The organism is Micromonospora sp. NPDC023966 (assembly GCF_040639095.1).
Lineage (GTDB): Bacteria > Actinomycetota > Actinomycetes > Mycobacteriales > Micromonosporaceae > Micromonospora.
In genome coordinates this window covers 395,130-507,472 of record NZ_JBEZZJ010000002.1, presented here as the reverse complement: position 1 = coordinate 507,472, position 112,343 = coordinate 395,130, and the positions used below count along the sequence as shown (strand labels likewise).

Sequence of the window (112,343 nt, the reverse complement as noted above, 5' to 3'; positions counted from 1 at the left end):
GAGGCCAGGAAGAGGGTCAGCAGCACGGCCGGGAGGGTGATGTAGACCGAGTTGAGGAAGTGCTTGCCGAACTCGGCGGTCTGCCACGCGGTCACGTAGTTGTCGAGGGTCCAGCCGCCGAGCGAGACGTAGCCGTTGGTGGCGGTGTACTCGTAGGAGCGCAGCGAGGTCAGCACCGCCCAGAGGATCGGGAAGAGCCACCCGATCGCCACCGCGGCGAGGAAGACGTGCAGGACCACCCGGGCCGGCCGCAGGGGCCGGCGGCGGGCGGGCGGCGCCGCGGTGCCGGGGTCACGGGTCAGGGTCGCGCTGCTCATCGCCGGTCCTCCCGCATCACAGTCAACAGATAGAGGGTGATGAAGACCAGGGAGACGACCAGCATGATCGTCGCCAGGGCCGAACCGAAGCCGATCCGGCTGGCCTCGCCCACCACGTTCGCGGTGACCAGCGCGGAGATCAGTTCCAGCCCGTTCCGGCCCTTGTTGATCACCCACACCAGGTCGAACGCACGCAGCGACTCGATCACCGTCACCACCAGCACGATGATGTTGATCGGCCGCATCACCGGGAAGACGACCCGGAAGAAGGTGCTGACCTCCGAGGAGCCGTCCACCGCGGCGGCCTCGCGCAGCGACGGGTCGACGCCCTTCAGGCCGGCCAGATACAGCAGCATGATGTATCCGACGTGCCGCCAGCCGGCGGCGAGGAGCACCGCCCAGATGTTCACATTCGGGTCGCCGTACCAGTCGGTCTGGGTGCCGAGCAGCGCGTTGAGCAGGCCCTGGTCGCGGCTGTAGATGAGCTGCCAGACGAAGCCGATCAGCGCCAGCGACAGCACCACCGGCAGGTAGAGCGCGGTCTGGTAGAACCGGCTGCCGCGCAGCTCCTTGTCCAGCAGCACGGCGAGGAACATCCCGAACGGGGTGGCCACCACGAAGAGGGCGGCCAGCCAGAGCAGGTTGTTCTGGATCGCCGGCACGAACGGCGGGTAGATGTTCACCACGTCGTCGTAGTTCTTCAGGCCGACCCAGTCGATGTCGGCGAGCGGGCCGATGCCGTCCCAGTTGGTGCCGGAGAGCGCCACGGTGGCCAGCGCCGGGAGCCAGACCAGGGCCACCACGAGCAGCAGCGGTACGAGCACCATCAGCGTGATCACCACGCGGTCGGTGCGGGACAGGAGCCGTAGCCGGCGGCCGCGACCACGCGTGGCGGTGGTCGCGGCCGGCGGTGGCACGGCGCGGTCCGCTTGGACCAGGGGCAGGTCGGACACGATGTCCCCCCTTTCCGCCGTCAGCTGGTGAAGATGGACTTCTTCTGGTTCTCGATGCTGGTCAGCAGGCCGCTGATGTCCTTCGGGTCCTTGATGAACTGCTGCAACGCCGGGATCATCACGGTCGAGGCGAAGTCCGGCCGGGTGTCCCGGTCGAGGAACTGGGCGATCTCGGTGGCCGAGCCGACCAGCTCGGCGGCCTTCTTCTTCAGGGCGGTGTAGCCGCTGGTGTCGGCGCCGGTGTTGGCCACCAGGGTGCCGGGGTCGCCCTTCACCATGATGTTCGCGGCGTCGACGCCGCCGATGTACTCCAGCAGCTTCTTGGCGTTGGCCTCGGACTTCGGCTTGCGGGCCATCATGTAGCCGTCGATCGGCGCGTCCAGGGCCTTGGCGCCGATGGTCGAGTCGATCTCGGGGAAGGTGAAGAAGTCGATGTCGTCCTGCTCGTTCTCGTTGAACTGCTGGGCGACGAAGAGGCCGAGCAGGTACATGCCGCTCTTCTTCTGCTGCAGCGACTGGGCCGCCTCCTGCCAGGTTCGGCCCAGGGAGTCCGGCTGGTGCAGCGGCAGCAGCCCGGCCCAGGTGTCGAAGACCTTCTTCACCTTGTCGGAGGTCCACGCCTCCTTGCCGGCCATCAGGTCGACGTGGAACTGGTAGCCGTTGATCCGCAGGTTGAGGATGTCGAAAGTGCCCATCGCCGGCCAGCCGTCCTTGTCGGCGAAGGCGATCGGGTTCAGGCCGTCCTTCTTCATCTGCGCGCCCAGCGCGTTGAAGTCGTCGAGCGTCTTCGGCACCTGGTAGCCGCGCTGCTGCCACACCGACTTCCGGTAGAACACCGCCCACGGGTAGTACGACGCCGGCACGAAGTACTGCTTGCCGTCGTCCCCGGTGGACGCCTTCTTGAACGCGTCGGAGTAGCCGGAGAGCTTGCCCCAGACGTCGCTGACGTCGCCGGCCAGGCCCTTGGCGGCAAAGAACCGCATCCGGTAGCCGGCGAACCAGGTGAACACATCGTCCGGTTTGCCCTGCAGGTAGTTGTTGATGTTCTCCTGGAACGTGTTGTGGTCGACCGTGTTGATCGTGGCCTGGACCCCGGACGAGCTCTGGAAGCCGGCCGCCAGCTTGGCGAGTACGTCCTTCGGCGTCGGGTCCGAGGCGTTCGAGCCGATCGACACGGTCTTGGACCCCGCGCCGGAGTCGGAGTCGGAGCCGCAGCCGGCGAGCAATCCCGTGCCGAGCAGCGCGCCCGCGCCGGCCGCGCCGGCGAGCAGCGAGCGGCGATTTAGGCCGGCGACGGACGGGGGTACGAGTCGGGCGAGGTACTCGGCTTGCGAGCGGGGACGGGACATTGTGCCTCCTGCGTGGAAGAGGTGCGCTGCGCCCAAGGGCCGTGATCGGTGGCGGGGATCGGTGTTCGTGGCGGCCGGCGTAGATCCACCGTGAATCCACATGTCCGAACACGAACAGCCGGTGGCGGTTGAAGCTACCCCTTGGTTCGGCGCTGTCAAGAGGGCAAGAGGACAGCGATAACCCAGTTGTGACACGGGGAAGAGAAGGTAAACGTTGGAATTTCTGTCGATGTTGGAAAGTGTTGACTTGGGTGCCGTTCGGGGGCACCCTCTGCTCTCATGCGGAACTGGCACGGCGAGCACATCTGGTACGGCGCCGACTACAACCCGGAGCAGTGGCCCGAGGAGACCTGGGTCGAGGACGTCGAGCTGATGCGCCGGGCCGGGGTCAACCTGGTCTCGGTCGGGATCTTCTCCTGGGCCCTGCTGGAACCCGCTCCCGGCCGCTTCGAGTTCGGCTGGCTGGACCGGGCGCTCGACCTGCTGCACGACGGCGGGATCAGCGTCGACCTGGCCACCGCCACCGCGAGCCCGCCGCCCTGGCTGGCCCACCGGCACCCGGAGACGCTGCCCCGCCGCGCCGACGGCACCATTCTCTGGCCGGGCGGGCGGCAGGCGTACTGCCCCAGCTCACCGGTGTTCCGTGAGCGCTCGCTCGCCCTAGTCGAGGCCGTCGCGGGCCGGTACGCCGACCACCCGGCCGTGGTCATGTGGCACGTCTCCAACGAGCTGGGCTGCCACAACGTGCACTGCTACTGCGACGTCAGCGCCGACGCGTTCCGCCGCTGGCTGCGCGAGCGCTACGGCGACCTGGACGCGCTCAACGCCGCCTGGGGCACCGCGTTCTGGAGCCAGCGCTACCACGACTGGGCCGAGGTCAACCCGCCGCGGAGCGCGCCCACCTTCGCCAACCCCACCCAGCAGCTGGATTTCCTGCGCTTCTCCTCGGACGAGCAGCGCGCCCAACTGCGCGCCGAGCGGGAACTGCTGACCCGGCTCACCACCCAGCCGGTCACCACGAACTTCATGATCGGCACCGGCATCAAGTACCTCGACTACCACTCCTGGGCCGCCGACGTGGACCTGGTCGCCAACGACCACTACCTCACCGCCGCCGACCCGCAGCCCCAGGTCGGCCTGGCGCTGGCCGCCGACCACACCCGGGGCGTCGCCGGTGGCGACCCGTGGCTGCTCATGGAGCACTCCACCAGCGCGGTGAACTGGCAGCCGCGCAACGTCGCCAAGACGCCCGGCCAACTGCGCCGCAACAGCCTCGCCCACGTCGCGCGCGGCGCCGACGGGGTGCTGTTCTTCCAGTGGCGGGCCTCCCGGGCCGGCGCGGAGAAGTTCCACTCCGCGCTCGTCCCGCACGCCGGCCCGGAGACCAAGGTGTTCCGCGAGGTCTGCCGGCTCGGCGCCGACCTCAAGGCCCTGGCCGAGGTACGCGGTAGCCGGGTCGACGCCGACGTCGCCATCCTCTTCGACTACGAAGCCTGGTGGGGCGCCGAACTCGACTCCCACCCCAGCGTCGACGTGACCTACGTCGACCGGCTCGCCGCGCTGCACGGTGCGCTCTGGCGGGCCGGGGTCACCGCCGACGTGGTGCACCCGTCCACCGACCTGTCCCGCTACCGGCTGGTCCTGGCGCCCACCCTCTACCTGGTCCGCGACGCCGACGCCGACGCGCTGCGCCGCTACGTCGAAGGGGGCGGGATTGCGCTGGTCACCTACTTCAGCGGCATCGTCGACGAGCACGACCACATCCGGCTCGGCGGCTACCCGGGCTCCTTCCGCGACCTGCTCGGCGTACGCACCGAGGAGTTCTTCCCGCTCCGGGCGGGCGAGTCGGTCCGCCTCGACGACGGCGCCACCGCCGACGTGTGGACCGAGTGGCTGCACGCCGAGGGCGCCGAGGTGTTCGCCGCGTACGCCGACGGGCCACTGCCCGGAGTGCCGGCGCTGACCCGGCGCGCGGTCGGCGCGGGCGCGGCCTGGTACCTCGGCACCCGGCTCGACCAGCCGGCCACCGACCGGCTGGTCGCCCGGTTGCTCGCCGAGGCCGGCGCCCGCCCGGCGGCCGCCGCGCCCGAGGGGGTGGAGGTGGTCCGCCGCCGGGCCGCCGACCGGAGCTGGCTGTTCGTCATCAACCACACCGACGCGGAGGCCCGGCTGGCGGTCACCGGCGCCGAACTGCTCGGCGGCGGCCGGTGCGACGGCGAGCTGGTGGTGCCGGCGGGCGAGGTGGCGGTGGTCCGCGAGGAGCCCGCGGTCCATCCCGAGGCCGTCTGACCCGCGTACCGTGCCGCTTGCGCGCGAAGGAGGATTCATGCTCGCTCAGCAACGGCAGAGCGCCATCCTGGAGCTGATCCGCCAGCGCGGCGGCGTCCGGGTCAGCCACCTGGTCAGCCGCTTCGGGGTGTCGGACATGACCATCCGGCGGGACCTGGAGGTGCTCGCCGAGCGGGGCCTGGTCGACAAGGTCCACGGGGGAGCGACGCTGGCCGGTCCGGGCTCGGCCGAGGAGCCGGGCTTCGCGGCCAAGTCGATCCGGCAGCAGGCCGAGAAGCGGGCCATCGTCGAGCGGGCCGCCGGCCTGGTCGAGCCCGGCATGGCCATCGCGCTCTCCGCCGGCACCACGACCGCCGCGCTGGCCGCCCGGCTGGCCGACGTCCGCGGGCTGACCGTGGTCACCAACTCGATCCCGGTGGCCGACGCCCTCTACCAGAACCCGCGCGCCGACCAGACGGTCGTGCTCACCGGCGGCATCCGTACCCCGTCGGACGCGCTGACCGGGCCGGTGGCCGAGGCGGCGATCGCCGCGCTCAACGTCGACCTGCTCTTCCTCGGCGTGCACGGGATGAGCCCGTCGACCGGATTCACCACCCCGAACCTGCTGGAGGCGGCGGTGAACCGCCGGCTGATCGGCGCGGCCCGGCGGCTCGTGGTGCTCGCCGACCACACCAAGTGGGAGACCATCGGCATCGCCACCATCGCCCCGCTGGAGGAGGCCGACCTGCTCATCACCGACGGCGGGCTGCCGCCGGAGGGGCGCCGGCAGATCGGCGAGCAGGTCGGCGAACTGATCGTGGTCGACGTCGACTAGGCGCGGCGGGAGGTCGCGCGGGTGCGGCAGGGCGCGCGGTGCGGCGGGTGGGACACCGTGCGCGGCGCTGTGTCAGGAAACCGACTCACCTTCGGCGCGTGATCACACCCGGTCGTGCCGCTCGCGCCTATCGAACCGGCGGCACCGGTTCCCCGGGTGCCGGTGGTGCTGACGCCAGCGTTGCGGGGGTACCCGGACGTGCGGTCCGAGGAGCCGGCGCTGAGGGCAGGCCCGCGTTCCGCGAGGCCGACGCCCGCCCCGGGGCCGGGCGGTGGAGCACATCCACGAGTAGGTAGACCGAGATGCCGGTGGCGACGAGGCCGACCACCCACACGATGACGAAGCCGGCTGTCGTGTACCAGGCCTGGTGGGCGATCATGAGTCGTACGGTCCACCCCAGTGCCAGCAGGCTCACCCCGGGGAAGCAGATCAGCAGCGGCAGGAACCAGTCCAAGAGCCGGGCCGGCCGTCGGTTCGCCTGTGACCAGGCCCCCCAGCCGAGTCCACCCGGCACCCGCGGGGCGAGTTCCTCGTCGATGTACCTCGTTGTCCAGCGCATCGCCGTACGCTGCCCGGCATAGCGCCCACACAGCAGATAGGAGCTCAGCGGCACGATCAGCAATACCGCCAGGAAACCTGGACGAGAAAGTCCGAAGGCGATTATCGCGCTGGTCAGGGTCAGCTGTAAACCGACAATCTGCTGCTGGAACTTGGCCCGCGAATCAATCTCCGCGCGGAGTGACTGGTACTCGGCCAACGCGCCTTGGGCGTCAATATCGGTCACGGCTCCTCCTTCCGTCGGCGGCGACCGCGCGCCGTTCGCGCGGCGCCAAGGAACAGATGCTTGCGATGTCGATGTCGCTCGGTAGCGTGATCGGCAGACAAGTCTCCACACGGGCGATCGAGCGGAGATGCGGCATGATTCTCCTCAATTTCGGCATTCGCCTCAACGCCCGATCCTGGATGGACGCTCTGAGCGCCCACGCCGATTATTTCGCCGACACCACGTTCGCTCCCGGCGAGTTTGCCGGCCAGCACATTGTCGTCGACCTGTCCGAGGTCGGCTTCGCCGATTTCGTGACGCTGGGCCACCTACTCATCTTCCTGCGCGCGGTGACCGATGCGGGCGCCCGTTTCTCCGTGGTGCCGCCCCAGCCGGATGCAATGGCGCACGAGTCGCCACAGGAGGCCGCCACCGGGGTGCGGCGGCTGGCCCGGCGCAACTGTCAGCTGTACCTCGAGCAGACCGGCTTCCAGGCGGCCTACGCCGACATGGACGGGAAGGTCGAGTTCGAGGCGCCGGACGGCGTCGGGCGACTCTCACCCGTCATCGACGGTCCGCGCCGCTCCGATGGCGGCGAAGGCGGTCAGCTGCCGAAGCGACGTCGCCGGATCCTGCCATACCGCTGGGTCGCCGTCGGTGAAGCACGCGGCCTGACCGAGTCCGACGAAGCCTCCCGGTGGGTGGCCGACCTGAAGGATCTCGGGCTGTCCGACGAGCAGGCCGCTGCCATCGGCACCGGCATCATCGCCGAACTCCTGGAGAACGCCGCCGAGCACTCCGGTCTGTGTGATGGTGGCAGCGAGAGTCCGGGCCGGCCGCAGATCCTCCTTGGCGGAGTCATCGTGCCGCCGGAGACATACAAGGACCGCGGCGGCGATCTCGACGAAAGCATCCGTGACCTGGTCACGTGGGCGGCCAAGGCGCCCAGCCCGCTGGTCCGCCTCGTGGTCGCGGATGCCGGCTCCGGCATGATTGGCGCGCTTGCGACGGCCAACCCGGTGGAGGTCGACGTCGACCCAAGCGAGGCACAGCAGGCAATCCTGGCCACGCTGGACCGCCGGCCGCCAGCGCGCAAGCCGACCGGGCTGAGTGACCATCATGCCAGAGGGCTGTGGAAGGTGGCCCGTCTCGCGCGCGGCTACCAGGGCGGCCTTTTGATCACCTCGAGTGGCCAGCTGATCAGCCGCGTCTTCGGGCGATCGCCGGATCCGCACGACGCGGCTCGGGCCTGCACTGTGGTTACGGCGGGCACGTTCGTCGAGTGCGACCTGCTGCTGCAGCCGGACGACGAGGCGCAGCTCGGGGTGGAGGAAGTGATCACGCCACCCCGGACCACCGGCCGCGAGGACGGGCGGCCTGACCTGGACTGCGTGGCCGTCTCGCTGCGTCGTCGGCGCGGGCTGACCGAGGCGGACCTGCTCCGTATCCGCCGGCAGCTGCGTCGACGGCCGACGGCCACGGGCGGCCTGGTCGTCGCGATCACCGCACTCGACTGCGACGTTCGTCCTGACGACGTCGACATCGGCACCGCGATCGCACAGGTGCTGCGCATCGCCAACGCCCCGGGCGATGTGGCCACGGTGGTGATTGCCCTTCCCGGCGTCAACCGGCAGATGATGTCGGTCGCGGTGGAGTTCCTCAACGCCGAGTGCGGGCCGCGATCCGCCGATGTTCCCCCTGACATGCGGGCCCCGGTCCTGGCTCTCGGGCCGGACAACCGACACTTCTGGGTCGGCGGCACCGCGTCCGGGCGGGAGATCCTGCGTCGGCTGTCCGCGGCGCAGCGTCCAGTGCGTCTGCACGACCTTGCCACTGGTGGTCGTAACCTGGCTGAGGCGCTACCCGCCGTTCGCGAACTGCAGAACCGGACTGGGGTGCTGCACGCCGAGAACGACGCACTCCAGCTGCGGATCAAGCCGCAGGACGCGATGAGCGCGCTGGCCAGTTACGTCGGCCACGAGCTGCAGAACGCCATCGAGAACAACACGACCGAGGGCGTCGAGGAGGGCGTCTTCCTCACTCCGAACCTGGAGGTGGCCAGCCGCTGGTGCGATCTCGGTCGGATCCTGGCCGGCCTGAACCTCAGCAGCCTGGCAGGCTACGCCCTCGCCGCCCGGATGGAGGACCGCATCGGTCGATTCGACCGGGCGGAAGCTCCGCTGGTCGTCCGGGTCGGCGACGCGCCGCACGCCATGGTCGCGGCGTTCGCGCGCTCATTCACCGGCCATGACAGCTACGCCGACTCGCTGGAGGACGTGCGGTTGGAGCGCGCCCGCCGAGGAACCGAGGGCGGGGCGCAGGTCCTGCTGGTCACCGACCTGGCGTCCAGCCGCCGTACGCTCAAGCACGCGCTGCTGCAGATCGTCGACCGGGACATGGTGCCGCTCGCGGTCGCCGCCGGAGTCGACACCCGCATGACCGACGATACGAGCGAGCCCGGGGAGGTCCTCTTCCTCAACCGTCGCGTGCCGATGATCAAGCTTGCCGATGTCGACGTGCGGGTGGAGTCACCGCTCACTCGTCAGCCGGACCCGATCGATCCGGTGCTCCGCCAGCCCACGACGGGTACGCGCACGATACCGAAGGCCCTCGTCACGCAGCAGGCCTACGTCGCCGCCATGGAGCGCTCTAACGCCGCGCGCCTCGGTCACATCGAGCGGCCGGCCGATCGGCACTACACCGCATACGTCGACCCCACCCGCCTGTTCCGACAGCGAGACTGGGCCGAGCTGGTCATTCGCCTGTTGGTCAAGCGGGTGACCGAAATGCACAACGCCACCTTCGGCGGCGACGCCGAAACCGCCGCGGCCTGCGTGCTCTATCCCGAGGGCACGCTGGACGACCTGCCGCGGGTCGCCGAGGCGCTGGGCGCCGCACTGGTCCGCGCCCACATCCCGGTGATCGCCACTCTCGGCATTCCGCGCGCACCGGTCGGTGAATGGTGGTGGTACCCCGGCTCGGTGACCCTGCCGGCCGGGGCGCGGCATGCGGTCATCGTCGATGCCGGCGCCGGCAGCGCCCGTACCATCGGTCACCTGCAACGGATAGCAGCCACCGGCGATATCGCCGCCATCAGTGGATTCCTCCTCCTCAATGGCCTGACCGGTGACGACGCACTGGTGTTGCACCAGACGACGACCGTTGCCCGCTCGAACCACAGGTCCCGCAGCGATTCGATCCCGGTCGCTCTGCATTACGTGGCTCGGACTGCCATGAGCGGTCGCGGCCGCCAGGGGTGCGACATCTGCAAATTGCGCCATACCTATCAAGAATTGGCCATGCTCGGGCCCATCCCCGCCAAGTTGGAGGCGCACCGGGACTGGCTGCTGCGGCTGTTGGAACCGCGATCCAAGCGCGCCGCCTTCGAGGAGCAGGCCACCGATCTCTTCGGCGCGCACGTCGGACCCAAGGACTGCACGGAGTACCTACGCTGGCGCTACGAGCTGCGCGAGGCAGACCTGGACACGCTCCAGCGGCTTGAGGTGACCCGCAAACTGTCCAGCGCGCGCCAGCAGCCGATCATCCGGGACGCGTTGGTACGGCTGCTGGTGGCCGAGGCGCACTGGCTGCGCTCGGCTCCGCTCTGGTTCCCGGAGTGCCAGTCGACCGTCGCTGATCTGGCGCTGTTGTTGCTGGTCGGCGATTCCGCCCCGGCTGCCGACGCCATGCTGCGGGTGCAGGCGGTGATCCTCCTGGCCCGAGTCTCGGCGATCACGTTCGCCGATCAGCTCAGTCGAATCCTGCACGAGAACCGGCACGACGAGCCGGTGGTGTTGCAGACGATGCTGGAGGCCCTGCGGCTGGTGGCCGCCACTCGGTCCCCGAACCGGTACTCCCGCGATCTGGTGATCCATCCGATCGTGCAGCGGCTCGTCCGGCTCGAGGACGAGCTGCGTGGCTCGCGGGCCGACAGCGCCGGGGGAACTGCCGTGCTGAGTCGCAACCTGGTGCGCTACGTCCTTTCCCACGGGCAGCGCACGGTCGCGCCCGAGCCGGCAGATCGACAGACCGCCTGGGCCGCGCTGCGTGAACACCGGCGTTCCGTCGCCGACCACGACTACGAGAACGCGATGTGGCGGGTCATCCAGAGTGTCACGCTGATCGGCCGAGGCCGCCGTCGGGAGGACCTGGATGGCATGCGCGAGGACTGGGCGGTGTGCAGCAACTTCCTCAACCTTGATGTGCTGCCCAACATCTATCTGCTGCGCAACGCTCTGTTGACCCGCGACACCACCGCCAGACTGGGCAGGGATGACGCGGACCGCTTCGCGGAGGTGGTCAACGCCGCTCCGGGGCGCAGCGCGCTGGACGAGACGACCGTGCAGCTCGACGCCCTGATCGACCGGGTGCGCGCGAGTGCCGGGAGGGCTCCGCACGACGTGGATCAACTGCTACGCGATCTGCAGTGGTGGTACGACTTCTTTCTGCCGGCGAGCGGGGCGGGGATCCATCAGATTGTCGACCGGTGCCCTACGGACCTGATGAGGGTCCTCCGCAACACCTTTCCGGATCAGCAGGTGCACGCCGGATCGGAGGGTCAACTCCCGGTCTTCTGCAGTGAGCGCATCGTCAAGGACGTGTTCACCCACATCCAGATGAACGCGGTCAAGGTGCATCGGGTGGGTGGCGGCGACCAGCGCATCGAGGTTGCCGTCGAGGCCCGCGCACCCGGGTACGTGACGGTTTCGGTTCGCAACGATGGCAGCCGGCCGTCAGGCAAGGGAGGAGGCCGAGGACTGAGCTCGCTCGCGGACGAGCTTGCCGCGTTCGGCGCTGATCTCCAGCCGGTCCGGCCCCCGGTCGACTGGGCCAGCTTCTGCGTCGAGGTCAGATTCGAACGATGGAGGTTGTCGACATGACGCTGGAGATCCGCGGACTGCTCGTCGATGACGAGGCCCCCAACACCCCTATCATCCGCGACTCCATGGACCTGGAGTTCGAGGAGATCGGGATGAAGGTCACCTGGACCGTCTTGCCGGACGCGACCTCGGCGAGAAAAACTATCCGCGACAGCCCTCCGTTCGATTTCGTCATCGTCGACTACGGGCTTGGCGAAGGGCAGCAGAGCGGGATCGCGGTAGTCGAGGCGATCCGGGCTCGAGGCGGAAACACTTACGTTCTGGTCATCACCGGTCTCGGAAACAAATACCCGAACTTCCGCGACGAGGCACTCCGGGCGGGCGCGGATGAGGCGGTCATCCGGTTCGTCCTCAACATGGGACGCCAGGGCGGTATGACCTTCCGCGCTCTCGCGAACAGAATCCGCCTGCATCTGGCACGCAAGCGCGACTTCGACGGCCTGAAGGTGACGTTCACCGACGGCGACCTGGCGCTGGAGTCCACCCTGCACACCATCGGCAGCCCGAACCCGCCGGGAGCGGACTCGGTGGCCATTGGAAAGAGCGTCGTCCGCAGTCTCGCCATCGACTGTCTCGCTCCGAACTACCGGCCCGATGCCACGACCCTGGCGGTCGGCTATCTCGCGTCCGGCCGATCCGGAGCGCATGTGTGCCGGGTCGATCACATGGAGGGCCGGTCCGTCACCTCCTATGTGCTCAAAATCGGGCTGGATCGGCGCGCGCTCGAATTCGAGCTCGACGCCAACAAGCGGGCGTTGCATCTGCTCGGAGCGGGCGACCTGGTGGGCTTCTCCGGACAGATCCGTACCCATCAGAAGTCCGGCTATCATGCCGTCGCCGCCCGCCTCGCCACCGGCGCGGTCACGCTGGCCGAGTGGTTGTCCGGCCAGGCTGGCCGGCAAGCCGAGAGTGTCGCCGACATCCTGTTCGGGGCGCAGCTCACCAAGTTGTTCGAACCCGGGCAGCGGGAGACCAAGTCCTTCGGCGAGTGGCTCGTGGCCACTCCGGTGCTGCGCCTGCGCGTCCGCGAGACACTCAACCTCTACGAGGAAATCCTGGCAGCGGAATGGGGAAGGATGAAGCAGGCGTCGGACGAGGCCGAGTGCGCCGAGATACTTAGCGCGTTCGTTGACCACGGCGCGCTACCGGGTGGCCGGAAACCCGAAGGGAAGACGGTCTTCATCGACGCATTCGGTGACCTGCATTCCACGAATGTCCTGGTCTATCCGAGCCCGGACAGCCGACCGGTGCTGGTGGACGCATCCATGTATGGGCCGAACCACTGGGCGGTCGACGCCGCCCGGCTGGTGGTCGATCTCGTGCTGTCGGTGCGGCGGGCGGGCGCCGCGCCGCTGCAGTGGTCGGACACGGCCGAGGTGTCCGCCTACCTCGATGGACTGTGCGGACCGGCTCGATCCGTTCGACCGGCCGTCAATGCCGACCCGGTCGATGCGTTCATCGGCCAGGTGGTCGACAAGTTGCCGAGCTACGTTCGCGCCGAGGCGTTGCAGATGACGACCGAGCAGTGGCACTGGCAGTGGCACGCCGCACTGGCCAAGGAACTGATCCGACAGGGCACGCGGGCCGGGCTGCCGGGGCCGAGAGCGGTCGCCGCCCTCATCGCCGCGGTGCGTCAACTCATTTTCGCGGCCGATGCCTTCGACCGCATCGACTACACCGGTCACTCCGGGAAGACCCGCCCGCCCGCCTGCGTCCCCAACCAGGTCGACGAGGAGCGGCTATCGAATCCGGCCATACCGGCACAGAGGACGGACGGGGACTGCGAGCCGTCGATCCGCGAGCCCGAAGGTCTGTCGGACGGCTAGGGCAGGCGCCGTTCACAGGCACCTCACAGCGGGGCGGGCTAGGCTGCCGCGAGCAAGCGTCCGACGCTCCGCAGGGAGCGCCGTCCCGCAGGGGTGAGCATGGTCTTCAGAAAAATGCTGAGCGCGTTCGGCGTGGGCGGCCCGAGCGTCGACACGGTGCTGACCAACCCCAACACCCGGCCGGGCCTGGCCCTGGACGGGCACGTCAACCTGGTCGGCGGCGACGCGCCGGCGAGCATCGAGCAGATCACCGTCGGCCTGGTCACCCGGGTCGAGATCGAGAGCGGCGACACCGAGTACGCCGGCGTCATGGAGTTCCACCGGATGCCGGTGAGCGGCCCGCTCCAGCTCGCCCCGAAGCAGCAGCTCTCCATCCCGTTCCAGCTTCCGGTCCCGTGGGAGACCCCGGTCACCGACGTGTACGGCCAGCGGCTGCACGGCATGACCATGGGGCTGCGGACCGAGCTGGCGGTGGCCCGGGCCGTGGACAAGTCCGACCTGGACCAGGTGGCGGTGCACCCGCTGCCGATCCACGAGCGGATCCTCGACGCCTTCCAGGCGCTCGGCTTCCGCTTCAAGCACGCCGACCTGGAGCGCGGCCACATCCGGGGCGTGCAGCAGACGCTCCCCTTCTACCAGGAGATCGAGTTCTTCGCCGCGCCCCAGTACGCCCGGGTGACCAACGAGGTCGAGCTGACCTTCGTCACCAGCCAGCACGGCGTCGACGTGATCCTGGAGTGCGACAAGCGCGGCGGCTTTCTCACCCCCGGGCACGACGCCTTCGGCCGCTACGCCGTCCCGCACAGCGACGCGGGCCGGACCGACTGGGTCCAGGTGGTCGACGGGTGGCTGCGGGAGACCACCTCGCGCTACGGCAACCTGCGCGCCCAGGGCTTCGGCATGCACGGGCACCACGGCCACCGCGGCTCCGGCATGGGCGGCATGGTGGCGGGCGCGGCGCTCGGCGTGGCGGGCGGCCTGGTCGCCGGTGAGCTGATCGAGGACGCCTTCGAGGGCGACTTCGGGGACTTCGGCGGGGAGTGACGGCACGCGACGATGCCCCCGGGGTGACCCCCGGGGGCATCGTCGGCTCAGGTGTGGCTCCGGTCAGTGCCGGGCCTTGCGCTCCTCACCGCTGCGGAAGTTGCTTCCGGCCTTGGCCAGACCGCGGCTACCCAGGTAACCGATGGTCAGCAGCGTGATGAAGAACCAGGCCTGGTTGGCGCGGAAGATGTCCACCCCGACCGAGTTCTTGCCGACCAGGAACGACGCCGCCAGCACGCCCACGATGGACGCGATGTAGACCCAGAATTCGGTCGTCCGCAGCGACGGCTTGGTCTCGGTGCCCGGCGCCGCGATCGCCTGCTCCCGGTGCCCGTCGTGCATCATCGGCATCGGGCGGGTCGGCGTCTCCTGCATGGCGGCCCGGTTGGACATGTCCTGTGCCGGCCGGTTCATCGGCCTGGTGGATGCAGCCTGCGTGCTCATCTGGTCCTCCTCAGGATTTGATGAGTCGTTCTCTGCACACCTCCCGCCCCGCTGCCGCAGGTCGGCCACGGCACGGTTCACGCACTGTGGCGGGGGCACCCACCGTCTACCCCTGGCCCCGGAGAGGTAACGCCGGCCCCCGGCCGAATAGGAGCAGGTCGCGGGACCGTCGCCGGATCCCCGCCCACCCGCAAGGAACCGGACATCCGGGCACGGACCCGGCGCGGCTCGGGGCCGTGCCGTCCGGCCGGTTTCAGCCGCCGGACGTCGGGCACGCAAGGAAGATCCCGAGAATCTGCGAGGTGGTTGACGTGCGTGAGGACGACATGCAGCAGCAAGCCGCCCGGCGGGCCGAGGAGCGGGTTGCCGGCGGCGTCTACGGCGAGGGCGCGCTCGACGAGGTCACCGTGCCACAGACCGACGTGCTGCGGGTGATCCAGGAGGAGGATCCGGACGACCCGGCGCACGCCCCGGTCGATCCCAACATGTTGCGCGACGGCGGCCCCACCGGCGGCCAGGGCGCGGTCACCACGACCGGCGGCACCGCCGGCCCGGCCAGCGCCCGCCGGGTGGCCCGCCAGCCGGAGCGGCACCGGGGCAAGGTGGCCCCGACCACCACGGGCGACGCCACCACCGGCGGCCTGAGCACCCCGGCCGGCGGCTCGACCAGCGACGCCTCGTCGACCGGCAGCCAGGTCGGCAACTTCACCAACGACAAGGCCAATCCGGGCTGACACCCGGCGCCGACGACGGAGGGGGCGGCACTGCCGCCCCCTCCGTCGTCACGTGCGGGTGGGTCAGGAGGCGCGGAGGATGCCCAGGCGCTGGGTGGCCCGGGTGAGGGCCACGTAGAGGTCGCTGTGGCCGCGAGGGGATTCGGCGACGATCCGGTCCGGGTCCACCACCAGCACCGAGTCGAACTCCAGGCCCTTGGCCTGCTCGGTGGTCAGCACCACCACCCGATTCGCCAGCTCCGGCTGCTCGCCGACGGTCGCCTCCGGCAGCGCGGCGACGACCGCCGCGCCCAGCTCGGCCACCCGGCCGGCCGGCACGATCACCCCGAGCCGCCCGTCGGCCAGCCCGGCCGCCTCCCGCGCCGTCGCCTCGACCAGCTCGGCGGCGAGCCGATCCGCCGCGACGGTACGGTCCCACGGCGGCACGCCGCTGGCGCGTACCGAGCGGGGTGGGCGCAGGGCCGGCTCGATCTCGGCGAGCACGTCGGCGGCGACCGCCATGATCTCGGCCGGGGTGCGGTAGCTGACCGTCAGCTCCTCCAGCCGCCACCGGTCCGCCACGTACGGCGCGAGGGCCTCCTGCCAGGACGGCGTGCCGGCGAGCGCGCCGGTCTGCGCCACGTCCCCGACGATGGTCATCGACCGGCTCGGGCACCGGCGCATCAGCAGCCGCCAGGCCATCGGCGACAGCTCCTGCGCCTCGTCGACGATCACGTGCCCGAAGGCCCAGGTGCGGTCGGCGGCGGCCCGCTGCGCGGTGGTGAGCCGATCGGCCTCCTCCTGCCGCTCGGAGAGCCGGTCGGCGTCGATCAGGTCGGTGACCCCGAGGATCTCGCCGCCGTCCGCCTCGTCCTCCACATCGATCGACCGGGAACCCCGCCAGATCTCCAGCACACCCTCGGCGTACTCCCGTTCCAGGGCGCGGACCCGCTCCCGGCGGGCCGCGGCGGCGCGCTCGTCCTCCCCGAGCAGCTCGGCCGCCTCGTCCAGCAGCGGCACGTCGGCCGGCGTCCAGCCGCCCGGCTCCCGGTGCAGCGCCGCGCGCTCCGCGTCGGTGAGCATCGGCGCGGCGGCGGCGATCCGCTCCGGGGACGCGTACAGGTCGGCGAGCAGCCGCTGCGGGGTGAGCACCGGCCACAGCTCGTCCAGCGCGGCCCCGATCTCCGGCTCGTCGCGCAGCTCGCGGCGGATCTCGGCCCGGTCGGCCTCGGAGAGCAGGTTCTCCCCGCCGAGCGGGTCGGCGCCGATCCGCTCGGCCACCTGGTCGGCGAGCGCATGCACGATCTCGATGTCGAACAGCGCCCGGGCCAGGTTGTGCGGGCGCTCGGTGCGCCGGACCCGGTCCCGCGCCTGGCGCACGGTCTCCGGGTCGAGGGTGAGCACCTCCCGCTGGGGCAGTTCGATCTCCAGCGGCTCGTCCGGCACCCACTGCCGGTCCCGGACCGCGTTGGCCAGCACCTCGGCGAGCACCGCCCGCCCCTTCAGCGCAGCGGTCTCCGCCGGCTCGGTGCGCCGGGCGTGCACGCCCGGGAAGAGGTCGGCCTGGGTACGCAGCAGCACGCCCGTCTCGGCCAGCGCCGGCAGCACCTGGGAGATGTAGCGCAGGAAGGTGGCGTTCGGGCCGACCAACAGCACGCCCCGGGTGGAGAGCTGCTGCCGGTGGGTGTAGAGCAGGTACGCGGCCCGGTGCAGCGCCACCGCGGTCTTGCCGGTGCCCGGCCCACCCTGCACCACCATGACGCCCGGCAGGTCGGCCCGGATGATCCGGTCCTGCTCGGCCTGGATGGTCTCGACGATGTCGCGCATCCGCCCGGTACGCCCCGCGTTCAGCGCGGCGAGCAGCGACGCCTCGCCGGTCACCTCCTCGTGGGCGGTGGGGGAGGCTGCGGCGATGTCCAGCACCTCGTCGTTGAGCCCGGTGACCTTCCGCTCCCGGGTACGCAGGTGCCGGCGCCGGCGTACGCCCTGGGGGTTGGCGGCGGTCGCCAGGTAGAAGGCGCGGGCGGCCGGGGCGCGCCAGTCGATCAGCAGCGGGTCGTAGTCGCCGGAGGTGTCGAAGATGCCGATCCGGCCGATGTAGCGGCACGAGTCGTCGGCGCCGTCGAGGCGGCCGAAGCAGAGGCCGCTCTCCACCGCGGAGAACTGCTCGACCTGGTCGGCGTACATCCGCACGGTGAAGTCCCGCTGCGACCGGGCCTGCTGCGTGCCGCCGGTGGCGCGCAGCTCCTCGGTGAGCCGCCGGGCGGCCTGGTCCCGCATGCCGTCCAGCCGGTCGTAGAGCATCGAGACGTACTTCTGCTCGTGACCGATCTCGTCGTCCTGGTGCAGCTCACCCGACACGTCGGAGTGCGTTGACAAGCCGGCTCCTCATTGGCTAAGATTGCGGCAGGAATGGCTTTACAAGCCGTTCTTTTTGTGTTTCAACTGAGAAAGATACCGCCTGGCGGCCCAGCGGGCCAAGCCTCGCCGGCCGCCCGCGACGACGTCACACCGCAGGCTCGCACACACGAAAACGGGGCCCGGCCGGCACACGCCGACCGGACCCCGGACGAGTCCGCTCCCGGATCTCAGCCCTTCGCCGCCTCGTACAGCCGCTCCGGCCGGACCAGGCCGGCCAGCACCCGGCCGTCGTCGGTGAGCAGCACGCTGAACACCTTGCCCGTCAGCAGCCGGCCGCTGCCCCAGTCACCGCTCACCGGCTGCAGCCCGCCGAGCAGCTTGCCCAGCGCGTCCGCGTCCGGTCCCGCCGCCTCGCCCGGCTTCGCCGCCCGGGCACCCGGCCCGGCCGCCCCGCCGGCCGCGTCGAGCTTCGCCACCAGCACGGTGGTCCAGCCGGTGCCGACGGTACGCACGTCCGGCCCGTCCGCGCCCCGGTCCGCGGGGCGCCGGCCGGCCGGGCCGTGCCCGTCGCCCGCCCGCTCCTCGGTGACCTTCACGCCCGGCGGCGGGTTGAACCGGAACCGGTCGGCGTCCGGCGTGCGGAAGTCGACCTGGGTGAACGCCACCTCGAACGCCGGCTCGTCCACCCCGTCGGCGAGCACCTCGAAGCGCAGCGGCACGTGCTCCTCCGCGTCCAGCGCGATCCGCACCTGGTGCACCAGCGAGTCCCGGTCGCGCGGCGTCAGCACCAGCTCGTAGACGCTGCGCCCGGCCACGGTGGCGGAACGGCCGACGGTGACCGCGGTGCTCGGGTCGATCGCGGCCAGCGCCCGGTCGGCGGCGTCGGCCGGGGTGGCCGGCGCGGACTCGAGGTCCTTCCCCTCCGCCGGCAACGTGCGGTGCGACGCGACGTTGTCCCGGCTGCCCCAGGTCCAGACGTCGCGCCCGTTGCGCAGCACGTCCCGCTCGCCGAGCGTGTCGACCAGGGCGAGCCGCTGCCGGTCCGGGCCGGCGTACCAGACCCGCAGGGTGTGCGTGCCGCTGATCAGGCTCGCCAGCTCGCTCCCGCCGGCCTGCCCGGCCAGCGCGGCGATCGGCGGAAGCCCGAGGTCGGCCCGCTGCACCACGGTGCCGGAGAGCCCGTCGAGGCGGGACGTCCGCAGGTCCTCCAGGAGCTGGGCGGCGGTACGCGGCGGCAGCGCCGGGTCGGCCCCGGCGGCGAACGTGCCGACGGCGGCGCCGCCCCCGATCACGGCGACCCCCGCGGTCACCGGGACCAGCCAGCGCAGCACGGCGTGGTTCTTCAGTACGGACATGTTGTGCACCTCCTGACGGTAATGGTGCAGCACGGACGCTGTGAGAGCGCTGAGGAGATTCCGTTGCCTTCATGCTGCCGGTAGGGCACATGATCGACAGCCCCGCCTTGCGGCGAGACGGTCCCGGTCTTATCCGCAGTGGCGATGCCGGGTTGACGCTTCACGGCCAACGGCCCACCGTGGCAGGTCTTACGATCGGCTCCACGTCCTGCCACCGGGCCACTCCCGGCGGTGTTGACTTGCGCCGCGAGCGCGGCGAGGTTGCGTGCGGCGTTCAAGTCCCTATCGAGGATTAAGCCGCAGTTCTCGCAGGTGTACGTGCGCTCGGACAGAGCCAGCTTGGCTTTCACTGTGCCGCAGTCCGAGCAGGTTTTCGAGGAGGGATACCAGCGGTCGGCCACAACCAGTTGGCCGCCATTCCACAGCGTTTTGTACGCAAGTTGCCGCCGTAGTTCCCCGAATCCGGCGTCGGCGACGTGTCGTGCTAGGTGGCGATTGCGCAGCATTCCCGCAACGTGCAGGTCTTCGACCACGACAGTGCCGTATTCGCGGGTGAGTCGCGTCGTTAGCTTGTGGATGCCGTCGAGGCGAAGGTTCGCCACTCGGGCGTGGACCTGGGCGAGCCGCTTCCGCATCCGTTCCCACCGATTGGAGGGGTGCTGGCCGGTCCGGCGGTCCGGGCCACAGCGGCGGGACATGCGCCGGGATAGGCGTCGCATGCGTCGGGACGCAGCCGCGAGGTGCTGAGGGTTGGGTTCCAGTTCGCCGGTCGATAGCACTGCAAGGTGCTTGATCCCGACGTCTACACCGATAACGGCCGAAGGACGACGCCTAGAGGCCCTGCGGGGCGCACTCGCTCTCGACGCCGAACGCGACATGCCAGCGCCCGCCGGCACGGCGCACGGTCGCAGACAGGATCCGGAGAGTCCCTGCCTCGACCCGACGAGCGAGTTTGCGCGTCGACTCGTGCGTCTTGAGCCGACCCAGCCGGGGCAGTACCACGTGCTTACGGTTCGGCTCGACCCGGATAGTGCCTGTAGTGAACCGGACGCTAGGAGTGCTACGGCGACGTGACTTGTAGCGAGGAAATCCGACGCGCTGGCCAGCCCGCTTTCCGGTGTTCGAGTCCGACCAGTTCTTCAATGCCCGTGCCACAGCGTCCAGTCCGGTGTTGAACGCCTCCTTGGAACACTCTGTCCACCAGGGCGCCACGTGCCCCTTGACCTGATTCCACGCCTTTCGCAACGCCGGAAGTGACCAGCTCAGCATCGGGGTTAGATCGACTTCCGCAATGCCGTAGGTCCGCTCCGCCGCCCGCTGGTCAATTATGGCCTTGACCCGCGCAAGAGCCCAGTTATGCGCCAGCCTGGCCGCGCCGGCATGCGCAAACAAGGCCCGCTCCTGGGAAGGAGTCAGGTCCAGGGCGAATTGGTAAGCCTGGAAGGCCTTCATCTCGGTTGGGTCCGTGCTCTGTCCGGCTGTGGCTGGGCGATGCCCTGGGCATGATTGTCGCATCGATGCCGGTCCGCAGTTGATAGACCCTGTCAACCGGCGCCCGCGTCCCGGCCCAGTAGTGGCGGCGTGACACCCTTGACCCGTGCGGTTGCTGGTGGTGGAGGACGAGACGCGGCTGGCCGCGTCCCTGCGGCGGGGCCTGCAGGCGGAGGGTTTCGTGGTGGATGTCGAGTCCACCGGCCCCGGCGGGCTGGACGCCGCCCGGCACGGCGACTACGACGCCATGATCCTCGACGTGATGCTCCCCGGCCTCTCCGGCTACGAGGTGGTCCGCCGGCTGCGCGCCGAGGAGTGCTGGCTGCCCGTGCTGATGCTCTCGGCGAAGGACGGCGAGTACGACCAGGCCGACGGGCTGGACTGTGGCGCCGACGACTACCTCACCAAGCCCTTCTCGTACGTGGTGCTGCTGGCCCGGCTGCGGGCGCTGCTGCGCCGCGGCGCGCCGGAACGCCCGGCCGTGCTGTCGGTCGGTGACCTGCGGCTGGACCCGGCCCGCCGGCGCGTGACCCGGGCCGACGCCGAGGTCGCCCTGACCACCCGCGAGTACGCCCTGCTCGACTACCTGATGCGCCGCCCCGGCGAGGTGGTCTCCAAGACCGAGCTGCTGGACCACGTCTGGGACGCCTCGGTGGAGACCGCCCCGAACGCGGTCGAGGTCTACGTCGGCTACCTGCGCCGCAAGATCGGCCGCGACCGGCTGGAGACGGTCCGCGGCGCCGGCTACCGGCTGGCCACATGAGGCGCTGGATCAGGGGTCGCCTGCCGCACCTGGGGTTGCGCGCCCGGCTGCTCGCGCTCGGGGTGCTCGGGCTGATCGTCGGGTTCGCGCTCGGCGGGGCGCTGCTGCTCGGCGCGCTCGGCTGGACGTTGCAGCGCTCGGTCGACGCCGAGGCGCTCCGGACCGCGGACGCGGTCGCGCTGCTCGCCGCGGAGGACGCCCTGCCCGACCCGCTGCCGGTGGCGGGCGCGCAGCTGCGCGTCCAGGTCGTCGACGGTCAGGGCCGGATCCGGGCCGCCTCCATCGACGCCGACCGGCTGGTGCCGATGCTCGGCCCGGACCAGCTGCGCGCCGGTGAGCGCCAGCGGCTGGTGGTGGACGGGCGGCGGGTCGGCCTGACCGGGCCGGTCCGGGTGGTGACCGTGCCGGCGGGCACCCCGGACGAGCCGCGCACCGTGCTGGTGGCCAAGTCCATGTCGGACGTCCGGCACAGCCTGCACGTGGTGCGGAACCTGCTGCTGGTCGGCTTCCCGCTGCTGGTGGCCGGGCTCGCCGTGGTGGCCTGGCGAGTGGTCGGGGCGACGCTGCGTCCGGTGGAGGCCCTCCGCAGCGGTGCCGCCGAGATCACCGGCCGGGCCGGGGCGGAGCGGCTGCCGGTGCCGGCCGGGCGGGACGAGATCCAGCGGCTGGCGGTCACCCTCAACGACATGCTGGACCGGCTGGTCGCGTCCCGGGACCGGCAGCGGGCCTTCGTCGCCGACGCCGCGCACGAGCTGCGCAGCCCGGTCACCAACATGCGTACCGAGCTGGAGGTGGCCCGGCGGCTGGGCGACGGGACCGACTGGCCGGCGGTGGCCGAGAACCTGCTCACCGACACCGAGCGGCTCAGCCGGCTGGTCGACGACCTGCTGCTGCTGGCCCGCCTCGACGAGCAGGCCGCCCGGCCGGACCGTCCCGCGCCGCACGCCGTCGGCCCGGTGGAGCTGGGCGAGCTGCTGCGCGGGGTGGCCGAGCGCTACCCGTCCCCGCCACTGCGCCACACCCCGGCGCCCGGCCCGCTCTGGACCGAGGGGGACCCGGGGGAGCTGCGCCGGGTGCTGGTCAACCTGGTGGAGAACGCGTTGCGGCACGCGCACGGCGAGGTGCGGCTCGCGGTCACCGGCCCGCACGCCGACCCGCCGGTGCCCCGGCAGCGCGGCGGGTCGCCGTACCACCTGGTCACGGTGACCGACGACGGGCCGGGCATCCCGGCGGCGGATCGCGAGCGCGTGTTCGCCCGCTTCACCCGGCTGGACGACGCCCGGGCGCGCGATGCCGGCGGCGCCGGCCTCGGCCTGGCCATCGTGCGAGAGCTGGTCCGCCGGGCCGGCGGCGCCGTCGAGCTCGCCGACGCCACGCCGGAGGCGGCGGCGCCGGGGCTGCGCGTGACGGTACGGCTGCCCGCGCTGGCCGACCCCGACCCGGAGTGAGGGTCAGCGGCGTCGGTTCGTGCAGACCGGGGCGGTCCGGGCGACCGTGTCGGTGGACCAGGCCAGCGCGACCGTGAAGCAGTAGTCGGTGGTGCGGTCGAGGCCGTAGGCGATGTAGTCGACCGAGCCGGCGGGCAGGGTCAGGAAGGTGCGCTGCGGCTGCCCGGCGCGGCCCCCGGCGACGACCACCGGCCCCTCCGCCCCGGCCGGGTACGTCCAGCTCAGCACGATGCTGTCCCGCCGGTCGGTCAGGGAGAGCCGCCCGGGCGGGGTGCCGGGGGAGGCGGCCGGGGCGGCGGTCGGCGGGCCGGTGGTCGGAGCGGCCGAGGAGGCGCGGGCGGTGGGCCCGGGCGCCGGGTCGTCCCGCCGATCGTCCACCCGGGACACCCCGGCGATCACCGCGATGGTGCCGAGCAGCAGCGCCACCACCACCCCGGCCACCACCAGCGGGAGCCAGGGCGTGTTCCGCCGCTCGGCGGCGGGCGGCCGGGGCACGTGCACCGGCAGGTGGCGCGACGACGCCTCGGGTTCGGTGGCCCGGGGCACCCGGCGTACGCCGGCCGGCTCGGTGTCGGCCAGCCCGACCACGGTCGGGGGCAGCGCGCTCTCCCCGGGCCGCCAGGGCTCCTCGGCCGGCTCCTCGGGTGGCCACGGGTAGTCCGCGAACGCCTCGTCGTCCGCCTCCGGCGGGGTGCGGGGCGTCGGCACGTGCGGGGCCTCGGCCCGGTCCGGAGGCCGGTAGAGCGGCGCCTCGACCGGGTCGTCGAGCGTCGGTGGCTGGTAGGGCGGCAGGTCGGGTGGCCCCTCGGCGGGCGGGGGGACGCGGGCCGCCGGCACCACCGGGGTCTCCGGGGCCGGCGGCTCCGCCGCGCCGCAGACGTGGTCCGGGTCGGCGGCGGCCCGGGCCAGCCCGGCGACCTGGGTGGTAAGTGGGTCGTCGGCGGCCAGGTGCTCCGCGCACAGCTCCTCGGCGAGCGTCAGGTGCTCGTGGGACTCGGCGTAGCGGCCGCAGTCGCGTTCCATCGCGCCGAGCTTGGCCAGCATCTTGATGCCGCTCGGGTGGCCGTCGCCGTAGACCTCGCGGTGCAGCTCCCAGGCGTCCTGCAACCGGTCGCGGGCCGGGTCGCACTGGCCGCGGGCGTATTCCACGGTGGCCAGGTCGGCGTGCGCGGCCAGCACCCGCTGCGACTCCGGCCCGTCGCGGGCGGTCAGCTCGATGATGACGTCGGAGTAGAGCCGGGCGGCGCGGGCGTCGCTGCCGACCCGGTGCAGCACCGCGGCCAGGGTCGCGGCGGCGGTGACCGTCCGCTCGTCGGAGCGCCCGAACAGCCGGGTGGTCGCCGCGTACGCGAACGCCGCCCAGCCGCGCGCGGAGTGCGGCTCGCCGAGCGCGACGAGCACCCGGGCCTGAAGACCGGCGGCCTCGGCCAGCTCGGCGGAGGCGTTGGCGGGACGGGGGTCGGCGTCGCCCAGCGCGTCGGCGAGCAGTCGCTGGGCACCGGCGAGGTCGCCTTCGGACACCAGCTGGTGCGCCTGGACGGTCAGGTCAGCGAAGCCGGAGGACACGCCCCATCGTGCTCATCCGACGACGGTAAGTACAAGCCCCGCAGTGGATCAGTTTGGTCGCGATCCGGTCAGGTGGTCGGCCAGCGTCTCGCTGATCCGCCGCAGCTGGTCGACCTGGGCCGGGCTGAGCGCGTCGAACAGGTGCCGGCGTACCCCGGCGACGTGGCCGGGCGCGGCGGCGGCCAGGGTGGCGAAGCCGGCGTCGGTGAGGACGGCGAGCTGGCCGCGCCGGTCGGTGGCGCACTCCTCCCGGCGGATCCACCCGGCCGCCTCCAGTCGGGCGGCGGCGTGCGAGAGCCGGCTGCGGGAGGAGCCGGTGGCGTCGGCCAGCTCGCTCATCCGCAGCCGCCGGTCGGGGGCCTCGGAGAGCCGGACCAGGATCTCGTAGTAGGCGTGCGGCATCGCGGCGTCGCGTTGCAGCTCGCGGTCGAGGGTGTCCATCAGCGCCCGGGAGGCGGTGAGGAACGCCCGCCAGGTCCGCTGCTCGTCGGGGTCCAGCCACCGGGTCATGACGGCCATCATAGCGCTTGTCGTTGAACGCTCAACCAAACCGCGCTACCGTCGGGGTCATGGGAATCCACCGGCTCAACCACGCCGTCCTCTACGTCCGTGACCTCGACCGCAGCGTCGCCTTCTACCGCGACGTGCTCGGCTTCCGTCCGGTGCCGATGACGCCGGACGGCTTCCGCGGCGCCGCCTTCCTCCAGGCGCCCGACTCCACCAACGACCACGACCTCGGGCTGTTCGAGATCGGCGCGGCCGCCGGGCCCTCCCCGGCCGGCCGGACCACCGTCGGCCTCTACCACCTCGCCTGGGAGCTGGACACCCTGGACGAGCTGGGCGCCACCGCCGAGCGGCTGGCCGCCGCCGACGCCCTCGTGGGCGCCTCGGACCACGGGACCACCAAGAGCCTCTACGGCCGCGACCCCGACGGGCTGGAGTTCGAGATCGTCTGGATCGTCCCCGCCGCCCTGCTCGACGACGCGGCCCTCACCGCCCGCAAGCGGATCGGCCGGCTCGACCTCGACCGCGAGCGCCAGCGCTACGGCGGGCAGACCCGCGGCGGCGTCGGCATCTCCGTTCCCGCCTGACCGGTCATGCGGTAGAACGGCAGGATGTCGACCGACTCCGTCCTGCGCGAGCTGCTCGTCCGGCAGCTCGACCACTGGCTGCCCGCCGCGCTGCACCGCTCGCGGCGGGCCACCCTCGCCCTCGCGTACGCCGGGAGCGACGTCGGTGGCGCGGAGGCCGCGCTGCGGGTGGTGGGCGAGTTCGCCGACCGGCTGCGCGGCCGGCGGCTGACCGTGCTGGTGCTCGCTGAGGGCGGGGAGGAACTGCCCGCCCGGCTGGGCGCGGCGGAGACCGGCCTGCCGCCGGACGTCGCCGTGCACGTCGTGCCGGGCCGGCCGGACCGGCTGCCGGTGGCGCTCAAGGCGGCCGGCGCGGCGGGCGCCCCGCTGTTCACCGTGGTCGACGGGGGCGAGCCCGATCCGGCCCTGCTGGCCGCCGCCGCGTCCGGCCGCCCGTCCGAGGTGCTGCTGGTCACCGCGCCCGGCCGGTCGCTGCGCCCGGCGCTGACCGGGGCCGGCTTCCCGCTGGTCACCGAGGTCGAGCTGGTGCCGGCCGACGGCGGGCCGGCCCGGCTGTTCGGCTACGCCACCGGCTCCGACCGCGGACTGGAGGCGGTCAAGGACGCCCTCTGGGCGGTCGACGAGTACGCCGGGGTGCGCTACCGGGACCCGGCCGACCCGGCGGGGCGGCTGCTCGACATCAGCCTCGACCCGGAACCCGGCCCGCTGCGCCGCGAACTGCTGGCCGAACTCACCCGCTCCGGCCCGCGCACGGTGACCGAGCTGCGCCGCTTCGCCGCGACCTCGACGGTCTACCGGGCCGCCGACGCGAACCGGGCGCTCACCTCGCTGCTCGCCGCCGGCGCGGTGACCCGCGACCCCGAGCACGGCCGGCTCGGCGGCGACGTGATGATCAACGCCGCGGGCGCGGCCGCCGGGTCATCCGCCTGACCACGATGGACGCACCGGTGGCGATCACCCTGATGCTGAACACCATCTGCCCGCGGATTACCCGGGCGACGTGGCCCTCGGCGTCGACGTCGCCGTAGCCGACCGACGGCGAGTCCGCCCCGAACGCCGAGCGGGGTGCCGGTGGATCACCGGCACCCCGCGCGACCTCGGGACGTCACGCCCGGGACTTGTCCTGCTTCCAGGAGAGCGGCCCCGGCAGGTCCACACGGTGGGCGCGGGACCGCGAGTTCCACGACCAACGGCCGATCTTGATGCTCCACGAGGAGAAGCCGTTCTCGGTGAAGTTCAGAATCAGCGGGCCGTACTTCTGCCGCTTGCGGAACACGATGCCCATCGCCGGGCTCCTCTCTCGTCGTCTCCCTGCCTCTGCCTGATCGAACATGCCCGAAACGGCGGTTTGCGAAACCCGGTCGGATCCGGTCTGGACGGTGCCCGTCCGGCCCGCCACAATCTCTATTCAACGGGTAGGTGTTGAGGGGCGGTAAATGCTGGTGGCGACGGGTCGTAACAAACGCAGCGATGCATGTCTCACTATATGGAAGAGCATTGACCGGCGCGGAGAACGGTCGGCAGCATGAGGTCATGGCGCAGCGGAACGAGCTTCTCCTCACCGCTCGCGTGCACGTCGACCTGGTCCGGCACGCGAGCGCGCTCTGTTGAGCTGACCGCTTCCGGTCGCCGTATCCCCTCCGCTCGTCCGCTCCCGGCGCCGGCGCCTCGTGGCCCGGGCAGCGGCGTGCTCTCGCGCCCCTCGCGGGCCCTCGCCACCGCATCGTGGACAGATCAGGAGACCTCTCCATGCCCTCGACCCGTCAGTCGCCGCGGCGTGCCCTCGCCGCCGCCGTCACCCTGCTCGCCCTCACCGCCGCCCGGGGGGTCCGGCGCCACCGGCGCGGCCTGTTCCGGCACGAGTACACCGGCACCCTGTGCGAGCACTACGGGCTGCCCCGCCCGGCGGCCAGCACCTATGCCGGCCGAGAGCTGGTGACGGCGTGACCACCGCGGACCGGCCCGCGGCCGGCACCGTCGAGCTGCGTCCGGTCGACGCCGACACGTTCCGTAGCCTGCTGCGCCGGCAGACGTCCACGATCACCGTGATCACCACCCCCGGCCTGCACGGCGGCCGGCGCCGGCCGCCGCTGCCCCCGGCCGGCTTCACCGCCACCTCGTTCACCGCGGTGTCGCTGGACCCGCCGCTTGTGTCGTTCCGCCTCGGCCGCGAGTCGTCGAGCTGGCCGACCGTGGCCCACGCCGAGCACGTGGCCGTGCACCTGCTCGCCTCCGACCAGCAGGAGGTCGCGCGGATCTTCGCCACCAGCGGGATCGACCGGTTCGCCGCCCACCCGGGCTGGGCGACCGGGCCGTTCGGGGTGCCGCTGATCGGTGACGCCCGGGCCGTGCTGCTCTGCCGGGTGGTCCGCAGGATCGAGGCCGGCGACCACACCCGCATGCTCGCCGAACCCCTCGCGCTCGGCGCGGGCGAGGACCGGCTGGTGCACCACCGCGGCGGCTGCCCCACCACGCCCGGCGCTCGACCGGAGACCTGGTGAGCGCACCCGCCACCGAGCTGCCCCGAGCTGTTCCCGCACCGGCCCGGCGCGGGACCGGTTCGCCGGCGACCCCGCCGGCCGGGCGGCCCAGAACCGGTCCAACGCCGCGCCCAGATCGACTACGCCGACGTGGTCAGCACTTTCTGAGACGTCAGCGGGGCTCCCAGGCGTCGGGGCGCGCGATCAGCTTGCGGACGTGGCCGGGGAGCTTCCCGCTGGCCATCTCCGCCAGGCTCACCTCGTCGACCACCTGCCGCACGGCGGCGCGGACGGCCACCCAGAGCCGGGGCAGGTTCTCCGCCGCGCCCTCGTACTGCGTCTCCTCGGGGCGCAGCCCGCGTACCCCGGCGAGGGGGCCGTCGACGGCGCGCAGAATCTGTCCGATGGTGATGTCGCGCGGCGGCCGGGCCAGGGTGTAGCCGCCCTCGGCGCCGCGCTGGGCCCGGACGATCCCGGCCCGGCGCAGGTCCGCCAGGACCGCCTCGAGGAACTTGCGCGGCATGTCCTGCTCCGCCGCGATGGCCTGGGTGGACAGCAGGGTGGGGTACGCGGTGGCCAGGCTCAGTGCGGCCCGGACCGCGTAGTCGCCGCGCGCGGAGATCTGCACAGTGCCATCATGCCCGCCCGACGGGGGCGGGGGAGTCGGCGGGCGGGCGAGGGCGCACCATGCGGACGGGCAGTGGTTGCTCCCGGGCGGCCCGGAAGGCCCCCGGGCTCACCCCGACCTCGCGGGTGAAGAAGCGACCGAAGTTGGTCGGCTCGGGGAAGCCGAGCCGTCGGCCGATCCGGGCGATCGGCTCGTCGGTGGCGGCGAGCAGCCGGCTGGCCTGCAACGCCACCCGCTCGTCGATCACCTGCTTGGCGCTGCGGCCGGTCACCGCCAGGCAGGCCCGGGTCAGGGTACGCACCGAGCAGCCGAGCTGGGCGGCGTAGTCCTCCACCCGGCGGGTGTGCCGGTAGCCGCGCTCCACGTCGCGGCACAGCCGCCGGAAGGTCTCCATCTCGGCCCGCGGCGCGGTCCGCTCGTCGGCGCCGGGGAGCAGGCTCAGGCGCAGCAGCAGCACGGCGAGCTGGTGGCGCAGCAGCGCGGCCGCGGCCGGGATCCCGGCGTGCCGTTCGGCGTCCACCGCCAGCTGGGTCACCTCGCTGATGACCGCGTCCTCGTCCTCCCCGGCGAGCTGCCGGTACGCCGGCACCGCGTCCGGATCGACGTCGAGGCCGCGCAGCGTCTCCGGGCCCCAGCGCACCACCGTCGCGTCGAGCTGCGGACCGAGGCAGCGCAGCACCTGACCGGGGCGGGCCCGCAGCAGCGTGCCCGGGCGGCAGGGCAGCGCGCGGAAATCCAGCTCCGCACTGCCGTGACCGTGGGTGACCAGGATCAGCAGGTCCGCGTCGAGCAGGACCGGCCGCGGCCAGCCCGGCGCGGGCGTCAGGTCGGCGAGCGCACCGGTGACGATCGCGTCGACGCGAGGCGCCGACGGGTCGGTGCGGGTGGCCGGGGAGGGCTGACCGGTAGTGACCATCGTCCCGACGGTAACCGCCCCGCGCGCACGTTGCATCTCGACGGTTTCGGCCGGTCGGGCCGGGTCTTGTCGGCGCCGACGCGGGACGGTTAGGTTACCGATCGGTAGCGCCCGGGTCGGCCGACCGACCCGCGGCCCCGCACACCGGCGATGGGATGGGCATGACGGATCTGTTCTCGGTCGAAGGCAAGACGGTGCTGGTCACCGGCGGCTCACGGGGGATCGGTCTGATGATCGCCCGCGGTTTCGTGCAGGCCGGCGCCAAGGTCATCATCTCCTCGCGCAAGGCCGACGTCTGCGAGAACGTGGCCAAGGAACTCTCCGCCGAGGGGCACTGCGAGGCGATCCCTGCCGACCTCGGCCACGACGACGGCGCGCTCGGGCTGGCCCGGGCCGTGCGGGACCGCACCGACCGGCTCGACGTGCTGGTCAACAACGCCGGCGCCACCTGGGGCGCGCCGCTCGAGTCGTACCCGGAGGCCGCTTTCGACAAGCTCTGGGCGGTCAACGTCAAGGCCGTCTTCCGGCTCACCACCGCGCTGCTGCCCGCGCTGCGCGCCGCCGCCGCCCCCGACGACCCGGCCCGCGTCATCAACATCGGCTCGATCGACGGCATCCGGGTGCCGTGGATGGAGGTGTACGCCTACTCGGCGACCAAGGCGGCCGTGCACATGCTCACCCGCAGCCTCGCCCACCAGCTCGCCGGCGAGCAGATCACGGTCAACGCGATCGCGCCAGGGCCGTTCGAGAGCAAGATGATGGCCTTCGCGCTGGACGACCCGGCCTCCCGGGCGGCCATCGAGCAGCAGGTGCCGCTGGGCCGGATCGGCCGCCCCGAGGACATGGCGGGCACGGCGATCTACCTGTCGTCGCGGGCCGGCGCGTACCTGACCGGGGCGGTGATCCCGGTCGACGGTGGGATCACCACGCACGGCTGAGCCGTACCCAGCGATTGACGGCCCGGGGCCGCGCGGACTCGGCAGATCCGCGCGGCCCCGGTGTGCCGTGTCAGCGACCGGCGAGCAGCCGGTTCACCGCCGTGTCGACGTCCAGGTGCTCGGCCTCGCGGCCGCGCGGGACGACGACGTAGGTCCGGCGCAGGAAGCGCACCAGCACGCTGCGCGGGACCTCGAAGAGGGCGTTGCCGTCCGGGGACGACAGCGCGAGCGCGACGAAGTCGCCGCGCGGGGTGGCCCACGGCCAGACCCGGACATCGCCGATGCCGGCCGGCTCGTCGAGCCCGGTGACCAGCAGTTCGCGGGCGAACGACCAGCTCACCGCCTCGCCGCCGGCGGATTCGGCGTGGAACAGGACATGGACCGCATACGGGTCAGCAGGGTCGTAACGCAGACTGGCACGCACCGGCAAGGCGGTGGCGTCAGGCGCGACGAGCCTTAGCGACGTCTCGACCTCTACGGTCGTCGGTCGGATGACACTCATGGACGTTCTCCCCCCGGCACCGCTGCGGAACGCGCGTGTCCCGCTTTTCCCATACTCAGGTGCTGCTCCTGGCTACGCTCCGCCATACGCTGACTTCACCCAGTGGTGGGAAGGGGGTCGGAAAGCCTTCGAGAACGTGAGAATTCTTGTAGGATTTCCGCTTCCGCCCGATCCGTCATCCCGCCCGGCAACGGGTGGTTCAGTCGTCGACTTACTCCGGTAACGTCCAGTCCTCAGCAGGGGTGACGGTCCCGGGCGACACTGGGGGTGGAAATGGTCACGAGGGGTTCCTCGGTCGGAACGAGGACCACGGCCCACCCACCGAAAGGTGCGGCCCGAGCAGCCAAAAGTCGGGGGTACGAGGTGCCTGTGGAAGGGGGTCCGCGGACCGCTCTCGCCGAGCGACGCCGCGGCGGCTGGCGACTGCGCCTGCACGCCACCCTCGAAATGATCCGGGCCAACCCCACCGGCCGGGTCGCCCTCAAGATCTTCATAGGCGTGCTCGGCGCCATCGTCGTCACCATCGGCATCGCCCTCATCCCGCTGCCCGGGCCCGGCTGGCTGCTGGTGATCGCCGGCCTCGGTGTCTGGGCCGTCGAGTTCCACTGGGCACGCCGGCTGCTCGCCTTCACCCGCCGACACGTCAACGCCTGGACGCGCTGGGTCACCAGCCGGTCGCTGCCGGTGCGCTGCGCCCTGGGCGCCGTCGGGCTGGTGTTCGTGTCGGTCGTGCTGTGGCTGTCGCTCAAGTACAGCCTGGGGATCGACCTCGTGGCGCGGGCGCTGCACTACCTCGCGACGCACTGAGACCCGGTTTTTGGTCCCGGGTCTCGATCAGGTAGAGTCATCGGCGCTGAGGGCGATTAGCTCAGCGGGAGAGCGCTTCGTTCACACCGAAGAGGTCACTGGTTCGATCCCAGTATCGCCCACCATGAATATCTGCAGGTAGGAAGCCCGTCACCGGTTCGGCCGGTAACGGGCTTCCGCGCTGTTGCCCCTTAAATTGGGAGCAGATTGGGAGCAGGTGGTCCGGCTTAGGTGTCCCACCGCCGTCGGCCGCCCGACCGCCGTACTGGTTACCGTTCCCGACCGCGCCGCCGGCTGATCGTGAAGCCGGAGGTACCGCGACCGGCAGCCGCCTGACGAAAGGGCGGACCCCTATGGCTCACCGGCGTGACTGATGGCCGTCGGTTCGGTGGGCCGCCCACTCGCCGGTCCACATCGCGAGGTCGTGTACCCAGCCGTCGGTGCTCTGCCGGGACTTCGCCGACCACTTCGATGCGTTCCTTGACGCGAAGTGGTCCAAGACGTCGCGGTCAGTCGCCGTCCATGCGGGAAACTGCGCTAGCCATTCTTCTGCCTGTTCGGCGCTGTGGCCGCTGCCGATCAGCCACTGGACGAGCAACGCGAGTTCGACCCATGGTGCGGCCTTGGTTGCCCACGCCCAATCGACGACCCGTAGGCCGTGTGTGGTCACGATCAGGTTGGCCGGGTTGAGGTCGGAGTGGATGAGTGTCTCGCCGTCCATCGCCGGGTGCGCGAACCCGAGCCGGGCTGTCGGGGTGAACCATGGCTCGCCCGGCGCGGGAGTCTCCTGAAGTGCCTTCAGCGTGACTGCGAGCAGATCGAGATCCGCGTTGCCGGGTGACAGGTCGGGGTGGGGACCGGCAAGATGCTCGGTCCCCACCACCAGCCAGCCATCGGACTCGAAGTGCCACAGAACTGCGGGTGGGTGCCGGTCGATGGCCCGGGTTGCAGCCAGCTCGTAGCGCAGTGACCGAACGTTCAACTCTCCCAAGGCTGCCTTGACGAAGACCGGTCCGGCGGGCCCGGTGACCGTCGAGGCGATCTCAGCGTGGTTGCCACTGGGAGCCGGGGTTACGGCGAAGGCTCCGCCGATCCGTTCGGCGATCCCTGCCGTGACACTCTCAGGCAGAGCGGTCCAGTCGCTACGCATCGGTTCTCTTCTCTGCTACTTGCCGGGCTGAGGCGGGTTCGGCGGGCAGCAGGACTCGGCCTCACCACCCCAGAATTCCATGTCGACCCGGTAGCCGGTGTCGTGCAGCGCCGCGAGTGTGTAGGTGATGGCGGTGCCGTCCTGCATGGCCTCGGTCAGGATCGGCCGGTGGTGTACGTAGTGGCCCGCGATCTCCTTGCAGGCGGCGGTGTAGGGCTCGCTGATCTGGAGGGCGGCGTGCCATACGGCGTCGACCGGCCGGGTGGGCACGACCCGGTAGGACTCGCCGGTTGGCAGGAGCATCCCGAAGTCGGGCTTGTCCACACGGTCGGCGTACGCCTTCAGGAAGACGAGGAACTGCCCGACAGCGCGTTCGGCGTAGGTCTGGGTCACCTCCTGCCTGGCAGCGACGTAGCGGGCGATCTTGTCGAACACCTCGGCCGAGACGAGGGTGCGAGGGTCTGCGGCGGTCGTGGTGACCGGCCTGTCTGCGGTGATACCCAAGACTCCTCCTTGATTCTGTGCGGGTCAGCGAGGAAGGTGCGCTTCGCGTCACCTTCGAAGCGGAGTTGCGTGCGTGCATGACTTGCGTAAGCGATCACGGTGCGCGGGAGGCTCGCGGCAAGGTCGGTGCGGAGGCGCCCTCGCCCTCGGCAGGCGACAGCGCATGGTCACCGGCCCTCCAGGATTGACCTTCGGAACGGCCCCCATGCCACGAAGCGCTCGAACATCTCGCGCGGGCTCGGCCCGTCGTGCGGGTTCAGATGGAAGAGGTCGTGCATCGCTTCGTACATCAAGCCGCTGAGGTAGATCGAGAGGGCGGGTCACCAGCGGCCTTCATTCGCGCGCCACTTCTGCCCGGAATGAAGTTGCCCACCCGGCCCGGCTGCGCGATCGGAAGTAGCGCAGTGGGCCCCTTGCCCCAGGAAGCGGCGCTGACGGCGCGCACCTTCGGCGGTCTCACCAGCGGCCAACCGGATGCGCGGGGTTGACTGGCATAGAGCGTCGAGGTCGACCACCTCCGGACCACGGCCGCGGAGCGCGTCGGCCAAATGTGAGCCGATGAATCCGGCGGCGCCGGTCACCACGAGCACCCGGGCCATCATCGCTGCCCGCCCATTCCGGCCCGCTGCGCGAACACCCGCTGCCACACGTGCGTGAGGAGGGGCGGGTCGGCCGGCGAAACCGTTGCCCGGCCGGTAGCCGACCGCACCGAGACGGGAATCGAGGGGTGTGGGGTGCCCGTGGTGCTGGCGAGGGCGTGCCGCGAGACGTAGACGGTCATGACGCCACCGCTCGACGAACCTGGCCCCTCGGCTGCCAGTCCTGGCGGACCCGCCGGAACCCCGGCGGGTCCACCCTCGCGAGGCGGCGGCTGGGAGCACCCTGCCGGTCACCAGCCCGCGCAGCCCCGATGGCGGTACGCGGACGAGGACTCACCCTCACGAACGCGCATCCGGCCGCCGCCAAAGTCGGACGGGTCAACTCAATGGCCGCTTGCCAGACTCGATCAATCTGTCCACCATGAATCCCCTGGCGTCGATGACAATGGGTCGGTGAGCAGGCCCGCCAGTCGGCAGCGGTCTTCGATGCTCGTCAACAGCGAACCGTCCACAGGCGTCGGGCGGTACCGTCCACTAGCCGTCCGCTCGCAACCAAGCAATGACGTGCCGTAGCGGAGGTAGCTAGCGTGACCGTCGTCGCCACGCAACGCGGAGGTGCTCAGATGGCCGGACGGCGCTATCCCCCCAACCGGCGGCTAGCGTGGGAGAGGCTTCAACGGGGCTGGTCGTACGAGGAGGTCGCCGAGCGCATCCGCGCGGGGATGAGCCACGCCGGAGAGACCGACACCGGACTTAATGCGAACACGGTGCGGCGATGGGAGACCGGTGAACGGTGGCCAGACCCCCGTTACCGCAAGCACCTGGTGGCCATCTTCGACAAGCCAGCGAGCCAGCTCGGCCTCCTCACCCCGGATGAGCTGGCCATGTGCCCCCGCGCGGACACACTGCACGAGTTCAGGAGGTTGTGGGACATGCTCACCGGAGACGAGAACGAAGCCGGCTGGGACCGGGCAGCCGTCCTCCGCGCACTGTTCGGCGCCAGCATGCTGCCCCTCGTCGCGCCGCTGCTGTCACTGGACCCGCAAGCAGCGCACGCCGACACGAAGACCATCGACCCGGACGCGTACACCGACATCGTTCGCTGCCAGCGGGCCCTGTACTGGACCAGCCCGGCCCGGCCGCTCTACGAGGCCGCCTACGCCCACACCCAGCTAGGCACCGGACTCGTCCGAGCAGCGAGCGGCACCAGCCGCACCACCCTCGCCGCCGCCCTCGCCGAATCCGCGCTCCTCACCGCCCGACTGGCGTTCTTCGACCTCAACCAACCCGCCATCGCCCAGCGCTGCTACGACGTCGCCCTCGCCGCCACCAGGGAAGCCGGCGACCACGCCCTGGCCGCCGCCGTTCTCGGTCACATGGCCTTCATCCCCGCCTTCAGTCACGACCCCTCCGCGGCCCGCCCACTGGTCGACGCGGCGCTGCAGCACACCTGGCACGGCGTCAGCCCGGCCGTCCGCTCCTGGCTGCACTGTGTCGTCTCGGAAGTCGAAGCCCGCGCCGGCGCCGGCGCAGCCAGCCGCCACCAGATCGACCTCGCCGCAACCGCAATCGAAGCCAACCCCACCCCGCCGGAATGGCTCGACTTCTACAACGCCGGCCGACTGCACTCCTTCGCCGGCTACGCGGCCCTCGCGGCCGACGACCACCCCGAAGCCACCAGGCAGCTCACCGAGGCCCTCGCCGGCCTAACCACCACCGCAGCGAAGCAGCGCAGCGTCATCCTCGCCGACCTCGCCTCGGCGCACCGCAGCGACGGAGACCACGCCGCCGACTACCTCAACCAGGCGATGGATGCCCTACATAAGGACTGGTACGGCACCGGCCTCGATCGAGTCAGGGCCGTCCGGCCCGTACTCGGCGACAGCCGGCAGGGCAGGCAGCTCGACGAACGGATCGCCGCCCTCGCCGCCAGCCGAGCCGCCCTACCTGGGAGCTAGGCCGCCGACTCGTTGTGCTTGCGCACCAGCTCGGGCAGCTCAGCCAGCGAGTCGAGCCAGAACAAGCATCGTTCCCTGACGGCCTTGTCGTCGAGGATGTGCCCCCACGGGCCGCGCCGTACCAGCGCCGTCGCAATTCCGGCGTCCTGCGCAGGCCGAATGTCGTTGTCCAGCCGGTCACCGACGTACAGCACCTGTTCGGCCGGGCAGCCCGCCACCGCGACAACGCGGTCGAAGAACGCCGCCGACGGCTTCTCCACACCCCAGCCGTCCGACGTGCCGATCACATCCACCGGCAGATCCAGAGCGCGCAGGATCGTCTCGGCCCGTGCCGTCTGATTTCCGGCCAGGCCGACCTGCACGCCCAACTCACGCAGCGCGGCCAGGCACGGCCGAGCATCCGTATACAGATTCTCTTCGGAGAAGTGCTCCGGCTGGCCGACCGCGGCGCGGCGCTCCCGCTCCTCGGCCAGGTCGAATCCTGGCCGGAAGACCTGGAACGTCTCCCGGTAGTCCAAGCCGCGAGCGATCACCGCCCCGAAGACCGCGGAGAACGTGTGCCGGGGTACACCCAACCAGTCCGCCCAGGTCCCATACTCCCGGGACTCGTCCACGATCGTCTCGCCTACATCGAAGAACACGCTCACGATCACCCTGCGAGTATGCCTTGCCCATGCTAGGAGTGCGCCTACGGTCGCCCGTGCATGAGGTGCTGGTGCCGCAAGTCGAGCAGCTGTTGCGCCACCATTTCAAGACGCATGGAGTGTTCACCCTCTTCGTCGACGACGACGGCGTCGAGTCGGAGAAGAGCATCGCCGCGCTGCTGGAGATGCCTGATGCCGAGCGCCTGCTCGGGGCGGGTTGGGTCCTGGAGCTACGTGCCCTGCTCTGCGAGCAACTCGGTCCGAACCTGCGTAACGAGCTTGCGCACGGGCTGCTCACCGATGCTCAGGCGTGGGGTGCCGCTGCCGTCTACGCATGGTGGTTGTGCTTGCGGCTGGTGCTGCTGCCCTACCTGCACGCTGGCACCGCCACGCCACCTGAACGGGCCGACCCGGCAGAGCTGGGCGAGAATCAGGAGCGGCCCTGAACCGGCCTCTCGGTGGGAGACGTCCAGCCCCTTGGCGCGGCGCCGCAGATCCCTTACGGACGCAGCGGCAAGAGTTGAACAGCGCGGGCGCGAGCGCTACATCCTCTCCCAGCAGTACTACTACGCTACGGTCCGCCCGGTCGATCACGTCGACATCATCGTGCACAACGACAAACCTCAGCAGCCGGTCTGGAAGAGCCGAACACACTGACCGCCCCCAGCTCGGCATGTCCACGCGCGGCCAACCCTGGACGCTTTGGCCACGCTCTGCGGTGCGGGATCCTGCTCGTGCGCTGGCCGCCCGCGTGGCCGCTGCTGGACGGGGGCGCGTGGAGGCAGGAGGGAGCATTAGATGGCGATGAACTGCCCCGTAGCTACGCCCGAAGCATTCACTCTGCGCAGGTCACTGGCCTGCTCTTCGTTGATCGTCCTCGTCTGACCTCCTCGGGAAGACTGAAGTGGTCGTCCTTCCGGTGGGTGGGACGCGCGCCGCCCTCCGATCATCTCTGCAGAGGCCTCAGCTGCGGCCTGTTGGGTCCGGGGATCATGTGCCCAGGGCTAACACTCGATGATTGCCGGGAGCACCGGCGTCCCGCTGTTGGAGGCTCGGCACCCGAGGGCCTTCGGCGAACTGGGCTTAGACGTTCCCCGACGCTGCGGCTTACTCTGGCAGGGTCTCAGGTCGGACTCTGACGGCGAGGGGAAGATCCTCGTGTCGGGCCCACCGAAAAGCGGCGGTCAGCGCACGGGGATCCAGATTCAGGGCCTCGGCTATCGCCCAGTGCTGCTGTTCCGCGAGCCGCCAGCCAGTTTCATTCAGCTCGCCTTGGAGGATGGCACCGAGACGCTCCAGGTCCACCGGACCAGCGCCGAAGGGCGCGAGCACCCGCGGATCGGCGCCCGAGGGTCCAGTCGGGCAGTCGGCGTCTGCGGGGTACGCGACACCGTTGACTCGGAATTTGGTGTCACCCTCGTCGTCGATGAACCAGTCGACGAAAATCGACTGGTCGGAGACGTAGCGGTGGACGGGCCGGCCTTCCTGGTAGACCGTCATCACGACTGCGTCGGAGTCGACCACCTCGTTTGTGACCACGGAGGCGTCCGAGTCAGCGCTGAGCTGTTTCGCGAGCGGATCCACGTCTGCGACGTCCCACTCGCCCTCGCGCGGCAGCAGCACTACGCGGTTAGGGCCGGCCGGTACAAGCCATCCGTTCATGCCTGCCGCGATCACTTTCCCTCTAACGTCTGCCAGCTCGCCGATCACGAGCAGGTTCTGGTAACTGGTTCCCACGTCTGCTTTCTGCTTTCCGTGAGGGCGCCGGTGATTGCCCGGAGGACAGCGGTCGTCGCTGTGTGTCGGCGGGGGCGCGGCGTCGACCGGCAGGAGGCTAGCTCCCTGGTAGCAGAGCCGGCAACGGTTTAGAACGGATGTTCCTGCGATCAGGGATCGTCATCTGATGCGGCGGGGTCCGGAGCAACCCTGGGACCCCGCCGCCCGACGAATAGTTTGGCCCAGACCGTAGGCGAACTGTATGCATCACCCTTAGCGGTGGAGGTGGTCAGCTGGTCTGCGCGGCGTCCTGCAGGACGATGCGGTGGGGCGGGTCGCCTGCCATTTGGGACAGTTGGCGGGGCGTGCCCGGGCGGAGCACTGGCGCGAGTGCGTGGAAGACCCGTGCCAGCGCTTCGTCGGTGAAGTCGCGGTAGTCGGGCGTGGCGAGTAGCCAGACCCCACCACGTGACAGTTGCCGCACCTGCCAGAACGCTCCCTTGTTCCGTAGCCCTTCGACGCCGCCGAGCCGCTGCGCCAGCTCCTCGGGGACGATGGTCAGCCAGGAGTAGCCGCGTAGGTGGTGCCGGCAGTCGTTGACAGTGAACTCCGGGTAGCGCCACTGCCGGGGGTACTGACGCGGATCGAATCCCCGCTCCAGCGCCGTGGCGCCGTCGTGCCAGTAGGCGATGTGGCCGTAGCCGGGGTTGACGCCGTCGGCGAATGAAAAGAGCGCATCCAGCCACCGCTGCTGTTCGGCCCGCCCCGTCTCCGGCGCCAGGAAGCTGTTCTCCAGGGGAATAGCGGACAGCTGGAGCCAGCCTGGCGACTCCTCGTCGTGCCGCAGCTCCAGATTCAGCAGGCTGCCGGATCGGTGGCCGTGCTCGTCTAAACGACCGAACCACAGGTGCGACCGCCACGGAAGCTGCTCGAACTGCTCCCGCAGCCACCGCATCCCGGCCGTGGAGCAGATGCGCTCCCCGCCCCTGCCCGGGCGCCGGTCCACGTCGACCACCCCGAACACGGAGTTTGCCTCGCCCGAGGATCCGAACCGCCCCTTGCTGGGCGCCGTCCGCGCCGGCAGATCCGCCAACTCCTGCCGAACCTGCGGCGCCAGTCGCTGAGACATCTCGTCGAACCAGCGGTACCCGAGCTCGCCAAGATCACTCGCCGAAGCCTCGATGTTCAACTGCACGTCAAGGCCAAGGCCAAGCCAGCCTTCCATCTACCCACCTCCGCTTCCCGCATCACACCGAGAGAGCTAGCCTGGCTCGCCGTGCTCGCCGCGGCCGGCCTGGCGGGTTACAACGCCTGCCTGGTCGTCGCGTTGAAGCACGCGGACGCGGCGGTGGTGTCCACCATCGTCGGCGCCGTGCCGGTGGTGGTCGCGATCCTGGCTCCTCTGCTGCGCCGTCAGGCGCCGAGCATGCAGCTGCTCGCTTCATCGGCGATCGTGGTGGCGGGAACGATCCTGGTGCATGGTGCGGGGCACGCGAGCGTGCTCGGCCTTGCAGCGTCTGTTGGAGCTCTTGCCGGTGATGTCGCGTTCGCGTTGGTGGCTGCGCAGCTGTTGCCCCGCCTGGGAGCGGTTCGCGTGTCCGCGTACAGCTGCGTTCTGGCGGTGCCGATGCTGGCCGGGGCTTCTGCCATGGCCGGGGAGCCGTCCTCGTGGCGCATGCCGACCGGCACTGAAGGTTTGGTGTTGGCACACCTTGGAGTGGTCCTGACCGCCGGCGGCTTCTGGTGCTGGTTTCGTGGGATTCAGTTGGCCGGCGTGGAACAAGGATCGCTGACCGTGGGGCTGCTGCCCCCGGCCGCTGTCGTCGCGATGACCATGCAGGATCACGTCGTTCCGCCCGCCACGCAGATGGCGGGCATCTGCGTCGTCGTTGTCGGCCTGCTCGTCGGCGTTTCGGCCCCGGCGCCCACTCTGCGCCGGACACGGCCGGTGGCGCTGCCCGACGGACCGCTCGCCGCCGTGGGAACCAAAGTGATCGCCGACTCCTCGATGTCGACGACGGCGACGGCCATCCCGTCGGTGGCCAGCCGCCGGGCGGTGGCCGCGCCGATGCCGCGCGCGGCTCCGGTGACGATGGCGACGCGGGGCTCCTCCGACATGATCACCTCCCGGTAACTTGGGCTCGATCGAAGGAGCTCAGCCCGCGCTCAGGAAGTTCTCCTATACGAAAGGATCTTGTCGGCGTACGGTCTCGTCCGGTCCTCCGATCGATGCCCTTGCCCGGTGACAACCACTTCGGCCAGTGGCATCCGGAGGCGGCGCCGTCCCCTCAGGCGGCGACTGGAGCAGTAGACGAGGCAAGGACGACACAAGTGAAGTTCCCCCGTCCCCGTGGAGCCCGGCTCGCCGCCGTGGTCTCCGCGGTTCTGGCGGCGACCGGAGGCTCACCAGCCCTGGCCGCCGCTCCCGACCCGGCGGCTCAGCCCGGCCGGACAGCCGCGGCCCCCGCCGCACCGACGAGCGACCTGCCCACCCCACCCGGAACCCGGTCGGTCACGCTGATCACCGGCGACGTGATCACCACCCGGCGCGACGCGAACGGCGGCACCGTCGACGCCCGCCGCCCGGACGGCGCCCCGACCCAGGTACGGGTGGTGGAGGCCGGCAACGACCTGTACGTCTACCCGCAGTCCGTGCTCCCCTACCTGGCCGCCGGCACGCTGGACAAGCGACTGTTCAATGTCACCGGACTGATCGCCGACGGGTACGACGACGCACACGTGGACCACCTGCCGCTGATCGTCTCGTACGCCGACGCGGCGGCGGGGCTGCGGAGCGCCGCCGTACCGACCGGGGCGACCCGCACCCGCACCTTGAGCAGCATCAAGGGCGCCGCGCTGAACGAAGACCGCGACCAGGCCGACAAGTTTTGGGCCGCTGTCACCGCCACGGCGAAGTCGACCGTGGGGGCCTCCGGCGGCACCGGACGCTTCGGCGGCGGGATCGCTAAGATCTGGCTCGACGGGCGGGTACACGCCGACCTCGCCGACACCACCGCGCAGATCGGCGCCCCCGAGGTGTGGGCCGGCGGCGACACCGGCGCGGGCGTACGCGTCGGCGTGCTGGACACCGGCATCGACTCCGGTCACCCCGACCTGGCCGACCGGATCGCCGAGTCGGCCGTGTTCGTACCCGGTGCGGACCTCGCCGACCGGATCGGCCACGGAACCCACGTCGCGTCCACCATCGCCGGCACCGGCGCCGCCTCCGATGGGCGCGAGAAGGGCGTCGCCCCGGACGCCCGGCTCGCCATCGGCAAGGTGCTCAGCGACGACGGGTACGGGCTGGACTCCTGGATCCTCGCCGGCATGGAGTGGGCGGCCCGGGACGCCGACGCCACGGTCATCAACATGAGCCTGGGCTCGAGCCAGCCGACCGACGGAACCGACCCGATCAGCCAGGCGGTCAACACGCTCAGCGCGGAGACCGGCGCCCTGTTCGTCGTCTCCGCCGGCAACCTCGGCGCGCCGGGCACCGTGACCGCCCCGGGCGCCGCGGACGCCGCGCTGACCGTCGGTGCGGTCGACTCCGGCGACCAGCTCGCCTACTTCTCCAGCCAGGGGCCACGGATCAGCGACGAGGCGATCAAGCCGGAGCTGACCGCGCCGGGCGTCGGCGTGCTGGCGGCCCGCTCGCAGTACGCGCCCGGTGAGGGCGCATACGAGAAGCATGACGGCACCTCGATGGCCGCGCCGCACGTGGCCGGCGCCGCCGCTCTGCTCGCTGCGAAGCACCCGGACTGGACCGGCCAGCAGCTCAAGGACGCCCTGGTCAGCACGACCAGGGCCACCCCGCAGTACGACGCGTACCAGGCCGGCACCGGCCGGGTCGACGTCGCCGCGGCGGTACGCGCCCCGATCGTCGCCACCGGCACCGTCTACACCGCCGTGCGCCACGAGACCGCGGAGGCGGCCGCCACCACGCACCCGGTGACGTACACCAACACGACCGGGCAGCCGATCACGTTAAACGTGGCGGTGGACGCCGCGTCCGCGCCGGCCGGGCTGTTCGGTCTGTCCGCGGCGCGGCTGACCGTACCCGCGCACGGCACCGCCGCCGTCACCCTGACCACGGACACCTCCCGGGCCAGCGCCGGCAGCCGGTACACCGGGCAGGTCGTCGCGACCGGCCCGGACCGGGTCGTGCTGACCCGCACCGCGATCGGCGTGGGCACGTTCACCCCGTATCACCAGCTCCGGATGGAACTGACCGACCGCGCCGGTCGGCCGGCCGCTGGCACGATCGAGCTGGGTCAGCCGGGCAGCTACGAGCCGGCCTTCGTCAACACCGACCCCGACGGCACGCTGCAGCTGAACCTGCCCGAAGGCGTCTACTCGGCGATGAGCTTCCTCAACGTCACCGGCAGCCACGGGCCGAACTCGCTGGGCCTGGCCCTGCTGGGCGACCCGGACATCGACCTGCGCGCCGACACCACCGTGCGGCTGGACGGCACGGCGGCCCGGCAGGTCCAGTCGCTGGTGCCGCAGCCGACCTCCGACACGTTCGCCCGGCTGGACTACTACCGGTCCGAGGGTGACGGCCGGTGGCGCTCGTTCATCGAGGGCGCCGTCTTCTACGACAGCCTCTGGGCGCAGCCGACCAGCCACGACGTCACGCACGGCGACTTCTACGTCGGTGCCCGCTGGCGGCGGGAACAGCCGGTGCTCAGCGTCGGCACCACGACCGTCGACTTCGACGACGTGGTCCGCCAGGAGGGCACCACCCAGCTGCCGAAGGGCCGGTGGACGCTGCCGGCCGTGTACGCCGGCAACGGTGCGGCGGGCGACTACGCCACGCTCGACGCCCGCGGCAAGGTGGTCGTGGTCCGGCACAACGGGGAGGTCGGCGACTCCGAGCAGGCCGCCGCGGCGACCGCCGCCGGAGCGAAGCTGATGCTGGTGGTGAACGACCGTCCATGGCGCCAGGTACGCAACTACGGGGTCGACTTCTTCACCCCCACCCCGATCGAGGTGGCGCTGCTCAGCACGGACGAGGGCGAGGCGCTTATCCAGCGGATCCACCGCGGGTCGACGACGCTCGAGGTGGCGTCGCAGCCGGTCGCCGACTACGTGTACGACCTGGCCCAGGGCTACCACAACCGGATCCCGCGTGAGCTGACCCGGACCGAGAGCAGGAAAACGCTGGCCCGGATCGACGTGGGCTTCGCCACCCCGACCCCGCAGACCCGGGGTGGCGAGTTCCGCTTCGACTGGCCGTCGTACTCGGACTGGGGCATCGGCCGGACCAGCAACCGGCCGCTCGCGCCGGTCCGCACCGACTGGGTGTCCACCGGCGACCTGTACCAGTGGGGTCAGGAGGCGTACCTGGAATCCGGCACGTACCAGATCGACACGCGGACCAACTACCGGGCCGGCAGCAGCGGCGCGGAGCAGTTCTTCGAGCCGATCGAGCGGCCCCACCTGAACAACAACTTCAAGCTGCCCACCCGGTCGGGTGACAGCCTGAACCTGGACGTGCCCGGTTGGGGCGGCGACGACCACGTCGGCATGGCGCTGAACGGGGCCACGCAGACCAACGAGCTCTACCAGGGGGACACGCTGCTCGGCCAGGGCAGCAGCACGTGGATCAGCGGCACCGCGCCGGGCGCGGGTGACCTGCCGTACCGGCTGGTCGTCAAGACCTCGCAGGACCCGGCCGCCGGTCGGTACTCCACCAGCACCCAGACGCAGTGGCGGTTCCGGTCGGCGGCGCCGGCCGCGGGAGTGGAGTCGAGCGTGCTGCCGCTGCTCCAGCTCGACTACGCCGTCGACACCGACGCCGCCGGCACAGCGAAGGGCCGGAGCGACCTGACCGTCACCGCCGGGCACCTGCCCGGCGCCGTCGGCGGCGGGATCGGGCCGGTCACGCTGGAGGTGTCGTACGACGACGGCCGGCACTGGCAGAAGCAGACGCTCGACGGTGCACCGGGTGGCGCCTGGACCGCGCACCTGCAGGCACCGAAGGGCGCGGCCTACGCGTCGCTGCGCGCCAGCGCCACGGACCGCTCGGGCAACTCGGTCGACCAGACCGTGATCCGCGCCTTCAGCGTGCGCTAACCGCTCCGCTCCCCTCCGTCGAGTCGATCTAGGGCAGATCGTGGTGATCAGAGATCATCCAGCAACGATCTGCCCTAGATCGGCACGCGAACCGGCGGTGGTCAGGCGGCCGGCGGTCGGAGAGCAGGTCCGGCACCACCCGGCTGACCACGCCGATCAGGGCGAAAACCAGCACCAGGTCGAAGAACAACTCCAGGAAGTTGGCCTGCCGGGACTCCTCCTCACCGCGCAGGACGTCTCGCGCCTGTGCCGACTCCGATGTTCGCCCCACCCGCCCACGCTCGCCGGACCCTTCCCTCCCTTGCGCCGATACGCCGCTTTTGGCCAGGGAGGTGTGGCCGCCACTGTCAGTGCGGCGGCAGGCTAGGGCGACGATATGACATGTGCCGGAGCCGGCGTGCGGCGGAACAGCAAGATCCGGAACATGCGCGGAACGATCAGGCGCGTCGCTGGGAAGCCTTCCCGCGTACTCCCTGGTGAGACGGCAGATGGCTCAGCAGGCGCTAAACCGTTCCTAAACCGTGTATCAGTCGGCTTGACCGCAACGATGCCGCCAGCTCGTCGAAACACCTCGTGACGGACCAGGTCGGCGGCTGTTGACGCCCGTACCCTGTTTCGATCCTCTGCGAGGATGTGGCTGTGTCTCTCCTCGCACCGACGCCGAAGAGGCAGTGCAACCGCGCTGTGAAGCGAGCGCGGCGGGAGCTTGCTCATGGCAGTACCGGACTCTTCTCGTCCGTGTTCTGGTACGGAGCCGTCGATATCGACCGTAAGCATCTCGTCGTCTGGGTCTTACTCGCCGGTTCCCCGTCCCGTTTGCCCGCCTGGTACTTCCCGAGCAAGGAACGCGCCGACCGCGAGTATGACGCGGACCTGCTGGCAGAGATCGGACGCATGCGCGAGACGGTCGTCGCTTGTTTTTCCCGGGAGGGTTGGCCGGACGCTGAGCGCATCGACGTAGGGTTCGACTCCGAGACCCGGGTAACGGACGGCGGCGGGTGGCACTACTTCAAGTAGAACCTGGCACAAGCCCAGGCCCCGCCTACGGCGTAGGCCGGCGAGAAAGCTGTCGACAGCAACACTGACAGCAACCGCACCGAACGCCGGCGCATCAGCAGGCACGGGGACGGACGGTAATCCCAGCCAGCCGGCCGAGGCGCAGACATGGACACGGACTCTGTCGGACGGAGCGCCCAGAACTAACAAACGAGGGGTCAGACAAGGCCGGGGCGCGCCAGCTCCGGGCGAGTCGACGAGGACCAGGTCCAGGCCGTCACCAGGCCGTCGGAGGCCGATCGTGGACGACCAACAACGACGACTGATGACGACTTTTGCCCAGGTGACAAGGCGAGGAACACCATCGCGCTCTGCCGCCTGCGCTACGACCACCGAACACGCGCCTACCCGACGCATCAGCGAAGGCCTCAGCAAACAGGAGATCCTCCGCTGCCTCAAGCGCTACATCATCCGCGACGTCTACACCGCCCTACGCGCCGACCTCACCGCCCTAGCCCCTTGACCTCCATAGGAGGGGTATCGGATGGCAAGTTTGAGTCGCTGTGACAGCGTTTGAGGCCACAGGAGCGACGGCACGAATGAGATCCTTCCTTCGTGGAGATCCACCTGCTGCCCGGGACGGGCGTGCGGCTGCCGGTGTCGGCGTGCCAGCTTGTGTTCGGTGCGGCGGAAGGCGATGTGGTCACCGCGCTGATCAGCGCCGGCGACGTGCAGGACGCGTTCGTGTGTCGTGTTCGAGCAGAGACGCCAGTGTCAGCCAAGGCGCTTACTTTCGGCGGTGCGACGGTTACTTTCGGGTTCTCTGGGATGCCTGGCGTCCTTGAAACAGTGGGTGTGGGTCGCTCAGCAGGCTCAGCCGCAGCAGTCGCCGTGGCCTTCGATGACGTCGATCTTTTTGGGTGGCCGGCGGACGATGTTGTCACAGCACTGCGCGATGCCGGTCACAAGGTGCACCATCCCGGCAACGGGAACGTGTGGATCGACGACCAGCTCTGGTTGTTCTACCAGCCTGGGCCAGGTACTACGTCCGCCGGTCGTAAGCCTCGACGCGAACCGCCTCGCTACCTCAACTACGTTTGCCTCTATTCGCGTCGCCGGAGCTAGATCCGTCGTCGTGCCCGATGCGTGCCCGTTGCAGGGTCAACACCGGCGCAAGGGCATTGGTGCGCCCCGGTCTGAACGCTCCGTGCTCATTCACCAGCCAGCGCGGCTTGCTCACGCTGCGGACCAATCCGCTTGCCAAGGTGAGGGTGAGCGCTACCTACGATGATGCCCGTGCCTCACTGGTCTGAGACTGCGCGCGTCGCCGAGGAGCGGGGCGACTGGGACCGAGCAATCGCGGTGGTCGGTGCTGTTGGGGGTGCTACAGCACCGACCACGAGCGGCATAACGCACACCTATGGCACATGGATCTGCTTGCTCGCGCCGGCCGTCATGTCGAGCTGGCGGCTCTCGCCCAACGTGATGTGCATGCCCGCAGACGGTTGAACCGGCTGCTCTACGAGGAAGGCCGGTTGGTGGATCCGCGACAGCGAGCGCGGTCCGGAGATGGCGGAGCGCAGTACCTCCTCGGACGTCTAGCCGGAGATCGGGATGGTTCGGGTGCCGAATAGGTGGGTGGCTAGCTGGGTGACGACGGGCACGAGCAGCGGCGGACATCCATGAACTCTGGCGGATGGTTGTCGCAGCTAGACGCCCTCGGGGAGCAGGTCAGCAAGCCTTGTTGGTTGCCTGGGGGTCAAGGAGTCGGGGCACCTCAACCCGCGTCGCCGTCGCGGACAGCGCTCAGGCTGGATTGCCGCGAAGGAACGCTTGCGGCCGCTGCCTTCATGGCCGCTACCGCTTCCTCCGCCTGGTCATACGTTGCGCCCCATCCGGCGTACAGCTCTAAGAAGCGATCGCCCACCGCTCGCAGCTCCGGCATTCCGGAGTAGCACGCTTGCCAGTAAATCTGGTGAGCCAGGTCCTCGGGGTCGCCCCTTCCAGCAACGAGGTTCGCCGCTGCCTCACGCATGAGGTGTAGCCGGGCGCCGCTCATGGCCGGGACCGGACAGCCGAGCTCATCCATCGCCTGCCGGAACAGGTCGACGGCTTCCCGCGACTGGCCCTTCGAAAGACCGGCGAGCTCACGCAAGCTCGGAGAGTCGACGCCTCGGGTCAGAGCGTGAGCAGCGGCCATCGGTAGGTCATCGCCGACCGGCTCGTCCATCGCCAGCCGGATGGCAAGGTCGCGCAGCTGCTCCATGGCGGAGAGTTAGGCGGTGTGCGGATCGCCGGGCCAGGGTGTCAACGACGGATCGCAGCTTCGGGGACGGGGGCAAGGGCGGGCAGCCCTCGACGAAGGGTCTGGAGCGCAAGCGGGGCACAAGGCACCGTCAAACGTCGTCAACCAGTGCTGAACCATGGCAGCCCTTGACGCCGCATGAGCAGGCGTCGAGGGCCGATCCCGCTGGTCGTGAGCTAGCGGCCCTTAGTTCTGCTTCAAGTCACCTACGTCAGACCATCGTTTAGGCGTCTGTGCCGTGATCGGGTCGTCAGGTGGGGAGCGGTTAGGTTCTGACTTGTGAAGACGACGGGTTGGCTCCGGGCGTTGCTTGATAGGGCTACCAGGAACCGTTCCCGGGAGCCTGCTGACGCAGAGCCCTTCGCGCCGGAGTGCATGTCGCTGCTTGAGTTGGCCAGGTTGCTTACCCACCGGCATAGCGCCAGGGTCGCCAGCGCATTTGTCGAGGTGGTGACCTTCGCATCGGCCGACGAGATAGTGGGGATACTGAAGGTGATGCTAGAGGAGGACTGGATAGGGCTCCCGGTCTGGGCGCGGAATCTCGCGTTCCGGCTGGCCTGCCTCCAACGGCCGGAGGATGTCGAGCTGCTGCGTGTGGCGGCCAGTGATCTCCACGCCTTCGGCCCCGACTGGGACAACATCGCTGATGACCTGTACCACCGGGCAGAAAGATTGGCGGCGGACAGGACCGAACCTCTCCCTGACTCCTGTGCTGTGGACCCCCTCACCGACTCCAAAGGCCGAGGCTGCTGAAGGCCGAGCAGCCAAACGAGCAGCCAAGCCAGCGAGCGTCGGCGGATGATGGCGGACCAGGGCGCCAGGCGGGCGCGAGGACCAGGCGGTGGACCAGCGCCGGGCAGTCGACTCGTAATGCGCGGGTCACTCTCGAGGCGAGAGCCTCACGGGACGCCGAGGCGACAACGTCCTCACCCCTCGCCACCACACATGCCCACGACGCTTGACAACGCTGGTTGTCGAGCGGACGCTGGAGTCGGAGTCCATTGATGAGGGAGCCGATCATGCGCGAGCTGACGTCGGACGAGCGACAGGAACTACGGCGGGAACTGGGTGCTGTTGCCGATGACTGGGCGCAGCGGCTACACAACTTTGATGTGGATGCCCAGGGCAGCGCTGCCCAGGAGCCAAGCTCGGCGGAGAGGATGCGGACTCACCTTGCACGGATGGCGGCAGGTGAGCACATGCGGCGCCTTCTCGCGGACCTCGTGTCCGCCAATGCCGAGGAAGCGGTGCAGCACGGTGCCGGCTATCCCGAGCTTGGCGCAGCGGTAGGCGCCAGTCGGCAGGCCGCACGTAAACGATGGCCTGGCCTGTCGAAGAGGCGTGCCTCCGAGTGGAAGCAACCTCCCGGGGGCATCGGTTGGGCCGGCAGCCATCCGGGAGGCCCGGGACCGTTTTCGGGGACCTGAGGGACCCGGCTTGACATCCGTGGCTGACATCAACGGCGGCGGCAGAGGCCAGACGAGGAGGGCCGCTGTCGGCTCTGAGCCGAACCCGTTGGACCCGAGCGGACGTTGCGACCTTCGCATCAGTACTCAGCCGAGCAGCCAAGCGAGCAGCCGAACCGGCGAGCAGCAGTAAACGATCGCGGACTCGGACGCCAACCAACACGAAGGCCAAGGGTTCAAGCAGCAACTGGCGGCCGACTCGTAATGCGTGGGTCAGCTAACCTCGGGCCGCTCGTATCCGCCGCCGTAGATTTCAGCCCAGCAGTGCTCGCACCAGATGTAGCCGCATACTCCACGAGGTGCACCTTGTCGCTTAGTGGTAAAGCGCGAACGATAGCGAAGTCAATCGGCTTGGTCAGTTGGCAGTAGTAGCCGCCGGAGGCTGGCGGGTGTGTTCAAGCCGGCTTGACGCCGTGGTGCGGTGTGCACGTCTGGGCGGACGCCTGCCGCTGACCAACGTAGAGTGCGGCGGTGACCCCTGTCGTGGGCAATTTGTCGTCCGTCCTGGCCAGACCCATGCGCATCCCGGTGTGGGCGGCGGTGCTCCTGCTTGCCGTCGTCGCCGCGGCGGGGCGGTGATGTGGCAGACCGTCGGCGACCGTGGTCGGCCGGCGATTGTGCGGGGTGTGGTAACCGGGGTCAACGTGGACGGCACGGCAATCGGCTTCTCGGCCGACAACGGTCGCCGCGAGGGCGAGGGCATGGTGCTGCTGGGGGAGGTGCCATGGACGGACGCCTCCGGCGCCGACTATCAGGGCACCCGCCCGACCTGTCTGGCGACTGACTCGCACGGGCAGCGTGTGGAGCTCGGCATCATCGACCTACACGGGACTGGCAGCTGGCCGGCCAAAGCCGTGGTGTGGGTGCACTGCCTGAGCTGATTAGTGAGCCTGCCGCCGGCTAGCCGCGCCCGGCCACGCGGCCCCAACTCCCGTTCCACCAGGGACCAGGCGTCAGTCGTTGTCCGGAGGCAGCGAGAAGGCAGCAAGTGCATTTGGTCATCGCTTAAAGTAGCCGTGCTTCGAGACAGGGCGGGAGTGGGATGAGCCTCGATATCTCGGTGTGGATACCCGACGACGACGCCTACGCCGGTAGGGACGTTGTGGTGGATCCGCCGGGCACCAGCACCGCGGTAGGAACTGAAAGCTTTCGTTATAAGCTGTGGGGCTCCGCAGCCGCTCGGCGTCTCGGCGCGACGTTCCTGCCGCAACTTGCTGACATCACGGTTGAGAACCGTGGGAGTCTCCAGGTCCCGCCAGGTCAGCTTGACGCCTTCGAGCAGGAGTGCATATTCCTGGCAGAGAACGTCGAGCAACTATCCGCCGCGACTGGATACGACGCGGATCGCATCCTCCATTACCTGACTAACGTCCGGCGCGCTGTGGACCGCGCCAGGGCGGTACACGGCGGCATCATCATCTGGTAGCGGCATCAGAGACGGCCAGCCGGGCTCGGCGAACGAATGACCAAACGGCGGGCCATCGATCGAGTGAGAGTCGGCTTGACATCAGCGGTTGACATCAACGGTGGCGGTACGCGCTCGCACGGGCTTGCCGTGATCAAGGCGTGATCCGGGCCGCCACCGGCAGGTGGTCGCTGCCGGTAGCCGGCAGCACCCAGGAGCTCTCCGCCTTCACCCCTCTGACCAGGATCTGGTCGATCCGCACCACCGGGAACTTTGCCGGCCAGGTGAAGCCGAAGCCATCCCCGGCCGCGTCCTGGGCCGAACTCAGCTGCGAGGTGATGCTGGCGAACGCCCGGTCGTCCATGCTGCCGTTCAGGTCGCCGAGCAGCACCACCCGCTCGTTCTGCTCGGCGGCGATGGCCTCGCCGAGCGCCTGCGCGTTTCTGTCCCGGTGGGTCGTCCAGAAGCCCGCCCTGGGATTCACCCGTGCGGAACCCAGGTGGGCCACATACACCGCCAGCGGACCCTGGTCCGTGGTCACCGTGGTGCGCAACGCCCGGGTGTAGGCCATCTTGACGTCCGCCGGCTTGGTGGCCGCCAGCGGCCCGTAGTCCATCTTGGTGTCGACCGGCTGGGAGTCCGACAGCGGCAGCTTGCTCCACAGCCCGACCGTGCCCTGCACCGTGTGGTAGGGATACGCCTTCGCCAGCTCGTTCTCATACGTGCCCCGGGCCTGCTCGGTCACCTCCACCAGGGCCAGCACGTCCGCCCCGGAGGCGGCCAGGTCGCGGGCGGTGCCGGCTGGGTCGGGATTGGCGGCGCGGACGTTGTGCTCGGCGACGGTGAGGTCGCTGCCCGGGCGGGACTTGTCCCCGAGCAGCCCGCCGAAGAGGTTCAGCCACACTATGACCGGCAGCAGCAGCGCGGCCACCGCGGAGGCGGAGCGGCGCCACAGCGCCCCGATCAGCAGTACGGGGATGAACAGACCGAACCACGGCAGGAAAGTCTCCACCAAGCTGCCGAGGTTCCCGATCCGGTTCGGGATCTTGGCGTGCAGCAGCATGAGCAGCCCGAGCAGCAGCGCCAGCGCCGCGAGCACTCGGCCGCGCTTCCAGGGGCCCGGCCGAGAAGCTGCGCGTATCGCCCGGCGGATGCGCGTGCGCCAGGTCCCGGCGCCGGTATCCCGCTGGCCAGCGCCGCCCCCTTCGGTTCCCGCCGTCTCCACCTGCGTCATCGTCTGTCCTCGCTCACCGCGCTGCATCCTCGGGCTGGATGGGTTCGACATACATTTTCGGACAGCAGCTGTCGTCGATCGCTTCCGGGCGCAATTCGTAGCGCCCGGCCTCGTCGCGCCAGATCTGGCACAGCCCGTACTCGCCGCCGTGCTTGGCCAGCCAGAGCATGTACGCGGCCCCGACGGGGTCGGCCGGCGGAACGGCTGATGGCAGCAACGCCGCCGGACGCCAGCACACGGACGAGCGCTGGCACGAACGAAGCTCCGAGCATGCAGCCGTTGTGCCTCCTTTCCGCTGCGGGCGTGACTGCGGCTTGATGTTCCGATTCAACTCACCGACCTCGGACTGTTCCTCAACGTCAACGCCGGACCAACGATGACGGCCATCCCGATTAGCCAACCGGAGGCCGGGTACCCGGGGCCGTTCGCGACACGTGTGCGAGGAGGTCGAGGGTCGAGATGTCGGCGCAAGGCATGGCCAAGGACGTGATGGCGCGCGCGATCACTGACGCGTTGGACTGTTCGAGGATCTGTGACGAGACGTTGACCTACTGCCTGCATCAAGGTGGCCGGCACGTTGAGACCGAGCACATCAAGCTGATGGTGGACTGCGCGGAGATCTGTCGTACGGTGGCGGCGTTCATGGGGCGGGGGTCGCGGTTCAATGCGGAGATATCGCGTATCTGTGCCCAGATCTGCCAGGCGTGCGCTGTCGACTGCGCGCAGTTCGGCGCAGATGAACAGATGATGCGGTGCGCCGAGCAGTGCCGCCGGTGCGCCGACTCGTGCACCCAGATGGCCGCCGTCGCCGTCTGAGTCGTTCCGCAAGTTTGACCGGAAACCGGCAGCCGAAGGCGCCCTATCGGAATGACCGAGCGCAGCGGTGCCGGAAAGGCCGACGGTGGAGGCAGCAAAGAGGCAGCCAACTCTCCGCCCGGCCGGCTGCCGTGGCGTTTCTGTCGGGGGCGCTGCCTAGGGTGAAGAGGTGATCGAGCAACGCCAGGTGATGAACTTCCGCGTTCAGGCGCAGCAGCTTGACCGAGCCGAGGGCGCGCTCGGAGACACCGCAGTGCTCGACATCGGGGTTCAGGAGACCGGCCCGGATGGCGGCAGGTGGGCGCTGGCCATCCGCGGGGTCGATGTGGCGGCGTTGCCCGTGGAGGATCTGATCCTGCTGTGGACTGTGCGAGGCGCTCCCCACCTCTACCGCCGCGCCGACGTGGGGAAGGTCGCTGCCGCGGTCGAGCCGTTCTCCGACGCTGACGCGGGCAAGCGCATCTACGACGCCGCCAGGCCGTTGAAGGCGGCCGGCATCGGCAACCTGGCTGCCCTCGACGAGGTGGCCGCTCAGATGCGAGCCGTCGTCACCAAGCCGATGGTCAAGGGGGACGTCTCCGGGCGCTTGGCCGAGGCGATGCCCGAGCCCTATCTGCGGTTCTGCCGACCATGCGACGCCACCCATCTCTACGAGATGCCGTTCCGGTTGGCCGCCGTGCGGGCCGGGCTGGAGCTGCAGTTCGACACGTCGCCGCCGGTCGTGCAGCCCATTGCGAAGTTCAAGAAGGCCGCCGCCTCAGGCGACAGATTCGACCTCATCCGCGAGTACCTTCGTCTGCTCGGCCCGGCTACCCCCAAACAGGTGGCCGACTATCTCGATGCCCCGGTCAAGGACGTGAAGGCGCGCTGGCCCGAAGACGTGATCGAGGTGATGGTCGGCGGCGTGGCGTGCTCGCTCCTGGCCGCCGACGAAGCGGCGCTGGAATCGGCCGACGCTCCGGCAACCCGCCTGCTCGGCCCGTTCGACCTTTTCCTTCAGGCCAAAGACCGAGCAACCCTGGTGCCGAGCAGGGCTCACGCCAAGGAGTTGTGGCCCGTGCTGGGTCGCCCCGGTGCCGTCCTGGTCGACGGGGAGTTGGTCGGCACCTGGCGTCCCCGCAAGTCCGGCAAGACGTTGAAGGTCGCCGTTCAGCCGTGGCAGAAGCTGTCCGCGACCACGCGCAAGAACATCGTCGAACAAGCTGAACGCCTCGCCGCGTACCGCACCGTTTCCCTCGCCGGCGTCGAATTCGCCACCTAGCGATGATCAGGCCCGTCACGGTGCGGCAGCCATCCGGAGTCAGGGACGGCCGCCGGAGCGAGGGTACCGGCGTCAAGCCGGGTCGTGTCATCCTGGCCGAGTGCGAGTCGCCTCAATTCACACGTACCCGGTGAAGGGGTGCCGCCGCATGGACCGCGAGACGGCGCGGGTCGAGCCGTGGGGCCTGGACGGCGACCGGCGCTGGCTGATTGTGGACGAACACGGGGTCGGCCTGACCCAGCGCCAGCACCGGGAACTGGTGACGATGCGGGCGGCGCCCCGGCCGGGCGGTCTGACCCTGGAGGCGCCGGGGCTGGCCCCGCTCGATCTGGCCGAACCGACCGGCGGTGAGGCGATCAAGGTCCGGGTGTTCCCGGGGCGGCCGCCCGCACCGGTACGCGCCGCCGGCCCCGAGGCGGACGACTGGCTCAACCGGCTGTTGGGGCGCACCGCTCGGCTGGTCTGGCTCGGTGACCCCACCGGCAACCTCGTTCCCTGGCCGGTTCCGGCCGGCTCCGGCGCCGAGCTGAGCTTCGCCGACGGCAGTCCGCTGCTGCTGGCCAACGCCGCGTCGCTGGACGCGTTCAACGACTGGCTGCTGGAGTCGGGCAGCACCGAGGGGCCGCTGCCGATGAGCCGGTTCCGCCCCAACGTGGTGGTCAGTGGTGCCGCGCCGTGGGCCGAGGGCACGTGGGTCGGCCGGCGCATCAGGATCGGCGGGGCCGTGTTCCACGGCGTCAGCGAGTGTGGTCGCTGTCTGGTCGCGACGATCGACCAGGAGACCGGGGAGCGGGGGCGGGAGCCGCTCCGGATGCTCGCCGCACGGCGAAACGTCGGCCAGAAGCTCCTCTTCGGTCTCCAGATGACTGTGCGGGCCGAACCCGGTGGGTCTTCGCCCGAAGGTCGTACGGTCAGTGTCGGTGACACCGTCGAGGTGCTGGACTGACCGGGACGATCGATGCCGACGGAAGGCGCTTGATGACCGCCTCGACGCGCCGGGTGGCCGTCTTCGACCTCGACGACACCCTGGTACGCGGAGACTCGTTCGCCCAGTTCACCCGCCATCTGCTGTTCCGCCAGCGGTGGCGCGCGGCGGTGTCGCTCGTACTCGCTCCGCTCCTCGTACCGATGCTCTTCCTGTCGCCCACCCGACGGGTGGCCATCACCGGCTTCCTCTGGCTGGCGTCGGCTGGTCTCTCCGAGGCGCAGTTCACCGCCATGGCCGAACAGTTCGCCGCAACCCACGCCCAGAAGCGCATCGCGGTCGCGCTCGACCGGCTCCAGCGGCACCTCGCCACCGGTGACCGCGTCATCATCGTCACCGCATGCGCCGACCCGCTCGCCGCCGCCATTTGCGCCGAGTTAGGCCTGGGCGAGGTGGAGGTCATCGCTGCCCGACTCCGTGCCGGGCGCACCGGAATGTGGCCCGCCCTCGGGTGCCGGGGGGCGCAGAAGGTGCAGCGGCTCCGCGACGCCGGCGTCACGCTGCCCGTCGACTACGCCTACACCGACAGCCTCTCCGACCTGCCCCTCCTGCGGGCCGCCACCCACCGATACCTCATTGAGCCCTCCGCCCAGGACCTGACTCGCCTCCAGGCAGCCTTTCGCGGCGCAGTCACCGTCCTCCAGACGACAGCGGAGGTTCGTCGGCTCGGCGAGGGAGGAAGCAGAACGCCCGGTTAGGAGATCCCTCCGTCGCTGTGCAGCAGCTGACCGTTGATCCAGCCTCCGTCGGATGAGCAGAGGAAGGCGACGAGGTTCGCGCAGTCCTGTGGGCGGCCGAGGCGCCCCAGCGGCGTGGACTCCAGGACCGCGGCTTTGATCTCCGCGGTCATCCAACCGGTGTCAGTTGGACCCGGGTCGATGGCGTTGGCGGTCACGCCGAGGTGGGCCAGTTCTCGGGCGGCCGCCAGGGTGATCCGATCGAGCGCGCCTTTGCTGGCGCCGTAGGGCAGGTTGCCGACAGTGGCGTCACTGGTCAGGCTGACGATGCGTCCGGTGCCGTGCGCCCCTTGGAACCGTTGGGCGTACTCGCGGATCAGGAGCCAACTCGCGCGGGCGTTGACTGCGAAGTGACGGTCGAAGCTCTCGATGCTGGTGTCGAGCAGCCCCGAGTTCACGCTCTCGCAGTGCGCGAGGACCAGTGCGGTGACCGGCCCGAGCTCGCGCGCCACAGCCTCGAAAGTGCCAGCCGCGGCGTCAGGATCATTGAGATCCGCCTCGATTGCCACGGTGCTTGCCCCGTGCCTGGCGGCTCCACCGCTGAGGTGCGTCACGGCATCGGGATCCGCTCCCCAGGGCATCCTCTCGTCGTAGGGGGTCCAGTAGGTGAATGCGACATCCCAGCCGGTCTCAGCCAGCTTCAGCACCACTGACGCGGCGATGCCGGCGCTGCGACCGGCACCGGTCACCAAGGCGACGGGTCGAGCCAGTTGATCCCTGCCATCCATGAGCGCCATCCGCAGTCGCACCCCCTCGACGCACCATCCTTGCGGGCCAGCCGAAGACCGTCACCGCAATTACCTCGCCGACAGCGAGCTGGAAGGCGTCATCGTCCGTCGGCCGCGCTGGTCATCGTGCAACGCCCGAATTGCCGGGAGGAGTGGGGATCAGCCGATCAGCGGGCGGCTGACGAGGGTGTCGGTGCGGCCGCTCAGCTCCCGGTCCAGGGTCTCCTGCGCGTCGCGCATCGCCTCGGCGTACGCCGGTTCGGCGAGCCGCCGCATGCCCACCTCGGGTGCGACGTCCTCGACCACCATGCTGATCCACCAGATGTTGCCGAACGGGTCGCGTACCCGGCCGCCCCGCTGACCGAAGGCGTGGGTGGCCGGCGCGGTGACCACGCGGGCTCCGGCGGCGACCGCGCGCTCGGTCGCCGCGTCGGCGTCGGCGACGAAGACCCGCAGCAGCGACGGCATGGCCGGCCAGTCCGGCTGCTGGTCGAAGGCGAGTAGGATGGTGTCGCCGACGCGGATCTCGGCGTGGCCGATGGTCCCGTCCTCCAGGCGTACCCGCGCGAGCTCGACCCCCTCGAACACCGCGGTGATGAAGTCCAGCAACTGCCCGGTGTCCGGCGTGACGATCCACGGCGCGACGGTCGTGTATCCGGCGGGTGCGGTGCTGCTCATGGCAAATCTCCCTCGTCGTAGCGAACTGCGCCCACGGTAGATCTCGTATAGGTCAATTCCCGTCCTAGTCGAGCGGCACAATGGCAGCCATGTCCAACGCGCGTGCCCGACTGCTGTCCCTGCTGTCGCTGCTGCAGACCCCTCGGCTGTGGTCGGGAAGCGAGCTGGCGCAGCGGCTCGAGGTGTCCGGCCGGACCGTGCGGCGCGACATCGACCGGCTGCGGGAGCTGGGCTATCCGGTGCACGCGGAGCAGGGCGGACTGGGCGGCTACCGGTTGACGGCCGGCGCGGCGATGCCGCCGCTGCTGCTCGAGGACGACGAGGCGGTCGCCGTGGCCATCGGGCTGCGCACGGCGGCGGCGCAACCGGTGGCCGGGGTGGACGAGGCGGCGGTGCGCGCGATGGGCAAGCTGCTTCAGGTTCTGCCGGCCCGACTACGCCGCAGGGTCGACACCCTGGCCTCCTCCACGGTGGCCCACCCGTTCTCGCTGGCTGCGGAGGCGGTGGACCCCGACAGCCTGGTCGTCACCGCCGCGGCGATCGCCAACCACGAGCGGCTGCGGTTCCAGTACCGCGACGAAGGCCGGCACGTCGAGCCGCGGGCCCTGGTGACGGCCGGGCGGCGCTGGTACCTGCTCGCTTTCGACCTCGACCGGGACGACTGGCGGACCTTCCGACTGGACCGGGTTGGGAAGGTCGCCGCGACCGGTGCCCGCGCGGCCACGAGGGACGTACCCGGTGGGGACGTCGCCGCCTTCGTCGCCAGCCGGACCATGCAGATGGCCCCGACGTACCCGGCCGACGTCGTGATCCACGCACCAGCCGCCCACGTGGTGGACCGCCTCGGCGGGCCGCCGCCGGGCACCCTGACCGACCAGCCGGACGGTACCTGCCGGTGGCTCGCGCCGCCCGACACCCTCGAATGGCATGCGCTCCGGCTCGCGTCGATCGGGTTGCCGTTCAACGTCAGCGGCCCGGCGGAACTGGCCGCCCACCTCAGGTCAACAGCAGCGCTGTTCCAGGCGGCCACGGCGGGACCGAGTCAGCCCGGGATGACCGCTTGATCGGTGCGCGCCCTTGCCGCAGCGGGTGTCCGAGCGATGTCGTATGCCCGTGGTGGAGTGCTCGCCATGGGCGTGCTGTTTGACTACTTCCGGGCTGAGGATGACGCCGCGGCTGTCAGCCTGATGGAGAATCTCGATGGCGGGCCGGTCGTCGCCAGTGGCGACGGCGCGGCTGTCGATGCGATCGACCTCAAGGGCATCGAGCCCACAGTGACCCTCGGCAAGCTCGTGAGTTTCGTCCGAGGTGTCGACTGGGAGGTCAACCTGGTTGATCTCAAGCTGCTGTGGAGCCGCGACGAGCACGAAGGACCCTGGCTGATGTCCCTCGACGGCGCGACGCGGGACACGCTCGCCTCGATCGACGACGCGCGAGTGCTGGAGTTGTCGGCACGGTGGGGACGGATCGACGAGCTGGCGTGGGGAGGCCCGTTGCCCGACGACCAGATGCTGCCTGTCATCGAGGAGATTGCCGCCCTTGCGCGGCGCGCACGAGACGCCGGTGAGAACCTGTATTGCTGGTGCTGTCTGTGACTCGCCAGTGGTCGCTCGTCCGGCGCCGTGGCGGTTACGCTCCGCGGCCGGAGGGGCGACAGCGCTGGTGTTCTGCGGGCCTGACCAGGCCTGGACCGCCCGACACACGCTGTACCGACTGAGGCGCCCGGACAGTGGCGTCGGTCAGTCGCCGGGCAGGACGTACCACCAGCCGTCAGCGAGGTGCTGTCCGCCGGTCAGCCGAGCGGGTTCGCCGAAGAGGTCGATGACCAGGTCCGGACGCGGTGTGGCCTCGAGGTAGACGTATCCGCCGGCGTCGTCCGGGATACCGACCCATTGGGGCAGCAATACGGCCGGTTTCCCGTCCTGGCCGCCGACGACCGCCGCGCGGCCGCTGGTGGACAGGTCCCGAAGCTGCAGTGGGAGCAGTTCGCCGTAATAGTCGCGGGACGTGCCGATCTGCCCCTGCCGGACACCGTCGGCCACGGCGTTGAACGCCCAGCGGTGGGTGGCCCAGTACGACGCTGGGTGGAACGGGCCCCAGTTCGTGAACCACCCGCAGGCCACCAGGAGGAATGCCGCGGTGGCGAGCGCCGCAGGACGTCCGGCTCGGGCGCGGTAGGCCAGGCGCACGGTCAGCGCGATGGCGATGAACCACACCGCGAGCTCGAACGGGGGAATCACGAACAGCAGGAGGGAGGCGTTCTGCAGGCTGGTCAGTTCGATCCAGGCGACCCCCAGCCAGGCCGCCAACACGGCCGCCCACCCGTACTGCCACACCGAATGCTTCGCTACGGCGGCAACCGTCCCCGCGTCCGACACGACAACATCATGCCCGGAGACCTGGCCCAGCGATACGAGGCAATGGGGCGGGCTGGCGGTCACCTTCTACCGGGAGACAGATCGCCTACCGGTTGCCGACGAGGAGGCCCGTCCACACCGAGATCCCCGCATTCCATCGACAACGATTGACGACCGGCTGGCTCTGGAACCTGACTGAGACGCAGCAGGAACGGTACGTCTTCGCCCGCAACATCGGCCAGCTCCGTTAGCGGCGGGTTTCGACGAGACGCCGCATGAAGGTGCCCCGCCCCGGACCTTGGCCGGGGCGGGGCGGGGCGGGGCGCCGGTTCTAACCCAGTGCGGTGACCGCCTCGTGCAGCGCGTTCAGGAGTGCCCGGGACCGCCGATCGGGGTACTCGGCGCGGGCCTCATTCATGGCGTACGAAAAGGCGACCTGCTTGCCGGGCCAGGCGCCGTGCCGGGAGCCGCCCGCTCCGACGTGCCCGAACGCGTCCGGCGCCGGTCCGAAGACCTGGGCGTCGGTGGCGAGCTCGAACCCGGCCCCGTACGCCATCTGGCTGCCCGAGAGCGCGGACAGCCCCCGACGGCGCTCCCGCCGGCCGAGTTCCACCGTGGCGGCTTCGAGCACGCGTACGCCGTCCAGGGAACCACCGGCCGCGAGGCTGGCGTAGAACCGCGCCATCGACCGGGCGGTGGTGAACGCGCCGACGGCGGCCAGCCCGGCCTGGCGGAACTCCGGGCTGTTCCAGAAGGCGGGTGTTCCGGGAACGACGAGCGGATTGTGGGTGAGCACGACGAGCGGGTCGGTGGAGGGCGGCTCCGCGGTGAGCAGGAATCCGGGCGCGGCCAGCATGGTGGATGCGCGGTCATGGTGCTCGTCCGGCAGACCGATCCAGGTGTCGAGCTCAAGAGGGCGGGCGAACTCGTCGGTGAAGAACTCGCCGACCGACCGCCCGTCCACCCGCCGGACGAGTTCGTCGACGAGCCAGCCCCAGGTGAGCGCGTGGTAGATGAAGGCCGCCCGGGGATCCGTCTCGGGCGCCTGGTCGGCGAGCAGCTTCGCCATCGTCTCGTGGTCGAGCAGGTCGTCGAGGCCGATTCGCTCGCGGACGCCGGGCAGCCGCGCCTGGTGCGACAGGATGTCGCCCACGGTGATGCCGGCCTTGCCGGCCGCGGCGAACTCGGGCCAGTACCTGGCGGCGGGCGCGTCGAGATCCAGCACGCCGCGCTCTACGAGCAGGAGCGCGCAGGCCGCCGCGAGGCCCTTCGTGCCGGAGAAGACTAGTTGCACCGTGTCCGCGCGCCAACGGCGTCCGGTCTCCGGATCGGCCTGGCCGCCCCACAGATCCACCACGCGTTCACCCTGGTGGTACGCGGAGAAGGCGGCCCCGACCTCGCCGAGGTCGGTGAAGTTTCGTTCGAACGCTTCCGCGACCGGTTCGAAGCCGGGTGCGGTGAATCCTTCGATCACCGGGTTGTCCTTTCTGTGGGCGCGGCGGCCGCCAGCAGCGCCAGCGCGGCGTGTTTGGCGTACTCGGCCGCGGCGGCGCCGGTCTCGTGGTGGTCGGCGACGACGGTGGCGCCTTCGATGAGGATGAGCAGCTGCCGGGCCAGCCCCGACGGGTCGGCGGCCCCGGCCTGTTGCGCGATGCGGGTCAGCAGGTCGAGATAGCGGTCGAGATGCCGGACGGCCACCGCGCGTGCCGGGTCACCGTGGTGTTGCGTGGCGGCGTTGACGATCGCGCAACCGCGGAAGCCGGGCTCGGCGTACCAGTTCCCGAGGGCGTCGAAGACCGCCGCGAGCTGCGCCGCCGGGTCCGGCCCGGCCGCCTCGGCCGCGTCGGCCAGCCATCGGGCGACCCGCTCGCTGCGGGCGGCGAGGACGGCGTCGACCAGCCCGTCCTTGGAGCCGAAGTGACGGTAGAGCGTCTCCTTCGACGCCCCGACCGCGGCGCACAGTTCGGCGACCCCGATCCCGTCGAGTCCGCGTTCGTAGAGCAGTCGCGTGGCGGAGGCGAGGATCGCCTCCCGCGTACGGGCGGGGTCGAGTGAAGTTCCCTTGGCCACTGGCACAGTCGAGATGGTACCGGTCGGTTCGACCTTCCGCTAGCGTCATCGTGACGACCGGTACCATCTCTCCCGGGGAGCCGCATGAATCCCGCCACCCCTCCGCCGACACCGTGGCGTCAGATCGGGCTCGCCCTCGGCCCCGCCGCCGTGCTCGGCCTGGGCCGCTTCGCATACGGGCTGTTCGTTCCCGCGATGTCCGAGGACCTCCGCTGGACGCTGGCCGAGGCGGGCCGGCTGACCACGGCCAACGGCGTGGGCTACCTGCTCGGTGCGGTGCTCGCCGCCGCCGTCATCCGCCGCATCGGCCTGACCGCGACCTTTCGCGCCGGCATGATCCTGACCGCGATGTCCCTCGCCGCCACGGGTCTCGGGCTGCTGTTGGCAGCCCGGGCGGCAGCGGGCTTCGGCGGGGCGCTGACCTTCGTCGCCGGCGCGGCGCTCGCGACCCGGCTGGCGACGCTCACCGGCAGGCTGACTCCGGTCGCGGTCTACTTCGGTGGGGCGGGTGGCGGCATCGCGATCACCGGCGGGGCCGTCCCGATCCTGCTGAACGCTCACGCCGACCGGTGGGCCGCGGGGTGGTGGCTCCTGGCTGCGGCCGCTGCCCTGGCCACCGTCGGCAGTTGGCGGGCAGCCGCTCTCGCCCCGGCCCCGGTCGCCGACGCCGACCGGGGCGAGCGACGGCTGTCGCGGCACTGGCGCATCGCCGCGTCCTACCTGCTGTTCGGAGCCGGATACATCGGATACCTGACGTTCCTGTCGGCGTACCTGGCCGACCGGCAGGCGCCGCTACCACTGGTCTGCGTCACCTGGATCCTCATCGGGGTGAGCGCGATGGCCGCACCCGTCCTCTGGAACCGCCCGATCGCGGCCTGGCCCGGCAACCGCGCGCTGCGGCTCATGCTGCTCGGCATCGCCACCGCGGCCGCACTGGCCTGGCTGGTTCCCACACCGGCCGGGATGATCGCATCGGCGCTGCTGTTCGGGCTGGCGTTCATGATGGTTCCGGCCGCGGTCACCACGTACATCGGTCGCACGGTGCCGCCCCACGCGCTCAGCGCGACGCTGGGAGTGTTCACCGTGCTGTTCGCGATCGGGCAGTCGGCCGGACCCTGGGTCTCCGGCGTGCTCGCCGACCGCACCGGCGCCGGCACGACGCTGACCGTCGCCGCGCTCCTGTGCGCGCTCGCGGCGGCGCTGGTCAGCGGCCGGTCTCTCGCTCGTGAGAAGTGCGACGGGGCGCCGGTCACGTCAGCGGCCGGCGGAGCCGCGCCCGTAAGCGGCCGTTCAGCTCTCCTGCGCCGTGGCCGATGCGCCGGGCCCGGGCGCTAGAACCACCACCGCGGTCTCGGACGGCCGCAGCGCCGCGAAGGCGTCGAGGTCCTTGTCGATCTCGCGCCAGCGGGCCCACAGCCGTGACCGCTCGTCGCCTGTCGCCACGTGCGCACGCACCAGCCGCCGCCCGTCGACCAGGTCGACGGTCGCGTCCGGATGCGCCTGCAGGTTGAGCCACCAGGCGGGCTCACCCTCACCCCACCCGTTCATCGCCAGCGTGAACAGGTTCGGCCCGTCCTCGAGGTACGCGACGATGACGCTGCGCTGCTGGCCGCTGCGGCGCCCGGTGGTGGTCAGCCGTAGGGTGCCCCAGCGGTCGGCGCGTGGCCGCCACAGCCCGACGCGGCCGCGAAAGACCCGGTACAAACCCCGGTGCACGTGCCAGGCGAGACGGATGAACCAGCGCGGCGGAAGCCACGGTGTCTTCTCCCGGTCTTCGACAGACATGACGACCTCCCACGGCTCGCTGGCGATGGTACGAACACGACGCTAGCCGCATCGTCAGGCGGACCAGCAGAGCCAAATGGCCAGTCGATGCACCGGCCGCGCGCTGGCGCAGCCGGTCGAGCACGAACCAGGTCACCGCGAGAGTCAGACCGTGCCGGCCAGGTACTCCCTACGTCGCTGCGGTTCGAACTTCTCGATCGCGTACCGCAGCATGACCCGCGGCATGGCCCGGTGGTGTCGGGTCAGGAACTCCTCCGCCGCCGCTCTGTCGCGGTTGCCGACCTCGCGCAGCATCCAGCCGACCGCCTTGTGGACGAGGTCGTGCGGGTCGTGCAGGAGCCGTTCGCCGAGCCGGAAGGTCCACCGAAAGTCGCCGGCTCGGATGAAGGCGAAGGTTGCCATGATGGCGATCCGGCGATCCCACAGCAGGCTGGACCCGGCCAACCGATCCAGCACGCTCCGGTCCTTGTCCATCAGCCAGGGGCCGACGATGTACGGCGCGGACGAGTCCACCAGGTCCCAGTTGTTGATGTGGCCGGTGTTGGCCAGGACCATGGCGAAGATCCTGCCCCGTTCCTCCTCGTCGCCCTTGGCGAACTTCCGCACCAGGATGAACAGCGACGTCAGCCGCTCCTCGTGCACGCCGCTGGTCAGCAGCTTCGCCGTTTCGGCGAGGGAGAGGTCGCGCCAGTAGCGGCCGGCCACCCTGCGCTGCTCCGGCACGGAGACGCCGATGGCCCGGTCGCCTTCGCCGTACCCGCCCGGAACCATCTGCAGGAATCGGCTCACGCTCTCCGCCCGGCGCGGGTCGGCGAGGCCGGCGAGTTCCCTGCGGACGTCCGCGGTCGTGACCATGGCTGTGCAACCTACCGCGAACGCCGGTGCCTGCTGTGCAGCGCGCCGACGCCGAGCGCGGTCACGCCCGACCGCTCCCGTCGCGCCGCGGCTTCGCGATCTCGCCCCGGATCGGCAGCCAGTAGAAGGGGATGAAGGCGGCGATCACCGCCACGCCGAGGGCGGGAAGCAGGGCGCCCAGCAGGGTTCCGACGGCGATCCAGACAAGGGCGAGCCGGAAGCGGCGGCCGATGGCTCGTACGCCGGCGGCGTCGATGGTGGTCACGAGCAGCCGGTGGTTGCGGCGTGCGTGCGCCCAGATGGCGTTGAACAGGATGGCGGCGAATCCGAACGCGATGCCGTGGAAGACGACCGCGGTGCGCTGCCCGTGCCCCTCACGGAACGCCTCGGCCAGCACGGAGGCGGCGAACGGCAGGAACGCGATGTCCATCAGCAGCACCGTGTTCAGGAACAGCATGGCCCGGTCGACGGTGCGGATCTGGTCGAACATGACGTGATGGTTGGCCCACACCTGCCCGATCAGCATGAAGGTGACCACGTACGCCAGGTAGGACGGCCACAGTGTGGCGAGGCCGTGGAACAGCTGCTCGGTGTCCCGCGGCGGGCGGATCTCCAGGACGAGCAGCGTGACGGCGATGGCGATGACCGCGTCGCTGAACGCGACGACCCGCGACGGATCGCGTTCCATGCCGAACGGCGCTGACCTTCCGGGCCCGCGAACAGGTTCTGTCACCGTCCAAGCGTCAAGCACCGGACGCCGCCTCGCGGGGAGCCGGGCGGCGTGTCATCCCGCCGGCTGGAGGCCGTCGCTGTGTCGATGCCCGGACCGGCGGTGGCGGGACCACAGCACGCGTCCGCTGGGAATCCGCGACAACCAGGAAGCAAGAAAAAGGGGGAGTACCTACTCCCCGCCACTCTCAACATATAGCGGACCGGGGGGCTTGCGGCAAGACCCGGGTCGTGCCGCACAATCGTCGGCCGAGGCCAGGACCTGCGGAAACGGGGGATCCGCCAAGTCGATGCCCGCCGCGGCCCCCCAGGTTCGTCATGCCGGTTCGAACGCCCTGCCGCGCAGTCGTTGCATGCGGCCCCAGATCGGAGCTGATCACGTGAACCCGCTGACCACCAGCGCGTTTGACCTCCCCGACAACCTCTCCGCCAAGGCCGACCCGAGGTTGATCGCCGCCGACGAGCAGCACTTCGCGGCCATCGCGGAGAGCCTCGAACGGTCGATCGTCGACCTGTCCGGCCGCCTCGACGCCGCGCGCAAGGCGCCCGGCGGGATGGGCCGGCGGGCGATGGACCGGGACGAGGAGATCCACCGGCTGACCGCTCGTCTGCGCGCCCTGCGGCGCTTCGGCCTGGACCTGTGCCTCGGACGGATGGTCGGCGCGGACGACACCGAGCCCGTGTACGTCGGACGATTCGGCCTCACGGACGGCGCCGGGCGTCGGCTCTTGCTCGACTGGCGCTCTCCCGCGGCTGCGCCGTTCTTCGGGGCGACCCACGCCAATCCGATGGGCCTGGCAAGCCGCCGCAGGTATCGCTGGACCCGCGGCCGGATCAGCGACTACTGGGACGAGGTGTTCACCTCGGACGGGTGGGAAGGGCACGCCGCGCTCGACGACCAGTCCGCCTTCATCGCCAGCCTGGGCGGCACCCGGTCGGCCCGGATGCGGGACGTGCTCGGCACCATCCAGGCCGACCAGGACGCCATCATCCGCGCGGGATCGAGCGGCGCGCTCGTCGTCGACGGCGGTCCGGGCACCGGGAAGACCGTCGTCGCTCTGCACCGCACCGCCTACCTCCTCTACGCCGACCCTCGCCTCGGTCACCGCCGGGGCGGTGTCCTGTTCGTCGGCCCGCACCAGCCCTACCTGGCCTACGTCGCCGACGTCCTGCCCAGCCTCGGCGAGGAGGACGTGCAGACCTGCACCCTGCGGGACCTCGTCCCCGAGGGCGCCGCGGCGACCGTCGAGACCGACCCGGACGTGGCCCGGCTGAAGTCCTCCGCGGACCTGGTGAAGGCGATCGAGGCGGCCGTCCGGTTCTACGAGGAGCCGCCGGCCAAGGGGATGACGGTCACGACCGGCGAGTCCGACATCCGGCTGAGCGCCGACGACTGGGCCGAGGCGTTCGAGGCGCCGGGGCCCGGCACCCCGCACAACGAGGCGCGGGACGAGATCTGGGAGGAACTGCTCACGATCCTGATGGGGAAGTACGTCGGCGACGAGCCGGATGACCTGGTCCGCAGGTCGCTGGCGCGGAACCGGGACCTGCTCACCGCCTTCAACCGCGCCTGGCCGCTGCTCGATCCGGCCGATCTCGTCGGAGACCTGTGGTCGGTGCCGGCCTACCTGCGGAAGTGCGCTCCCTGGCTCAGCCCGGAGGAGGTGCGGAAGCTGCAGCGCGCCGACGCGCGGGCCTGGACGGTGTCCGACCTGCCTCTCCTCGACGCGGCACGGCAGCGGCTCGGCGACGCGGAGGCGTCACGACGCCGGCTTCGGCGCGACGCCGCCGTCGCCGTCCAGCGCGAGCACCTGGCCAGGGTCGTCGACGACCTGATCGCGTCCGACGCGTACGACGACGGCGAAGGCCTGATGACCATGCTGCGCCAACAGGACCTGCGGGACGCCCTGGTGGACGAGACCGGACTGTCCGGCGCCGCTCGGGACCCGCTGGCCGGCCCGTTCGCGCACATCGTCGTGGACGAGGCTCAGGAACTGACCGACGCGGAGTGGCAGATGTTGCTGCTGCGGTGCCCGTCCCGGAGCTTCACCATCGTCGGGGACCGCGCCCAGGCCCGGCACGGGTTCCCGGAGTCGTGGCGGGAACGGCTCGAGCGGATCGGGCTCGGGCGGGTCGACCTGGCCACCCTGAGCATCAACTACCGGACTCCGCAGGAGGTCATGACGGAAGCCGAGCCGATCATCCGGGCCGTGCTCCCGGACGCCAACGTGCCCACCTCCATCCGCGGCAGCGGCGTCCCCGTCGTACACGGATCTGCCGCGGACCTGGACCCGATCCTCGATTCCTGGCTCGCCGCGCACGCCGAGGGGATCGCCTGCGTCATCGGCGCTCCCACGTTCCGGTCGACGCCCCGCGTCCGGTCGCTGACCCCGGAGCTGTCGAAGGGGCTCGAGTTCGACCTGGTCGTCCTCGTCGACCCCGAGACGTTCGGCACGGGCGTCGAAGGAGCGGTCGACCGATATGTCGCGATGACCCGGGCGACCCAGCAGCTCGTCATCCTCACCAGCCCCTGACGTCGGCCGAGCAACGGGAACATCGACCGGCGCCCTCCGACTACCCCCGCTCGCCGGTAGCGGTGCCGCCCTCGTCCGGCCCGGTGAGCCAGGTGCGGATGCCGGCGAGCGCGGTGGGGCCGTAGTCGTCGTCGACACCGCCGGCGAGGTCCGCGATGGATGTCGCCTGGAGGGCGGCGCGCCAGGCGGCGTCGGCGCCGGCCATGGCGCGGGCGATCGGGCACGGCCGGGTGCAGGCCTCCTGCGCCGCCGCCAGGGGGCCGCGCTGGCGGATCTCGGTGCACACGAACGTGGGCTGAGCGCCGTCGACCGCTTCGACGACGTCGAGGATGGTGATCAGCTCGGGCGCCCTGGTCAGGACGTATCCGCCCGCATTGCCCTGAACGGAGGTCACGAGGCCCGCGCGGGAGAGCGCCTGGAGCTGTTTGGCCAGGTAGCTCCCGGAGACGTCATGCAGTTCCGCCAGCCGGGCAGCCGGCACGGGCTCCGTCGCCGTGGTCAGCACCACGCAGCAGTGCAGTGCCCACTCGACCCCACCGGACAGCTTCACGCGACCCCCCCACTTGACTCGGACAAAGACTATCCGATTACTGTCTCGGACAGGAGTTATCCGAGTTCGGGGCCAGCGTCCTCGACGAAGCCGGCGTGCCCTGCGGCACGCCGTGGAAGGGTGAGAGCCATGAAGCTCACAGTCATCGGCGGTACCGGCCTGATCGGCTCGCAGGTGGTGCAGAAGCTGAAGGCAGCCGGGCACGAGGCCGTCCCCGCAGCGCCGTCGACCGGTGTCGACCTGCTCACGGGAGAGGGCCTGGACCGGGCGCTGGAGGGGGCCGAGGTCGTCGTCAACGTCGCGAACTCGCCGACCTTCGACGCGGCCTCGATCGACTTCTTCCGTACCACCATGACCAACCTGCTGGCCGCCGGGGAGCGTGCCGGCGTCCGGCACCAGGTGGTCCTCTCGATTGTCGGTGTCGACAAGGTGCCGCAGCTCGACTACTACCGCGCCAAGACCCTGCAGGAAGACCTGCTCCGGCAGGGGCCGACGCCGTACTCGATCGTGCGGGCCACCCAGTTCTTCGAATTCATGAACGCGGCCCTGGCCATGACCTCCGACGACAGCACGGTTCGCCTGCCCGCCACCCGGATTCAGCCGATGGCCGCCGCGGACGTCGTCGACGCGGTCGTCGACGTCGCCACCGGGACGCCGCTGCAGGGCATCCGCAACGTCGCCGGCCCGGACGTCTTCGCCCTCGACGACCTCGGCCGGATGACCCTCGCCGCGCAGCAGGACAAGCGGAGCGTGGTCACCGACGACAAGGCCGGCATGTTCGCGGCCGCCGCCGGCGACGTGCTCATCGGGGGCCCGGACGCGCACCTCGCGCCCACGCACTACCGGGACTGGCTCCAGTCCGCCCGCTGACCCGGATGGGTCGTACTAGATGACCCCAGGGTGGCCGGCCGCGGAGTTCCCGCGGCCGGCCTGGCCGAAGGTGCCGGCGACAGGTCCCGGTCAGTGGGGGGCGGGATCTCCGGCGCCGGGTCGGCCCGCCCCCGGGTCCGTCGGCTCGCGGAGGCGCTGGACCAGTTCGCGCGCCGCCGCGGCGAATCGCTCGTCGGACTCGCAGGGCCGGTGCCCCTGGATCGGCGGCGGGACGCTGTCGCCCGGCGGAGCCACCACGTCGACGGGATCTCGCAGCCGGCGGTCCACCGTCGCCGCCGGCCGGCCGACGGCAACCGTCCCGCCCGGCCGGTGGGAGGAGAAGACCCAGCCGCCGACGGGGTCGGTGTCGCGCCACAGGTTGATCCACCGCCAGCCGACCCGGGCGCCGATCTCGTGCAGCACCTCGTCGTCGATGTAGGCGGGGAAGAGCCGGGCGTAGAGCCGGCGCAGCGGTGACGCGTGGGTGAGCAGGGCGACCCGGCTGCTGACCCGGGGTGGCAACTGGAGCACCGCCGCGGCGGCCAGGACCGAACCGTGGCTGTGCCCGGCGAGCAGCACGGTGTTGCCGCGTCCGACCAGGTACGTGATGCGTCGCGTCAGCTCCGGCACGGCACGTTCGGCGTAGCAGGGCGGCGCGAACGGGTGGGCGGCCCGGGGCCAGAACGTGCCCAGGTCCCACAGGACGCCGACGTGGCGCCGGAACTCGACGGTCCGGTAGGCGAAGACCCCGCCGAGAACCAGGCCGAGGATGAGCGCGGCGATGACCCAGCTGCCGAAGGCGATGCCGAAGGTGACCAGGTCGGCCGGCACCCCTGCGAACCGCTCGACGACGCCGCCCGGAGACAGCCCCAGCAGACCGATGGTGGTGGTGGCCGTGCCGAGTCCGGCGAGGCAGGCGTAGACCGCGGCCAACGGGATCAGCCATTCGGTGAACCGGGCCTGGGCTATCGTCTTCCGCACCTGCCGCAGTCGCGGCTCGGCCTCCGCCGGCGGGTCCGGGTGGTCGTGCGCGACGATCGCCGCCGCGGCACGGAAGCGGCCGCGTCGGGAGGACACGATCACCAGGCCCACGACCACCAGCGTGATCAGTACCGCCCGGAAGAAGCCGAAGATCGCCCAGGTGTACGCCCGCGGCGGACCGGCGGCCAGGCCCGCGTCGATCGGGGCGTCCCGGTCCAGGAAGTCCGCCACCCGGTAGATCAGCTCGGCGGAGTACACCACCGCCAGACTGATCGCCGCGGCCGCGATCGCCAGCGCCCCCAGCCCGAGGAGCGGCGTGGCGAGCGGCCGGCGCCAGAGCAGTGCGGCTCCCAGCGCGGCCAGCAGGGCCGTCTGGGTCGCGAACAGCCAGGTCAGGATCGATTCGTAACCGGGTAGGCCGCCCCCGTCGTGCCATCGCGCGGACCCGGCCAGGACGTGGGCCGTGACCACGACGGTCAGGACGACGGCGATCGTCCGTAGCGTGCGGGTGATCCGATCGAGCCGGCGATCCGCGGGGGCCCGGTCGATCAGCGCGGGCGTGCAGAGCAGGACCACACAGGTGGCCAGGACGGCCCCGGTGACGACCACCAGCGCGATCGTGACGGCCGACGCCCCGCCGGGGACCCGGGCGGCGAGCAGCGCGCCGTCCAGTGTCGCGAACGCCGCGGCGACATGGATGGAACGCAGCCGACCCACCAGCGGCTCGGCGTCCCACTGACCGATCGTGCTGAGCCCGTGTCCGGAGACCTCCGTCTCGGGTGCGCGAAACGCTTCGAACACCCTCCCCGGGCGGGTGCTGGCCCGCCAGACCAGCCCGATGGCAGCGGCCGGAACCAGCGTCAGGGCCGCCAGCCGCAGCCCGACGGGGCGCCCACCCAGCCACGACAACCAACTGCGTCCGGCCAGGCAGTCCGGCGAGGCCATGCACTGCCACGCGACGAGGTCCAGCGCAACGCCGGCGACGGCGAGCACGTACAACGCGGTGAGGGTGAGCGCCAGCAGCCTGCACAGGGATCTGATCACCGCATCGGAGCCATGGTTCGCCGGGCGCATCCAGATCGCCAGGTTGGCCAGCATGAACGGCAGCAGGAACACCAGCGACAGGGTCCGGGCCATCGTTCCGGAGGGCAGGTCGCCCCAGCGGTACGCCTCCACCGTCACCCGGCCGTCGGCGACCTCCGAACGGCGGCGGCGGTAGAAGCCCCCACTGCGGTCGCCCGCGACCTGCTCGGCCTGCGGCAGGTTCAACACCTGGCCGGCGCTCGCGCCCGCGGCCCCGTGCACCCGCAGCGCCACCACGTCATCGGACGTCCCCGGCCCGCTCAACCAGGGCCTGTCAGCGACTCGACGCTGTTTCGCGTTCCGAACCCGTCGCGGCGCCGCTGAACGCCGAAGGACCCCCACGCCCGGAGGCGATCGCGCCACCCGCCAGGGCACTGGGATCCCCGACAGACGCCTCGCTCATCTTCTGACGCCCCGCTCGCACCACGGCCACCCCCGCCACCAGTGCTGTCAGCGACAACACCGCCGCCTGCAGCAGCCGGCCTCTCCTGCCACGTCCACGCTTCATGCCGATCCCCTCACATTCGGGCCATGTCGCCTCATGGTGACCGGGTCAGAGCGGCAGTGCCCGGCCATTCGGCGCACTTGACACGTTCGGGCTGTTTCCGGCGGCCTGCGCGACGGCATCCCCCGCCCTTCGCCGCCGCCGGTTCCCGCCGTGGACGCGGTCGGGCATAACGGCCGGTCACGTGGGCATTCAGCGGGCGAATTCCAGGCAGGTCGAAGAGTGCGTGGTCCACACCGCCGGCGCACGCCTATGTGGCGGACGGCGCAGAAGGGCTTCGTCGGCCGGGAGCGAGGGAGGAAGTAGGGCCATGACGGCAACCAACCAGAGCCGGCCCCCGGGCGGCACGGGGGAGCAGGCCCGGCAGGAGGCGTCCCGGGTCGGGCAGCACGCCGCACAGACGGGTGGCAAGGTCGCGCACGCCGCGACGGAGCAGGGCGGGCACGTGGCCGCCGAGGCGCGGGAGCAGGCCCGGAACCTGACCGGGCAGGCCACCACGCAACTGCGGGACCAGGCCCGGACGCAGCAGCAGCGGGCCGCCGAGGGGCTGCGCGACCTGGGTCGTGGGCTCGGCTCGATGGCCGAGCAGAGCGGGGAGTCCGGGATGGCCGGCGAGGCGGTCCGGCGAGCGGCCGACGCGGCGCAGCGGGCCGCCGGGTGGCTCGACCAGCGGGAGCCGGGTGAGGTGCTGGACGAGGTGCGGGGATACGCCCGGCAGCACCCGGGCACCTTCCTCGCCGGCGCCGTGTTGGCCGGTCTGCTGGTCGGCCGGCTCACCCGGAACCTGACCGCCTCCGACGGGGCAGGCTCCGGCGCTCAGCCGGCCCAGTCCACGCAGCCGGCGACGGCGGCGCTCCCGACTGAGCGCGCGGTCGCGACGCCCTACACGGGCGAGCAGCCGTACAGCGGGGTGGCCCGGGCGCAGAACGTGTCGCCGGCCGGTCGGCCGGAGCCGGAGGTCCCGGGCGGGGTGGCGCCGTGAGCGCCCCGGAGAAGGAGCGGAGTCAGTCCTCCGTCGGCGAGCTGCTGGGCGACGTGACCCGGGATCTCTCCACGCTGGTCCGCAAGGAGGTCGAGCTGGCCAAGGCGGAGCTGCGTGAGGAGGCGAGCCAGGCCGGCAAGGCCGGCGGGATGTTCGGCGGGGCGGCGCTGGCCGGTTTCCTGACCGTGCTGTTCGTGTCGTACGCGGTCTGGTGGGGTCTGTCGAACGTGATGGACGAGGGCTGGGCCGCGCTGATCGTGGCGGTCATCTGGGCGGTTGTCACTGCCGTACTGCTGGTCAATGCGCGGAAGAAGATGCGGCAGCTCCGCGCGGTCTTCCCACGGACGAAACAGACCGCGCGGGAGATGCCGCAGGCCATGCGAGGCCGCTGAACGAGCCAGGAGGGAGCGGATCATGTCCAGTGATCCGGATCGGATCCGATCAGAGATCGAGAACACCCGGAGCGAGTTGAGCAGCGACGTGGATGCCCTGACCGACAAGGTGAACCCGCGTCGGATCGCCGGCGACCGGGTCGGGCAGGCGCGGGGCGCGCTGACCCGGGTCAAGGAGAAGGTGATGGGCGCACAGATGGACGGGCACGGCGCCGGCCAGCGGATGTCGCACGCCGCCGGCGAGCGGATGTCGCACGCCAGCGAGCGGATGTCGCACGCCGCCGGCGAGCGGATGTCGCACGCCGGCGAGCGGATGTCGCACGCCGCCGGTTCGGTCCGGGAGGAGGCGCGGTCGCTCGGGCAGCAGTCCCGGGCGCAGGCGGAGGGCAACCCCCTCGCGGTCGGCCTGATCGCCTTCGGCGCCGGGCTGCTGGTCTCCTCGCTGATCCCGCCCAGCCGCCCCGAGCGACAGTGGGCCGGGCAGGCCCGGGGCATGGTCAGCGAGCACTCCGCCGGGCTTCGTGAACAGGCGAGCCAGGTCGGCAACCAGCTCCGGGACAACATGCGCGAGCCCGCGCAGCAGGCGGCCCAGTCGGTGCAGTCCACCGCCGCCCAGGGCGTGTCCGCCGTCCGGGACCAGGGCCGATCGGCCGCGCACCAGGTCCGGGAGGAGACGCAGGAGGCCGCCGGCGAAATGCGGCGCCGTTGAGCCGGTGGAGCCGGTTCAGGCTCCGACCCGCGGCGTGAGCACGGCCTGCTGTCCACCGGGCAGCAGGCCGTGCGCTCGGGTCATCTGCCGTGGCTGCGGGCGCGCGGGTCAGGGACGCTCGTCGGGGCGGGCCGACCGGACCATGTCCTGGTAGCGGGGGTGGCTGGCCCCGTAGATCGCGAAGTTGAGCCGGGCGTGCGACAGGCTCAGGTCGCCGTTGGGGCCGCCGCGCACCGCGCCGGCGTCCGCGTCGCCCTGACCGTCGTCCGTCCAGAAGCACACGGGGCAGGTGCCACCACCGGTCAGCGAGGCGCAGCAGGGACAGGCCGCCTGAACCGAATGATCACCCACCGGTGCAGCATTCCACAGTTGACGGGGCAACGCGCCCCACCCACCCGGCCGCTGGGACAGTGTGTTGATGGGGGGCTTGCGGTGGCGCGGCCGTCGACCTAGTCGGTCGACTCGGCCGGGGAGCCGTCGGTCGTGGTGCGACTGCGCCCCAGCGCATCGATCCTGCCCCACCGCCCGGGTATGTCGAGCAGTTCCACCCGCCCGAGTCCGGGTGGGAGTGCCGGGTCGATGATGAGGTGCCCGTCGTGGGGCTGCAGACCGAGAATCACCCGGAGCAGGAGCAGGGGAGTTCCCGCCGACCAGGCCTGGGGGCTGCAGGCGGTCGGGTACTCCACCGGGTAGGTGGTCCGGGCTCGCGGATATCCGGCGAAGGCCTCGGGCAGCCGGCCGTGGAAGTATTCGGCTGCGTCGAAGCTGGCCTGGCAGATGGTGGCGGCCTCGCGGCGGTAGCCGTAGCGCCAGAGGCCCCAGGCGATGATGGAGTTGTCGAACGGCCAGACCGTGCCGACGTGGTAGCCGAGCGGGTTGTAGCGGGCGCAGTCGGTGGCCAGGGTGCGCACCCCCCAGCCGGAGAAGAGCCGCTCGCTGAGCAGCAGCTCGGCGACCCGACCGGCGCGGGACTCCTCGACGATTCCGCTCCACAGCAGGTGCCCGATGTTGGAGGAGAGCGCGTCGACCTGGCCGCCCTCGGCGTCCAACGCGAGGGCGTAGTACTCGCCGTCGGCGATCCAGAACTCCTCGTTGAACCGGGCCTTCAGGTCGGCGGCCTCGCGCTCGAGCCGGTCGGCGTAGGCGGGGTCGTTCCAGAACAGCCGGGCCAGGCGAGCGCCGCGGATCTTGGCGTCGTAGGCGTAGGCCTGTTGTTCGCAGGTGGCCCGGGGGAACGGTGGCAGGCGCCCGTCGCGATAGGAGATCGAGTCCGGGGAGTCCTTCCAGCACTGGTTGACCAGGCCGCTGTCGGGGTTGCGGGTCTCGTACCAGATGTAGCCGGTGCCCAGCAGGTCGCCGTGGGTGTCGACCCAGTCCAGCGCGGCGCGGGCCTCGAACTCGTAGGCCCGCACCAGAGTGTCGTCGCCGGTCCAGCGTTCGTACTCGTCGAGCAGGACGACGAACAGGGGAGTGGTGTCGGACGCCCCGTAGTACGGCGAGTGGGGTTGTTCCTCGAACCCGGCGGACTCGCCGTAGCGCAGCTCGTGGAGGATCTTGCCGGGCTCCTCGTCCCGGAAGTCGTCGACGCGGCTGCCCTGGCCGTAGGCGAGCGTGCCGATCGTCGCGGGCACCAGCTGCGGGGTGAACGGGAGGGCCTGGAGGCAGGTGAAGATGCTGTCCCGGCCGAACACGGTCATGAACCACGGCAGGCCGGCCGCCACCAGTTCCTCCGCCATCGTGATGGAGGTGTAGCGCAACGCGGCCAGGTCCACCAGGCTCTGCCGGTAGGCGGTGGCCATGGACGCGTTGTCGCACTTCAGCCGGGGCGCCGCCGCCGTCCAGCGCCGCAGCTGCTCGTCGAGCTCGTCCGGCGAGCGGGCCTGGCGCAGCCGCATGCTGTCGCGGAAGTCGCGCTCGTGTGCGCCCAGCACGAGCGTGCGCACCTGCAACCGGGTCTGCCACTCCGACTGCGGGGGTACGCGCACCTCGAACGTCATGCCCTCCGCGTCGACCTGGGCGGGCGCAGAGCTGGAGATCACGGTTTCCCGGTGGAAGTGGTCACGGCGGTAGCGCAGCCGCAACCGTCCCTCCTCCACGATGGCCTGAACCGGCGCCTTCTTGGCCTGCGGGTTCTTGATCTCGAAGATGTCGGCGAAGTCCGCGCCCATGTCGATGCGTACCGTCATGATCATCTCGGCGTCGGTGTGGTTGAGCACCGAGAGTTCCTCGGTGAAGCTGCCGCCGATACTGCGATCGCGGATCACCGACACCGTGGCGTCGACATAGTGGGTGGGCTCGCCGGGCACCAGGAAGAACCGGCTCTCGTAGTAGCGGATGTCATCCACCGACAACGCGTGCAGTCGTTCTCCGTTCACACTCAGCCGCCAGGTGGACAGGAAGCGGGTGTCGTAGGAGAACAGCCCGGTCGGCACGCTCGGCGACGGGTCGACGTCGCCACGGTCGTCGCACACCAGGAAGGTGTTGCCGTCGAGGATGCTGATCGACTTTCTGATCGCCATGTCGTCACGACGTCCCGGCTCGCCGCCGCTCGCGCCACGCCTGCCCATGGGGAGATCGCCGTCGCGCGCTCTCGCGCGGATCGACCGTGCCCGCCGCCGGCGGGAAGTACCGCCGGAAGGCCAGGATCAGCCGGGCGTCGCCGGCGAGCGTCGCCTCGTTGCGGAGCAGCACCGCCGTCGCGGGCGACTCGCCCCGCACCAGCCGGGCGAACACCGCGGGGGTGGTCGTCAGCACCGCGTCGGCCGCGACGACGTCCCGGTTCACCACCACCTGATCCGATGCGGTCAGGTCCACGTACCAATGGTCGGTCGAGCCGTGGTTCACCAGGTCGACTCGGAGGGTTCCCCGAACTCGCGGCGGCAGCATCGCCCGCCCCCGCGACGGCAGCGCCACGAAGAAAGCCCGAATCTCATCGTTCATACCAGCCCCCGCCCGATTGCAGCGTAGGCCACCCGACCTGCCCGGAATGACGTTTTCGCAGGTTGGCGCGGGGGCCGGCCCGCGTCGTCAGGGCCGTTCGGGGCGGGCTTCGTGAAGCCGGTGCGGAGGGAATGTGACATTCCCACCCGGTTGGCCGATTAGACCAGATGACGCTTGTTCCGCTCCGGCCGTCCACGGCCGGCTGACGACAGGAGAACACCATGCGGTGGATCCGCCCGATCCGATGCGACAACTCCGGCCCGAACTGCCTGGAGGTCGCCGTCACCCCGGACGGCGACCGGGTGTTGCGGAACTCGCAGCGACCGGAGATCACCATCAAGGTCGACGCGCAGGAATGGTCGGCGTTCGTCGACTCGGTGCGGGCCGGCCAGAGCTTCTGACCGGTCGGTGGGTCGGCCCGCCCGGGCCGACGGAAGGGTTGACGGGCCGCTGGTCGCGGCCCGTCAACCCCGACGGAGCTCGGTTACTTCACGCCACCGGCCCGGAACGCCACCCAGGCGTCGCTCATCCGGTCGGCCTGTCCGGCCGTGAACATGTCCATGCAGGAGTCCTGCGTGTAGTCCATGAAGTTGTGGATCGGGTCCAGCCCGGGCGCCGTGCAGGTGTCCGCCCCGACCGGGCAGTTGAACTGTGGCGCCGCCTCCCGCGGGGTGTCCGCGACGTAGTCGCCGGAGGCCGAGCAGCCGTGCGCGAAGGTGTGCTCCAGCATCAGCCAGTGCCCGACCTCGTGCGTCAGCGTGTCACCCAGGGCGTACTTGCCCGCCGTGCCGCCCGGCATCGACTCGTCCAGCATCACCACGCCGTCGATGTAGTCCCGGCCGTTGTTGTAGCCCTTCGGGAAGTACGCCCAGCCGAGGAGCCCACCGCCGATGTTGGCCGCGTACACGTTCAAGGTGCGGGCGTCCCCGGTGTACAACGCGTGCTTCATGTCCCGCTCGTTCTTGCCGGGCACGACCGTGTACCAGTCGCTGTTCACCGTCCACGTCGTGTCGACGAGGGAGAACCGGAACGGCGTGTCCGAGGCGTTCGCCGCCGTGCGGCCGGCGTACGAGTCGTTGAGCACCTTCATCTGCGCCGCGATGAGGGTCTTCCACCTGGTCGTCTCGGCCGCGCTGAGGGCGTGGTCGGAGACCATGTGGAAGACCGTGGGAATGGTGACGCTGCCGTTGGGCAGGCGCGGCGAATCCTTGATCACGCCGTAGGCGTTCGCCTCGTTCTTCGAGTACAGCTCCGGCTCCTGCGCGGTGGCGCCCTCGCTCACCCGCGCCGCGCTGTGCCCTTCGGCACCCGGCTGGCACGCCGTCACAGCCGCGGAGGCGGTGAGGGACGCCGCCGTACCGGCCGCCGCGGATGCGCCACCGGCCGCCAGGAATGTCGCCGCGGTAGCGGTCAGGACCGCAAGTTGGAACGTCGATCTTCTGTGCATATTTGCACCTTTCACGCCAGGGGATTGAGTCACCGAGCGGGATGGACGAGGCCCGCCGCGAGCAGGCCGGTGACTCGTCGTTCCGGTATAAGAACACGTCGTTGACCTGAGCAACAGGACCCAACAGGGCATCCTTCACGGGACTCCCGACCCACCGGAGCCCGTCCCTGCCCGGCGCCCGGAGAGGACCGGCGGGTGACAGGCCGCCGCCGGCATGGGAACCTACCGGTCGGTAACGTCCTCGACGGAAGGCAGCGACATGGCGGACCTGGCGCACCCCGGCTGGCAGAACCCGACGGCGCTCGAACCGGCCCTCGTGCGCCGCGCCTGGCGGGTGACCGAGCCCCTGCACGCGATGATCTACTTCGTGCCGGAGGCGCACGAGCGGTACGCCGCCCTCGGCATCCCGGAGCCGGCCGGCTACTTCGCCTCCCGTGCCGCCGCGATGGGCCCCGTCGGCCCGGGCCCGGTGGTCGCCACCTTCTTCAACTTCAACCCGGACCTCGTCGCCCGGGTGCTGCCGGCCGCCTGGGAGCGGACCACGCCGGCCGCCGTGCTGGCCGCCCGGCTGGAGGCCGCCGGCGCGGCCCTGGCCCGAGCGCTCGGCGACGCGGTGCACGGCCCGGAGCTGGCCGAGGCCGCCGACCTGGCCCGTCGCGCCGCCGAATCGGCCGCCGCCCACCCCGAGGGGCGGCCACTGTTCGCGGCGCACGCCGCGCTGCCGTGGCCGGAGCAGCCGCACCTGATCCTCTGGCAGGCCCAGACGGTCCTGCGGGAGTTCCGCGGCGACGGGCACGTCGCCGCCCTGCTGCTCGCCGGCCTGACCGGGCTGGAGGCGCTGGTGCTGCACGCCGCGTCCGGCGAGGTGGCGGTCCGCTTCCTGCGCCGAACGCGGGGCTGGAGCGGTGAGCAGTGGGCGGACGCGGTCGAGCGGCTGCGCGGGCGCGGGTTGATCGAGGGCGACGAGCCGACCCTGACCGAGAGCGGGCGGGCGCAGCGCGCGCGGATCGAGGCGGCCACCGACCGGCTCGCCACGCCCGCGTACGCGGTGCTCGGCGCCGACGGGTGCGCCCGCCTCGCCGAGCTGACCCGGCCGATGAGCCGGGCCGTGGTCGACGCCGGACTGCTCAACGTCGACAACGCCGTGCCGCAGCGGGCCGACCGGGTGGCGTCCCGCCCGAGCTGAGCCGGGCCCGGTCCCGCGGTCAGGTCAGGTCGAGTTGCACCGTGGCGATCTCCCAGGCCCGCAGCGGCAGCCGGACCAGCCCGTCACCGCCGACCGCGAGCGGATCGCCCGCCCGGCCGAGCAGGTCGGCCCGCCACGCCCCGCGGACGGTCGGGCCGCCGAGCACCGCGGTGGTGTCCATCGGGGTCTGCGCCACCAGTCGCACCTCGGTGCGGCCGGCCCGGTCCCGGACGCTGGTCAACGCGACGCCGGGGCCGTCGACGGCGAGGCCGACCGCCGGTGCGGGCAGCGCGATGCCCGGATCGGCGGTGCCGGCGAAGGCCAGCAGCTCGTGCCGGTACGCCTCGGCCGCCGCCAGCACCCCGGCCTCGTGCCAGGCGCCCCGGTACGGCAGCACCGCCAGCTCGACGGTGCGGGTGCCCCGGCACTGCGCCTCGGGGGTCGGCAACTGCGGGCCGGCGGGCTCGTCGCGCAGCGCGTGCCGGTTGCGCGACAACATCCCGATCGACCGCAGCACGGTGACGGCCAGTTCGCGGCCGGCGTCGGTCAGCTCGTACTCGGTGGGCTGGGTCAGCAGCACGGCCAGCGCGCCGTCCGGACCGCCGGCGGCGACGAAGCCGTTGGCCGGGAAGGTGGGCAGCGGCACCTCACCGCCACCGCCCTCCGCGGTCAGGCCGCGCGCCACGACGGCGAACTGGCCCTCGGCGTACGAGGTGTCGGCCGGTGACGGCAGCGGCAGGTGCAGCCGGACCCGATGGTCGTCGCAGCGGTTGTCGAACTCGACGCGCAGCCGGACGAACGGCTCGCCGCGGCGCAGCTCGACCCGGGTGGTCACGGTGATCGGCTCACGGTCCACGGCGCGGGAGCCGGCGTCCACGTCCGCGGCCACCGGCCAGCGGTACTCGCGGACCACCTCCAGCACGGCGAGCAGCGGCCCGTCGTGGCGCACCACGGTCCGCACCGCCCGCGGCTTGTCGACCAGTTCGTCGGCGGCCGGCGGGGCGTAGTTGTAGCTGTCGCCCACGTCGCCGCCGTCGACGATCCGGCCGACCCCGTCCACGGTCACCCCGTCCGGGGTGGCCAGCGTCAGGGTGCCGTCCTCGGCGACGTCGACCCGCAGCAGGCCGTTGTCGAGGCTGCGGCCGGCCACGGTGACCGGGTCCGACGCGGGCGTCGCGGTCGCCGGGAGCGGCACCGGCCGGACCGCGGCGTGCCCGAGCGGTGGCACCTCGACCAGGGCGGCGACGGTTGCCCGGGGCTCGGCGACGATCCTTACCCGCCACCGGTCGGGCTGCCCGGCGGCGGCGAGCGCCAGCCGGACGTCCGCCACGTCGAAGGCCGGGTCGCCGTGCCGGGCCACCTGGAAGGTGAGTGTGGCGTCGTCGGGCGACACCGACCAGGCGGTGACCTCTTGGCCGTAGAGCTCCCGGCCGTGCACCCGGGTGAGCACGGCCGGCAGGTCGGCCGCCGGCACCACGTCGTCGGCGAGCAGCGTGCGGCCCCGGTCGAGGACCTGGGCGGCCACGCTGCGGCCGCCGGCGTCGGCGAGCGCCACGGTGCCGTCGGCCGGCGCCCCCACGTCCAGGCGCACCAGGGCGGTACGCGCCGCGGGGGTGGGGTTGAACAGCAGATAGCCGTCCCGGGGCACGGCGGCGGCCAGCCGGGCGCCGACCAGGTCGCAGACCGCCCGGCCGAGCTGGTCGGCCTCGGCGAGGCGGGCGGCGACCTGCTCGGCGGTCTCGTCGCAGCCGCAGCCGGTCACCGAGTCGTGGCAGCTGGCGTCGATCAGCCGGGTCCAGGCCATGTCGAGGAAGCGCTGCACGGACCCGTCGTGGGTCAGCGCGGCGAGCGGTTCGGCGTACCGTTCGACGCGCCGCTCGGCGCGGTTCATCGCCCGCTTGAGGTGAGCGCGGACGGAGATCACGCCGGGCAGGATGTTGGCCCGGGCGTGCGAGCGCAGCTCGCCGCGGACCACGGGCAGGCCGTCCACCGTGGCCGGTTGGGTGGCGAAGTACTCGCTGAGGGTGCCCAGCCGCAGCCGGGTGCCGACGAGGTCGGCGGTGGCCAGCAGGTCGGGGGCGTCCGGCGCCGGGGCGGCGTGGTCGGTGCCGTACATCGCCAGGACCGGGGTGTCGTCGCCGGCGGGCCGCCAGCCGGCGAGCCGGTCGGCGAGGTCACCGGCCCGGCGGGTGACCTGCGCGGCGTCGTCCATCAGGCCGGCGGCGTTGCCGTAGCCGCCGGGCAGGTACTGGGTGCGGACGGTGGTGCCGTCGGGCGCCTGCCAGGCGAAGGCGTGGTGGTGCACCCGCTCCGGTACGCCGCGGAACACGCAGGCGTGGGCCAGCCCGGCCCCGGCCAGGATCTGCGGCATCTGGGCGATGTGGCCGAACATGTCGGGCAGGTAGCCCACCGGCATGGCGCCACCCAGTTCGGCGCTGCGGGCCAGCCCGCGTTCCAGGTTGCGGACGATGTTCTCGCCGGAGCAGAGGAACTCGTCGAGCAGGATCTGCCAGGGGCCCACCGACAGCCGGCCGGCGCGGACCAAGTCGATCACCTGCTCCCGCCGCTCCGGGCGCACCTCCAGGTAGTCGTCGACCGCCGCGAGCTGCCCGTCGAGGGTGAACCGCTGCCGCGGGTCGCGCTCCATCCGGTCGAACACCTCGTCCAGCAGCGCCACCAGCCGCAGCCGGAACCGCTGGAACGGCTCGTACCACTCCCGGTCCCAGTGGGTGTGTGGCACCACGATGATCTCGGTCGGTCGCGTCATCAGCTCGCCGCCTCTCCGCCGATCGCCGCCCCGGTCAGCTCACCGTAGCGGCGTACCACCTGCTGGCTGGTTCGTACGTCGGCCGCGCCCTCGGCGATGCCGGTCAGCGGCGTGGCGCCCGCGGTGACCATCGTGTGGAACGCGACCAGCTCCTGTTCGAACGCCTCGGTCACCGACCGGTACGCGGCCCGCCGCTCGCCGCCGCCGTGCTCGTCCACCACGGTCAGCGTGGTCGGCGCGTTCAGCAGGTAGGGCGAGGGAAACACCAGCTCCAGCGAGCCCCGGGCGTGGTGCAGGGTGACCGTCTCCCGGTAGGCGGGGTAGTCCGGGAGGTTGAGCCACCGGATGCCGTAGCGGGCACCGTCCGGCAGCCGCCCGCTGATCTCCACCGACGGCTCGGCCGGGCCGTCGGGGCTGAGCGGCCAGGTGGCGACCTGCTCCACGGTGGCCGGCGCGCCGGTGAACAGCCGCAGCAGGGACAGGTCGTGCGAGATGCTGTTGATCAGGATCTGGTAGAGGGTGCGGGCGCCCGGGTCGGCGCCGACGGCGGCGTCGAGCAGCCGGTGGTCGGCGGCGGACAGCCGGGCCAGCTCCGCGGCCGGCACGTCGCCGGCGGCCGGGGGCAGGTTGGCGAAGCGCAACTGCCGGTCGCCGCCGGCGTGCAGCACGGTCACCTCCACGGCGTGCACCCGCTCGGCGCCGCCGAGTTCCGCCAGCAGCCGCGCGGCCTCGGCCACCGCCGGGTCGTACTGCTTCATGTAGCCCACCATCAGCGCCGGGCCACCGGCGCCCAGCTCGGCCAGCCGGGCCGTCTCGGCGAGCGTGTAGGCCAGCGGCTTCTCGCAGAGCACCGGCAGACCGGCGCGCAGCGCCAGCGCGGCCAGTTCGCCGTGCGAGCCGGAGGTGGCCAGCAGCACCGCGTCGCAGCCGCCGTCGGACACCATCCGCGTCGCGTCGGTGTAGCGGCGGGCGGGCTCGACGCCGTACCGCTCGCCCAGCTCCGTCACGCGGGATGGGGACAGGTCGGCCAGCGCGACGATCTCGAACAGGTCGCCGCGACGTTGCAGCAACGGAAGGTGCACGGCGCGGGCGATGATGCCCAGCCCGGCTACCGCGATGCGGATCCGCTTGCCCGGCTCGGTCATCCCAGCGCCTCCTCGAGCCACCGCCGGTTGGCGTGCTGGTCGGCGCGGATCCGGTCGAGGTCCCGGCCGTCCTCGGGCGCGTCCTGCTCGATGACCAGCCAGCCGGTGTAGCCGATGTCGTCGAGACCGGCGAGCACCCCGGCCAGGTCGACGTCGCCGCGGCCCAGCGCGCAGAAGCCGCCGGCGGCGACCATGTCCATCAGGCCCCCACCGGCCGCCCGGACCCGGGCGTGGGCGGCGAGGTCGGCGTCCTTCAGGTGGACCTGGCCGATCCGCCCGGCCCAGCGGCGTACCGCGGCCACCGGGTCGCCGCCGGCCAGCGCCAGGTGCCCGGTGTCCAGGCAGATGGCGATGTCGGTCAGTTCGAGCAGCCGATCGGCCTCCGCCTCGGTCTCCACGTCGGTGCCGAGGTGGTAGTGGAACACCGGCTCCAGGCCGCGTTCGCGGCACCGGTCGGCGGCCTGCTGCACCCGGGCGGCGAAGTCCGGCCAGGCCGCGGCGGGCAGCGCCGACGCCAGGTCGGTCGGGGTGCCCGGCCGGGCCATCCGGGCCGGGTTGCCGGGACAGGCCAGGGTCGGCCGGGGCGCGAACCGGTCGTCGTCGACCGGCGCGGCGGTGAACACGTCGAGCGCGGCGTCGAGCTGGGTGAGGTCCGCGGCGAAGCCCGCCGGGTCGGCGAAGCGCAGGTCGACCCAGCCGCCGGCGAGCCCGACGCCGGCCGCGGCCAGCCGCCGCGCGAGGGTGTCGCCGGTGCCGAGGTAGCCGATCGGGCCGGAGTCCACTCCGGTGTAGCCGTCGCGGGCCAGTGCCGCGAGCAGGTCGTCGGGGCCGACGGGTGCGTCGGTGGGCTGGTAGATGCCGTAGTTGACGGGGGCGCCGGCCACCCGGGTGCGTACGGTCAGCTGCACAGTGCGATCACCTCCATGCGGTGGGACTCCAGGACGTGCAGCCCGTCGCCGGCCGGCAGCAGGCACCGGTCGCCGCGGACCAGCCGGTGGCGCCCGTCCGGGTAGGCCAGCAGCGCGCCGTCGGCGTCGAGCGCCAGCAGCTCGTCACCGAGGCGCAGCAGCAGCGGCCCGTCGGGGTCGGCCGAGACGGCGGTACGCCCGCCGCGCAGCGCGTCCAACACGGCGTCGCCGGGTGCGGTGTCGCCGTCGGCGAGCACCCAGGTGGTGGGGGAGCCGGGCGGCGCGTCGGCGCCGGGGCGGTGGAAGTCGCTGCCGCCGATCGCCACGACGTCCGCCCGCCACGCCCGGGCCCACGCCAGCGGGGCGCCCCAGGTGCGATCCCACCAGCCGGAGTGCCACACCTCGACCAGCGGGGTGCGGTCGGTCAGCGGCTGGCGCCAGGCGCAGTCGCCGCCGAGCGGATGGTTGACCGACATCAGCCCGCCGTCGCGCCGGGCGGCGGCCAGCCACTCGTCCGGCGGCCGGCGGAAGTCGACCCAGCCCACCGGGCCGAACACGTTGGCGTGCCCCCGGTCGGTGGTCACCTCCTGCCCGGGCAGCAGGGTGATGCCGTAGCGGGCGGAGGCGTCCGGCAGCCACGGGTGGTGGCTGACGGTGTTGTGGTCGGTGACGGCGAGGAAGTCCAGGCCCCGGGCGGCGGCGAGCGCGGCCAGCTCGTCGATGGTCTGCGCGCCGTCGCTGTGCACGGTGTGCGCGTGCAGGTCACCGGCGAGCCAGCGCCGGCCGTCGAGGCCGGGCAGGTCGCGGCGGGGTGGGCGGTCGGGCCGGGGTGGCGCCGCCGGTGCCGGGGGCGCGGGCAGCCGGGCCGCGCTGGTGGTCGCGGTGACCTCGTAGTCCAGCCCGTCGGGTGGGATGCGGTGCAGCCGCAGCAGCACCTGCCACTCGCCGGGTTCCAGCTCCCCCGGCAGGTAGCCGGGGGTGGCCCAGTCGGCGGCGATGGTGTAGCCGTCGCGGGCGCCGCCCGACCAGCCCCGGAAGCCGTCCGGCCCGACGCAGCCGAGGTCGAGCACCCCGGCCTGGCGCGGGTAGTCCAGCCGGACGGTGAGCGCGGCGGTGCCGGGTGCGACGGTCACCGGCAGGGTCCGTAGCACGTCGTCGGCGCGGTCCTGCAGGGTCCACCTGCCGCGGTGCACGACCATGGTCAGCTCCGCACGGCGGCGCCGGCGCGGGGGGCCGGCACGGCCGCCGTGGCGGCCGTGACCAGGTTCCCGTCGCGGTAGAGCAGCGACCGGCCGGGGCGCGGCGCCACCCAGCCGGTGTCGCCCGGTTCGGGTTCGCCACCCTCGGGTACGACGACCTGCACGCTGGTCCGCTCCGCGGCGACCGGGGCGGAGTCGTCGCCCGCGCCGGTGCCGTCGCCGGGTACGTCCAGCGACACCAGGGAGACGCTGCCCAGGTTCTCCACGACCACGACCTCGCCGGTCAGCGCGCCGGGTACCGCCGTGGGGGAGTAGTCGAGGTATTCGGGACGGATCCCGTAGACCAGCCGCTCCCCGTCGGTGACCTGCCCGCGGGCGTCCTCGGGCAGCGGCAGCCGGACCCCGCCCACGGCCAGTTCGTCCCCGTGCACCCGCGCGTCGACCAGGTTCATCGGGGTGGAGCCGATGAAGCCGGCGACGAAGGTGTTGGCGGGGCGGCGGAACACCTCGGTGGGGGTGCCCACCTGGCGGATCCGGCCGCCCTCCATCACCGCGATCCGGTCGGCCAGGGCGAGCGCCTCGGCCTGGTCGTGGGTGACGAAGACGGTGGTAACGCCGAGTTCCCGCTGCAGGCGCTTGAGGAAGGTCCGGGCCTCCAGCCGCAATCGGGCGTCGAGGTTGGACAGCGGCTCGTCGAGCAGGAACACCTGCGGGTGGCAGGCCATCGCCCGGGCCAGGGCGACGCGTTGCTGCTGCCCGCCGGAGAGCTGCCCCGGACGGCGCTCCAGCAGCCCGGCGAGGCCGAGCTCGTCGGCGGTGTCGGCGGCCTTGCTGCCGCGGCTGCGCCGGTCGACCTTCTTGATCCGCAGCGGATAGGCGATGTTGTCCCGCACGGTCATGTGCGGGAAGAGGGCGTAGTCCTGGAAGACCATGGCCACGTCCCGCTTGCCCGGCGGCAGGTTGGTGACGTCGCGCTCGCCGATCCGCACGCTTCCCCCGGAGGCGACCTCCAGGCCGGCGATGGTGCGCAGCAGGGTCGTCTTGCCGCAGCCGGACGGGCCGAGCAGGGCGAAGAACTCGCCGTCGGCGATCTCCAGGTCGAGGGCGTCCAGGGCGCGTACCCCGCCGGGGTAGACCTTGGTCAGCTCGCGCATGGTGATGGCGGACATCAGCGCTTGATCCCTCCGTGGAAGCGGAACCCGTATCGGCTGCTGACGAAGACGAACATGAGCGCCACCGGCAGCGAGTAGAGCAGCGAGAAGGTGGAGAGCAGCCGCAGGTCGGCCTGCCCGCCCTCGGTGTAGAGGGTGTACATGATCACCGCGGCGGGGGCCTTGTCCGGCCCGCGCAGCAGCAGGAACGGCACCAGGAAGTTGCCCCAGACGTTGGCCACCGCCCACACCCCGACAGTGGCCAGGCCGGGGCGGACCAGCGGCACCACGATGTGCCGCATGATCTGCAAGGGGCTGGCGCCGAAGACCCGGGCCGACTCCTCGTAGGAGGTCGGGGTGGAGTCCATGAAGTCCTTGAGGATGAAGATGGCCGCCGGCAGCAGCCCGCCGCTGAGGATCAGGACGACGCCGAGCCGGGAGTCGATCAGGTTGAGCCGGAAGGCCAGTTCGAACAGCGGCACCATGGTGGCGGTGCCGGTGACGATCGACGACAGCAGCAGCAGCCCGTAGAGCAGCGCGTCGCGGCCGGGCACCCGGACCCGGCTCAGCGCGTACGCGGCGAGCGCCGCGAAGGTCACCACCAGCGCGGCGGTGCCGGCGGCCAGGTAGACCGAGTTGAGCAGCGAGCTCAGCGCGTACGGGTTGTCCAGCAGGGCACGGAAGTTGTCCAGGGTGAACCGCGGCAGCGAGGCGGTGATGGTCGGGGTGTCGTCGAACGGGGCGGTGGCCAGCCACAGCAGCGGCAGCGCGAAGAAGCCCAGTACGGCGCAGAGGAACGTGTAGCGGCCGATCTGGGCGAGCAGGTGGCGTACCGCGACGGTGGGCCGCTCGCCGGTCGGTTCGGTGGTGGGTGCGGGCGCCGCGGTGGTGGTCACGCCGGCTCCTTCCGCCGGCCCAGCATGCGCAGGTAGACCAGCGCGATGACCAGGTTGATCAGCAGCATGATGAACGAGATGGCAGCGCCGAAGCCGAGTTCGCCACCGGAGAGCGCCACCTTGTAGACGTAGACCGGCAGGATCTCCGAGCGCTGCTCGGGCCCGCCGGCGGTGATCAGGAACGGCGCGAAGTCGTTGAACGTCCAGAGGCTGATCAGGAGCAGGTTGGTCAGCACGTGCCCGCGGATGCGGGGGAAGACCACGTCGCGCAGCTGCTGCCAGGTCGAGGCGCCGGCCAGCCGGGCGGTCTCCAGGTGCGAGCGGGGGACGTTCTCCAGCGCGGCGGCGTAGAGCATCATCGAGAACGCGGTGCCGCGCCAGGTGTTGAAGACGATGATCGACAGCATCGGGTGGTCCAGCAGCCAGGCCGTCCCGGGGATGCCGAGCAGCGCGTTGAGCGTGCCGGCGTCCCGGTCGAGCAGGGCGATCCAGAGGAACGCGACCACCGAGCTGGGCAGGATCCAGGAGAGCAGCACGAAGCCCTCGACCACCCGGCGCAGGGGCCCGCGGCGGTCGCGCAGCGCGAACGCGATGGCGAAGCCCAGCCCGGCCTGGCCGATGACCGCCGAGCCGAGCACGAACTGCAGGGTGAGCAGCAGCGAGCTGGTGAACCGCTCGTCGCCCAGGGCACGGGTGTAGTTGTCCAGGCCGACGACCTCGGGATGGGCGGCGGCGAGGCCGGTCAGCCGGTAGTTGGTCACGCCCAGGTAGATGGTCCAGGCGGCCGGCACCACCAGGAAGACCAGGATGAGCACCATGGCCGGGACGAGGAACCCGGTGGCCCGGGCCCGGCCGAGGCCGGCGGCGTCGGGGGCCGGGGAGGCGCCCGGGTCCGGGCGCCTCCCCTCCACCACCTGGTCAGGAGGTGACGTTACCTGGGCCACCGACGATCCCTTCGACCTTCTTCTGGTACGCGGTGGCCGCCTCGTCGGCGCTCTTGCCCGAGGCGGCCGCGGCGGTCGCCTCCTGCAGCGCCACCGACACCTGCGGGTACACCGCCAGCGGCGGCCGGTACGCGGTCACCGGCAGCACCTTCTCGGTGATGAAGCTCAGCATCGGGTCGCCCGCGAGGACCTCCTTGTTGACGTCGCTCCGCGCGGTGATCCGCTTGTCGCCGGCGAGTTCGGCCTTGACGCCCTCCGCCGAGTGCATGAACGACAGCAGTTCCCACGCCTGCGAGGGGAACTTGGAGTTGGGGTTGAGCACCCGGACTCCGCCACCGGACATGCTGACGAAGTCCTGGCCGCGGATGCCGGCGCCGGGCTGCTTGGCCGGAATCATCGCGTAGCCGACGCTGGTGTCCCGGTCCGCCATCTTGGCGATGCCCGTGGTCGGGTTGACCACGCTGCGCCAGAAGTAGTCGCCCTCGGCGAGAATGCCGATCTTGCCGGCGGCGAACTCGGCGAACGACTTGTCGCGCCCCTTGGCCTCCTGCTGGAGCTTGGGGTCGCCCAGGCCGCCACCGTAGACCTTGGTGTAGAAGTCGAGCATGTCCTTGACCGGCTGGCTGGCCCCGGCCCACTTGCCGTCCTTGTAGATTTCGCCGCCCGCGCCGACCAGCAGCGGCAGCGCGCCCTGCATGGAGGTGGCCTCGCCCATCGCGGTGCCGGCGTTGATCTGGATCGGCGTCACCCCGGGCAGCGTCTTGAGCTTGGCGCCGGCGTCGAGGATCTCCTGCCAGCTCTTCGGCTGCCAGTCGGCGGGCAGGCCGGCCCGGGCGAAGAGCTTCTTGTTGTAGTAGAGGACCCGGCCGTCGGTGCCGAGCGGGATGCCGTAGCGCTTGTCCTCGAACGAGCCGAGGCCCTGCACGGTCTCCGGGATCTGGGACCAGCCCTCCCAGGAGTCGACCTGGTCCCCGGCCACCTCGTTCAGCGGCTTGAGGTAGCCGGCCTGGACGAACTCGCCGACCCAGATGCCGTCCACGGCGATCACGTCGGCGCCGCCCTTGGAGCGCAGGTCCAGGGCCAGCTTGGTCTTGTACTGCTCGTCGTCGACGCCGCTGGGCACGAACGTCACCTTGGCGGTGACGCCCTTGGCCTTCTGCGCCTCGACGAACTTGGGGATGACCCACTTCTCGATCCACTCGGCGCCGGCGGAGTTCTTGCCGCCCACGATGGAGTTGGCGGAAATGGTGAGGGTGATGTTCTTGGCGTCCTTGCCGGCGGGCTCGTCCGAGCCGCCGCAGGCCGTGGCGGTGAGGGCGACGGCGGTGAGCGCGGCGAGCACGCCTGCCGCGTGTCTCGGCTTGGCTGACATGGGCTGTTTCCCTTCGCAAGGAGAGACTTCGAAGAGACTCGCGAGGTCGCCCCGCCGGCCGCACGTCCGCCGCCGGCGGTGCTTGCGGCCACAATGTCATGACAGCCTGACGACGTAAATACCTGTCACTGAAATGAGCGCGAAACATCCACCGTCACCGCTCGGCGACGGTCACCTCGAGGGAGTAGCGGCTGGCCCGGTAGATGTGGGCGCCGTGCTCGACGTAGCGGCCCTGGTCGTCGTACGCGGTGCGGGTCATGGTGAGCAGCGGCGCGCCGCGCCGCTCGCCGAGCATCTGCGCCTCCGCGGCGGTGGCCGCCCGCGCCCCGATCCGCTGGTGGGCGCCGCGGATCCGCCGCCCGCCGGCGCGCAGGATCGCGTAGAGGCCGTCGGCCTGCAGGGCCGCCATGGTGAGCCGCGGCTGGTCGACCGGGAGCCAGTTCTCCATCAGCGCCAGGGGTTCCCCGTCGGAGAAGCGCAGCCGGCGCAGGTGCTGCACCTCGCCGCCGGGTGGCACGCCGAGCGCCGCGGCGACCGCCGGCGGGCAGGACACGGTGGCCAGTTCCAGCACCGAGGTGGACGGCCGCTGGCCGGCCCGGACCAGGTCGTCGTGCAGGCTGGTCAGCTCGACGGCCCGGCGGACCTCACCCCGGACCACCTGGGTGCCCACGCCGCGCCGGCGGATGATCAGTCCCTTGTCGACGAGATGTTGGATGGCCTGCCGCACGGTGGGCCGGGACAGCCCCAGCCGGTCGGCCAGTTGCAACTCGCTGTCCAGGCGGTCGCCCGGGGCCAGGTCACCGCGCTGGATCGCCGCGGCGAACTGTTCCGCGACCTGGAAGTAGAGCGGGACCGGGCTGCTGCGGTCGACCGCGATCTCGGGACCGGTCACGGAAACCTCCTCGCTGCGGCTGAGCGGGATGGGGGCGTGCTGCTGGCCGCCACTGTACCGAAGCGATCACCGAGCGCAGAGCACGGATGTCATGACAACACATTGACACAACTCGTAGAGCACTGTTACCAATCAGGGACGGAATCGAGCTGGCGGACACGCCGACGCCGGCCGGGACGGAGGGCGCCGCATGCTCGATGTGCTCACCATCGGCCGGGTCGGGGTGGACATCTATCCGTTGCAGGTCGCCACGCCGCTGGCCGAGGTGGAGACGTTCGGCAGGTTCCTCGGCGGAAGCCCCACCAACGTGGCGGTCGCGGCCAGCCGGCAGGGGCTGCGCGCCGGGGTCATCACCCGCACCGGCGCCGACGCGTTCGCCGACTACGTGCACCGGGCGCTGCGCGAGTTCGGTGTGGACGACAGCCAGGTCCGCCCGGTCGACGGGCTGCCCACCCCGATCACCTTCTGCGAGATCTTCCCGCCGGACCACTTCCCGCTCTGGTTCTACCGCACCCCCACCGCCCCGGACCTCCAGATCCGCCCCGAGGAGCTGGACCTCGACGCGATCGTCTCGGCCCGCGTCTTCTGGCTCACCGGCACCGGCCTGTGCCAGCAGCCCAGCCGCGACGCGCACGCCGCCGCGCTCGCCGCCCGGGCCGGCCGCCCGCACACCGTGCTGGACCTGGACTACCGGCCGATGTTCTGGCCCGACCCGGCGGCCGCCACCGCGGCCGTCGCCGAGGTGCTGCCGCGGGTCACCGTCGCCGTCGGCAACCTCGACGAGGTGGAGATCGCCGTCGGCACCCGCGACCCGGACCGGGCCGCCGAGCTGCTGCTCGAACGCGGGCCCCGGCTCGCCGTGGTCAAGCTCGGCCCGGCCGGGGTGCTGGCCCGCACCGCGGAGCAGAGCGTACGGGTGCCGCCGGTGCCGGTGGACGTGGTCAACGGGCTCGGCGCCGGCGACGCGTTCGGCGGCGCGCTCTGCCTTGGGCTGCTGCGCGGCTGGCCGCTGGAGCGGACGCTGCGCTTCGCCAACGCCGCCGGGGCGATCGTCGCCTCCCGCCTGGCCTGCTCCGCCGCCATGCCCGACTACGCCGAGACCGTGGCGCTGGCCGGGGACGCCGCGCCGCGTCCGGCGTCGCCGACCGCCGTCCTGACAGGAGAAGACCGGTGAGCACCGAGTACGACGCGCTGACCCGCACCCGCGCGCACCGGCCGCAGGCGATCGCCGAAGCCGCCGCCCGCCGTACCCGTCGGCCCTGGCCGGAACCCGGCCGGCCGCTGTTCGTCATCGCCGCCGACCACCCGGCCCGCGGCGCCCTCGGGGTGCGGGACCGGCCGATGGCCATGGCCGGGCGGGTGGACCTGCTCGATCGGCTGCGCGTGGCGCTGTCCCGACCGGGCGTCGACGGTGTGCTCGGCACCCCCGACATCCTGGAGGACCTGCTGCTGCTCGGTGCGCTGGAGAACCGCCTGGCCATCGGCTCGATGAACCGTGGTGGCCTCTCCGGCGCCACCTTCGAGCTCGACGACCGGTTCACCGCCTACGACGCCGACAGCATCGCCGCGATGCGCTACGACGGCGGCAAGATGCTCTGCCGGATCGACCCGGACGACCCGGGCACCGCCTCCACCCTCCAGGCCTGCGCCCAGGCGGTCACCGCCCTCGCCGGGCACCGCACCGTGGCCCTGGTCGAGCCGCTCTGGGTGACCCGCGACGGCGGCCGGGTCAGCGCCGACCTGCGCCCGGAGGCGGTCATCAAGGGCGTCAGCGTCGGCCAGGCGCTCGGCGCGACCAGCGCGTACACCTGGTTGAAGCTGCCGGCCGTCGACGAGATGGAGCGGGTCATGGCCGCGACCACGCTGCCGGTCCTGCTGCTCGGCGGCGACCCGGTGGAGGCGCCGGACCTGGTCTACGCGCGGTGGGCGCGGGCGCTGCGGCTGCCCGGCGTGCGCGGCCTGGTGGTCGGCCGGGCGCTGCTCTACCCGCCCGACGACGACGTGGCCGCCGCCGTGGACGTGGCCGGCTCGCTGCTGCCCACCGGGCAGGACGCGTGAGGACCGGCGACGCCCACCTGCCCTGGGGCGGCGCCGCCCGCGCGCCCTGGGCGGTGGAGGTCACCCCCGAACGGGCCGGTTGGACCTACGCCGGGCTGCGGGTGCTCACCCTGCCCGCCGGTGGGGCGGTCAGCTTCACCACCGGCGACGAGGAGATGCTGGTCCTGCCGCTGGCCGGCGCCGCCACCGTGCACTGCGACGGGTTGCGGCTCACCCTGACCGGACGCACCTCGGTGTTCGCCGCGGTCTCCGACTTCGCCTACCTGCCCCGGGACGCCGACGTGACCATCCGGGGCGCGGGACGCTTCGCGCTGCCGTCGGCGCGGGCCGCCCGCCGGCTGTCGCCCCGCTACGGCGCGGCCCGGGATGTGCCGGTGGAACTGCGCGGCGCCGGGCCGGCCAGCCGGCAGGTCAACAACTTCTGCGCGCCGGACGCCTTCGACTGCGACCGGCTGGTCGCCGTGGAGGTGCTCACCCCCGGCGGGAACTGGTCCTCCTACCCGCCGCACAAGCACGAGCAGGACCGGGCGTACGACGACGGGCGGGTGGAGGCGGCGCTGGAGGAGGTCTACTACTTCGAGGTGGCCGGCGGCGAGCCGGGCGAGGGCCCGGTGGGCTTCCAACGGGTCTACGGCACCGCCGACCGGCCGATCGACGTGCTCGCCGAGGTGCGCACCGGCGACGTGGTGCTCGTCCCGTACGGCTACCACGGGCCGTCGATGGCCGCCCCGGGCTACGACCTCTACTACCTCAACGTGCTGGCCGGACCCGGCGCCGCCCGGACCATGGCCTGTGTGGACGACCCCCGGCACGGCTGGATCCGGGGCAGCTGGGCCGGCCAGCCGGTGGACCCGCGGCTGCCGCTGACCCGGCCCGGAACGAAAGAGGCGTGATGCCCAGGTTGACGGTGGCGCAGGCGGTGGTGGCGTTCCTGGCCCGGCAGTGGTCGGAACGCGACGGGCGGCGGCAACGGCTCATCCCGGCCTGCTTCGGCATCTTCGGCCACGGCAACGTCGCCGGGATCGGCGAGGCGCTGGCCACCGCCGGCCCCGACCTGCCGTACCACCTCTGCCGCACCGAGCAGGGCATGGTGCACACGGCGGCGGCGTACGCCCGGATGACCGACCGGCTCAGCACCCTGGCCTGCACCACCTCGATCGGCCCCGGCGCGACCAACCTGGTCACCGGCGCGGCCGGCGCCACCATCAACCGGCTGCCGGTGCTGCTGCTGCCCGGCGACATCTTCGCCACCCGGGTGGCCAACCCGGTGCTGCAGGAGCTGGAGGACCCGCGCTCCTACGACATCAGCGTCACCGACGCGCTGCGGCCGGTCTCCCGTTACTGGGACCGGATCAACCGCCCGGAGCAGCTCCCGGCGGCGCTGCTGGCCGCCATGCGGGTGCTCACCGACCCGGCGGAGACCGGCGCGGTCACCCTCGCCCTGCCGCAGGACGTGCAGGCCGAGGCGTACGACTGGCCCGACGAGCTGTTCGCCGAACGGGTCTGGCACGTGCCGCGCCCCCGCGCCGACGAGGCGACGCTGGCCCGGGCGGCCGGGATCGTGCGGGCGGCCCGGCGGCCGCTGGTGGTGGCCGGCGGTGGGGTGATCTACAGCGGGGCCACCGAGGCGCTGCGCCGGTTCGCCGAGGAGCACGGGGTGCCGGTGGCCGAGTCCCAGGCCGGCACCGGCGCGCTGCGGCACGACCACCCGCTCGCCCTCGGCGCGGTCGGCGTCACCGGGACCACCGCGGCCAACGAGATCGCGGCCGGCGCCGACGTGGTGATCGGGGTGGGCACCCGCTACAGCGACTTCACCACCGCCTCCGGCACGCTGTTCGGCGACGACGTGCGCTTCGTCAACCTGAACGTCACCGGGTTCGACGCGGCGAAACTGTCCGGCACGCAGGTCGTGGGCGACGCGCGGGAGAGCCTCGCCGCCCTCGACGAGGCCTGCGCCGGCTGGGCCACCGAGCCGGCGTACCGGGAATCGGTGACCCGGCTCCGCGAGCGGTGGACGGCCGTGGCGGACCGCGCCCGGCACGCCGCCCCGGACGCGCCGCCCACCCAGACCGCGGTGATCGGCGCGGTCAACGACGCCGCCGGCCCGCGCGGCGTGGTGGTGTGCGCGGCCGGGTCGATGCCCGGGGACCTGCACCGGCTGTGGCGCAGCCGCGACCCGAAGAGCTACCACGTCGAGTACGGCTACTCCTGCATGGGCTACGAGATCGCCGGCGGGATCGGGGTGAAGCTGGCCGCGCCGGAGCGCGAGGTGTTCGTGCTGGTCGGCGACGGGTCCTACCTGATGCTGCCGAGCGAACTGGCCACCGCGGTCGCCGAGGGCGTCAAGCTGGTCGTGGTGCTGGTCGACAACTCCGGCTTCGCCTCGATCGGCCGGCTGTCGGAGAGCGTCGGCGCGCACCGGCTCGGCACCGCCTACGTCGACCGCACCGGGGCGCCGCTGCCGATCGACCTCGGCGCCAACGCGGCCAGCCTCGGCGCCGACCTGATCCAGGTGTCCACCATGGCGCAACTACGGGCGGCCCTGGCGACGGCGAAGGCGGCCACCCGGACCGCCGTGGTGCACGTGCGGACCGACCGGTTCGAGGCCGGCCCGGACGCCGGCGCCTGGTGGGACGTGCCGGTGGCCGAGGTGTCCACCACCGCGGAGGGGCGGACCGCCCGGGCCGCGTACGAGGCGGGGCGCAAGAGCAGGCGCATCCACCTGCGTCCCGGCTGACCGGTCCCGCGATCCTCTGGTCCCCTGCCGGTCGCGATCGGCGTCCACGCCGCCGGCTTCGAGCCGCTGCTGGCAGTGCTGTCGACCGACTGAGCGCGCAGTCTCCTGGACGCCACGCGCGGGTGGGGTCAGCGCAGGCCGATGCTGACGGTGGCGGTCATCCCGTCGGCGCGACGGTGCAGGCTCAGGGAGTCGGCCAGCTGATCCGCCAGCCAGAGGCCCCGGCCACCGGCCACGTCGCCGGCGGACAACCGGATCGGCGGCGAGTCGGCGCGTGCGCCCTGGTCGACGACGTCGCAGCTCAGGATGTCGCCCTGCCGCCGCAGGTGCAGGTAGCCCGTCCCGCCGCCGTGGCGTACCGCGTTGGTGGCCAGCTCGTGGACGGCCAGGACGAAGTCCTCGGCGGGCTCGCCGGTCAGCCCCACCGCCGCGACCCGCGCGGCGACGGCGTGCCGCAGCTCCGTGATGGTGGCGGCGGTGAACTCACGGGAGAGAAGCGGCGGCGACTCACCTCGCGCGTGTCCGGCCCCGGTCCAGTTGCTCTCGGCCGGTGGCCCGAAACCGCCCATGAAAAGAGGTTACCCGGATTCCGAATATCCGCCCGCGTTGCCCCGGCCGACGCCCGGGCACGACGGCGAGCCCGGCGGCCACCGCGCCGAGGACGATGGTCGCCACCGCGCACAGCAGCAGCGTGTGACGGGGGCCGACGCCGGTCGTCAGCGGCCCGCCGAGCATGGTGCCCAGCGGCACCGCCAGCACGATGACCGCGCCGTAGGCGGCCAGGGCCTGCGGAAGTGCCGCCGTGGTGGTGCTGCGCTGGAACAGCGCCATCGACGTGGACCGGTAGGGCGCCCAGACGAGGCCGGCCAGGGCGAAGGCCGGCAGCGACAGACCGACGGGCGCGGCCAGGCCGAGCGGCAGCATGGCGACGCCGAACCCGACGACGATGCCGATGGTGGTGGGCCACAGCCGCCAGCGGTGCAGGTAGCCGGTGGCGAGCCCGCCGAGGAGGGAGCCGGCGCCGAACGCCGTGTAGTACAGCCCGAGGGTCGTCGCGGAGCCGTGCAGGTCCTCGGTGACCAGGACGGGCATCGCCGCGTAGAACGGGCCGAAGAGGAGGAAGAACGCGAAGGTCAACGCCAGCAGGCCGCGCAGGGCCCGGTGGTGGCGGATGATGCCGAAGCCGGCCGTGCGGGACGGCGCGTTCTCCGTCGGGTCTGCTCGCCCGCCTCCTGGAAGGGCGAGGCGGTAGGTCAGGGCCAGGACGGCGAAGGTGACCGCGTCCAGCGCGATGACCCAGACCGGACCGGCCGCACCGATCAGCACGCCCGCCAGCGGGGGGCCGATGATGGTGGCGGTCTGTCCCAGGATGGCGAGCACCGCGTTGGCCGGCAGGTGATGACGCTCGGGCAGGAGCTCGGCGATCATGGTGAAGCGCCCGGCTGAACCCCACGAGTGCAGCAGTGAGGACGCCGCGAGCAGGGCCACGTACAGGCCGATGCTGAGCGCGCCGGCAAGGTGGGCGACGGGGATCGCCGCGAGGGCGGCGGCGCGCAGGACGGCGTCCCAGCCGGCGAGCTGGGCGCCGCTCCGACCGGCCAGGAACCGGCCGAAGACCAGGGTTCCGGCGGCACTGGGCAGGGTGTACGCCGCCACCGCGAGCGCCGTCCAGGTGCCGCGTTGACCCGGGGGCGCGAGCTGCAACGCCAGCCAGGTCACGGCGACCAGCGCCATGCCGTCGCCCAGGGCGGACACCGCGAGTCCGGGCAGGACCCGTCGCAGCAGCGGATGGCTCACCACCGGCCAGTAGGGCGAGGAACGCGGAAAGCGAGGCGTAGCGGTGTCGGGCGGCATGTCGCCACCCGACACGACGTGGGCCACCTACCACAACGAAATCGCCTGAGGGCAGAAGGCGAACCTGCCGGGCCGACCCTCACGTGGTTCCCCCGATCGCCCAATGTCGGCCATTCGACATGGCGCGAGCGCCGAGCGGATTTTTCTTCGTGAAAAGCGGTGGAATATGCACGGAGAGGCGGCCAGAAAAGCGAGCGTACATGCGGCCTCGTGTTCTTCCCAGACGGCCGCTCGGAATTGCGCAATGGGCCGTGTCCTTCCTGGTCAGAGCTTTGAGCGAGCAGGCGGGGAACCGGCAATGGTCGCACGTCCAACCGGGTCGGGTAAATGGCTGAGTCCGCTTGGTAGCAGGAGCCTGGTGAATGGGATTCACCGCCTCAAAATTCGAGTGCGACCGGGGAAATTGTCGCCCCGGCGGCTCTCACCTCAGGAGGTAAATCCCCATGAGTCAAATGACATCCGGCGGACGCGGGGGGACGGTCATGCGGCGCACCCTTTTCGCGTTGGCCGCCGCGATCGTCGCCGCCGGAGCGATCGGCGCCCCGGCGGTGGCCGACGGCAAGCCCGTCACGCCGTCGACCCAGCCGGCCGAGGCCGTGCCGGGCGGGTTCTCCAGCTGGCGTGAGCTGTTCGCGGCGCAGGACCGGCTCAACGCGGCCGCCGGTGAGATCACCGCCGCCCGGGGCGAAGGGTTCGCGGGGGTGGTGGCCGCGCCGGAGGACCGCAAGCTCACCGTCTACTGGAAGGGCTCCGTGCCCGGGTCCGTCCGGGACCTGGCCAAGCGGCTCTCCGTACCGGTGAAGTTCAAGCCGGCCCGGTTCCACCAGCGCGAGATGGTCGCCGAGGCGCAGCGGCTCGCCGCCGACCCGCGGGCGGTCTCGGTGGCCGCCAAGGTCGACGGCAGCGGGCTCGCGGTGACCGTCACCGGCAAGACGCTGGCGGCGGGCAAGCGGGACCTCCTGCGTACCGCGCGGCTGCCGCTCAGCGTGAACACCGCGTCGAGCCCGACGCTGCTCAACCGGCAGAACGACTTCGCCCCCTACTGGGGTGGGGCGCGCTACTACGCCGCCGGCGGCTGCAGCACCGGCTTCGGGGTGTACTGGAACGACGCCCGCCAGATCCTCAGCGCCGGGCACTGCGGCGCGAACGGTCAGGTGGCGTACGACGGTGGTGGCCCGACCAACACGATGGGGCCGATCATCAACGACTGGAACCCGCGGGACACCCTGATGATCAGGGTCGCGGCGGGCGGCCGGATCTACACCGGACCGTACAACGCGGCCACCAGCATCGGGGTCGGTGGCGCCGCCTCGGACTACGTCGGCAACTACGTCTGCACCGGCGGCGCCTCGAGCGGTGAGCACTGCAGCCTGCGGGTCAGCGTCGTCAACCAGTTCGTCAACGTCGGCTACGTGATCGGGCCGGTGACGCAGGCCAACCACATCGTCGCCGGGGGCTGCGCCGCCGCGCCGGGCGACAGCGGCGGGCCGGTGTACTCGTACCGGTCGGACGGGCGGATCGACGCTCGCGGCACCGTCTCCGCCGGGGTGACCGGCACGGCGGTCTGCCCCGGCGTGGTCGCCAACGGCTCCAGCACCGTCTGGTACGCCCCGCTGCTGCGGCCGGTCGGTGACGCGCAGATCGGTTCGCTGACCTACTACGGCGCCTCGCTCATCCAGGGCTGAGGCTCCGCGCCCCACGGTCGGCGTACCGCAGATGCGAGCAGCGTGGGCTGGTCCGCGACGGGGACCGGCCCACGCCGCCGCCCCGGGCAGGCCGGCCTTAGGTGACCGTTAAGAAGCGGTTCCGGCCGGTTCCCCCACCGGGCGCGCTGGCAGACTGGGGCGATGCCCTCCGCCGATCCGTCCGTTCCCCGCCGTCGTACCCGCACGCTCGTCGCAGTGGTCGTCGCGCTCGCCGTGGCCGGCGCGGTCGGCGCCTGGTCGCTGCGGGACCGGGTCGTCGGCGACGCAGGCGCGCCGCCGGCGGGCGACGTGGCCGGGGCCGGCGCCGCGGGCGGTGGCCCGGACTGCGCCGGCCGGCCGGCCCGGGCGACCCGCGAACTGCGCGGCATGTGGATCACGACGGTGAACAACATCGACTGGCCGAGCCGACGGGGGCTGCCGGCCGAGGCGGCGCGGGCCGAGTTCCGGGGCTGGTTGGACCTGGCGGTCCGGCGCAACCACAACGCGGTCTTCGTGCACGTGCGGCCGAGCGGGGACGCGCTCTGGCCGTCGAGCTACGCGCCGTGGTCGGAGTGGCTGACCGGGCGCCGCGACGGCCGCGACCCGGGCTGGGACCCGATGGAGTTCATGGTCGCCGAGGCGCACGCCCGCAACCTGGAGTTCCATGCCTGGTTCAACCCCTACCGGGGCGGCCAACCGGCCACGGTGGGCGGACCGGGTCCCCGCCTGGACCAGCTCGCGCCGACCCACCCGCTGCGGCAACACCGCGACTGGGTGGTCACCTATCCCAGCGCCGACCGGCCCGGCAGCCGCCTCTACTTCAACCCCGGCATCCCGGAGGCCCGCCGGTTCGTCGAGGACGCGATGCTGGAGGCGGTCCAGCGGTACGACGTCGACGGGGTGCACTTCGACGACTTCTTCTACCCGTACCCGGAGGCGGGACAGGACTTCCCGGACGACGCGGCGTTCGCCCGCTACGGCGGGCGCTTCGCCGACAAGCACGCCTGGCGGCGGGACAACGTGAACACGCTGGTCCGGGAGATGAGCGAGCGGATCAAGGCGATCAAGCCGTGGGTGAAGTTCGGCATCAGCCCGTTCGGGATCTGGCGCAACAAGCGCACCGACCCGGCCGGCTCGGCCACCGCCGGCCTGCAGAGCTACGACGACATCTACGCCGACACCCGGCTCTGGGTACGCCGGCAGTGGCTGGACTACGTCGTGCCGCAGCTCTACTGGCACATCGGGTTCGGCAAGGCCGACTACGCCAAGCTGCTGCCGTGGTGGGCGGCCACGGTGCGGGGCACCCGGGTGCAGCTCTACATCGGTCAGGCCGACTACCGGGTGGGTGAGCGCGGCGCCTGGCGCGATCCGGCCGAGCTGGACCGTCAGCTCGCGCTGAACCGGCGGCACGGGGTGAGCGGAAGCGTGCACTTCAGCGCCCGGCAGGTGCGCGCCGACAAGCTCGGGGCGGTCAGCCGGTACAGCGACGCGCACTACGCCGCACCCGCGCTGCTGCCCACGATGGCTCAGCTGCCGGCGGCGCCCCCGCCCGCACCCGCGCTCACCGGCGCACGGCGTCAGGACGCCGGCGGGGTGCTGCTGACCTGGCGTGGCGACGACGCGGTGAGCTTCGCCGTCTACCGGGTGGACGGCGGCGAGGCCCGGCTCGTGGGCACGACCCGCGGTGGTGACTGGGTGGACCGCACCGCACCGGCCGGTCAGCCGCTCACCTACTGCGTCGCCGGCCTGGATCGCAGCGGGAACCAGGGCGGCCTCAGCGCTCCGGCGTCCGTCGCCTGACCCTCCGGCGCTTGGCGGGCGCGCCGGGGGCCCGATCAGGCCAGGTCGTACCGGTCCAGGTTCATCACCTTGACCCAGGCCGCGACGAAGTCCCGGACGAACTTCTCCTGGCCGTCGCGGCTGGCGTAGACCTCCGCGATGGCGCGGAGCTGCGAGTGCGCGCCGAAGACGAGGTCGACCGCGGTGGCGGTCCACCGGATCTCTCCCGTGTCGCGGTCCCGGCCCTCGAACACGTTCTCGGCCGAGGCGGCCGGCTTCCACTCGGTGCCGATGTCGAGCAGGTTGACGAAGAAGTCGTTCGTCAACGCCCCGGGCCGGTCGGTGAGGACGCCGTGCCGGGCCTGTCCCACGTTGGCGTCCAGGGCCCGCATGCCGCCGAGCAGCACCGTCATCTCGGGTGCGGTCAGCGTGAGCAGGTTCGCTCGGTCCAGCAGGAGCGTCTCCGGCGGCAGCTTCTGTCCGGCGCGCAGGTAGCTGCGGAACCCGTCCGCCTTCGGCTCGAGCACGGCGAACGCCTCCACGTCCGTCTGCTCCTGGGCGGCGTCCGTGCGCCCCGGTGCGAACGGGACCGTCAGGTCGTGCCCGGCGTTCCTCGCCGCCTGCTCGACGGCCGCGCACCCGCCGAGGACGATCAGGTCGGCCAGCGAGATCCGCTTCCCGCCGGACGGTGAGCTGTTGAACTCCTGCTGGATCCGCTCCAGCGTCCGCAGCACCGTGGCGAGCTCGGCCGGCTCGTTGACCTCCCAGTTCCGCTGCGGTTCGAGTCGGATCCGCGCCCCGTTGGCCCCGCCCCGCATGTCGGTGCCGCGGAAGCTCGCCGCCGACGCCCACGCGGTCCGGGCCAGCTGGGCGACGGACAGCCCGGAGGCCAGGAGCTTGCTCTTGAGGGCGGTGACGTCCACGTCCCCGACCAGCTCGTGGTCGACCGCCGGGACGGGGTCCTGCCACAGTTGCGGCTCGGGCACCCACGGGCCGAGGTAGCGCGTGACCGGCCCCATGTCGCGGTGCAGCAGCTTGTACCACGCCCTGGCGAACGCCTCCGCGAACTGGTCCGGGTTCGTCATGAAGCGCCGGGAGATCTGCTCGTAGGTCGGGTCGAGGCGCAGCGCCAGGTCCGTCGTGGCCATCATCGGGGCGTACCGGACCGACGGGTCGTGCGGCCCGGGCACCGCGTCCGCCCCGGCGCCGCCCTTCGGCCGCCACTGCTTGGCGCCGGCCGGGCTCTCGGTGACCTCCCACTCGTAGCCGAAGAGGGTTTCGAAGAAGCTGTTGTCCCACGTGACGGGGGTGGGGGTCCAGGCGCCCTCCAGCCCGCTGGTGATGGTGTCCTTGCCCTTGCCGCTGCCGAAGGAGTTCTGCCAGCCGAGGCCCTGCTGCTCGACCGGGCAGCCCTCCGGCTCGGGGCCGACGTACTCGGCGCCGGCGGCGCCGTGCGTCTTGCCGAACGTGTGGCCGCCGGCGATCAGGGCGACCGTCTCCTCGTCGTCCATGGCCATCCGGCGGAAGGTCTCGCGGATGTCCCGGGCGGACGCGAGCGGGTCCGGCGTGCCGTTCGGGCCCTCCGGGTTGACGTAGATGAGGCCCATCTGTACGGCGCCGAGCGGGCCGGCGAGTTCCCGCTCGCCGCTGTAGCGCTCGTCTCCGAGCCAGGTGTCCTCGGGCCCCCAGAAGATCTCCTCGGGCTCCCACACGTCCTCCCGCCCGAAGCCGAAGCCGAAGGTCTTGAAGCCCATCGACTCCAGGGCGCAGTTGCCGGCGAAGACCAGGAGGTCGGCCCAGGAGATCTGGCACCCGTACTTCTGCTTGACGGGCCAGAGCAGCCGGCGCGCCTTGTCGAGGTTGGCGTTGTCGGGCCAGCTGTTCAGCGGGGCGAAGCGCTGGGCGCCGTCGCCCCCACCGCCGCGGCCGTCCTCGATCCGGTACGTGCCGGCGGCGTGCCAGCTCATCCGGATGAAGAGCGGCCCGTAGTGGCCGTAGTCGGCCGGCCACCAGTCCTGCGACGTCGTCATGACCTCGAAGAGGTCCCGCTTGAGCGCGTCGACGTCGAGGGACTGGAACTCCTCGCGGTAGCTGAAGTCCTCGCCCATCGGGTCGGTCCGGGTTGAGTGCTGGCGCAGCACCTGCAGGTTCAGCTGGTTCGGCCACCAGTCCTGGTTGGTCCTCGGTCGACTCGGCCGGGGAGTCGGGGCCGGGATTGCCGGGTTCTCGCTCTCGCTACCGTGCTCGGGCACGTCGATTCTTCCTCCCTGCCGTGCTGGCTCGTCCGTCAACTCCAGTTCGTGACCACGCAGGGCAGTATGCGCCAATTTCTTCTGGTTGTGGCGATCCGCCGGAATAGCACGGGCTCGTCGTTCGCTCCGCAGGGCTGGGCCGAGAAGGCCGCGGAAGGGATCAAGCCCGGCGCCGAGGACGTGCAGACCGTGGTCATTCCCCGCACCGGCCACTGGGTCGCCGAGCAGGCTCCCGAGGAGCTGAGGACGTGGCTCACCCGGGTCGCGTTCGGCTCGTTCCGCGCAGCCCGAGCAGGGCGATCACGGCGAGGATGATGACGGCGACCGCGTACTCCTCGGCGGTCCGGCGCAGGCCGCCGCCGTGGACCACGAGGAAGCCGGCGATGACCGTCGGCAGGCCGAAGCCGATGTAGGAGACGATGTAGAGCAGGGAGAGCACGCTGGCGCGCTCGTGCGCCTCGACCAGCGGCGTGACGGTCTTGAGGCTGCCCTGGAAGCCGCCGCCGAAGCCGACACCTCCGAACGCGAGGCCGACGAAGAAGCCGGTGATGGAATCGGCGGAGACCGACACCAGCGTGATGATCATGCCGAGGACGAGCGCGGTGATGCCGGTGAGCATGACGGTCCGCGCGGCCCGGTCGCGCAGCACGAGGATGGCGACGGACCCGAAGACGGCGAAGACGAAGATGCTCAGACCCCCGGCCACGATCGACGAGTTCATGAGGGCGCGTACGAGTGCCGGGCCGAGCGCGCCGAAGAACCCGGCCAGCGCCCAGACGGCGAAGACGACCGGGGCGACGACCAGCAGGGGACCGCGCACCGCGCGGGGCAGCGTGATCTCCGGCCGCAGGCTCCGCAGCGCCCCCGCCATCGGCGTGACCGTCTCCGCCATCAGCACCACCCCGACGGCCTGGATCAGCAGGACGACGAGCAGGACGAGGTACACCAGGCGCGTCGGCGCGGGCAGGTACTGGACGAGCAGGGCGGAGAGCAGGGCACCCACCCCGGTGCCGATGCCCGGGGCGATCGAGTTGGCGAGCGTGCCGCGAGCCCGGTCGATGTCGAGCATGGCGGCGGCCGCCGCGCCGGTGGCGGCGCCGGCCGCGACGCCCTGCACGACGCGGGCGGCCACCAGCGTGGGTACGCCGCCGGCGAGGACGAAGATGACCAGCGAGATGATCTGGACCGCGATCGCGGCGAGCAGGACCGGTCGCCGGCCGACATGATCGGAGAGCTTGCCGACGGTGAGCAGGGTGGCCAGCACCGCAAGGGAGTAGACGGCGAACACCACGGTGGTGGTGATCGGCGAGAAGTGCCAGCGCGCCTGGTAGATCCCGTACAGGGGGCTCGGGGCCGTCGACGCGGCGACGAAGGACACGATGATCGAGGCGAGCAGGAACAGCGCGCCGCTCCGCGCGGGGCGCCTCGACTGGTCGATGCTCATCAGGCCTGCTCCTCGGGTGAGCGGCGGGGACGACTGGCCGCCCTCCCTGCCGGCCGGCGCAGCGGAGTACCCCGTCCGGCCCGTCGCACGCGACACCGACGGGGCCCGGCGCGAAGTCCGCGTTCCGTCTCGCCCGGTCCTGCCCGCGGATAGCGTGCTTGACATGGCGCGGCAGATCCCCGCTCTCGACGTCCAGCGGTGGGTGAACTCGCCCCCGTTGACCCCGGAGGCGCTGCACGGCCGGGTGGTTCTGGTCGACATCTGGGAGTACACCTGCGTCAACTGGATCCGCACCGCGCCGTATGTGAAGGCGTGGCACCGCGACTACGCGGACCTGGGCCTGACCGTCATCGGGGTGCACGCGCCCGAGTTCGAGTTCGGCCGGCACGCGGAGCACATCGACCGGGCGATCCGCGACCACGGGCTCACCTATCCCGTCGCGCTCGACAACGACTTCACCTTCTGGCGGGCCCTCGGCAACGACGCCTGGCCGGCGAAGTACCTCTTCGACGCGGACGGGCGATTCGTCGAGCGGTGGGTCGGGGAGGGCGACTACGAGCGGGTCGAGTCGGAGATCCGGCGACTCCTCGAGATCAGGGCGCCCGGCACCGCGCTGCCGCCGGTCAGCCCCGAGGTCTCGGCGTTCGTCACGGGCGGCCAGCCCTCCTACGTCGGCATCACGCCCGAGACGTACCTCGGCGCTGACCGGGGCGTGCCGGGCACGTTCAGCCTGGCCGGTGACTGGCGCAGCGGCGGCGAGTACGTCGAGCTGAGCAGCGGCGGGGGCGAACTCGCCCTGCCCTTCAACGCCGGGGAGGTGAACCTCGTCGTCGATCCGGGACCCACCGGGCAGGCGCCGGTTCAGGTGCTGCTCGACGGGATGCCGATCGGCGCGGAGCGGGGCGCCGACGTGGGGCCGGACGCGATCGCGCGGATCGACCGGCCGGCCATGTTCCGGTTGGTCGCCGGCGCGTCCCGGGACGACCACCTGCTGAACCTGCTCACCGACCGGCCCGGCTTCCGCGCGTACGTCTTCACCTTCGGGCCGTGACGCGGCGCCGCGGCTCAGGCCGACAGGTCGACGGCGGCGGCGCCGACGACGGCCCGCTCGCCCTCCTGCTGCACGTAACCCACCACCGAGGCGTGCCGGGAATCGAGGTCCGGCGGCACCGCCAGGTCCACCCGCCCCTGCTCGGCGCCGAGGCCCACCGAGGTGAAGGCCCGCACCACGTTGTCCTGCCGCAGCCGGCGCCCGGCGTTCTCGCCCCGCGGGACGTCGTTCTCCAAACCCCGTTCCACGACCGCCACGTGCAACATGCCCCGCGCCGGTGGCCGCTCGGCCTGGTAGTCCACCACCACGTGCCCGTCGCCCGCGTCGCCGACCGACAGGGCGAGCGGCGTGGTGGCCCCCGCCGACAGCGCGGACGCGATGGCCTCGCCCGCCCGCCGGCGGTCGGAGCCGACGAACTCGGTGGTGCCGTTGACCACCATCTGCGGCGTGTACAGGTGTCCGGTGCCGAACGCCCGCGCGTACGCCTCCTGCCGCGCCGTGTAGGCCCCGGCGGCGTAGGGGTCGGGCCAGCCCAGGTGGTCCCAGTAGTCGACGTGGAAGGCGAGGGCGAACACGGGCTCGCCCCGCTTCCTGGCGTCCCGCTCGATCTCGGTCAGCACCTCCTCGGCGGGCGGGCAGCTCTCGCAGCCCTGCGAGGTGAACAGCTCCACGACGGCGAAGCCGCCGTTGCCCGACGGTGGCGGCGACCCGGTGGGCGAGGGGTCCGTCATGGCCTGGCTCCTTCGTCCGTCGGTCCTGCTGGCGGCACTCCGATTCCCGCTGGCGTCGGGACCATTCCTGAGGCGGGCCTCCAGCGTCAGGCCGGCGCCCCGTCCAGCGCCGCGCGGAAGTCGTCCACCAGGTCGGCGGTGTCCTCGATGCCGGTGGAGACCCGGACCAGGCCGTCCCCGATGCCGGCGGCGGCCAGTTGCTCCGCGTCCACGATCCCCGCCCACATTGACCGGGGATGCACCACCAGCGTGCTGACGCTGCCCAGGCTGGCCGCCCGCTTGGCCAGCCGCAGCCCGGCCAGCAGCGCCGCGGCCCCCGCCCGGCCGGCCGCCAGTTCGACACCGAGCACCCCGCCGAAGCCGGTCATCTGCCGGCGCGCGAGGGCGTGCTGGGGGTGCGACGGGAGCCCCGGGTAGCGGACCCGGGCGACCGCCGGGTGCCCCTCCAGGGCCCGGGCCAGGGCGAGGGCGTTCGCGTTGTGCCGCTCCACGCGCAGCGGAAGCGTGCGGATGCCGCGCAGCAGCAGCCAGGCGTCGACCGGGCCGAGGGTGCTGCCGATGACGATCGCCGTCTGCCACACCCGCTCGACCAGCCCAGCGGGGCCGACGACCACCCCGGCCGACACGTCGGAGTGGCCGCCGAGGAACTTCGTGCCGCTGTGCCAGACCAGGTCCGCCCCGGCGCTGAGGGGGCGCTGGTTGACCGGTGTGGCGAAGGTGTTGTCGACCACCACCAGCGCGCCCGCGGCGTGGGCCGACGCGACCACGGCCGCCAGGTCGGTCAGCTCCAGCAGCGGGTTGCTCGGCGTCTCCACCAGCACGAGGCGGGTCTGCGGGCGCAGCGCCCGCGCGAACGCCCCGCTGTCGGTCTGGTCGACCTGGGTGCAGGAGACCCCGAAGCGCGGCAGCAGGCCGGTGGCGAGCGAGGTGGTGCCCCCGTACGTGCTGCGCTGCACCACCACGTGGTCGCCGGCGGAGAGCAGGGCCAGCGCGATGGTGCTGATCGCGCCCATGCCGGAGGCGGTGACCAGGCCCGTCTCCGCGCCCTCCAGTTCGGCGACCACGGCGGCCACCTGGGCGTGGTTGGGGTTGCCGTAGCGGGTGTAGAAGGCGCTGCCCCGGGCCTCGGTGGCGATCTCGGTGAACCGCTCGTCGGACTCGGCGCTGAAGGTCGCGCTCTGCACGATCGGCGGCGCCACCGCCCCGCCGGGCACCAGGCCGTCGTCGCCGTGCACGGCGGCCGTGCCGAGGCCGGTCACGAGCGCGCCACCCGGTCCACCAGCGCGCCGTAGCTGCCCAGCGCCGCGAACTCGGGCAGCGTGAGGTCGCTGCCGTGGCGCTGCCGCAGAACGGTGACCAGCCGCAGGGCGCGCAGCGAGTCCCCGCCGGCGGCCAGGAAGTCGGCGGCCGGGTCGCGCGGCGCGGACCCGAGCACCTCCTGCCAGGCCCCGGCCACCCGGGCGGCCCACTCGCTCCGCGCGTCGCCGGCCGCCGGCCCGGTCGGGGCGACGGGCGGCAGCGGCGCGGTCGGGTCGGCGGCCAGCAGCCGGCGGAAGCCGTCGGCGAAGGCGTCCACCCGCTCCGCGGGGACGTGCCGGTGGTCGTACTGGACGGTGAGCGCGAGGCGGCCGGTTCCGGCGTCCAGTTCGGCGTCGACGGCCAGGCTGAACGCCACGTCGACCGTGACGCCCCGGCTGTCCACGATCCGGCTGCCGCCGTCGGCCGGGCCGGTCGGGAAGTGGGTCCAGTTGAAGAAGTGGTCGAAGCGGGGACCGGCCCCGCCGGCGCGGACGATCTCGGCGAGCGGGAAGCGGTGGTGGCCCATCAGCTCCCGCTCGGCCCGCCACACCTCGGCGGCCAGCTCGGCCGGGGACCGGGTGCCCAGGGCCACGCTCACCGGCAGGGTGTTGAGGAACAGCCCGAGGGTGGCGTCGCTGCCCTCGCCCTCCGGCCGGCCGCCCACCACCAGGCCGCTGACCACGTCGTCCCGGCCGGCGAGTTCGCCGATCAGCCGCAGGTGGACGGCGAGCAGCCAGGACTTGACGGGCACCCCGGCGGCCCGGGCCGCCTCGGTGACCGTCTCGGTGCTGCCCGCCCTCAGCGGCACCCGCTGGGTGGTGGTGGTCCGCGGCTGCGCCCCGCCGAGCAGCAGCGGCGGCACCGCGCCGGCCCCGTCCAGCCAGAACCGGCGGGTGACCGGGTCGGCCGGGGCCCGCCGCTCGGCCGCCACGTACTCCCGGAACGGCAGGCCGGCATCGGCCGGCCGGGGCTCGCCGGCCCGCTCCCGGTCGTACCCGGCGAGCAGGTCGGTGAGGAACCGGTGCAGGCTCCAGCCGTCGAGGATGCCGTGGTACTCGGCGACGATCAGGGTGAACGCGTCGGCCTCCTCCCCGACGGCGTGCAGGCGCAGCAGCGGCGGGCGGGCCCAGTCGAAGGGGCGTACCCGCTCCTCGGCGACGAGGTCGTCGATCCGCGCCCGGCGGGTCTGCGCGTCCGCGCCGGCCAGGTCGGTCACCGGCACCTCGACCGGCACCTCCGCGTGCACCAGTTGCAACGGCTCGGCGTACGTGCCCAGCGCGAACCCGGTGCGCAGCACCGGATGGGCGGCCACCAGAACGGCCAGCGCGCGGCGCAGCGCCGCCGCGTCCAGCGGCGCGGCGACCCGGTGCGCGGTGACGTTGTGGTACATGGCCGGGTCGCCGGTCAGCTCGCCGTGGTAGACCATGCCCTGCTGGAGGACCGTCATCGGGTACGCGTCGGCGAGCCCGTCGGGCAGCCGCTCCCGGTCGGCGGCGGTCACCAGCGCGAACCGCCCGGTGTCCGCCGGCCCGGTGGTCCCGACCCCGTCCACGGTGAGCTGCCCGTGCTCGACCAGCTCGCGGATCGTCTGGTGGGTGAAGATGTCGTTGAGCTGGAAGGACAGCCCCCGCTTCTGCGCCGCCACCTGCATCTGGATGCTGCGGATCGAGTCGCCGCCGAGGGCGAAGAAGCTGTCGGTGACCCCGAAGTCGGCCACCCCGAGCACCTCGCGCCACGCCTCGACGAGGATCTCCTCGGCCCGGTTGGCCGGCGTGACCGTCGCGCCGGCGGCCGGCCGGTCGAGCCGGGGCGCCGGCAGCGCGGCCCGGTCGAGCTTGCCGTTGCGGGTCAGCGGCAGCTCGTCGAGGAGCACCACCGCGGCCGGGACCAGGTGGGCGGGGAGCCGGTCGGCGAGCCAGCCGGAGAGCCGCTCCGCCAGCGGGCCGGCCGCCGGCGGGGCCGCCGTGACCACCGCCGGGCGCGGGTCGGCGGCGTACTCGGGGCGCACGGCGTGCAGGGTGTGCCGGTCGGTGCCGGTGAGCAGGTCGTCCTGGCGGGTGACCACGGTGAAGCCGCGACCCTCGAAGAACGCGACCAGCTCGGCCAGCCGGCCCGCCGTCTCGGTGCCGGGCGCGTCGTGCACCTCCATGGCGACCTGCGCGATCAGCGGCCAGTGCCGGTCCGCCAGCCCGGCCAGCACGTCCGCCTCGGCGCGCTGCACGTCGATCTTCAGCAGGTCGACCCGCGCCGGGGCCAGTTCGTCGAGGACGGCCGAGAGCGGCCGGACGGGCACGGTGAGCTGCCGGCCGGCGAAGCGTTCGGCGAGCAGCTCGTCGACCCGGTCGAGCAGCACGTCCCGCCCGTCGGCGCCGGCGTCCCGCTCGTTGGTCAGGTACCGCTTGATCACCGCCACCTCGGCGTCCGGGTCGGCGTACGCGGCGTGGCCGGACATCATCGAGTAGCCCGGGTAGTAGGTGAAGGAGTCCTCCCCGGCCGCCCGGGACAGCCCGAACCCGTGCACCGTGGCCGGCACGCCGAACTCGGCGACGTTGCGCCGCAGCAGGTCGACCACCGACGGCACCGGCTCGAACGCGTGGATCGTGGCGTCCGGGCAGACGGAGTGGACGAAGAGCGAGAACATGCCGATGTTCGCGCCCACGTCGAGCACGGTCGCCCCGGGCCGCAGCACGATGCCGTCGCGCAGATAGACCTGCTGGACGAAGATCTCGTCGTACAGGTAGCGGGTCTCGTGCGGGTTGACCCCGGCGATCCGCTCGACGTCGACCGTCGTCGCCGGGCTGCTGCCGGGCCGGACGTAGACGACGAGCCGGTCGCCGTACCCGTCGTCGTCGCGGGCGACCACGGCGGCGTCGGCGACCTCGGGGTGCCCGCGCAGGACGGCGGCGACCTCGCCCGGCTCCACCCGGAAGCCGTGGATCTTCACCTGGTCGTCCAGGCGGCCCAGGTAGCGCAGCCGCCGGTCGGCGTCGAAGCGGACCCGGTCGCCGGTCCGGTACACCCGTTCGGTGCGCCCCGACGGCAGGGTCACCTCGACGAACCGGCGCGCCGTGGCCTCCGGATCGCCCAGGTACCCGTCGGCGAGCTGCGGGCCGCTGACGCAGAGTTCCCCGGCCACGCCCGGCGGCACCGGCCGCAACCGCTCGTCGAGCACCCGGACCGCCACGCCGGGCAGCGGCCGGCCGATCGTCGGGGCGTCGCCGGCGCGGATCTCCGCCACGCTGGTGTCCACCGTGCACTCGGTCGGGCCGTACAGGTTGACCGCGCGGACGCCGGGCAGCGCCGCCACCGTCTCCCACAGGTCCGACGGGACGGCCTCGCCGCCGAGCAGCAGCAGGCCGGGCAGCCGGACGTTGCCGGCCCCGGCGAGCAGGATGCGCAGCTGGGAGGGGGTCAGGTCGAGCACGTCCACGTCGTGGTCGGCCAGCGCGGCGGCGAGCGCCGCCCCGTCCCGGCGGACCTCCTCGGGCACCAGGTAGAGGCTGCGGCCGTGGCCGAGCTGCACGAGCTGCTTCACCGAGGCGTCGAAGGTGAGCGGGGCGTTCACCGCCACCCGCAGCCCCGGGCGGCTGCCCGCGTACACGGTCTGTTCCAGCGCGCCGGCGAGGTGCGCGGCGGCGCCGTGCGACACCCGCACGGGGCGGGGCGTGCCGGTGGAGCCGGACGTGAAGATCACGTACGCCGGGTCCGCCGGGGCCGGCGGCGGGGGCGGCGGGCCTCCGGCCGCGACCAGTTCCTCGGCGGTCACGGTCGTCGGGCCGCCGGCGCCGACCACGACCTCCGCGCCGATCGCGCGGAGCTGGGCGGCAAGGCGCGGCGCCGGCGCGTCCGGGTCCAGCGGCACGAACACCGCGCCGGCCCGCAGCACGCCGAGGAAGGCCACCACGGTGTCCCGGGAGCGGGCGGCCAGCACCCCGACCGGGGCGCCGGCCAGGCCGCGCGCGGCCAGCGCGCCGGCCACCCGCACGGCCCGTTCCCGCAGTTCACCGACGGTGTACCCGCCGTCCGCGGCGACCACCGCCGGGGCGCCCTGGTCCATCCCGGCGAGGCCCGCGTCGAGCAGGTCGACGAGGGTACGCCCCGGCGCCCCGGACGCCGTGCCGGCCGCGTCGCCCAGCCAGCCGGCCTCCCCGTCGCCGAGCACGGCCAGCGCGGCGTCCCCGGTGAGGGCGGCGGGCAGGGTGCGCAGGATCGCCAGCAGCGTGTCGAGCAGCCACTGCCCGCCGACCACCCGCAGGGTGACCCGGTCGCCGTCGATCAACGCGGTGAGCTGCGGACCGGCGGCGGGCGGCCGGTCGGCGACCGTCACCGTGGCGCCACCGAGGCCGGCCACGGTTGCCGGGTCCACGGCCGGCAGCAGCGCGAAGCCGGCGACCGCCCCGGTCTGCTCGTCCACCGGGTCGACCAGGTGGAACGTCTCCTCGGCGGCGGCCTCGGCGGCGCGCACCCCGGCCAGCAGGTCGGCGGGGGCGGCCGGCAGCGGCAGGGCCAGCCGCAGCGGGCCGTAGCCGCCCAGCGGTCCAACCACCTCGGCGGTGCCGTCGGCCTGCCGGCCGTCGCTCCACCGGGCCAGCACCAGGTCCGCCTCGTCGGCCCCGTCCGGCGCCTCGGCCCGGCGGGACACCGCGAGGGCCCAGGCGGCGAGCAGCACGCTGGCCGGCTCGACGTCCGCGGCCCGGGCGGCGTCGGCCAGCGTGGCGGTGGGCACCGTCGCGGTGACCACCGCGCTGGGGTCGTCGCCGTGCGGGGTGACCAGCCGGGCGGCCGGCGCGGCGGGCTCGGCGGCGGGGGCCTGCTCCCGCTCTTCGAGCTGCCACTCGGCGACGTCGAGGAACTGGAGCGCCTCCGGGTCCTCCGGCAGCGCCTCGCCGGCGTAGGCCCGGGCCAGGTCGGCGAGGACCAGCCGCAGGCTGGCCGGGTCGGCGATCAGCGGGGTGGCGGCCAGCTCCAGCGCGTCGTCGGTCAGCGTGACCGACAGGTCGCCCTGCGCGCCGACCGTCACCGCCCGGCTGTCGTCCACGTCCTGCAACGGCACCCGCAACCCGGGGTGGTGCACCAGGGTCAGCCGCAGCGCCTCGTGCCGGGCCACCACCGTGTCGACGGCGGCCTGCAACCGTGCCCGGTCCAGCGGCCGGTCGAGCCGGACCCGCGCCCGGACCAGGTCCTGCTTCCCGGACCAGGCCAGGCGCTG

The 112,343-nt window shown here is 71.9% G+C and carries 101 protein-coding genes, 1 tRNA gene and 3 pseudogenes (2 of these 105 cut by a window edge); 48 read left to right on the top strand and 57 right to left on the bottom strand.

What is annotated here, in order from left to right; translation table 11 throughout:
- The 3 genes in view from AB0F68_RS06390 to AB0F68_RS06380 are tightly spaced (at most 20 nt apart) and all read right to left on the bottom strand, a layout consistent with a single transcriptional unit that may run on beyond the window.
- Positions 1-317 carry the beginning of a carbohydrate ABC transporter permease gene (locus AB0F68_RS06390; protein WP_357333306.1) on the bottom strand. Its footprint begins 595 nt before the window's first position, so 317 of the gene's 912 nt are visible here — the first part of the coding sequence; its start codon is at positions 315-317; the stop codon falls past the left edge of the window.
- Entirely contained in the window at positions 314-1,270 is a 957-nt protein-coding gene (locus tag AB0F68_RS06385; RefSeq protein ID WP_357333305.1) for a sugar ABC transporter permease, read from the bottom strand. Before AB0F68_RS06385 ends, AB0F68_RS06390 begins: the two co-directional genes overlap by 4 nt.
- A 20-nt stretch (positions 1,271-1,290) precedes the next feature.
- On the bottom strand, positions 1,291-2,619 hold the full coding sequence (locus tag AB0F68_RS06380) for an ABC transporter substrate-binding protein (RefSeq protein ID WP_357333304.1): 1,329 nt from the start codon (positions 2,617-2,619) through the stop codon (positions 1,291-1,293).
- 279 nt (positions 2,620-2,898) lie between these two features.
- Here AB0F68_RS06380 and AB0F68_RS06375 point away from each other — a divergent pair, with 279 nt between their 5' ends.
- Entirely contained in the window at positions 2,899-4,908 is a 2,010-nt protein-coding gene (locus tag AB0F68_RS06375) for a beta-galactosidase (RefSeq protein WP_357333303.1), read from the top strand.
- 37 nt (positions 4,909-4,945) lie between these two features.
- Positions 4,946-5,722 carry a DeoR/GlpR family DNA-binding transcription regulator gene (locus AB0F68_RS06370; protein ID WP_357333302.1) on the top strand — a complete coding sequence of 259 codons (777 nt, stop codon included), beginning with the start codon at positions 4,946-4,948 and terminating at the stop codon, positions 5,720-5,722.
- A 127-nt stretch (positions 5,723-5,849) separates the two neighbouring features.
- Here AB0F68_RS06370 and AB0F68_RS06365 read toward each other — a convergent pair whose 3' ends face one another.
- Entirely contained in the window at positions 5,850-6,506 is a 657-nt protein-coding gene (locus AB0F68_RS06365) for a hypothetical protein (RefSeq protein WP_357333301.1), read from the bottom strand.
- 65 nt (positions 6,507-6,571) lie between these two features.
- Between AB0F68_RS06365 and AB0F68_RS06360 the strand changes: the two genes are divergently transcribed.
- The 3 genes from AB0F68_RS06360 (at position 6,572) to AB0F68_RS06350 (ending at position 14,235) form a co-directional block, all read left to right on the top strand.
- The gene (locus AB0F68_RS06360) at positions 6,572-11,365 is read left to right on the top strand and encodes a hypothetical protein (protein WP_357333300.1); all 4,794 of its coding nucleotides are present in this window, start codon (positions 6,572-6,574) and stop codon (positions 11,363-11,365) included.
- The gene (locus tag AB0F68_RS06355) at positions 11,362-13,191 is read left to right on the top strand and encodes a response regulator (RefSeq protein ID WP_357333299.1); all 1,830 of its coding nucleotides are present in this window, start codon (positions 11,362-11,364) and stop codon (positions 13,189-13,191) included. Before AB0F68_RS06360 ends, AB0F68_RS06355 begins: the two co-directional genes overlap by 4 nt.
- A gap of 99 nt (positions 13,192-13,290) precedes the next feature.
- Positions 13,291-14,235, top strand: a complete 945-nt coding sequence (locus tag AB0F68_RS06350; protein WP_357333298.1) for a sporulation protein — start codon at positions 13,291-13,293, stop codon at positions 14,233-14,235.
- Between the two features lie 63 nt (positions 14,236-14,298).
- On the opposite strand, the gene AB0F68_RS06345 is transcribed toward AB0F68_RS06350, so the two are convergent.
- Positions 14,299-14,679 (bottom strand): hypothetical protein, encoded by a 381-nt coding sequence (locus tag AB0F68_RS06345; protein WP_357277383.1) that lies wholly within the window; start codon positions 14,677-14,679, stop codon positions 14,299-14,301.
- Positions 14,680-14,990: 311 nt separating this feature from the next.
- Here AB0F68_RS06345 and AB0F68_RS06340 point away from each other — a divergent pair, with 311 nt between their 5' ends.
- Positions 14,991-15,413, top strand: coding sequence for a hypothetical protein (locus AB0F68_RS06340; protein WP_357333297.1), 423 nt, complete (start codon positions 14,991-14,993; stop codon positions 15,411-15,413).
- Positions 15,414-15,476: 63 nt separating this feature from the next.
- On the opposite strand, the gene AB0F68_RS06335 is transcribed toward AB0F68_RS06340, so the two are convergent.
- From AB0F68_RS06335 to AB0F68_RS06320, 4 genes are all read right to left on the bottom strand, one after another.
- The gene (locus AB0F68_RS06335) at positions 15,477-17,696 is read right to left on the bottom strand and encodes an AAA family ATPase (RefSeq protein ID WP_357333344.1); all 2,220 of its coding nucleotides are present in this window, start codon (positions 17,694-17,696) and stop codon (positions 15,477-15,479) included.
- A 284-nt stretch (positions 17,697-17,980) separates the two neighbouring features.
- On the bottom strand, positions 17,981-19,108 hold the full coding sequence (locus tag AB0F68_RS06330) for a sigma-E factor regulatory protein RseB domain-containing protein (protein ID WP_357333296.1): 1,128 nt from the start codon (positions 19,106-19,108) through the stop codon (positions 17,981-17,983).
- Complete coding sequence (locus tag AB0F68_RS06325; RefSeq protein WP_357333295.1) at positions 19,096-19,986, bottom strand: RNA-guided endonuclease TnpB family protein; 891 nt, start codon at positions 19,984-19,986, stop codon at positions 19,096-19,098. Before AB0F68_RS06325 ends, AB0F68_RS06330 begins: the two co-directional genes overlap by 13 nt.
- Complete coding sequence (locus AB0F68_RS06320; protein WP_357333294.1) at positions 19,940-20,560, bottom strand: helix-turn-helix domain-containing protein; 621 nt, start codon at positions 20,558-20,560, stop codon at positions 19,940-19,942. The genes AB0F68_RS06325 and AB0F68_RS06320 overlap by 47 nt, the downstream gene beginning before the upstream one ends.
- A gap of 145 nt (positions 20,561-20,705) precedes the next feature.
- On the opposite strand from AB0F68_RS06320, the gene AB0F68_RS06315 reads away from it, so the two are divergent.
- Both AB0F68_RS06315 and AB0F68_RS06310 read left to right on the top strand, forming a co-directional pair.
- Positions 20,706-21,362 carry a response regulator transcription factor gene (locus tag AB0F68_RS06315; RefSeq protein ID WP_357333293.1) on the top strand — a complete coding sequence of 219 codons (657 nt, stop codon included), beginning with the start codon at positions 20,706-20,708 and terminating at the stop codon, positions 21,360-21,362.
- On the top strand, positions 21,359-22,810 hold the full coding sequence (locus tag AB0F68_RS06310) for a HAMP domain-containing sensor histidine kinase (protein ID WP_357333292.1): 1,452 nt from the start codon (positions 21,359-21,361) through the stop codon (positions 22,808-22,810). Before AB0F68_RS06315 ends, AB0F68_RS06310 begins: the two co-directional genes overlap by 4 nt.
- Positions 22,811-22,813: 3 nt before the next feature.
- On the opposite strand, the gene AB0F68_RS06305 is transcribed toward AB0F68_RS06310, so the two are convergent.
- Together AB0F68_RS06305 and AB0F68_RS06300 are read right to left on the bottom strand one after the other, a co-directional pair.
- Entirely contained in the window at positions 22,814-24,376 is a 1,563-nt protein-coding gene (locus AB0F68_RS06305; RefSeq protein WP_357333291.1) for a tetratricopeptide repeat protein, read from the bottom strand.
- Positions 24,377-24,424: 48 nt separating this feature from the next.
- On the bottom strand, positions 24,425-24,895 hold the full coding sequence (locus AB0F68_RS06300) for a MarR family transcriptional regulator (protein ID WP_357333343.1): 471 nt from the start codon (positions 24,893-24,895) through the stop codon (positions 24,425-24,427).
- A gap of 50 nt (positions 24,896-24,945) precedes the next feature.
- Between AB0F68_RS06300 and AB0F68_RS06295 the strand changes: the two genes are divergently transcribed.
- Both AB0F68_RS06295 and AB0F68_RS06290 read left to right on the top strand, forming a co-directional pair.
- Positions 24,946-25,467, top strand: coding sequence for a VOC family protein (locus tag AB0F68_RS06295; protein WP_357333290.1), 522 nt, complete (start codon positions 24,946-24,948; stop codon positions 25,465-25,467).
- A 24-nt stretch (positions 25,468-25,491) separates the two neighbouring features.
- On the top strand, positions 25,492-26,397 hold the full coding sequence (locus AB0F68_RS06290) for a hypothetical protein (RefSeq protein WP_357333289.1): 906 nt from the start codon (positions 25,492-25,494) through the stop codon (positions 26,395-26,397).
- A gap of 175 nt (positions 26,398-26,572) precedes the next feature.
- Here the strand turns inward: AB0F68_RS06290 and AB0F68_RS06285 are convergent, their stop codons facing one another.
- Complete coding sequence (locus AB0F68_RS06285) at positions 26,573-26,752, bottom strand: DUF4236 domain-containing protein (RefSeq protein WP_091270009.1); 180 nt, start codon at positions 26,750-26,752, stop codon at positions 26,573-26,575.
- Between the two features lie 185 nt (positions 26,753-26,937).
- On the opposite strand from AB0F68_RS06285, the gene AB0F68_RS06280 reads away from it, so the two are divergent.
- From AB0F68_RS06280 to AB0F68_RS06270, 3 genes are all read left to right on the top strand, one after another.
- Positions 26,938-27,078, top strand: a complete 141-nt coding sequence (locus tag AB0F68_RS06280; protein WP_357333288.1) for a putative leader peptide — start codon at positions 26,938-26,940, stop codon at positions 27,076-27,078.
- 138 nt (positions 27,079-27,216) lie between these two features.
- A complete protein-coding gene (locus tag AB0F68_RS06275; RefSeq protein WP_357333287.1) occupies positions 27,217-27,414 on the top strand; it encodes a hypothetical protein in 198 nt (65 codons plus the stop codon).
- Positions 27,411-27,968, top strand: coding sequence for a flavin reductase family protein (locus tag AB0F68_RS06270; protein ID WP_357333286.1), 558 nt, complete (start codon positions 27,411-27,413; stop codon positions 27,966-27,968). The genes AB0F68_RS06275 and AB0F68_RS06270 overlap by 4 nt, the downstream gene beginning before the upstream one ends.
- A gap of 151 nt (positions 27,969-28,119) precedes the next feature.
- Here the strand turns inward: AB0F68_RS06270 and AB0F68_RS06265 are convergent, their stop codons facing one another.
- Both AB0F68_RS06265 and AB0F68_RS06260 read right to left on the bottom strand, forming a co-directional pair.
- The gene (locus tag AB0F68_RS06265) at positions 28,120-28,575 is read right to left on the bottom strand and encodes an Rrf2 family transcriptional regulator (RefSeq protein ID WP_189198168.1); all 456 of its coding nucleotides are present in this window, start codon (positions 28,573-28,575) and stop codon (positions 28,120-28,122) included.
- A gap of 7 nt (positions 28,576-28,582) precedes the next feature.
- Complete coding sequence (locus AB0F68_RS06260; RefSeq protein ID WP_357333285.1) at positions 28,583-29,491, bottom strand: AraC family transcriptional regulator; 909 nt, start codon at positions 29,489-29,491, stop codon at positions 28,583-28,585.
- 161 nt (positions 29,492-29,652) lie between these two features.
- On the opposite strand from AB0F68_RS06260, the gene AB0F68_RS06255 reads away from it, so the two are divergent.
- Complete coding sequence (locus AB0F68_RS06255; RefSeq protein WP_357333284.1) at positions 29,653-30,429, top strand: SDR family oxidoreductase; 777 nt, start codon at positions 29,653-29,655, stop codon at positions 30,427-30,429.
- Positions 30,430-30,499: 70 nt separating this feature from the next.
- Here the strand turns inward: AB0F68_RS06255 and AB0F68_RS06250 are convergent, their stop codons facing one another.
- Positions 30,500-30,931: an SsgA family sporulation/cell division regulator gene (locus AB0F68_RS06250; RefSeq protein WP_007457244.1), complete on the bottom strand. Its 432-nt coding sequence runs from the start codon at positions 30,929-30,931 to the stop codon at positions 30,500-30,502.
- 273 nt (positions 30,932-31,204) lie between these two features.
- On the opposite strand from AB0F68_RS06250, the gene AB0F68_RS06245 reads away from it, so the two are divergent.
- The gene (locus tag AB0F68_RS06245) at positions 31,205-31,738 is read left to right on the top strand and encodes a TIGR02611 family protein (RefSeq protein ID WP_357333283.1); all 534 of its coding nucleotides are present in this window, start codon (positions 31,205-31,207) and stop codon (positions 31,736-31,738) included.
- 50 nt (positions 31,739-31,788) lie between these two features.
- Positions 31,789-31,863, top strand: a tRNA-Val gene (locus AB0F68_RS06240).
- Positions 31,864-32,096: 233 nt separating this feature from the next.
- On the opposite strand, the gene AB0F68_RS06235 is transcribed toward AB0F68_RS06240, so the two are convergent.
- From AB0F68_RS06235 to amcA, 4 genes are all read right to left on the bottom strand, one after another.
- A complete protein-coding gene (locus AB0F68_RS06235; protein ID WP_357333282.1) occupies positions 32,097-32,888 on the bottom strand; it encodes a phosphotransferase in 792 nt (263 codons plus the stop codon).
- Between the two features lie 15 nt (positions 32,889-32,903).
- Positions 32,904-33,392 (bottom strand): hypothetical protein, encoded by a 489-nt coding sequence (locus tag AB0F68_RS06230; RefSeq protein WP_357333281.1) that lies wholly within the window; start codon positions 33,390-33,392, stop codon positions 32,904-32,906.
- Positions 33,393-33,712: 320 nt separating this feature from the next.
- The gene (locus AB0F68_RS06225) at positions 33,713-33,991 is read right to left on the bottom strand and encodes an NAD-dependent epimerase/dehydratase family protein (protein ID WP_357333280.1); all 279 of its coding nucleotides are present in this window, start codon (positions 33,989-33,991) and stop codon (positions 33,713-33,715) included.
- Complete coding sequence (gene amcA / locus AB0F68_RS06220; protein WP_357333279.1) at positions 33,991-34,173, bottom strand: multiple cyclophane-containing RiPP AmcA; 183 nt, start codon at positions 34,171-34,173, stop codon at positions 33,991-33,993. Before amcA ends, AB0F68_RS06225 begins: the two co-directional genes overlap by 1 nt.
- A 441-nt stretch (positions 34,174-34,614) precedes the next feature.
- Between amcA and AB0F68_RS06215 the strand changes: the two genes are divergently transcribed.
- Positions 34,615-35,949 carry a helix-turn-helix transcriptional regulator gene (locus AB0F68_RS06215; protein ID WP_357333278.1) on the top strand — a complete coding sequence of 445 codons (1,335 nt, stop codon included), beginning with the start codon at positions 34,615-34,617 and terminating at the stop codon, positions 35,947-35,949.
- On the opposite strand, the gene AB0F68_RS06210 is transcribed toward AB0F68_RS06215, so the two are convergent.
- Entirely contained in the window at positions 35,946-36,602 is a 657-nt protein-coding gene (locus AB0F68_RS06210; protein WP_357333277.1) for an HAD family hydrolase, read from the bottom strand. The genes AB0F68_RS06215 and AB0F68_RS06210 overlap by 4 nt on opposite strands.
- A gap of 47 nt (positions 36,603-36,649) precedes the next feature.
- Here AB0F68_RS06210 and AB0F68_RS06205 point away from each other — a divergent pair, with 47 nt between their 5' ends.
- Entirely contained in the window at positions 36,650-37,039 is a 390-nt protein-coding gene (locus AB0F68_RS06205) for a DUF4209 domain-containing protein (RefSeq protein ID WP_357333276.1), read from the top strand.
- Positions 37,040-37,700: 661 nt separating this feature from the next.
- Here the strand turns inward: AB0F68_RS06205 and AB0F68_RS06200 are convergent.
- Positions 37,701-38,330, bottom strand: coding sequence for a hypothetical protein (locus AB0F68_RS06200; protein ID WP_357333275.1), 630 nt, complete (start codon positions 38,328-38,330; stop codon positions 37,701-37,703).
- A gap of 268 nt (positions 38,331-38,598) precedes the next feature.
- On the bottom strand, positions 38,599-39,534 hold the full coding sequence (locus AB0F68_RS06195; RefSeq protein ID WP_357333274.1) for a type VI immunity family protein: 936 nt from the start codon (positions 39,532-39,534) through the stop codon (positions 38,599-38,601).
- On the opposite strand from AB0F68_RS06195, the pseudogene AB0F68_RS06190 reads away from it, so the two are divergent.
- Positions 39,415-40,203: pseudogene (locus AB0F68_RS06190) on the top strand (DMT family transporter); the annotation flags it as partial. The gene AB0F68_RS06195 and the pseudogene AB0F68_RS06190 overlap by 120 nt on opposite strands.
- A gap of 101 nt (positions 40,204-40,304) precedes the next feature.
- Here the strand turns inward: AB0F68_RS06190 and AB0F68_RS06185 are convergent.
- A pseudogene (locus AB0F68_RS06185) lies at positions 40,305-40,427 on the bottom strand (SDR family NAD(P)-dependent oxidoreductase); the annotation flags it as partial.
- Between the two features lie 213 nt (positions 40,428-40,640).
- On the opposite strand from AB0F68_RS06185, the gene AB0F68_RS06180 reads away from it, so the two are divergent.
- A complete protein-coding gene (locus AB0F68_RS06180) occupies positions 40,641-44,384 on the top strand; it encodes a S8 family serine peptidase (RefSeq protein ID WP_357333273.1) in 3,744 nt (1,247 codons plus the stop codon).
- A gap of 28 nt (positions 44,385-44,412) precedes the next feature.
- Here the strand turns inward: AB0F68_RS06180 and AB0F68_RS06175 are convergent, their stop codons facing one another.
- Entirely contained in the window at positions 44,413-44,655 is a 243-nt protein-coding gene (locus AB0F68_RS06175) for a hypothetical protein (RefSeq protein ID WP_357333272.1), read from the bottom strand.
- A gap of 368 nt (positions 44,656-45,023) precedes the next feature.
- On the opposite strand from AB0F68_RS06175, the gene AB0F68_RS06170 reads away from it, so the two are divergent.
- From AB0F68_RS06170 to AB0F68_RS06160, 3 genes and pseudogenes are all read left to right on the top strand, one after another.
- A complete protein-coding gene (locus AB0F68_RS06170; protein ID WP_357333271.1) occupies positions 45,024-45,401 on the top strand; it encodes a hypothetical protein in 378 nt (125 codons plus the stop codon).
- A 321-nt stretch (positions 45,402-45,722) separates the two neighbouring features.
- A pseudogene (locus tag AB0F68_RS06165) lies at positions 45,723-45,903 on the top strand (IS110 family transposase); the annotation flags it as partial.
- Between the two features lie 92 nt (positions 45,904-45,995).
- A complete protein-coding gene (locus tag AB0F68_RS06160; RefSeq protein WP_357333270.1) occupies positions 45,996-46,505 on the top strand; it encodes a hypothetical protein in 510 nt (169 codons plus the stop codon).
- A 652-nt stretch (positions 46,506-47,157) separates the two neighbouring features.
- On the opposite strand, the gene AB0F68_RS06155 is transcribed toward AB0F68_RS06160, so the two are convergent.
- The gene (locus tag AB0F68_RS06155) at positions 47,158-47,646 is read right to left on the bottom strand and encodes a hypothetical protein (protein WP_357333269.1); all 489 of its coding nucleotides are present in this window, start codon (positions 47,644-47,646) and stop codon (positions 47,158-47,160) included.
- Between the two features lie 318 nt (positions 47,647-47,964).
- On the opposite strand from AB0F68_RS06155, the gene AB0F68_RS06150 reads away from it, so the two are divergent.
- The 4 genes from AB0F68_RS06150 (at position 47,965) to AB0F68_RS06135 (ending at position 50,577) form a co-directional block, all read left to right on the top strand.
- Positions 47,965-48,438 (top strand): hypothetical protein, encoded by a 474-nt coding sequence (locus tag AB0F68_RS06150; RefSeq protein ID WP_357333268.1) that lies wholly within the window; start codon positions 47,965-47,967, stop codon positions 48,436-48,438.
- Positions 48,439-48,704: 266 nt separating this feature from the next.
- Positions 48,705-49,112, top strand: coding sequence for a hypothetical protein (locus AB0F68_RS06145; RefSeq protein WP_357333267.1), 408 nt, complete (start codon positions 48,705-48,707; stop codon positions 49,110-49,112).
- 617 nt (positions 49,113-49,729) lie between these two features.
- Positions 49,730-50,032 carry a hypothetical protein gene (locus AB0F68_RS06140; RefSeq protein ID WP_357333266.1) on the top strand — a complete coding sequence of 101 codons (303 nt, stop codon included), beginning with the start codon at positions 49,730-49,732 and terminating at the stop codon, positions 50,030-50,032.
- Positions 50,033-50,193: 161 nt separating this feature from the next.
- Positions 50,194-50,577 carry a hypothetical protein gene (locus AB0F68_RS06135; RefSeq protein ID WP_357333265.1) on the top strand — a complete coding sequence of 128 codons (384 nt, stop codon included), beginning with the start codon at positions 50,194-50,196 and terminating at the stop codon, positions 50,575-50,577.
- Positions 50,578-50,710: 133 nt separating this feature from the next.
- Here AB0F68_RS06135 and AB0F68_RS06130 read toward each other — a convergent pair whose 3' ends face one another.
- Together AB0F68_RS06130 and AB0F68_RS06125 are read right to left on the bottom strand one after the other, a co-directional pair.
- The gene (locus AB0F68_RS06130) at positions 50,711-51,655 is read right to left on the bottom strand and encodes an endonuclease/exonuclease/phosphatase family protein (protein WP_357333264.1); all 945 of its coding nucleotides are present in this window, start codon (positions 51,653-51,655) and stop codon (positions 50,711-50,713) included.
- Between the two features lie 148 nt (positions 51,656-51,803).
- The gene (locus tag AB0F68_RS06125; protein WP_357333263.1) at positions 51,804-51,959 is read right to left on the bottom strand and encodes a hypothetical protein; all 156 of its coding nucleotides are present in this window, start codon (positions 51,957-51,959) and stop codon (positions 51,804-51,806) included.
- 305 nt (positions 51,960-52,264) lie between these two features.
- Between AB0F68_RS06125 and AB0F68_RS06120 the strand changes: the two genes are divergently transcribed.
- The 4 genes from AB0F68_RS06120 to AB0F68_RS06105 all read left to right on the top strand — a co-directional run bounded on the left by AB0F68_RS06120 (position 52,265) and on the right by AB0F68_RS06105 (position 55,550).
- The gene (locus AB0F68_RS06120; RefSeq protein WP_357333262.1) at positions 52,265-52,606 is read left to right on the top strand and encodes a four-helix bundle copper-binding protein; all 342 of its coding nucleotides are present in this window, start codon (positions 52,265-52,267) and stop codon (positions 52,604-52,606) included.
- Positions 52,607-52,775: 169 nt separating this feature from the next.
- The gene (locus AB0F68_RS06115; protein ID WP_357333261.1) at positions 52,776-53,867 is read left to right on the top strand and encodes a winged helix DNA-binding domain-containing protein; all 1,092 of its coding nucleotides are present in this window, start codon (positions 52,776-52,778) and stop codon (positions 53,865-53,867) included.
- Positions 53,868-53,967: 100 nt separating this feature from the next.
- Positions 53,968-54,813 (top strand): MOSC N-terminal beta barrel domain-containing protein, encoded by an 846-nt coding sequence (locus AB0F68_RS06110; protein WP_357333260.1) that lies wholly within the window; start codon positions 53,968-53,970, stop codon positions 54,811-54,813.
- A 32-nt stretch (positions 54,814-54,845) separates the two neighbouring features.
- Positions 54,846-55,550 carry an HAD-IB family phosphatase gene (locus AB0F68_RS06105; protein ID WP_357333259.1) on the top strand — a complete coding sequence of 235 codons (705 nt, stop codon included), beginning with the start codon at positions 54,846-54,848 and terminating at the stop codon, positions 55,548-55,550.
- Here the strand turns inward: AB0F68_RS06105 and AB0F68_RS06100 are convergent.
- Both AB0F68_RS06100 and AB0F68_RS06095 read right to left on the bottom strand, forming a co-directional pair.
- Positions 55,547-56,326: an SDR family oxidoreductase gene (locus AB0F68_RS06100; protein ID WP_357333258.1), complete on the bottom strand. Its 780-nt coding sequence runs from the start codon at positions 56,324-56,326 to the stop codon at positions 55,547-55,549. The genes AB0F68_RS06105 and AB0F68_RS06100 overlap by 4 nt on opposite strands.
- A 150-nt stretch (positions 56,327-56,476) precedes the next feature.
- Positions 56,477-56,995 carry a VOC family protein gene (locus tag AB0F68_RS06095; RefSeq protein ID WP_357333257.1) on the bottom strand — a complete coding sequence of 173 codons (519 nt, stop codon included), beginning with the start codon at positions 56,993-56,995 and terminating at the stop codon, positions 56,477-56,479.
- 89 nt (positions 56,996-57,084) lie between these two features.
- Here AB0F68_RS06095 and AB0F68_RS06090 point away from each other — a divergent pair, with 89 nt between their 5' ends.
- Together AB0F68_RS06090 and AB0F68_RS06085 are read left to right on the top strand one after the other, a co-directional pair.
- The gene (locus AB0F68_RS06090; RefSeq protein WP_357333256.1) at positions 57,085-58,059 is read left to right on the top strand and encodes a YafY family protein; all 975 of its coding nucleotides are present in this window, start codon (positions 57,085-57,087) and stop codon (positions 58,057-58,059) included.
- A 66-nt stretch (positions 58,060-58,125) separates the two neighbouring features.
- Positions 58,126-58,590, top strand: coding sequence for a hypothetical protein (locus AB0F68_RS06085; protein ID WP_357333255.1), 465 nt, complete (start codon positions 58,126-58,128; stop codon positions 58,588-58,590).
- A gap of 144 nt (positions 58,591-58,734) precedes the next feature.
- Here the strand turns inward: AB0F68_RS06085 and AB0F68_RS06080 are convergent, their stop codons facing one another.
- The 3 genes from AB0F68_RS06080 to AB0F68_RS06070 form a co-directional block, all read right to left on the bottom strand.
- Positions 58,735-59,436, bottom strand: coding sequence for a hypothetical protein (locus tag AB0F68_RS06080; protein ID WP_357333254.1), 702 nt, complete (start codon positions 59,434-59,436; stop codon positions 58,735-58,737).
- 247 nt (positions 59,437-59,683) lie between these two features.
- Complete coding sequence (locus AB0F68_RS06075) at positions 59,684-60,826, bottom strand: serine hydrolase domain-containing protein (RefSeq protein WP_357333253.1); 1,143 nt, start codon at positions 60,824-60,826, stop codon at positions 59,684-59,686.
- Positions 60,823-61,428: a TetR/AcrR family transcriptional regulator gene (locus AB0F68_RS06070; protein WP_357333252.1), complete on the bottom strand. Its 606-nt coding sequence runs from the start codon at positions 61,426-61,428 to the stop codon at positions 60,823-60,825. Before AB0F68_RS06070 ends, AB0F68_RS06075 begins: the two co-directional genes overlap by 4 nt.
- Positions 61,429-61,506: 78 nt before the next feature.
- On the opposite strand from AB0F68_RS06070, the gene AB0F68_RS06065 reads away from it, so the two are divergent.
- Positions 61,507-62,757, top strand: a complete 1,251-nt coding sequence (locus tag AB0F68_RS06065; protein ID WP_357333251.1) for a YbfB/YjiJ family MFS transporter — start codon at positions 61,507-61,509, stop codon at positions 62,755-62,757.
- Here the strand turns inward: AB0F68_RS06065 and AB0F68_RS06060 are convergent.
- The 3 genes from AB0F68_RS06060 to AB0F68_RS06050 form a co-directional block, all read right to left on the bottom strand.
- Positions 62,713-63,207, bottom strand: coding sequence for a nitroreductase family deazaflavin-dependent oxidoreductase (locus tag AB0F68_RS06060; RefSeq protein WP_357333250.1), 495 nt, complete (start codon positions 63,205-63,207; stop codon positions 62,713-62,715). The genes AB0F68_RS06065 and AB0F68_RS06060 overlap by 45 nt on opposite strands.
- A 144-nt stretch (positions 63,208-63,351) precedes the next feature.
- Positions 63,352-64,062, bottom strand: coding sequence for a DNA alkylation repair protein (locus AB0F68_RS06055; protein WP_357333249.1), 711 nt, complete (start codon positions 64,060-64,062; stop codon positions 63,352-63,354).
- A 61-nt stretch (positions 64,063-64,123) separates the two neighbouring features.
- A complete protein-coding gene (locus tag AB0F68_RS06050) occupies positions 64,124-64,750 on the bottom strand; it encodes a TMEM175 family protein (RefSeq protein WP_357333248.1) in 627 nt (208 codons plus the stop codon).
- A 394-nt stretch (positions 64,751-65,144) separates the two neighbouring features.
- Here AB0F68_RS06050 and helR point away from each other — a divergent pair, with 394 nt between their 5' ends.
- Entirely contained in the window at positions 65,145-67,325 is a 2,181-nt protein-coding gene (gene helR / locus AB0F68_RS06045; RefSeq protein ID WP_357333247.1) for an RNA polymerase recycling motor ATPase HelR, read from the top strand.
- 40 nt (positions 67,326-67,365) lie between these two features.
- On the opposite strand, the gene AB0F68_RS06040 is transcribed toward helR, so the two are convergent.
- A complete protein-coding gene (locus AB0F68_RS06040; protein WP_357333246.1) occupies positions 67,366-67,875 on the bottom strand; it encodes an Rrf2 family transcriptional regulator in 510 nt (169 codons plus the stop codon).
- A 129-nt stretch (positions 67,876-68,004) separates the two neighbouring features.
- Here AB0F68_RS06040 and AB0F68_RS06035 point away from each other — a divergent pair, with 129 nt between their 5' ends.
- Positions 68,005-68,745 carry an NAD(P)H-binding protein gene (locus AB0F68_RS06035; protein ID WP_357333245.1) on the top strand — a complete coding sequence of 247 codons (741 nt, stop codon included), beginning with the start codon at positions 68,005-68,007 and terminating at the stop codon, positions 68,743-68,745.
- A gap of 90 nt (positions 68,746-68,835) precedes the next feature.
- Here the strand turns inward: AB0F68_RS06035 and AB0F68_RS06030 are convergent, their stop codons facing one another.
- Positions 68,836-71,043, bottom strand: a complete 2,208-nt coding sequence (locus AB0F68_RS06030; RefSeq protein ID WP_357333244.1) for a hypothetical protein — start codon at positions 71,041-71,043, stop codon at positions 68,836-68,838.
- A 581-nt stretch (positions 71,044-71,624) separates the two neighbouring features.
- On the opposite strand from AB0F68_RS06030, the gene AB0F68_RS06025 reads away from it, so the two are divergent.
- Genes AB0F68_RS06025 through AB0F68_RS06015 form a run of 3 tightly spaced genes read left to right on the top strand, consistent with a single transcriptional unit; the run spans position 71,625 to position 73,397 of the window.
- Positions 71,625-72,296, top strand: a complete 672-nt coding sequence (locus AB0F68_RS06025; RefSeq protein WP_357333243.1) for a hypothetical protein — start codon at positions 71,625-71,627, stop codon at positions 72,294-72,296.
- Positions 72,293-72,688 carry a phage holin family protein gene (locus AB0F68_RS06020; RefSeq protein WP_357333242.1) on the top strand — a complete coding sequence of 132 codons (396 nt, stop codon included), beginning with the start codon at positions 72,293-72,295 and terminating at the stop codon, positions 72,686-72,688. Before AB0F68_RS06025 ends, AB0F68_RS06020 begins: the two co-directional genes overlap by 4 nt.
- A gap of 22 nt (positions 72,689-72,710) precedes the next feature.
- Positions 72,711-73,397, top strand: a complete 687-nt coding sequence (locus AB0F68_RS06015) for a DUF3618 domain-containing protein (RefSeq protein WP_357333241.1) — start codon at positions 72,711-72,713, stop codon at positions 73,395-73,397.
- A 108-nt stretch (positions 73,398-73,505) separates the two neighbouring features.
- Here the strand turns inward: AB0F68_RS06015 and AB0F68_RS06010 are convergent, their stop codons facing one another.
- From AB0F68_RS06010 to AB0F68_RS06000, 3 genes are all read right to left on the bottom strand, one after another.
- Complete coding sequence (locus AB0F68_RS06010) at positions 73,506-73,748, bottom strand: CPCC family cysteine-rich protein (protein WP_357333240.1); 243 nt, start codon at positions 73,746-73,748, stop codon at positions 73,506-73,508.
- Between the two features lie 98 nt (positions 73,749-73,846).
- The gene (locus tag AB0F68_RS06005) at positions 73,847-75,916 is read right to left on the bottom strand and encodes a glycogen debranching N-terminal domain-containing protein (RefSeq protein WP_357333239.1); all 2,070 of its coding nucleotides are present in this window, start codon (positions 75,914-75,916) and stop codon (positions 73,847-73,849) included.
- Between the two features lie 4 nt (positions 75,917-75,920).
- A complete protein-coding gene (locus tag AB0F68_RS06000; RefSeq protein ID WP_357333342.1) occupies positions 75,921-76,283 on the bottom strand; it encodes an SCP2 sterol-binding domain-containing protein in 363 nt (120 codons plus the stop codon).
- 275 nt (positions 76,284-76,558) lie between these two features.
- Here AB0F68_RS06000 and AB0F68_RS05995 point away from each other — a divergent pair, with 275 nt between their 5' ends.
- Entirely contained in the window at positions 76,559-76,738 is a 180-nt protein-coding gene (locus AB0F68_RS05995; protein ID WP_357333238.1) for a DUF397 domain-containing protein, read from the top strand.
- Between the two features lie 83 nt (positions 76,739-76,821).
- Here AB0F68_RS05995 and AB0F68_RS05990 read toward each other — a convergent pair whose 3' ends face one another.
- On the bottom strand, positions 76,822-77,619 hold the full coding sequence (locus AB0F68_RS05990; RefSeq protein WP_357333237.1) for a zinc metalloprotease: 798 nt from the start codon (positions 77,617-77,619) through the stop codon (positions 76,822-76,824).
- 424 nt (positions 77,620-78,043) lie between these two features.
- Between AB0F68_RS05990 and AB0F68_RS05985 the strand changes: the two genes are divergently transcribed.
- The gene (locus tag AB0F68_RS05985) at positions 78,044-78,970 is read left to right on the top strand and encodes a hypothetical protein (protein WP_357333236.1); all 927 of its coding nucleotides are present in this window, start codon (positions 78,044-78,046) and stop codon (positions 78,968-78,970) included.
- A gap of 19 nt (positions 78,971-78,989) precedes the next feature.
- On the opposite strand, the gene AB0F68_RS05980 is transcribed toward AB0F68_RS05985, so the two are convergent.
- From AB0F68_RS05980 to AB0F68_RS05940, 9 genes are all read right to left on the bottom strand, one after another.
- A complete protein-coding gene (locus AB0F68_RS05980) occupies positions 78,990-81,737 on the bottom strand; it encodes a hypothetical protein (protein ID WP_357333235.1) in 2,748 nt (915 codons plus the stop codon).
- Complete coding sequence (locus AB0F68_RS05975; RefSeq protein WP_357333234.1) at positions 81,737-82,882, bottom strand: Gfo/Idh/MocA family oxidoreductase; 1,146 nt, start codon at positions 82,880-82,882, stop codon at positions 81,737-81,739. Before AB0F68_RS05975 ends, AB0F68_RS05980 begins: the two co-directional genes overlap by 1 nt.
- Positions 82,879-83,790 (bottom strand): sugar phosphate isomerase/epimerase, encoded by a 912-nt coding sequence (locus AB0F68_RS05970; protein ID WP_357333233.1) that lies wholly within the window; start codon positions 83,788-83,790, stop codon positions 82,879-82,881. The genes AB0F68_RS05975 and AB0F68_RS05970 overlap by 4 nt, the downstream gene beginning before the upstream one ends.
- On the bottom strand, positions 83,781-84,989 hold the full coding sequence (locus tag AB0F68_RS05965; RefSeq protein ID WP_357333232.1) for a CehA/McbA family metallohydrolase: 1,209 nt from the start codon (positions 84,987-84,989) through the stop codon (positions 83,781-83,783). The genes AB0F68_RS05970 and AB0F68_RS05965 overlap by 10 nt, the downstream gene beginning before the upstream one ends.
- Before the next feature lie 2 nt (positions 84,990-84,991).
- Complete coding sequence (locus AB0F68_RS05960; RefSeq protein WP_357333231.1) at positions 84,992-86,158, bottom strand: ABC transporter ATP-binding protein; 1,167 nt, start codon at positions 86,156-86,158, stop codon at positions 84,992-84,994.
- The gene (locus tag AB0F68_RS05955; RefSeq protein WP_357333230.1) at positions 86,158-87,036 is read right to left on the bottom strand and encodes a carbohydrate ABC transporter permease; all 879 of its coding nucleotides are present in this window, start codon (positions 87,034-87,036) and stop codon (positions 86,158-86,160) included. The genes AB0F68_RS05960 and AB0F68_RS05955 overlap by 1 nt, the downstream gene beginning before the upstream one ends.
- Entirely contained in the window at positions 87,033-87,980 is a 948-nt protein-coding gene (locus AB0F68_RS05950) for a sugar ABC transporter permease (RefSeq protein WP_357333229.1), read from the bottom strand. Before AB0F68_RS05950 ends, AB0F68_RS05955 begins: the two co-directional genes overlap by 4 nt.
- A complete protein-coding gene (locus AB0F68_RS05945; RefSeq protein WP_357333228.1) occupies positions 87,955-89,352 on the bottom strand; it encodes an extracellular solute-binding protein in 1,398 nt (465 codons plus the stop codon). The genes AB0F68_RS05950 and AB0F68_RS05945 overlap by 26 nt, the downstream gene beginning before the upstream one ends.
- A gap of 154 nt (positions 89,353-89,506) precedes the next feature.
- A complete protein-coding gene (locus tag AB0F68_RS05940; RefSeq protein WP_357333227.1) occupies positions 89,507-90,244 on the bottom strand; it encodes a GntR family transcriptional regulator in 738 nt (245 codons plus the stop codon).
- 190 nt (positions 90,245-90,434) lie between these two features.
- Here AB0F68_RS05940 and iolC point away from each other — a divergent pair, with 190 nt between their 5' ends.
- The 4 genes from iolC to iolD are packed head-to-tail and all read left to right on the top strand — an operon-like array spanning position 90,435 to position 95,039.
- Positions 90,435-91,418 carry a 5-dehydro-2-deoxygluconokinase gene (gene iolC / locus AB0F68_RS05935; RefSeq protein ID WP_357333226.1) on the top strand — a complete coding sequence of 328 codons (984 nt, stop codon included), beginning with the start codon at positions 90,435-90,437 and terminating at the stop codon, positions 91,416-91,418.
- Positions 91,415-92,302, top strand: coding sequence for an aldolase (locus AB0F68_RS05930; protein ID WP_357333225.1), 888 nt, complete (start codon positions 91,415-91,417; stop codon positions 92,300-92,302). Before iolC ends, AB0F68_RS05930 begins: the two co-directional genes overlap by 4 nt.
- Positions 92,299-93,195 (top strand): 5-deoxy-glucuronate isomerase, encoded by an 897-nt coding sequence (gene iolB / locus AB0F68_RS05925; protein WP_357333224.1) that lies wholly within the window; start codon positions 92,299-92,301, stop codon positions 93,193-93,195. Before AB0F68_RS05930 ends, iolB begins: the two co-directional genes overlap by 4 nt.
- Positions 93,195-95,039, top strand: a complete 1,845-nt coding sequence (iolD, locus tag AB0F68_RS05920; RefSeq protein WP_357333223.1) for a 3D-(3,5/4)-trihydroxycyclohexane-1,2-dione acylhydrolase (decyclizing) — start codon at positions 93,195-93,197, stop codon at positions 95,037-95,039. The genes iolB and iolD overlap by 1 nt, the downstream gene beginning before the upstream one ends.
- Positions 95,040-95,167: 128 nt before the next feature.
- Here the strand turns inward: iolD and AB0F68_RS05915 are convergent, their stop codons facing one another.
- Positions 95,168-95,608, bottom strand: coding sequence for an ATP-binding protein (locus tag AB0F68_RS05915; RefSeq protein ID WP_357333222.1), 441 nt, complete (start codon positions 95,606-95,608; stop codon positions 95,168-95,170).
- Complete coding sequence (locus AB0F68_RS05910) at positions 95,547-96,893, bottom strand: MFS transporter (protein WP_357333341.1); 1,347 nt, start codon at positions 96,891-96,893, stop codon at positions 95,547-95,549. Before AB0F68_RS05910 ends, AB0F68_RS05915 begins: the two co-directional genes overlap by 62 nt.
- Before the next feature lie 482 nt (positions 96,894-97,375).
- Here AB0F68_RS05910 and AB0F68_RS05905 point away from each other — a divergent pair, with 482 nt between their 5' ends.
- Positions 97,376-98,578: a S1 family peptidase gene (locus AB0F68_RS05905; protein ID WP_357333221.1), complete on the top strand. Its 1,203-nt coding sequence runs from the start codon at positions 97,376-97,378 to the stop codon at positions 98,576-98,578.
- 162 nt (positions 98,579-98,740) lie between these two features.
- Positions 98,741-100,378: a family 10 glycosylhydrolase gene (locus AB0F68_RS05900; protein WP_357333220.1), complete on the top strand. Its 1,638-nt coding sequence runs from the start codon at positions 98,741-98,743 to the stop codon at positions 100,376-100,378.
- A gap of 35 nt (positions 100,379-100,413) precedes the next feature.
- Here AB0F68_RS05900 and katG read toward each other — a convergent pair whose 3' ends face one another.
- Complete coding sequence (katG, locus tag AB0F68_RS05895; protein WP_357333219.1) at positions 100,414-102,609, bottom strand: catalase/peroxidase HPI; 2,196 nt, start codon at positions 102,607-102,609, stop codon at positions 100,414-100,416.
- Between the two features lie 253 nt (positions 102,610-102,862).
- Positions 102,863-104,053 carry an MFS transporter gene (locus tag AB0F68_RS05890; protein ID WP_357333218.1) on the bottom strand — a complete coding sequence of 397 codons (1,191 nt, stop codon included), beginning with the start codon at positions 104,051-104,053 and terminating at the stop codon, positions 102,863-102,865.
- A gap of 163 nt (positions 104,054-104,216) precedes the next feature.
- On the opposite strand from AB0F68_RS05890, the gene AB0F68_RS05885 reads away from it, so the two are divergent.
- Positions 104,217-105,104 carry a redoxin family protein gene (locus tag AB0F68_RS05885; RefSeq protein WP_357333217.1) on the top strand — a complete coding sequence of 296 codons (888 nt, stop codon included), beginning with the start codon at positions 104,217-104,219 and terminating at the stop codon, positions 105,102-105,104.
- A 14-nt stretch (positions 105,105-105,118) separates the two neighbouring features.
- Here AB0F68_RS05885 and AB0F68_RS05880 read toward each other — a convergent pair whose 3' ends face one another.
- The 3 genes from AB0F68_RS05880 to AB0F68_RS05870 form a co-directional block, all read right to left on the bottom strand.
- Entirely contained in the window at positions 105,119-105,835 is a 717-nt protein-coding gene (locus tag AB0F68_RS05880) for a DUF1223 domain-containing protein (RefSeq protein ID WP_357333216.1), read from the bottom strand.
- Positions 105,836-105,921: 86 nt separating this feature from the next.
- Positions 105,922-107,094, bottom strand: a complete 1,173-nt coding sequence (locus AB0F68_RS05875) for an aminotransferase class I/II-fold pyridoxal phosphate-dependent enzyme (protein ID WP_357333215.1) — start codon at positions 107,092-107,094, stop codon at positions 105,922-105,924.
- A protein-coding gene (locus AB0F68_RS05870) for an amino acid adenylation domain-containing protein (protein WP_357333214.1) crosses the window boundary here: on the bottom strand, positions 107,091-112,343 show its 3' portion. Its footprint extends 27 nt past the window's final position; only the last 5,253 of its 5,280 coding nucleotides appear in the window; its start codon lies off the right edge, out of view; its stop codon occupies positions 107,091-107,093. The genes AB0F68_RS05875 and AB0F68_RS05870 overlap by 4 nt, the downstream gene beginning before the upstream one ends.

Excerpts from the sequence above, each read along its gene's own strand:
- AB0F68_RS06380 (WP_357333304.1), bottom strand. The coding sequence starts at position 2,619 with ATGTCCCGTCCCCGCTCGCAAGCCGAGTACCTCGCCCGACTCGTACCC.
- AB0F68_RS06375 (WP_357333303.1), top strand. The coding sequence starts at position 2,899 with ATGCGGAACTGGCACGGCGAGCACATCTGGTACGGCGCCGACTACAAC.
- AB0F68_RS06370 (WP_357333302.1), top strand. The coding sequence starts at position 4,946 with ATGCTCGCTCAGCAACGGCAGAGCGCCATCCTGGAGCTGATCCGCCAG.
- AB0F68_RS06360 (WP_357333300.1), top strand. The coding sequence starts at position 6,572 with ATGTCGATGTCGCTCGGTAGCGTGATCGGCAGACAAGTCTCCACACGG.
- AB0F68_RS06355 (WP_357333299.1), top strand. The coding sequence starts at position 11,362 with ATGACGCTGGAGATCCGCGGACTGCTCGTCGATGACGAGGCCCCCAAC.
- AB0F68_RS06350 (WP_357333298.1), top strand. The coding sequence starts at position 13,291 with ATGGTCTTCAGAAAAATGCTGAGCGCGTTCGGCGTGGGCGGCCCGAGC.
- AB0F68_RS06345 (WP_357277383.1), bottom strand. The coding sequence starts at position 14,679 with ATGAGCACGCAGGCTGCATCCACCAGGCCGATGAACCGGCCGGCACAG.
- AB0F68_RS06335 (WP_357333344.1), bottom strand. The coding sequence starts at position 17,696 with ATGCTCTACGACCGGCTGGACGGCATGCGGGACCAGGCCGCCCGGCGG.
- AB0F68_RS06330 (WP_357333296.1), bottom strand. The coding sequence starts at position 19,108 with ATGTCCGTACTGAAGAACCACGCCGTGCTGCGCTGGCTGGTCCCGGTG.
- AB0F68_RS06325 (WP_357333295.1), bottom strand. The coding sequence starts at position 19,986 with ATGTCGCGTTCGGCGTCGAGAGCGAGTGCGCCCCGCAGGGCCTCTAGG.
- AB0F68_RS06320 (WP_357333294.1), bottom strand. The coding sequence starts at position 20,560 with ATGAAGGCCTTCCAGGCTTACCAATTCGCCCTGGACCTGACTCCTTCC.
- AB0F68_RS06310 (WP_357333292.1), top strand. The coding sequence starts at position 21,359 with ATGAGGCGCTGGATCAGGGGTCGCCTGCCGCACCTGGGGTTGCGCGCC.
- AB0F68_RS06300 (WP_357333343.1), bottom strand. The coding sequence starts at position 24,895 with ATGGCCGTCATGACCCGGTGGCTGGACCCCGACGAGCAGCGGACCTGG.
- AB0F68_RS06295 (WP_357333290.1), top strand. The coding sequence starts at position 24,946 with ATGGGAATCCACCGGCTCAACCACGCCGTCCTCTACGTCCGTGACCTC.
- AB0F68_RS06290 (WP_357333289.1), top strand. The coding sequence starts at position 25,492 with ATGTCGACCGACTCCGTCCTGCGCGAGCTGCTCGTCCGGCAGCTCGAC.
- AB0F68_RS06285 (WP_091270009.1), bottom strand. The coding sequence starts at position 26,752 with ATGGGCATCGTGTTCCGCAAGCGGCAGAAGTACGGCCCGCTGATTCTG.
- AB0F68_RS06280 (WP_357333288.1), top strand. The coding sequence starts at position 26,938 with ATGCATGTCTCACTATATGGAAGAGCATTGACCGGCGCGGAGAACGGT.
- AB0F68_RS06275 (WP_357333287.1), top strand. The coding sequence starts at position 27,217 with ATGCCCTCGACCCGTCAGTCGCCGCGGCGTGCCCTCGCCGCCGCCGTC.
- AB0F68_RS06260 (WP_357333285.1), bottom strand. The coding sequence starts at position 29,491 with ATGGTCACTACCGGTCAGCCCTCCCCGGCCACCCGCACCGACCCGTCG.
- AB0F68_RS06255 (WP_357333284.1), top strand. The coding sequence starts at position 29,653 with ATGACGGATCTGTTCTCGGTCGAAGGCAAGACGGTGCTGGTCACCGGC.
- AB0F68_RS06250 (WP_007457244.1), bottom strand. The coding sequence starts at position 30,931 with ATGAGTGTCATCCGACCGACGACCGTAGAGGTCGAGACGTCGCTAAGG.
- AB0F68_RS06245 (WP_357333283.1), top strand. The coding sequence starts at position 31,205 with ATGGTCACGAGGGGTTCCTCGGTCGGAACGAGGACCACGGCCCACCCA.
- AB0F68_RS06235 (WP_357333282.1), bottom strand. The coding sequence starts at position 32,888 with ATGCGTAGCGACTGGACCGCTCTGCCTGAGAGTGTCACGGCAGGGATC.
- AB0F68_RS06225 (WP_357333280.1), bottom strand. The coding sequence starts at position 33,991 with ATGGCCCGGGTGCTCGTGGTGACCGGCGCCGCCGGATTCATCGGCTCA.
- amcA (WP_357333279.1), bottom strand. The coding sequence starts at position 34,173 with ATGACCGTCTACGTCTCGCGGCACGCCCTCGCCAGCACCACGGGCACC.
- AB0F68_RS06215 (WP_357333278.1), top strand. The coding sequence starts at position 34,615 with ATGGCCGGACGGCGCTATCCCCCCAACCGGCGGCTAGCGTGGGAGAGG.
- AB0F68_RS06195 (WP_357333274.1), bottom strand. The coding sequence starts at position 39,534 with ATGGAAGGCTGGCTTGGCCTTGGCCTTGACGTGCAGTTGAACATCGAG.
- AB0F68_RS06155 (WP_357333269.1), bottom strand. The coding sequence starts at position 47,646 with ATGGAGCAGCTGCGCGACCTTGCCATCCGGCTGGCGATGGACGAGCCG.
- AB0F68_RS06145 (WP_357333267.1), top strand. The coding sequence starts at position 48,705 with ATGCGCGAGCTGACGTCGGACGAGCGACAGGAACTACGGCGGGAACTG.
- AB0F68_RS06140 (WP_357333266.1), top strand. The coding sequence starts at position 49,730 with ATGTGGCAGACCGTCGGCGACCGTGGTCGGCCGGCGATTGTGCGGGGT.
- AB0F68_RS06135 (WP_357333265.1), top strand. The coding sequence starts at position 50,194 with ATGAGCCTCGATATCTCGGTGTGGATACCCGACGACGACGCCTACGCC.
- AB0F68_RS06125 (WP_357333263.1), bottom strand. The coding sequence starts at position 51,959 with ATGCTCTGGCTGGCCAAGCACGGCGGCGAGTACGGGCTGTGCCAGATC.
- AB0F68_RS06120 (WP_357333262.1), top strand. The coding sequence starts at position 52,265 with ATGGCCAAGGACGTGATGGCGCGCGCGATCACTGACGCGTTGGACTGT.
- AB0F68_RS06105 (WP_357333259.1), top strand. The coding sequence starts at position 54,846 with ATGACCGCCTCGACGCGCCGGGTGGCCGTCTTCGACCTCGACGACACC.
- AB0F68_RS06100 (WP_357333258.1), bottom strand. The coding sequence starts at position 56,326 with ATGGCGCTCATGGATGGCAGGGATCAACTGGCTCGACCCGTCGCCTTG.
- AB0F68_RS06095 (WP_357333257.1), bottom strand. The coding sequence starts at position 56,995 with ATGAGCAGCACCGCACCCGCCGGATACACGACCGTCGCGCCGTGGATC.
- AB0F68_RS06090 (WP_357333256.1), top strand. The coding sequence starts at position 57,085 with ATGTCCAACGCGCGTGCCCGACTGCTGTCCCTGCTGTCGCTGCTGCAG.
- AB0F68_RS06085 (WP_357333255.1), top strand. The coding sequence starts at position 58,126 with ATGGGCGTGCTGTTTGACTACTTCCGGGCTGAGGATGACGCCGCGGCT.
- AB0F68_RS06065 (WP_357333251.1), top strand. The coding sequence starts at position 61,507 with ATGAATCCCGCCACCCCTCCGCCGACACCGTGGCGTCAGATCGGGCTC.
- AB0F68_RS06060 (WP_357333250.1), bottom strand. The coding sequence starts at position 63,207 with ATGTCTGTCGAAGACCGGGAGAAGACACCGTGGCTTCCGCCGCGCTGG.
- AB0F68_RS06055 (WP_357333249.1), bottom strand. The coding sequence starts at position 64,062 with ATGGTCACGACCGCGGACGTCCGCAGGGAACTCGCCGGCCTCGCCGAC.
- AB0F68_RS06050 (WP_357333248.1), bottom strand. The coding sequence starts at position 64,750 with ATGGAACGCGATCCGTCGCGGGTCGTCGCGTTCAGCGACGCGGTCATC.
- helR (WP_357333247.1), top strand. The coding sequence starts at position 65,145 with ATGCGGCCCCAGATCGGAGCTGATCACGTGAACCCGCTGACCACCAGC.
- AB0F68_RS06035 (WP_357333245.1), top strand. The coding sequence starts at position 68,005 with ATGAAGCTCACAGTCATCGGCGGTACCGGCCTGATCGGCTCGCAGGTG.
- AB0F68_RS06025 (WP_357333243.1), top strand. The coding sequence starts at position 71,625 with ATGACGGCAACCAACCAGAGCCGGCCCCCGGGCGGCACGGGGGAGCAG.
- AB0F68_RS06015 (WP_357333241.1), top strand. The coding sequence starts at position 72,711 with ATGTCCAGTGATCCGGATCGGATCCGATCAGAGATCGAGAACACCCGG.
- AB0F68_RS06005 (WP_357333239.1), bottom strand. The coding sequence starts at position 75,916 with ATGGCGATCAGAAAGTCGATCAGCATCCTCGACGGCAACACCTTCCTG.
- AB0F68_RS06000 (WP_357333342.1), bottom strand. The coding sequence starts at position 76,283 with ATGCTGCCGCCGCGAGTTCGGGGAACCCTCCGAGTCGACCTGGTGAAC.
- AB0F68_RS05995 (WP_357333238.1), top strand. The coding sequence starts at position 76,559 with ATGCGGTGGATCCGCCCGATCCGATGCGACAACTCCGGCCCGAACTGC.
- AB0F68_RS05985 (WP_357333236.1), top strand. The coding sequence starts at position 78,044 with ATGGCGGACCTGGCGCACCCCGGCTGGCAGAACCCGACGGCGCTCGAA.
- AB0F68_RS05980 (WP_357333235.1), bottom strand. The coding sequence starts at position 81,737 with ATGACGCGACCGACCGAGATCATCGTGGTGCCACACACCCACTGGGAC.
- AB0F68_RS05975 (WP_357333234.1), bottom strand. The coding sequence starts at position 82,882 with ATGACCGAGCCGGGCAAGCGGATCCGCATCGCGGTAGCCGGGCTGGGC.
- AB0F68_RS05965 (WP_357333232.1), bottom strand. The coding sequence starts at position 84,989 with ATGGTCGTGCACCGCGGCAGGTGGACCCTGCAGGACCGCGCCGACGAC.
- AB0F68_RS05960 (WP_357333231.1), bottom strand. The coding sequence starts at position 86,158 with ATGTCCGCCATCACCATGCGCGAGCTGACCAAGGTCTACCCCGGCGGG.
- AB0F68_RS05945 (WP_357333228.1), bottom strand. The coding sequence starts at position 89,352 with ATGTCAGCCAAGCCGAGACACGCGGCAGGCGTGCTCGCCGCGCTCACC.
- iolC (WP_357333226.1), top strand. The coding sequence starts at position 90,435 with ATGCTCGATGTGCTCACCATCGGCCGGGTCGGGGTGGACATCTATCCG.
- iolD (WP_357333223.1), top strand. The coding sequence starts at position 93,195 with ATGCCCAGGTTGACGGTGGCGCAGGCGGTGGTGGCGTTCCTGGCCCGG.
- AB0F68_RS05915 (WP_357333222.1), bottom strand. The coding sequence starts at position 95,608 with ATGGGCGGTTTCGGGCCACCGGCCGAGAGCAACTGGACCGGGGCCGGA.
- AB0F68_RS05910 (WP_357333341.1), bottom strand. The coding sequence starts at position 96,893 with ATGCCGCCCGACACCGCTACGCCTCGCTTTCCGCGTTCCTCGCCCTAC.
- AB0F68_RS05905 (WP_357333221.1), top strand. The coding sequence starts at position 97,376 with ATGCGGCGCACCCTTTTCGCGTTGGCCGCCGCGATCGTCGCCGCCGGA.
- AB0F68_RS05900 (WP_357333220.1), top strand. The coding sequence starts at position 98,741 with ATGCCCTCCGCCGATCCGTCCGTTCCCCGCCGTCGTACCCGCACGCTC.
- AB0F68_RS05890 (WP_357333218.1), bottom strand. The coding sequence starts at position 104,053 with ATGAGCATCGACCAGTCGAGGCGCCCCGCGCGGAGCGGCGCGCTGTTC.
- AB0F68_RS05885 (WP_357333217.1), top strand. The coding sequence starts at position 104,217 with ATGGCGCGGCAGATCCCCGCTCTCGACGTCCAGCGGTGGGTGAACTCG.
- AB0F68_RS05880 (WP_357333216.1), bottom strand. The coding sequence starts at position 105,835 with ATGACGGACCCCTCGCCCACCGGGTCGCCGCCACCGTCGGGCAACGGC.